This is a genomic window from Kitasatospora sp. NPDC001660, assembly GCF_053596725.1.
Genome location: NZ_JBSFGU010000010.1, coordinates 112,882 through 209,047, shown reverse-complemented (window position 1 = coordinate 209,047; position 96,166 = coordinate 112,882). Strand labels below are relative to the sequence as shown.

At 71.4% G+C, this 96,166-nt stretch carries 104 protein-coding genes and 3 pseudogenes (1 of these 107 cut by a window edge); 46 read left to right on the top strand and 61 right to left on the bottom strand.

Annotated features, from left to right (window positions below):
• The 4 genes from ACWCXH_RS14485 to ACWCXH_RS14470 all read left to right on the top strand — a co-directional run.
• The coding region (locus tag ACWCXH_RS14485; protein ID WP_449801766.1) for an IS3 family transposase at window positions 1-116 on the top strand (116 nt) is incomplete at its 5' end.
• Window positions 117-197: 81 nt separating this feature from the next.
• Window positions 198-779: a site-specific integrase gene (locus tag ACWCXH_RS14480; RefSeq protein ID WP_449801754.1), complete on the top strand. Its 582-nt coding sequence runs from the start codon at window positions 198-200 to the stop codon at window positions 777-779.
• Window positions 780-1,468: 689 nt separating this feature from the next.
• Window positions 1,469-1,978, top strand: a complete 510-nt coding sequence (locus tag ACWCXH_RS14475) for a hypothetical protein (protein WP_449801753.1) — start codon at window positions 1,469-1,471, stop codon at window positions 1,976-1,978.
• A 9-nt stretch (window positions 1,979-1,987) separates the two neighbouring features.
• On the top strand, window positions 1,988-2,674 hold the full coding sequence (locus ACWCXH_RS14470) for a hypothetical protein (protein ID WP_449801752.1): 687 nt from the start codon (window positions 1,988-1,990) through the stop codon (window positions 2,672-2,674).
• Window positions 2,675-2,932: 258 nt separating this feature from the next.
• Here ACWCXH_RS14470 and ACWCXH_RS14465 read toward each other — a convergent pair whose 3' ends face one another.
• From ACWCXH_RS14465 to ACWCXH_RS14455, 3 genes and pseudogenes are all read right to left on the bottom strand, one after another.
• Window positions 2,933-3,091, bottom strand: coding sequence for a hypothetical protein (locus tag ACWCXH_RS14465; protein WP_449801751.1), 159 nt, complete (start codon window positions 3,089-3,091; stop codon window positions 2,933-2,935).
• Window positions 3,092-3,682: 591 nt separating this feature from the next.
• Window positions 3,683-3,901, bottom strand: a pseudogene (locus tag ACWCXH_RS14460) (NAD-dependent malic enzyme); the annotation flags it as partial.
• Window positions 3,897-4,247 (bottom strand): annotated as a pseudogene (locus tag ACWCXH_RS14455) (3-isopropylmalate dehydratase small subunit); the annotation flags it as partial. The pseudogenes ACWCXH_RS14460 and ACWCXH_RS14455, both read right to left, overlap by 5 nt.
• Window positions 4,248-4,485: 238 nt before the next feature.
• Between ACWCXH_RS14455 and ACWCXH_RS14450 the strand changes: the two are divergent.
• Entirely contained in the window at window positions 4,486-4,977 is a 492-nt protein-coding gene (locus ACWCXH_RS14450) for a hypothetical protein (RefSeq protein ID WP_449801750.1), read from the top strand.
• Between the two features lie 743 nt (window positions 4,978-5,720).
• A complete protein-coding gene (locus tag ACWCXH_RS14445; RefSeq protein ID WP_449801749.1) occupies window positions 5,721-5,891 on the top strand; it encodes a hypothetical protein in 171 nt (56 codons plus the stop codon).
• Window positions 5,892-5,998: 107 nt separating this feature from the next.
• On the opposite strand, the gene ACWCXH_RS14440 is transcribed toward ACWCXH_RS14445, so the two are convergent.
• The gene (locus ACWCXH_RS14440) at window positions 5,999-6,271 is read right to left on the bottom strand and encodes a DUF6303 family protein (RefSeq protein ID WP_449801748.1); all 273 of its coding nucleotides are present in this window, start codon (window positions 6,269-6,271) and stop codon (window positions 5,999-6,001) included.
• A 156-nt stretch (window positions 6,272-6,427) separates the two neighbouring features.
• Here ACWCXH_RS14440 and ACWCXH_RS14435 point away from each other — a divergent pair, with 156 nt between their 5' ends.
• The 3 genes from ACWCXH_RS14435 to ACWCXH_RS14425 all read left to right on the top strand — a co-directional run bounded on the left by ACWCXH_RS14435 (window position 6,428) and on the right by ACWCXH_RS14425 (window position 12,766).
• Window positions 6,428-6,736 (top strand): hypothetical protein, encoded by a 309-nt coding sequence (locus ACWCXH_RS14435; RefSeq protein ID WP_449801747.1) that lies wholly within the window; start codon window positions 6,428-6,430, stop codon window positions 6,734-6,736.
• 407 nt (window positions 6,737-7,143) lie between these two features.
• The gene (locus ACWCXH_RS14430; protein WP_449801746.1) at window positions 7,144-12,063 is read left to right on the top strand and encodes an RICIN domain-containing protein; all 4,920 of its coding nucleotides are present in this window, start codon (window positions 7,144-7,146) and stop codon (window positions 12,061-12,063) included.
• Window positions 12,064-12,097: 34 nt separating this feature from the next.
• Window positions 12,098-12,766, top strand: coding sequence for a hypothetical protein (locus tag ACWCXH_RS14425; RefSeq protein WP_449801745.1), 669 nt, complete (start codon window positions 12,098-12,100; stop codon window positions 12,764-12,766).
• A gap of 376 nt (window positions 12,767-13,142) precedes the next feature.
• Here the strand turns inward: ACWCXH_RS14425 and ACWCXH_RS14420 are convergent, their stop codons facing one another.
• The 21 genes from ACWCXH_RS14420 to ACWCXH_RS14320 all read right to left on the bottom strand — a co-directional run bounded on the left by ACWCXH_RS14420 (window position 13,143) and on the right by ACWCXH_RS14320 (window position 22,927).
• Complete coding sequence (locus tag ACWCXH_RS14420) at window positions 13,143-13,322, bottom strand: hypothetical protein (protein WP_449801744.1); 180 nt, start codon at window positions 13,320-13,322, stop codon at window positions 13,143-13,145.
• A gap of 13 nt (window positions 13,323-13,335) precedes the next feature.
• A complete protein-coding gene (locus ACWCXH_RS14415) occupies window positions 13,336-13,641 on the bottom strand; it encodes a DUF6197 family protein (RefSeq protein ID WP_449801743.1) in 306 nt (101 codons plus the stop codon).
• Window positions 13,642-13,901: 260 nt separating this feature from the next.
• On the bottom strand, window positions 13,902-14,135 hold the full coding sequence (locus tag ACWCXH_RS14410) for a hypothetical protein (RefSeq protein ID WP_449801742.1): 234 nt from the start codon (window positions 14,133-14,135) through the stop codon (window positions 13,902-13,904).
• 87 nt (window positions 14,136-14,222) lie between these two features.
• Window positions 14,223-14,543, bottom strand: coding sequence for a hypothetical protein (locus ACWCXH_RS14405; RefSeq protein WP_449801741.1), 321 nt, complete (start codon window positions 14,541-14,543; stop codon window positions 14,223-14,225).
• Between the two features lie 22 nt (window positions 14,544-14,565).
• Window positions 14,566-14,775, bottom strand: coding sequence for a hypothetical protein (locus tag ACWCXH_RS14400; RefSeq protein ID WP_449801740.1), 210 nt, complete (start codon window positions 14,773-14,775; stop codon window positions 14,566-14,568).
• Complete coding sequence (locus ACWCXH_RS14395; RefSeq protein ID WP_449801739.1) at window positions 14,772-14,999, bottom strand: hypothetical protein; 228 nt, start codon at window positions 14,997-14,999, stop codon at window positions 14,772-14,774. The genes ACWCXH_RS14400 and ACWCXH_RS14395 overlap by 4 nt, the downstream gene beginning before the upstream one ends.
• A 3-nt stretch (window positions 15,000-15,002) precedes the next feature.
• Window positions 15,003-15,374, bottom strand: coding sequence for a hypothetical protein (locus ACWCXH_RS14390; RefSeq protein ID WP_449801738.1), 372 nt, complete (start codon window positions 15,372-15,374; stop codon window positions 15,003-15,005).
• A gap of 79 nt (window positions 15,375-15,453) precedes the next feature.
• Window positions 15,454-15,645: a hypothetical protein gene (locus ACWCXH_RS14385; protein WP_449801737.1), complete on the bottom strand. Its 192-nt coding sequence runs from the start codon at window positions 15,643-15,645 to the stop codon at window positions 15,454-15,456.
• A gap of 28 nt (window positions 15,646-15,673) precedes the next feature.
• Entirely contained in the window at window positions 15,674-15,904 is a 231-nt protein-coding gene (locus tag ACWCXH_RS14380; RefSeq protein WP_449801736.1) for a hypothetical protein, read from the bottom strand.
• Window positions 15,905-15,909: 5 nt separating this feature from the next.
• A complete protein-coding gene (locus tag ACWCXH_RS14375) occupies window positions 15,910-16,149 on the bottom strand; it encodes a hypothetical protein (RefSeq protein ID WP_449801735.1) in 240 nt (79 codons plus the stop codon).
• A 219-nt stretch (window positions 16,150-16,368) separates the two neighbouring features.
• Window positions 16,369-18,807 (bottom strand): hypothetical protein, encoded by a 2,439-nt coding sequence (locus ACWCXH_RS14370; protein WP_449801734.1) that lies wholly within the window; start codon window positions 18,805-18,807, stop codon window positions 16,369-16,371.
• Between the two features lie 84 nt (window positions 18,808-18,891).
• Window positions 18,892-19,062 carry a hypothetical protein gene (locus ACWCXH_RS14365; protein ID WP_449801733.1) on the bottom strand — a complete coding sequence of 57 codons (171 nt, stop codon included), beginning with the start codon at window positions 19,060-19,062 and terminating at the stop codon, window positions 18,892-18,894.
• Window positions 19,063-19,102: 40 nt separating this feature from the next.
• Entirely contained in the window at window positions 19,103-19,549 is a 447-nt protein-coding gene (locus ACWCXH_RS14360) for a hypothetical protein (protein ID WP_449801732.1), read from the bottom strand.
• Window positions 19,550-19,675: 126 nt separating this feature from the next.
• Window positions 19,676-20,122, bottom strand: coding sequence for a hypothetical protein (locus ACWCXH_RS14355; protein ID WP_449801731.1), 447 nt, complete (start codon window positions 20,120-20,122; stop codon window positions 19,676-19,678).
• 52 nt (window positions 20,123-20,174) lie between these two features.
• Window positions 20,175-20,312: a hypothetical protein gene (locus ACWCXH_RS14350; RefSeq protein ID WP_449801730.1), complete on the bottom strand. Its 138-nt coding sequence runs from the start codon at window positions 20,310-20,312 to the stop codon at window positions 20,175-20,177.
• Between the two features lie 98 nt (window positions 20,313-20,410).
• On the bottom strand, window positions 20,411-20,545 hold the full coding sequence (locus tag ACWCXH_RS14345; protein WP_449801729.1) for a hypothetical protein: 135 nt from the start codon (window positions 20,543-20,545) through the stop codon (window positions 20,411-20,413).
• Between the two features lie 98 nt (window positions 20,546-20,643).
• Window positions 20,644-21,888, bottom strand: coding sequence for a hypothetical protein (locus ACWCXH_RS14340; RefSeq protein WP_449801728.1), 1,245 nt, complete (start codon window positions 21,886-21,888; stop codon window positions 20,644-20,646).
• Window positions 21,885-22,136: a hypothetical protein gene (locus ACWCXH_RS14335; RefSeq protein ID WP_449801727.1), complete on the bottom strand. Its 252-nt coding sequence runs from the start codon at window positions 22,134-22,136 to the stop codon at window positions 21,885-21,887. Before ACWCXH_RS14335 ends, ACWCXH_RS14340 begins: the two co-directional genes overlap by 4 nt.
• Window positions 22,129-22,386 (bottom strand): hypothetical protein, encoded by a 258-nt coding sequence (locus tag ACWCXH_RS14330; RefSeq protein WP_449801726.1) that lies wholly within the window; start codon window positions 22,384-22,386, stop codon window positions 22,129-22,131. The genes ACWCXH_RS14335 and ACWCXH_RS14330 overlap by 8 nt, the downstream gene beginning before the upstream one ends.
• Entirely contained in the window at window positions 22,383-22,628 is a 246-nt protein-coding gene (locus ACWCXH_RS14325; protein ID WP_449801725.1) for a hypothetical protein, read from the bottom strand. Before ACWCXH_RS14325 ends, ACWCXH_RS14330 begins: the two co-directional genes overlap by 4 nt.
• Entirely contained in the window at window positions 22,625-22,927 is a 303-nt protein-coding gene (locus ACWCXH_RS14320; RefSeq protein ID WP_449801724.1) for a WhiB family transcriptional regulator, read from the bottom strand. Before ACWCXH_RS14320 ends, ACWCXH_RS14325 begins: the two co-directional genes overlap by 4 nt.
• A gap of 213 nt (window positions 22,928-23,140) precedes the next feature.
• Between ACWCXH_RS14320 and ACWCXH_RS14315 the strand changes: the two genes are divergently transcribed.
• Window positions 23,141-23,944 (top strand): GntR family transcriptional regulator, encoded by an 804-nt coding sequence (locus ACWCXH_RS14315; protein ID WP_449801723.1) that lies wholly within the window; start codon window positions 23,141-23,143, stop codon window positions 23,942-23,944.
• Window positions 23,945-24,008: 64 nt separating this feature from the next.
• On the opposite strand, the gene ACWCXH_RS14310 is transcribed toward ACWCXH_RS14315, so the two are convergent.
• The 7 genes from ACWCXH_RS14310 to ACWCXH_RS14280 all read right to left on the bottom strand — a co-directional run bounded on the left by ACWCXH_RS14310 (window position 24,009) and on the right by ACWCXH_RS14280 (window position 27,072).
• Window positions 24,009-24,197 carry a hypothetical protein gene (locus ACWCXH_RS14310; RefSeq protein ID WP_449801722.1) on the bottom strand — a complete coding sequence of 63 codons (189 nt, stop codon included), beginning with the start codon at window positions 24,195-24,197 and terminating at the stop codon, window positions 24,009-24,011.
• 44 nt (window positions 24,198-24,241) lie between these two features.
• Complete coding sequence (locus ACWCXH_RS14305) at window positions 24,242-24,490, bottom strand: hypothetical protein (RefSeq protein WP_449801721.1); 249 nt, start codon at window positions 24,488-24,490, stop codon at window positions 24,242-24,244.
• A 176-nt stretch (window positions 24,491-24,666) separates the two neighbouring features.
• Window positions 24,667-24,858: a hypothetical protein gene (locus tag ACWCXH_RS14300; protein WP_449801720.1), complete on the bottom strand. Its 192-nt coding sequence runs from the start codon at window positions 24,856-24,858 to the stop codon at window positions 24,667-24,669.
• Window positions 24,855-25,193, bottom strand: a complete 339-nt coding sequence (locus ACWCXH_RS14295) for a hypothetical protein (protein WP_449801719.1) — start codon at window positions 25,191-25,193, stop codon at window positions 24,855-24,857. Before ACWCXH_RS14295 ends, ACWCXH_RS14300 begins: the two co-directional genes overlap by 4 nt.
• Entirely contained in the window at window positions 25,190-25,837 is a 648-nt protein-coding gene (locus ACWCXH_RS14290; protein WP_449801718.1) for an RNA polymerase sigma factor, read from the bottom strand. The genes ACWCXH_RS14295 and ACWCXH_RS14290 overlap by 4 nt, the downstream gene beginning before the upstream one ends.
• Window positions 25,834-26,325, bottom strand: coding sequence for a hypothetical protein (locus ACWCXH_RS14285; RefSeq protein WP_449801717.1), 492 nt, complete (start codon window positions 26,323-26,325; stop codon window positions 25,834-25,836). Before ACWCXH_RS14285 ends, ACWCXH_RS14290 begins: the two co-directional genes overlap by 4 nt.
• Window positions 26,326-26,424: 99 nt before the next feature.
• Window positions 26,425-27,072, bottom strand: a complete 648-nt coding sequence (locus ACWCXH_RS14280) for an MBL fold metallo-hydrolase (protein ID WP_449801716.1) — start codon at window positions 27,070-27,072, stop codon at window positions 26,425-26,427.
• Window positions 27,073-27,227: 155 nt separating this feature from the next.
• On the opposite strand from ACWCXH_RS14280, the gene ACWCXH_RS14275 reads away from it, so the two are divergent.
• Entirely contained in the window at window positions 27,228-28,451 is a 1,224-nt protein-coding gene (locus tag ACWCXH_RS14275) for an RNA-guided endonuclease InsQ/TnpB family protein (RefSeq protein WP_449801715.1), read from the top strand.
• A gap of 49 nt (window positions 28,452-28,500) precedes the next feature.
• Here the strand turns inward: ACWCXH_RS14275 and ACWCXH_RS14270 are convergent, their stop codons facing one another.
• On the bottom strand, window positions 28,501-29,235 hold the full coding sequence (locus ACWCXH_RS14270) for a maleylpyruvate isomerase family mycothiol-dependent enzyme (protein WP_449801714.1): 735 nt from the start codon (window positions 29,233-29,235) through the stop codon (window positions 28,501-28,503).
• 266 nt (window positions 29,236-29,501) lie between these two features.
• Here ACWCXH_RS14270 and uvrA point away from each other — a divergent pair, with 266 nt between their 5' ends.
• From uvrA to ACWCXH_RS14215, 11 genes are all read left to right on the top strand, one after another.
• Entirely contained in the window at window positions 29,502-32,414 is a 2,913-nt protein-coding gene (gene uvrA, locus ACWCXH_RS14265; protein WP_449801713.1) for an excinuclease ABC subunit UvrA, read from the top strand.
• A 139-nt stretch (window positions 32,415-32,553) separates the two neighbouring features.
• Complete coding sequence (locus tag ACWCXH_RS14260) at window positions 32,554-32,997, top strand: Rieske (2Fe-2S) protein (RefSeq protein ID WP_449801712.1); 444 nt, start codon at window positions 32,554-32,556, stop codon at window positions 32,995-32,997.
• A 66-nt stretch (window positions 32,998-33,063) separates the two neighbouring features.
• Window positions 33,064-35,118: an excinuclease ABC subunit UvrC gene (uvrC, locus tag ACWCXH_RS14255; RefSeq protein ID WP_449801711.1), complete on the top strand. Its 2,055-nt coding sequence runs from the start codon at window positions 33,064-33,066 to the stop codon at window positions 35,116-35,118.
• Between the two features lie 118 nt (window positions 35,119-35,236).
• Window positions 35,237-36,121, top strand: a complete 885-nt coding sequence (gene rapZ / locus ACWCXH_RS14250; RefSeq protein ID WP_244179003.1) for an RNase adapter RapZ — start codon at window positions 35,237-35,239, stop codon at window positions 36,119-36,121.
• Window positions 36,122-36,311: 190 nt separating this feature from the next.
• A complete protein-coding gene (locus ACWCXH_RS14245; protein ID WP_449801765.1) occupies window positions 36,312-37,283 on the top strand; it encodes a gluconeogenesis factor YvcK family protein in 972 nt (323 codons plus the stop codon).
• A complete protein-coding gene (whiA, locus tag ACWCXH_RS14240) occupies window positions 37,274-38,254 on the top strand; it encodes a DNA-binding protein WhiA (protein WP_449801710.1) in 981 nt (326 codons plus the stop codon). The genes ACWCXH_RS14245 and whiA overlap by 10 nt, the downstream gene beginning before the upstream one ends.
• Window positions 38,255-38,585: 331 nt before the next feature.
• Window positions 38,586-39,593, top strand: a complete 1,008-nt coding sequence (gap, locus tag ACWCXH_RS14235) for a type I glyceraldehyde-3-phosphate dehydrogenase (protein WP_449801709.1) — start codon at window positions 38,586-38,588, stop codon at window positions 39,591-39,593.
• Window positions 39,594-39,746: 153 nt separating this feature from the next.
• Window positions 39,747-40,949, top strand: coding sequence for a phosphoglycerate kinase (locus ACWCXH_RS14230; RefSeq protein WP_449801708.1), 1,203 nt, complete (start codon window positions 39,747-39,749; stop codon window positions 40,947-40,949).
• 5 nt (window positions 40,950-40,954) lie between these two features.
• Window positions 40,955-41,740 carry a triose-phosphate isomerase gene (tpiA, locus tag ACWCXH_RS14225; RefSeq protein WP_449801707.1) on the top strand — a complete coding sequence of 262 codons (786 nt, stop codon included), beginning with the start codon at window positions 40,955-40,957 and terminating at the stop codon, window positions 41,738-41,740.
• A gap of 87 nt (window positions 41,741-41,827) precedes the next feature.
• Window positions 41,828-42,064: a preprotein translocase subunit SecG gene (secG, locus tag ACWCXH_RS14220; RefSeq protein WP_449801706.1), complete on the top strand. Its 237-nt coding sequence runs from the start codon at window positions 41,828-41,830 to the stop codon at window positions 42,062-42,064.
• 241 nt (window positions 42,065-42,305) lie between these two features.
• Entirely contained in the window at window positions 42,306-42,593 is a 288-nt protein-coding gene (locus ACWCXH_RS14215; protein ID WP_030308030.1) for an RNA polymerase-binding protein RbpA, read from the top strand.
• Window positions 42,594-42,674: 81 nt separating this feature from the next.
• Here ACWCXH_RS14215 and pgl read toward each other — a convergent pair whose 3' ends face one another.
• The 5 genes from pgl to tkt form a co-directional block, all read right to left on the bottom strand.
• On the bottom strand, window positions 42,675-43,463 hold the full coding sequence (pgl, locus tag ACWCXH_RS14210; protein ID WP_449801705.1) for a 6-phosphogluconolactonase: 789 nt from the start codon (window positions 43,461-43,463) through the stop codon (window positions 42,675-42,677).
• The gene (gene opcA, locus ACWCXH_RS14205; protein ID WP_449801704.1) at window positions 43,460-44,548 is read right to left on the bottom strand and encodes a glucose-6-phosphate dehydrogenase assembly protein OpcA; all 1,089 of its coding nucleotides are present in this window, start codon (window positions 44,546-44,548) and stop codon (window positions 43,460-43,462) included. Before opcA ends, pgl begins: the two co-directional genes overlap by 4 nt.
• A complete protein-coding gene (zwf, locus tag ACWCXH_RS14200) occupies window positions 44,545-46,116 on the bottom strand; it encodes a glucose-6-phosphate dehydrogenase (protein ID WP_449801764.1) in 1,572 nt (523 codons plus the stop codon). The genes opcA and zwf overlap by 4 nt, the downstream gene beginning before the upstream one ends.
• Before the next feature lie 78 nt (window positions 46,117-46,194).
• Entirely contained in the window at window positions 46,195-47,334 is a 1,140-nt protein-coding gene (gene tal / locus ACWCXH_RS14195) for a transaldolase (protein ID WP_449801703.1), read from the bottom strand.
• An 84-nt stretch (window positions 47,335-47,418) separates the two neighbouring features.
• Window positions 47,419-49,518, bottom strand: coding sequence for a transketolase (tkt, locus tag ACWCXH_RS14190; RefSeq protein ID WP_449801702.1), 2,100 nt, complete (start codon window positions 49,516-49,518; stop codon window positions 47,419-47,421).
• 449 nt (window positions 49,519-49,967) lie between these two features.
• Here tkt and ACWCXH_RS14185 point away from each other — a divergent pair, with 449 nt between their 5' ends.
• Window positions 49,968-50,915, top strand: coding sequence for a heme o synthase (locus ACWCXH_RS14185; RefSeq protein WP_449801701.1), 948 nt, complete (start codon window positions 49,968-49,970; stop codon window positions 50,913-50,915).
• 80 nt (window positions 50,916-50,995) lie between these two features.
• Here ACWCXH_RS14185 and ACWCXH_RS14180 read toward each other — a convergent pair whose 3' ends face one another.
• Window positions 50,996-51,637 (bottom strand): DUF2461 domain-containing protein, encoded by a 642-nt coding sequence (locus ACWCXH_RS14180; RefSeq protein ID WP_449801700.1) that lies wholly within the window; start codon window positions 51,635-51,637, stop codon window positions 50,996-50,998.
• Window positions 51,638-51,709: 72 nt separating this feature from the next.
• On the opposite strand from ACWCXH_RS14180, the gene ACWCXH_RS14175 reads away from it, so the two are divergent.
• Window positions 51,710-52,048 carry a hypothetical protein gene (locus ACWCXH_RS14175; protein ID WP_449801699.1) on the top strand — a complete coding sequence of 113 codons (339 nt, stop codon included), beginning with the start codon at window positions 51,710-51,712 and terminating at the stop codon, window positions 52,046-52,048.
• Between the two features lie 71 nt (window positions 52,049-52,119).
• Here the strand turns inward: ACWCXH_RS14175 and ACWCXH_RS14170 are convergent, their stop codons facing one another.
• Window positions 52,120-53,091 carry a COX15/CtaA family protein gene (locus tag ACWCXH_RS14170; protein ID WP_449801698.1) on the bottom strand — a complete coding sequence of 324 codons (972 nt, stop codon included), beginning with the start codon at window positions 53,089-53,091 and terminating at the stop codon, window positions 52,120-52,122.
• A gap of 368 nt (window positions 53,092-53,459) precedes the next feature.
• On the opposite strand from ACWCXH_RS14170, the gene ACWCXH_RS14165 reads away from it, so the two are divergent.
• The gene (locus tag ACWCXH_RS14165; protein ID WP_449801697.1) at window positions 53,460-54,152 is read left to right on the top strand and encodes an LAETG motif-containing sortase-dependent surface protein; all 693 of its coding nucleotides are present in this window, start codon (window positions 53,460-53,462) and stop codon (window positions 54,150-54,152) included.
• A 74-nt stretch (window positions 54,153-54,226) separates the two neighbouring features.
• On the opposite strand, the gene ACWCXH_RS14160 is transcribed toward ACWCXH_RS14165, so the two are convergent.
• Window positions 54,227-55,027, bottom strand: coding sequence for an ABC transporter permease (locus ACWCXH_RS14160; RefSeq protein WP_449801696.1), 801 nt, complete (start codon window positions 55,025-55,027; stop codon window positions 54,227-54,229).
• Window positions 55,024-55,953: an ABC transporter ATP-binding protein gene (locus tag ACWCXH_RS14155; protein ID WP_449801695.1), complete on the bottom strand. Its 930-nt coding sequence runs from the start codon at window positions 55,951-55,953 to the stop codon at window positions 55,024-55,026. The genes ACWCXH_RS14160 and ACWCXH_RS14155 overlap by 4 nt, the downstream gene beginning before the upstream one ends.
• A gap of 164 nt (window positions 55,954-56,117) precedes the next feature.
• Between ACWCXH_RS14155 and ACWCXH_RS14150 the strand changes: the two genes are divergently transcribed.
• From ACWCXH_RS14150 to ACWCXH_RS14115, 8 genes are read left to right on the top strand one after another with little or no spacing between them, the layout of a single operon-like run.
• Complete coding sequence (locus ACWCXH_RS14150) at window positions 56,118-56,960, top strand: helix-turn-helix transcriptional regulator (RefSeq protein WP_449801694.1); 843 nt, start codon at window positions 56,118-56,120, stop codon at window positions 56,958-56,960.
• 9 nt (window positions 56,961-56,969) lie between these two features.
• Window positions 56,970-58,385, top strand: coding sequence for a Fe-S cluster assembly protein SufB (sufB, locus tag ACWCXH_RS14145; protein WP_030290241.1), 1,416 nt, complete (start codon window positions 56,970-56,972; stop codon window positions 58,383-58,385).
• A 57-nt stretch (window positions 58,386-58,442) separates the two neighbouring features.
• Window positions 58,443-59,672, top strand: coding sequence for a Fe-S cluster assembly protein SufD (sufD, locus tag ACWCXH_RS14140; RefSeq protein ID WP_449801693.1), 1,230 nt, complete (start codon window positions 58,443-58,445; stop codon window positions 59,670-59,672).
• 5 nt (window positions 59,673-59,677) lie between these two features.
• Complete coding sequence (locus ACWCXH_RS14135) at window positions 59,678-59,995, top strand: bifunctional 3-phenylpropionate/cinnamic acid dioxygenase ferredoxin subunit (RefSeq protein WP_449801692.1); 318 nt, start codon at window positions 59,678-59,680, stop codon at window positions 59,993-59,995.
• Between the two features lie 6 nt (window positions 59,996-60,001).
• Window positions 60,002-60,766: a Fe-S cluster assembly ATPase SufC gene (gene sufC / locus ACWCXH_RS14130; RefSeq protein WP_224280614.1), complete on the top strand. Its 765-nt coding sequence runs from the start codon at window positions 60,002-60,004 to the stop codon at window positions 60,764-60,766.
• Window positions 60,763-62,022, top strand: coding sequence for a cysteine desulfurase (locus tag ACWCXH_RS14125; protein ID WP_449801691.1), 1,260 nt, complete (start codon window positions 60,763-60,765; stop codon window positions 62,020-62,022). The genes sufC and ACWCXH_RS14125 overlap by 4 nt, the downstream gene beginning before the upstream one ends.
• Window positions 62,023-62,039: 17 nt before the next feature.
• A complete protein-coding gene (gene sufU, locus ACWCXH_RS14120; protein WP_380610990.1) occupies window positions 62,040-62,486 on the top strand; it encodes a Fe-S cluster assembly sulfur transfer protein SufU in 447 nt (148 codons plus the stop codon).
• A 22-nt stretch (window positions 62,487-62,508) separates the two neighbouring features.
• The gene (locus tag ACWCXH_RS14115) at window positions 62,509-62,883 is read left to right on the top strand and encodes a metal-sulfur cluster assembly factor (protein ID WP_449801690.1); all 375 of its coding nucleotides are present in this window, start codon (window positions 62,509-62,511) and stop codon (window positions 62,881-62,883) included.
• 221 nt (window positions 62,884-63,104) lie between these two features.
• On the opposite strand, the gene ACWCXH_RS14110 is transcribed toward ACWCXH_RS14115, so the two are convergent.
• The 7 genes from ACWCXH_RS14110 to ACWCXH_RS14080 form a co-directional block, all read right to left on the bottom strand.
• Window positions 63,105-64,022 (bottom strand): hypothetical protein, encoded by a 918-nt coding sequence (locus ACWCXH_RS14110; protein WP_449801689.1) that lies wholly within the window; start codon window positions 64,020-64,022, stop codon window positions 63,105-63,107.
• 164 nt (window positions 64,023-64,186) lie between these two features.
• Window positions 64,187-64,618 (bottom strand): NUDIX hydrolase, encoded by a 432-nt coding sequence (locus tag ACWCXH_RS14105; protein WP_449801688.1) that lies wholly within the window; start codon window positions 64,616-64,618, stop codon window positions 64,187-64,189.
• A 36-nt stretch (window positions 64,619-64,654) separates the two neighbouring features.
• Window positions 64,655-65,449: an SDR family NAD(P)-dependent oxidoreductase gene (locus ACWCXH_RS14100; protein WP_449801687.1), complete on the bottom strand. Its 795-nt coding sequence runs from the start codon at window positions 65,447-65,449 to the stop codon at window positions 64,655-64,657.
• Window positions 65,427-66,551 (bottom strand): hypothetical protein, encoded by a 1,125-nt coding sequence (locus ACWCXH_RS14095; RefSeq protein WP_449801686.1) that lies wholly within the window; start codon window positions 66,549-66,551, stop codon window positions 65,427-65,429. The genes ACWCXH_RS14100 and ACWCXH_RS14095 overlap by 23 nt, the downstream gene beginning before the upstream one ends.
• Window positions 66,548-68,470: a nucleotidyltransferase domain-containing protein gene (locus tag ACWCXH_RS14090; RefSeq protein WP_449801685.1), complete on the bottom strand. Its 1,923-nt coding sequence runs from the start codon at window positions 68,468-68,470 to the stop codon at window positions 66,548-66,550. Before ACWCXH_RS14090 ends, ACWCXH_RS14095 begins: the two co-directional genes overlap by 4 nt.
• Before the next feature lie 348 nt (window positions 68,471-68,818).
• Window positions 68,819-69,004 carry a hypothetical protein gene (locus ACWCXH_RS14085; RefSeq protein ID WP_449801684.1) on the bottom strand — a complete coding sequence of 62 codons (186 nt, stop codon included), beginning with the start codon at window positions 69,002-69,004 and terminating at the stop codon, window positions 68,819-68,821.
• The gene (locus ACWCXH_RS14080; protein WP_449801683.1) at window positions 69,001-69,429 is read right to left on the bottom strand and encodes an ATP-binding protein; all 429 of its coding nucleotides are present in this window, start codon (window positions 69,427-69,429) and stop codon (window positions 69,001-69,003) included. The genes ACWCXH_RS14085 and ACWCXH_RS14080 overlap by 4 nt, the downstream gene beginning before the upstream one ends.
• Window positions 69,430-69,653: 224 nt before the next feature.
• Here ACWCXH_RS14080 and ACWCXH_RS14075 point away from each other — a divergent pair, with 224 nt between their 5' ends.
• Window positions 69,654-71,018: a hypothetical protein gene (locus ACWCXH_RS14075; RefSeq protein WP_449801682.1), complete on the top strand. Its 1,365-nt coding sequence runs from the start codon at window positions 69,654-69,656 to the stop codon at window positions 71,016-71,018.
• A gap of 729 nt (window positions 71,019-71,747) precedes the next feature.
• Here the strand turns inward: ACWCXH_RS14075 and ACWCXH_RS14070 are convergent.
• Complete coding sequence (locus ACWCXH_RS14070; protein WP_449801681.1) at window positions 71,748-73,079, bottom strand: MFS transporter; 1,332 nt, start codon at window positions 73,077-73,079, stop codon at window positions 71,748-71,750.
• Window positions 73,080-73,367: 288 nt separating this feature from the next.
• On the opposite strand from ACWCXH_RS14070, the gene ACWCXH_RS14065 reads away from it, so the two are divergent.
• On the top strand, window positions 73,368-75,056 hold the full coding sequence (locus ACWCXH_RS14065) for a hypothetical protein (protein ID WP_449801680.1): 1,689 nt from the start codon (window positions 73,368-73,370) through the stop codon (window positions 75,054-75,056).
• A gap of 10 nt (window positions 75,057-75,066) precedes the next feature.
• Here the strand turns inward: ACWCXH_RS14065 and ACWCXH_RS14060 are convergent, their stop codons facing one another.
• Window positions 75,067-75,510, bottom strand: coding sequence for a VOC family protein (locus tag ACWCXH_RS14060; RefSeq protein ID WP_449801679.1), 444 nt, complete (start codon window positions 75,508-75,510; stop codon window positions 75,067-75,069).
• A 145-nt stretch (window positions 75,511-75,655) separates the two neighbouring features.
• Here ACWCXH_RS14060 and ACWCXH_RS14055 point away from each other — a divergent pair, with 145 nt between their 5' ends.
• Window positions 75,656-76,849 (top strand): hypothetical protein, encoded by a 1,194-nt coding sequence (locus ACWCXH_RS14055; protein WP_449801678.1) that lies wholly within the window; start codon window positions 75,656-75,658, stop codon window positions 76,847-76,849.
• A 96-nt stretch (window positions 76,850-76,945) separates the two neighbouring features.
• Here ACWCXH_RS14055 and ACWCXH_RS14050 read toward each other — a convergent pair whose 3' ends face one another.
• Window positions 76,946-78,547 carry a PucR family transcriptional regulator gene (locus ACWCXH_RS14050; RefSeq protein ID WP_449801677.1) on the bottom strand — a complete coding sequence of 534 codons (1,602 nt, stop codon included), beginning with the start codon at window positions 78,545-78,547 and terminating at the stop codon, window positions 76,946-76,948.
• 143 nt (window positions 78,548-78,690) lie between these two features.
• Here ACWCXH_RS14050 and ACWCXH_RS14045 point away from each other — a divergent pair, with 143 nt between their 5' ends.
• The 4 genes from ACWCXH_RS14045 (at window position 78,691) to ACWCXH_RS14030 (ending at window position 83,494) form a co-directional block, all read left to right on the top strand.
• Window positions 78,691-79,287 (top strand): PadR family transcriptional regulator, encoded by a 597-nt coding sequence (locus ACWCXH_RS14045; protein ID WP_449801676.1) that lies wholly within the window; start codon window positions 78,691-78,693, stop codon window positions 79,285-79,287.
• Entirely contained in the window at window positions 79,284-80,507 is a 1,224-nt protein-coding gene (locus ACWCXH_RS14040) for an FAD-dependent oxidoreductase (protein ID WP_449801675.1), read from the top strand. The genes ACWCXH_RS14045 and ACWCXH_RS14040 overlap by 4 nt, the downstream gene beginning before the upstream one ends.
• Window positions 80,508-80,779: 272 nt before the next feature.
• Window positions 80,780-82,408 (top strand): L-glutamate gamma-semialdehyde dehydrogenase, encoded by a 1,629-nt coding sequence (gene pruA / locus ACWCXH_RS14035; RefSeq protein WP_449801674.1) that lies wholly within the window; start codon window positions 80,780-80,782, stop codon window positions 82,406-82,408.
• A 156-nt stretch (window positions 82,409-82,564) separates the two neighbouring features.
• Window positions 82,565-83,494 carry a proline dehydrogenase family protein gene (locus ACWCXH_RS14030; protein ID WP_449801673.1) on the top strand — a complete coding sequence of 310 codons (930 nt, stop codon included), beginning with the start codon at window positions 82,565-82,567 and terminating at the stop codon, window positions 83,492-83,494.
• 78 nt (window positions 83,495-83,572) lie between these two features.
• Here the strand turns inward: ACWCXH_RS14030 and ACWCXH_RS14025 are convergent, their stop codons facing one another.
• On the bottom strand, window positions 83,573-84,166 hold the full coding sequence (locus tag ACWCXH_RS14025; RefSeq protein WP_449801672.1) for a Uma2 family endonuclease: 594 nt from the start codon (window positions 84,164-84,166) through the stop codon (window positions 83,573-83,575).
• Between the two features lie 149 nt (window positions 84,167-84,315).
• Here ACWCXH_RS14025 and ACWCXH_RS14020 point away from each other — a divergent pair.
• Window positions 84,316-85,003: pseudogene (locus ACWCXH_RS14020) on the top strand (RraA family protein).
• 5 nt (window positions 85,004-85,008) lie between these two features.
• Here the strand turns inward: ACWCXH_RS14020 and ACWCXH_RS14015 are convergent.
• The 3 genes from ACWCXH_RS14015 to ACWCXH_RS14005 form a co-directional block, all read right to left on the bottom strand.
• Window positions 85,009-85,497, bottom strand: coding sequence for an N-acetyltransferase family protein (locus ACWCXH_RS14015; RefSeq protein WP_449801671.1), 489 nt, complete (start codon window positions 85,495-85,497; stop codon window positions 85,009-85,011).
• A gap of 79 nt (window positions 85,498-85,576) precedes the next feature.
• On the bottom strand, window positions 85,577-86,821 hold the full coding sequence (locus ACWCXH_RS14010; RefSeq protein ID WP_449801763.1) for a TerD family protein: 1,245 nt from the start codon (window positions 86,819-86,821) through the stop codon (window positions 85,577-85,579).
• Window positions 86,822-86,992: 171 nt separating this feature from the next.
• The gene (locus tag ACWCXH_RS14005; RefSeq protein WP_449801670.1) at window positions 86,993-88,183 is read right to left on the bottom strand and encodes a hypothetical protein; all 1,191 of its coding nucleotides are present in this window, start codon (window positions 88,181-88,183) and stop codon (window positions 86,993-86,995) included.
• A 280-nt stretch (window positions 88,184-88,463) separates the two neighbouring features.
• Here ACWCXH_RS14005 and ACWCXH_RS14000 point away from each other — a divergent pair, with 280 nt between their 5' ends.
• Window positions 88,464-88,952, top strand: a complete 489-nt coding sequence (locus tag ACWCXH_RS14000) for an SsgA family sporulation/cell division regulator (RefSeq protein WP_449801669.1) — start codon at window positions 88,464-88,466, stop codon at window positions 88,950-88,952.
• Here the strand turns inward: ACWCXH_RS14000 and ACWCXH_RS13995 are convergent.
• The 3 genes from ACWCXH_RS13995 to ACWCXH_RS13985 form a co-directional block, all read right to left on the bottom strand.
• On the bottom strand, window positions 88,871-90,394 hold the full coding sequence (locus ACWCXH_RS13995; protein ID WP_449801668.1) for a GAF domain-containing protein: 1,524 nt from the start codon (window positions 90,392-90,394) through the stop codon (window positions 88,871-88,873). The genes ACWCXH_RS14000 and ACWCXH_RS13995 overlap by 82 nt on opposite strands.
• Window positions 90,395-90,641: 247 nt before the next feature.
• Window positions 90,642-91,625, bottom strand: a complete 984-nt coding sequence (locus ACWCXH_RS13990) for a M56 family metallopeptidase (protein ID WP_449801667.1) — start codon at window positions 91,623-91,625, stop codon at window positions 90,642-90,644.
• The gene (locus tag ACWCXH_RS13985) at window positions 91,625-91,999 is read right to left on the bottom strand and encodes a BlaI/MecI/CopY family transcriptional regulator (RefSeq protein ID WP_449801666.1); all 375 of its coding nucleotides are present in this window, start codon (window positions 91,997-91,999) and stop codon (window positions 91,625-91,627) included. The genes ACWCXH_RS13990 and ACWCXH_RS13985 overlap by 1 nt, the downstream gene beginning before the upstream one ends.
• A gap of 106 nt (window positions 92,000-92,105) precedes the next feature.
• Between ACWCXH_RS13985 and ACWCXH_RS13980 the strand changes: the two genes are divergently transcribed.
• The 3 genes from ACWCXH_RS13980 (at window position 92,106) to ACWCXH_RS13970 (ending at window position 94,085) form a co-directional block, all read left to right on the top strand.
• Entirely contained in the window at window positions 92,106-92,774 is a 669-nt protein-coding gene (locus tag ACWCXH_RS13980; protein WP_449801665.1) for a DedA family protein, read from the top strand.
• The gene (locus tag ACWCXH_RS13975; protein WP_449801664.1) at window positions 92,774-93,442 is read left to right on the top strand and encodes a phosphatase PAP2 family protein; all 669 of its coding nucleotides are present in this window, start codon (window positions 92,774-92,776) and stop codon (window positions 93,440-93,442) included. Before ACWCXH_RS13980 ends, ACWCXH_RS13975 begins: the two co-directional genes overlap by 1 nt.
• A 130-nt stretch (window positions 93,443-93,572) precedes the next feature.
• Window positions 93,573-94,085 carry a pyridoxamine 5'-phosphate oxidase family protein gene (locus ACWCXH_RS13970; protein WP_449801663.1) on the top strand — a complete coding sequence of 171 codons (513 nt, stop codon included), beginning with the start codon at window positions 93,573-93,575 and terminating at the stop codon, window positions 94,083-94,085.
• 9 nt (window positions 94,086-94,094) lie between these two features.
• Here the strand turns inward: ACWCXH_RS13970 and ACWCXH_RS13965 are convergent, their stop codons facing one another.
• Together ACWCXH_RS13965 and ACWCXH_RS13960 are read right to left on the bottom strand one after the other, a co-directional pair.
• A complete protein-coding gene (locus ACWCXH_RS13965) occupies window positions 94,095-94,868 on the bottom strand; it encodes a hypothetical protein (RefSeq protein WP_449801662.1) in 774 nt (257 codons plus the stop codon).
• 20 nt (window positions 94,869-94,888) lie between these two features.
• Window positions 94,889-95,395 carry a SigE family RNA polymerase sigma factor gene (locus ACWCXH_RS13960; RefSeq protein ID WP_449801661.1) on the bottom strand — a complete coding sequence of 169 codons (507 nt, stop codon included), beginning with the start codon at window positions 95,393-95,395 and terminating at the stop codon, window positions 94,889-94,891.
• 213 nt (window positions 95,396-95,608) lie between these two features.
• Between ACWCXH_RS13960 and ACWCXH_RS13955 the strand changes: the two genes are divergently transcribed.
• On the top strand, window positions 95,609-96,166 hold the 5' portion of the coding sequence (locus ACWCXH_RS13955) for a serine/threonine-protein kinase (RefSeq protein WP_449801660.1). 273 nt of this gene lie beyond the right edge of the window; 558 of the gene's 831 nt are visible here — the first part of the coding sequence; it begins with the start codon at window positions 95,609-95,611; its stop codon lies off the right edge, out of view.

Sequence of the window (96,166 nt, the reverse complement as noted above, 5' to 3'; positions counted from 1 at the left end):
CCGCAGCACGGACCGCGATCTTCGAGTGGATCGAAGCCTGGTACAACATACGCAGACTGCACAGCAGCCTCGGCTACCGCAGTCCCGCCGAATACGAGACCGCCCTGGCGGCCTGACCACCACACCAACGGTGTCCGTCAAAGCGGAGCAAGCTCAGGCGCAAGGCGCCCCCGATCACGCTCGATCCATTGCGCGTGATGATCGATGCCACCGACCCGAGCACACTGACGGGGCTGCGCGACCGGGTGCTGCTGGTGTTGGGCTTCGCGATGATGGCCCGCCGCTCCGAACTCGCGGCCCTGCACATCGCGGACGTGTCGTTCACCGAGGACGGCCTGGTCGTCCTCATCCGTACATCCAAGACCGACAAGGACGCCGTGGGCGCCGAGGTGACAATCCCCCGCGGCTCCCACCCGGACACGGACCCCGTGCGCGTCGTCCGGGCCTGGCTGGACGCTCTCGCCGAGCACGGCCCGGACGGCGGCCCGCTCCTGCGTCGGATCAACCGCTGGGGCCGGCTCCAGGACGGCGGGATGAGCGGGGCGGCAGTGAACGAGCGGGTCCGCTGCCTGGCACGTGCGGCCGGCGTGCCAAGCGCAGACACTTTCACGGCTCACGGGTTGCGAGCCGGTGGCCCGACCGAGGCCGCGAAGGCAGGTACGCCGGTAGCGTTCATCGCCGAGCATGGCCGCTGGTCACCGATGAGCCCCCAGGTACACGAGTATGTGCGCGCGGTCGACCGCTGGAGGGACAACCCCATGCGCGGCATCGGACTATGACCCATCGCGCAGACATGGCCCGCACCCCCGTCCGAGGGCGTCTCGGAGGGGTCACCCGAATGGGTCAACAGCCGTCGTCCCCGGAGAACGACAGAGCCACCATGGAGCGGAGTCCACTGTCACCCCGACAGCCGGGAGGTGGATCGCAGTGTGGTGGAGCAATGAAGGGGATGAGCGGCTCTTCGCGACTGTCCAGCGGCTGCTCCAGCTGTACAAGGATCATCTCTCGTCCCTCGATAAGGGGATGCAGCCCGTGGTCTGGGGCGTGGGCAGTGCTCCGCTGGTCTGGCCCGAGGGCAGTACCCCGCGCGGGCTCGCGCAGCTGCTCTTCAGTCTTCCCGGCGAGGCGGGACGCTGGGGGCACCCGCTGGTGCTGGCGAGCTGGGAGGCCATCCGGGCCGAAAAGGACGTGGTCCCAGCCGGGCGCTATCGCCTGGACGACCTGGAGGGCATCACCGGGCCCAGAACCCGGCTCCGGAGCCTGCTGACCTCCTGGCAGCTCCCGGAGGACACCCTGATCGACGTGTCCGGGCGGCCGACGGCTGCCAGCCTGGTCAACGCCACTGACGAGGTGGTGGCGCGGAACCCGGCAGGCAGTGCAACCGTTGGTGTGCCCTGCTACCTGGCCGGTTCGGCCGAGCCGGCGTTCATCACGGCCGGTCACCTGGTCAACGGGTATAGCCAGGTCCATGTCCACGCGACCGGGGCCGGAGCCCCCCCCAGCCTGGATCACCGGCACGGTCGTTGCCTGGTCAGACCCGGTGTACGCCGGCGTCGACGGTGGCTACGACTACGCCGTGGTCAAGCTGGACGATCGCAACGACCGCGTTGCGACCGTCACCCATACGGGGCCCACGCCGGCTCCACCGCCGCACCAGGTGCTTGCCGCCGATGTCTATGGCGGTCCGTCGCGCAGACAGCAAGGCACTGTGAGTGGCGCATTGGTACTGACCGGTGACGGCAAGCGCCAGTGGCTCAACGTATGGCAGTTCGGCCCGTCCGGTCTGCTCCAGCGCGGTGACTCGGGCAGCCTGGCGCTGGTGACGAGCGGGGCCCACCAAGGCTCCCTGCTAGGCCACTTCGTCGGGGGCGCGGGAACGTCCCCGCGACGCTTCGACCATCAGTACATCCAGGATCTGCGCTCCTGCATGGACGCTGGGCTCTCGACCCTGGTGAGCCTCACCCGGCCCGCCAAGTGAGGTACAGACATGAGTATCAGGTCACTTGCCGTCACCGCCCGGCGCCGACGAGCCCCGGCCACGGCCATCCGCCCGAGTGCGCCTGGGACCTGGCCCGCGAGCGCCGAGCCGGCTTCCGGGGCGGGTGAAGCCGGAGGTTCGGACGCCCTGGTCAGTGCGATTCCGACCGAAGTCATCGTGCTCTACACGACGGTACTCGGCGTGCTGACCGGTGTGTTGAAGGACAACCCGCTCGCGACCTACCTGCCGCTCCGCTGGATCCTCTACGGCAGCTGCATTTTCGCCACCGGGCTGGCGCTGGCCGTCACCTACGTGTTCACGGACGCTCCGGAGACCGGCGAGACGACCGCCGAGAGGCCGTCGGACCGGCGAGAGGCCACCGAGCTGCCACCGGGCGAGGCACGCAAGGCGGCGGAGACCACCCCCGCCGCTGCCGAGGAACCCGGCAGTGGGGCCACGACGAAGCAGGGATGGCCATGGGGGGAAACGTTCATGGCCTGTTCCTCCTTCGCGGTGTGGGGACTCGTCATCCCCGGCTCACCCCTCTACGTGGTCCTCCACCCGCCCACGCTCCCGGTCGTGGTGGCCATCCTCAGTGCAGTGGGGACCTTCCTCTCCGCCACAGTCTTCACCCCTTGGCTGAGCCATCAAGTAGAGGCAGAACCGGTTCCACCACAGCGACCGAATTTCCAATGAGGCCAGTCGATCGACATGCACGCCGGGATCGCGGGTACTGTCTCCCGTGATACTTAACGCTTGACAGCGTCAACGCGTGAGTAGCGGTGCCCAGGAGTAAGTCTGGGTGCCGTTCGCGTGAGCTGGCCGCCTGCCGGATGGTTGGCCCCATCCGGTTAGTTCAGGCGACCAGCTCCGCGACCTTCATGTTGTGCCTGCCGCAGGCAGCACCCGCGATGGCCCGATCGTGTGACCGGTCGGGTCATCGTGCTGCTGGGGCTACTGCTGGTCGTTCATGACCTTGTCCAGCAGTTCCCAGACCTTGTAGGCCAGCGTGACCGCCTTGGCGGCGGTGTCGGCGATGGCCCACCAGTTCCTGCGGCGCTCCGTCCCCTTCGGCTCGTCGGTGGCCGGCTTGTCGCGCTGGGGCTTGTCCACGGAGCGCTCCCTCCCCTCTACCGGACCCTGTAGGGCCCGCACCGACCTCTCTGGTCGGAGCCCTTGGGAGCTGACGCTCCGTCGGGGAGGGGGAGACACGGGGATCACTCTAGCCAGAGGGGTGGTCCCGGTTTGCTTGACGAAGGGGAACGACTGCTCACAATGGGCTCGGGGGAAGGGGCACCCTCATGACCCCGGCCTGCCTCCGGGCACCCGCACGGAGCCGAGGCTGCCGATGCCCGCCCCCCGACACCCGGCCGGGGTTCCACTTCTGCGTCAGGTGCCGACGCACTCTTTATTACGGTGACCTCCTGTTTCTGAGCAGAGAAGATCGCCAAACGAAACCCCCGCCTCTGTCTCGCCAAAGATCTGGTCGGGGGTTTCGTTGCGCGATGAACACGCTAGGGAGGATGCTGCTCGCCCTTCAACACCCAAACGGCCGAATCACCCTAGTGTCGCAATGGATTTGCGCGCCGACGGTGGTGGGCGCCCCTCGTCGAGGTCATGCACAAACCGACTCAACCGCCTTGCTGCCTCCGGAGGGTCGTGCTTGGCAATCTCGCTGGTAAGGCCGGTCTGTGTGTCCGCGGACACGTACAGCGCGTTGGTGAGGGCGGCCAGCATCACGATCGCGGTGCCGTGCTGGTCGTCGTGGAAGACCGGGATGCCCAGGGCGTCGCGCAGTCGGGCCTCGATCTCGAAGCAGCGCGGCGCGGAGATGTCCTCCAGGTTGATGCCGGCGAAGCCGGGGGCGATCGCCTTGACGATGGCCACGATCCCGCCGCTGTCCTGGGTGTCCAAGCAGATCGGCCTCGACCAGCTCCCACAGCGCGTCCACCGTCTGCTGCGGCAGCACCACGGTGAGCAACCTGTTCTCCAGCGAGTTGCCGCAGAAGATGTGGGCGAAGCGCGAGGAGATGACGGTGTGGAAGCCGCAGTTCTGCAGCGCCCATACGGTGTGCTCGCGCGAGGAGCCGGTGCCGAACTCGGGGCCGGCGACCAGGACGGTGGCGCCCTGCCGCTGCGGCTGATTGAGGATGAACAACTCGTCCTTGTGCCAGACTTCGAACAGCCCGTCCTCGAAGCCGGAGCGGGTGACCTTCTTCAGCCAGTGCGCCGGGATGATCTGGTCGGTGTCCACGTCGCTGCGGCGCAGCCGACGGACGCTGTCGTCCGCTTGCCCAGGGCATTACGTAATAAGAGCGAAGCAACTCCCCCGGATCGGCAGGGGCTGGGCCGCGCCGCTCGCCACCGTCAGGGCGACGCCGGCCTCTTTCTTTTGGGCGAGGACCGCGATCGCCAGGCGGCTGGCCTTGTGCCAGTCGCCGCGGTGGTACCCGCAGCAGTCACGAGGGGCGACGCTGAGGTGTAGTACCTCTGATCGCAGTGGGACGGTGCGTCTGCTGCTGGTGCTCATCGAGAGGCGGGGAAGCATGGCAAGAGCTGACTGGCGTGGCCGCAAGGAATGGATTGTCGCCTCCTGTACTGCGACTGTTGAGGAGCGCGAGGAGCACGAGTTCTTACAGCGGCGTCTCGCCTACGAGGCCCGACACTTGCTGCGCCATCGGATCAACAGCCTCCGGCGTAAGCTGCCCGGCCGTCCGCCAACTAGCTCGATGCGTTTCCGTTGGTACCGCTCGCTTCCGGAGTCGGTGTCACCTCAGGTCAACAAACTGCTCGACATGGAGTTCGCCCGGCTCAACTGCTATCGGGTTCTTGAGCAGCGAGACCGCTGGCTCCGACTGCACAGCATGCCCGATGACGTTCTCGCGGAGTTGGACCAGCAGGAGCTCGCCAGGCTTGTGGAGCTGAGGGACCTCTTCGAAGCGCGTTCGCAGGCCGTTAGGGCGCTCCTAGCAGCAGCGGGTGGCAGCTGGGTTGACTGAGAGTTCCGCGTCACGGCGATCGGATGCGAATCACGGGAGTAGCGGCTTCGTATACAGACGCCCAAAAAGTGGTGGTCGTCACGCCACATAAGGGGGCATATTAGGGCAAATCTAGAAGCCATCGAGAGCCTGTCGCTCAAATCATCCCATTTGTCCCGAGTAATATCTTTGGTAATCCGACTGTCGGGTACGCGTCATCGCGGCTGCCGTTACAGGCTGACGCAGTGTGAGATCTACGATGTGCGCACCCCTTAGCCGACGGATGGCTCGCCCCGGGGCCGGACCTCTGGGCCCGGCCCCGGACAGAACCATCCGACGAGAAGGGGACCGCGATGCCTGGCACCAACGAACCGTCAGAACAGGCGGAGAACGAGGAGCAGGCGGAGCGCAACAGGGAGATCCGATACCGACTCATGGCCGCACTAGCCAAGGTCTTGGAGAGGTTGGCCGACTGGCTATAAAGCCGAACGGCCCGGAGATGGCAGTCTCCGAGCCGTGGCACTCCCTGTGGCACCGCGCCGAGGGCCGTCCGCCTGGTCTGACACACCAGGGCTACCGGGCGGCCTTCGGTCTGCTCGGCCGAGTTCGGCCTCAAAGAACTCAACTGTCAAGCGTTAAGAATACTGCAACGCTTGACAGTGGCCAGGGCCAACTCGGAGGACTTCGAGCAGAGCCAGAGATCCGTGCCCAAGCAAGGCTCAGCGGCCCCGGGCGAACCGGCTCCAGCCAAGCAGTCGACGGACATGGATCGCCGGTCCTGGTACATGCCCAAGGCCTCCGCGGGCGCGCTCGCCGAGCTGGTGGACGAGCTGTACTGGGAGACTCGGCAGCCCAAGCAGGCGATCCTGGCCGCTGTGGTGGACGAGGTCCTCGCCCGTCGCGCTCAGGTCGAGCGGCGTCTAGGGAAGCGGTAGCGCACCCCTCGCAGGTCTCGCACCGTCCGCACATTGTTCGCGAGTCCCGGCAGCAGGCTGCGGACATGACGGTGCCCCCGACCGTGGTGGTCGGGGGCACCGTGTGTTCAGAGCTGGACGACGGGGGCCTCGCCGACGAGGTCGATGGGCTCGTCGTGAGCGGTGTCCATGGCTTCGATCCAGGTCCAGTAGGAGGCGTCGGCGAGCCGGTAGCCGAGGTGGGCGAGGGCTGCGGCCCGTTGGGCCCGGCTGGGCAGCTGCGGGCCGTCGAAGAAGTGCTCGTGGTCCGTGGTGCTGCCGTCTTCGGTGATGAACAGGTGCCAGTCCCCGGTCGGGGTGGCGCCCATGGTCGCGCGGTAGGCGCTTGAGGTCGCTGTCACCGGGCTGACCCTATCCACGGTTACTGCGGCGACGGCAGGGCCCGGCAGGTCACGGCGTGCCCGGCAGCGGCCTGGTTGGCCTTGTTGAGCTCGTGGGGGAAGTAGGGTTCCTCCACTTGTCGGCCGCCCCAGATGCCGCAGCCGCAGCACTCCCAGATGACCGCCGACGGCCCGCTATTGCGCCGGATCAACCGCTGGGGCCGGCTCCAGGACGGCCGGATGAGTGGGGCGGCAGTCAACGAGCGGATCCGCCGCCGGGCATGCTCGGCCGGCGTTCCCCGGGCCGACGCCTTCACGGCTCACGGGTTGCGCGCCGGCGGCCCCACCGAGGCGGCAAAGACTGGTACGCCGGTAGCGTTCATCGCCGAGCATGGCCGCTGGTCACCGATGAGCCCCCAGGTACACGAGTATGTGCGCGCGGTCGACCGCTGGAGGGACAACCCCATGCGCGGCATCGGCCTATGACCCGCCGCGCAGGCATGGCCCGCTCAGTCGTCGTGCAGGCAGGCGGTGCGACAGAGGGGCGGCGGCCTGGCCGAAGCGCGAGGCGGGGAAAGTAGTTGGCAACGGCCCGTCAGGTTCTGAATCCCGTTGACCTTAAAGGTTCCTGCGTAAATACTGAGCGTCCGTATGCGGAGCGGAGCGGTGCGCTTCGGCTTCGCATGCGCCCCCGCTGCAGCTGGGGGGACGGCTGCCGCCCAGGGGGACGGGCGTCGCGGTCGAGTGGTCGGCGTGCACGTGCTGGGGGGCTTGTGTACCGGCTCCTACACGTGCATGCCCTGAAACAGGGGATCCCGTTCGTGAAAATACCAATCCTCCGTGCCCATCGTCGGGTTCGGAGAGTTCCATCAAGGCTACTGACCGTCACGGCGATGGTGGCGGCAGGCGCGCTGGGGGCATCGAATGTCCAGGCGCTGGCGGCGGACCCGCCGGCTGACCAGCCCGCTTCCGTGGACGCCGTTCAATACCGCCAGGACCAGTGCCTGATGTCGGGTGTGCTGCGGATGGGCGGCCCGGCGATGAAGCAGCTGGCCGCGGCAGCGCTGGACGGCACGCCGGCCCAGCTGCACGCCGCGGCGGACACCGACACCCGCTACCACAGCACGCCGCTGCACGACGCGTACCTTGCGGACAACAAGGCCGTGCACGCCAAGGCGGACGAGCTGAACGCCCGCCACTTCACCTGGGAGGCGCCGCTGGCCGGCCTGACGGCGCCAGGGACGGAGGCGGGTTTCCAGTCCCAGGCGGACTTCAAGTGGGCGCCCGGGTATGCGGGCGATCCGCGCGGGGACTTCTTCGAGCAGACCGGCCTCGGTTCCTGGCTCGGCAAGCGGATGTTTACGACGGAAGACGCCGTCACGACGGTCGCCACGCCGAAGCCGTCCGCCGACGCGGTCAAGGCGGCCAAGACGCTGGGTGATGCGCAGTACGGCGGACCGGGGCCGGACGTGAACGACCCGGACTACCTGCGCAAGGCCGGTGAACACCTGCTCTGGGCGCAGGACAACGTCGGGTTCTTTCTTACGTCGGACGACGTCCGGCTTTTCCTGCAGTACGGCGGTTTTCCGAGGAGTGCGCCGCAGCCCGGTACGGCCGAGTTCCGTGTCGCGGTGGAGGACCTGAAGTCCCGGTACGCCTCCTGTGACAGCAGCAACCCGGACCAGGTCGACGCGAACAAGGTGCTCGGGCCGCAGGTCCAGGCGGCCACCGGCGAGTGGCAGTCGGAGATCGCGGGCCAGCAGGTGCAGCGCGACGCGATCCTCGCCGCGACGCAGAAGGCCACGGCGGCGCTGCAGAACGGATCGCAGGCGCTGGGCGAGGCGCTGGCGCAGTCCTGGCTGGCCGACCATCTGAGCCGCTGGCAGGGGTACTGGCTGCCGGGTGGCAAGGGCACGCTGGGCGAGGGCCCGATCGTGTACCAGTTGCACAGTTCGCCGGACCAGTGCCTGGACGTGCCGCGCGGTGACCCGACCGACGGCAACGACGTGGAGCTGTGGACGTGCAACGGCGGTGTCAACCAGAAGTGGCGACCGAACCCTTGGACCGGGGCGTTGGTCAACTTCGCCACGAACAAGTGCCTGGACGTCGTCGGCAATAACGGGCCGCCGCAGAACGGCACCAGGGTGGAGATCTGGACCTGCAACGGCGGTTCCAACCAGAAGTGGCAGTTCACCACCGCCAGTGGCAAGACCCGTCTGCAGCTGGCCGGTACGAACCTCTGCCTGGACATGAACACCCCGCGCGGTACCTCCGCCTCGCAGGTGTGGGAGTGCAACCTCACCTGGCCGCAGCAGTTCGACGCGCAGCAGGACAACGGCGGCACCGGCACCGGGACGGACAGCCTGGGTTACCCGAAGCCGGCGGAGTTCGACGCGGCGCAGGCCGCGCTGGCCGCAGCCCAGCAGGCGGCGAAGGCGCAGTGGGACGTCGCCCGGCAGCAGGCGCCGATCGCGCGTCAGGCGGCGACGGACACCTCCGCTGCGCTGCAGCAGGCGTACGCGATCGCCGATGCCGCCGGTCAGCCGCGTGGGCGTGGTCTGCTGGCCGCGCAGCAGGAGGCGCAGGCGACGCTGGCTTCGGCGGCGGCGCTGGATGCGGTGGTGAAGGCGGCGGAGACCGCTTACAACGCGACGATGGCCTCCGGTGCGGACAGTCAGGCGCTGCAGCAGTTGGCGCAGACTCAGCTGCATGCCGCGCAGGCCGCGTTCCGTACTGCCGCCGCGCAGGCGGCGGCCGATCAGGCGAAGGCCGCGGCCGACGGTGCCGCGCTGCAGGCGTCGAGGGCGGCGAAGGCGGCCAAGGACGCGCAGGCGGCGCTGGTCACTGTCCAGGCCGCCGAGCAGAGCGCGAAGCAGGCGGCGGACACGGCGAAGGCCAAGCGGGCTGCGGCCGAGGCCTCGAAGGCCACCGCGGCGGACGCCAAGGACAAGGCGGCCGCCGCTCAGGCCAAGACCGCGACCGATCGGGCCACCGCGCAGACCAAGGCGGACGCGGCGAAGACGGCCGCGGACGCTGCGAAGGCGGCGGGGGCCACGGCGGCGCAGAAGCGCAGCGCGGCTCAGGCGGCCGACTCGGCGGCCCAGGACGCGCGGCGCAAGGCGTGGGACGCCGAGCAGGCGCACAATGCGGTTCAGGCGAAGGCGGAAGCCGCCAATGCCGATGCCGCGGCGAAGGCGTCGGGTCCGGACGCTCAGGCGGCGAAGGCGGCGGCCACGGCGGCTGCCGCGGACGCCACCACCGCGCAGACGAACGCCGATCAGGCGTCGAAGGCGGCGACGCAGGCCGCGGTGGACGCGAAGACGGCGAATGCCGAGGCGACGCGCGCCGAGGGTGCGGCGGCTCAGGCGCAGAGCGAGGCGAACGACGCCAACGCGGCCAAGGCGACGGCGGACCAGGCGGTTCGCGCCGATCAGGTCGCGGTCTCGGACGCGCGCGCGGCCTCGGGCGAGGCGGCGGCCGCTGCGACCGGCGCCCAGAACGAGGCCGCGACGGCGCAGGCGCAGGCGGATTCGGCGAAGTCGAATGCGTCCCAGGCCTGGGCCCAGGCCAGCCAGGCGCAGGCCACGGCCGCTTCGGCGGCTGGTTATGCCTACGCCACCGCGCAGGCGGCGGGCGCGGCCGCGGCCTCGGCGCAGCAGGTGGTCACGCCGGCCAATGACGCGATCCAGCTGGGTGCTCCGTACCAGGAGAGCGATGCTTCGGCGGGCTTGGCGGTGCTGACTGGTCAGGCGACCAAGACGATCGCCCAGCAGCAGCAGGCCGTCGCGCAGGCCAAGGCCGACCAGGCCAGGCAGGCTGCCGATCAGGCGGCTTCGCTGGCCAACGCCGCGACGGGTGACGCTCAGGTTGCCGACCAGGCCGCGGCACGTGCTGCCGGCTTCGCGGCTACGGCGAAGGGGTCGGCGAGCGATGCCCTGGCTTCGGCCGCCACCGCCGCTCAGGCTCTGGCCGATGCGCTCGCCTCGCAGACGAGGGCGGTCGGATACGACGCCCAGGCCACGGCCGACGCGGCGGCGGCCACGGCCGCGGCCAAGGGCGCCGCCAGTGACGCGAGCGATGCCCGCACCTCGGCGGTCACGGCCGCGGACGACGCGGACAAGGCGAAGGTGGCAGCCAGTGACGCGCAGTCCGCGGCCGCTGCCGCGCGCAGCGCTGCCGCCCAGGCGGCCAAGGACGCCGAGGCCGCGGCAGCCGCGGCCAAGGACGCCCAGTCCCAGGCGGCCGCCGCCCGGCAGTCCGCGCTCAACGCGGAGAAGCTGGCAGCCGCCGACCAGGAGGCCAAGGCCCGCGCGGACGCGCAGAAGGCGGCCGCGGACCAGCAGGCCAGCTTCCAGACCGGCGGTGCCACCCGCACGCCCAACGTGTTCACCCAGCAGACGGTCACCCCGATCGGCGACCCGACGCCCGACAACGAGTGCAAGCTCTCCGGCGCGCTGAGCTTCTGCGATGTCACCTTCACGTTGCGGTTCAACGTCCGGATCGACTTCTACACCCACCTGCCCCGTGCCCAGACCTCGGACATCCCCGGCCCCGCCGCGTACTACGACATCGTCTGGCTCGGCAGCACCACCACCGAGGTGGACCGCAAGGTCACCCAGCGCTTCACCGAAATCGGCATCTTCCTGAAGCTCGCCAAGGCCGTCATCGAGGCCACGGCCAACAGCATCGCCAAGGACGCCGACGACTGCAGCCGCAGCAACGGCACCTCGCCCAGCTGCATGACAGGGCTGACTTTCCTGCCCGGCGGCAAGGCCGTCCAGGGCGCCGAGATGGCCCTGCAGGCCGACAAGGCCATCACCACCGGCGTCGACATCGACAAGGTCCTCGCAGCCGTCAAGGCCGCTGACATCGAAAGCGCTACCGCCGCCCAGCTCATCCGGGAACTGGAGGCTGCCGCGCGGGCGCTTAGCTGTCCGACGACCAATAGCTTCCCGGCCGGCACCGCCGTTCTCATGGGAGACGGCTCGCGCCGACCGATCGAACAGATCCGCGTCGGGGACACGGTGACAGCCACCGACCCGACCGCTGGCACCACGAGCGCCCAGCGCGTCGAGAACACCATCTACACCCCCGACGACCGCGACTTCACCGAACTCACGATCGCGGCCCCTGATGGCACCACCTCCGCCATTACCTCCACCGACCACCACCCCTACTGGTCACAGAACACCCACGACTGGCGCGACGCCGTCTCCCTGACTACGGGCGACACCCTGCGCACCCCCGACGGTCGGACCGTCCGCATTACCGGCGTCCGCCACTGGACAACGCTCCAGCCCGCCTACAACCTGACCGTAAATAACGTCCACACGTACTACGTTGTGGCTGGCGACATCCCGGTCCTGGTTCACAATGCATGCCCTAACCCCATTGGACTTCTAGGGGTTTCTGGACGTGCAAGCTATACGCGCCTCCAGGCCGCACTAAGTCGGGCGACAAGTCGCACGGCCGCAGAAGTCCGAGCTTCACTGAGTCCCGACCAACTCGCCCGAGGAAAGGAGCTTCCGTTCCTTAGGCGAATGTTCTATGGCTCGTCCGTGGAAAGTGCAGTTGCGGCAGACCCTGCCATCCTTGCAGATGCAAATATTACGCATCTTGGAAACTCTATGAATGGCCAGGAAGTCGCTGACTTTAATATCACGGTTAGCGGCAATGTATTCAGCGTCGATATCACCGGTCCGAGCAGAACGGCATGGGTGGATCACCTGAAAAGGCCGTACATATCAAGTCCATATCAAATTATGACTTACGATTCCCCGACGGACGAATTCCTGGCCGAAGTGTTCAGGTAGAATTAGCCAACATCGTAAGGAAGTGAGGTCCATCATGGCGGTTCACGTCGAGGGTCAATCGCTCCAAGGGGTCCGGCTCATCGGCTCCCATCGCACGTATTCGGGGGTTGAACTGACTGGGAGCGCCTTCAGCTCGTGCATCCTGGCTCAGTTCGATGACCCAGATTTTGGGCTGGTCGTGCGGGATTCCTCTATGCGTGGGTGCTCGATGGATCGATGCCAGGTCCAGGGAGTCTACTTCGACGATCTGGTGATCGACGGTCTGGATGTTAAGCAGATCCACCGGGTCTACGGGTGTGTCTTTAGCCGGGTGGTGCTGAGGGGGAAGGTTGGGCCAATTATGGTTATGCCGCCCCATGGCGGGCTCGTGGGTCGGGAGCGCCATCTGGCGGGCATGGTGGAGAAGTATCGGGAAGTCGAATGGGCGATCGACATTTCCGAGGCGAGCTTTGTGGATGCCGACTTCTATGGAATCCCTGGCGACTTGATTAAGTATGACCCGGAAACTCAGGTGCTCTTGAGGCGTGAAAAGTTCGAAGGGCTTGAGATTGGCGATCTTCCAACCTATGCCGGCATCTGGGCCAGTCGATTTTCCGAAACGCCATTTGATTCAATAGTGGCGATTGCCCCAAGGCGCTCAAGGAGTTTTTCCAAGTACATGAAGGATATTGAATGGATTCACGATAGGGGGCTTGCTGGATAGTTGCCCGAAGTCGTCAGATAAGGCTCCCGCCGTGAGGTTGGAAAACCTTAGCTGAGCGTCTCGGGTTGTCGGAAGCGTGGGGTGCTCGGCCGAGAACTTTTGGCCGAGCACCCTGTGTTTTTGACGAGATCCGCCGGCTCAAGACCTGCTCCGTCGCGCGCGGCATCGACTCCCGCCGTGCCGCCCAGACCGTGCAGGTCGTACGCCGCCGCACCGTCACCACCGGCAAGGTCACCCTCCAACGCGTCTACGGCGTCACCAGCCCGCATCCCCTACCAGCCCGGACCCGTCGCGCGGCCATTGGGGTATCGAGAGGTCGCGTGGCTCCATGGGTGGTCCTCCTGGGGTTAGGCCGAGGCGGTGCGCAGCGGGTGCGTCAGCGCTGCGCAAGCGGGTGGGTCATGTTCGCCTCGTAGAGGTCGCGAAGTTCGCTGCTGTCCGTGGTCCGGGTGTCATAGCGGGCTCGGACCTGGGCGACGATCTCCTCGCATCGCTTCGAGCCACCGGCCTTGCGGGCCTCGATGTAGTCGCGAACGCTTTGGTGACGGCTGGTCATGGCCTCTCCTTGGTCAGGCGTGGGCTGCAGCGGTGCGCAGCAGGGTGTGGACGTCGTGCTGGCTGGTGGTGGGGCGGTCGTTCCACTCCCACCATGGCCCGGCCGGGGCGGTGCCCTGAGGTCCGGGCGCGGGGAGGTCGGCCTGGAGGTGCTGGGCGATGCGGTACCAGGCCGGGCCCGGCAGGGCGGCGGCACGCGGCGCGGGTGCCGGGGTCTGCTGGCGGGCGGCGGTGGCGAGGTAGGCCTCGACCTCGGCGACCAGGAAGGGGCCGAGCAGCTCGGCGAGGTCGACGTCGAGGTCGGTGGTCGCGGTGGGCATCTCGGCCTCCTTCCTGGTCAGCGGGGCATTGCCGCGTAGGGGTCGGTCAGAAGTGTCTCCGACGGGCTCCAGCGGCCCCACCAGAACGGCGGGAGTTGGCTCCGCCAGATGTTCGAAGGTGACCGCCCGTCGGGGCTGGTCTACAGGCATGGCCAGCCGGAAGAGGTCCGTACGGGGCCCTGCGGTCCCTCGACTGACCGTTCGAGGGTGGGGCCAACGGAATCCGTCCGACCGGGTCCTTTAGAGGCCGTTCAAGACAGTCAGAAGGGCATACGGCGGCAGGTGGCGGCGTGCTCGCGGGCCCAGCGGTCCACGGCATCCTGCGGCGGGAGGCCCCCGACGACGTTGGGGTTGACCTCCTCCGTCACGGAGGCCTCACAGCCGTCGCACCAGGCGTAGTAGCTGGCGGCGAGCAGGCCCAGCACCGCGTTGCGCTGGACCTCGACAACGGCGCCGCCGAGCGAGGAGTAGCGGGCGGTAACGCTCATGCTCATGCGTTTCTCCTGGTCAGGTGCTGTGCGGTGAGTGCGAGCCGTGCGAGAGGTACGAGATGCTGCACCTCTCGCACGGCCTCTGCTGAGTCAGCTGGCGAGACACAGTTCCCGGGCCGCTTCGGGCGCGGCCTCCAGGAGACGGCTGGCCTGGTCGAGGAGGTCGGGCTGGGCGGCGGGGCTGGAGTCGAGGGCGGCTCGCAGGCGGGCGGCGGCCTCGTCGAGGTCGTCGGCCTCCCCGTAGAGGCCGAGGCCGGCGTGGGCCTCCAGTTCGTCGGCGGCCTCCTGGACCAGCTCGGCGAACCGGGCCGGGGTGAGGCCGGTGGTCGGCTCCGGGGTGCCGGTGAGGCCGGCGGCGAGGTAGGCGACGTCGTCGGCGTACCGCTCGATCAGGGTGGCGAAGGTGATCACTGTGTCTCCTCGGGTTACGGGTTCAGCCGCCGTCGGTTTCGTGGTGCCAGGTGTGCCCGGCGGGGCACGTGAGGGTGTGGCGGGAGATGAGCTGGCCGGGGCCGTGGTCGCGCCAGGTGAGGGTGCCGGTGGTGGCGTCCTGGCCGCAGGCGCCGCGCGGGCAGGTCCAGTTGGCGGCCTCGGCCAGCGTGAGGGGGCGTTCGGTCAGGGGGAGGTGCTGGTAGTGACTCACTGGGGCTCCTTCGAGGTGCTGGCGGACGGGCACGGCCACAGGGCGGAGTTCACGACCCGGTTGGCGTCGGTCGTCGAGTGGGTCTCGCACAGCTGCTCAGAGCCAAGGTGGGGGCAGGCGTCGATGCCAAGCCACTGCCCGTCCTCGTCGAAGTAGTCCGCGCACTCGCCGTCGAGGCACTCCTTGGCACCGACGTGCACGGTCATCGGGGTGCAGGTCGCCATCGGTCAGCAGCCGTACGGGCCGTAGTCGGAGCAGGCGCCGAGGTGGCCGCCGGCCTGCTTGATCCGGTCGAGGAAGTCGTTCAGCCGGTCCTGGTCGCGGCCCTCGCCGATGTTGCGGGCGCGCAGCTCGGTGGCGTCGAGGGTCCAGTCGGCCCAGTCCGCGAGGGACTCAGCACCGCGGAGCGCGGCGTCATGGTCCCGGAAGCTCGCGATGTAGCGGCCGGAGTGGTGGCCGATCCTCCAGCGGCACAGCTCGCCGCGGTCGACGTCGGCGGGGATCTCGTAGACGTAGAGGCCTGACGGGAGCGGCTCGGCCTGGACGGTGTTGGTGCCGTCGGTGGCCCGGATCTCGTGCGGAACCGTGGTGATGGTCATCTGCTCTCTCCTGTCTGTGCGGGTGGTGCGAGGGGTGCGACACGTGCGCCGTGCCGCACCCCTCACAGCGGGCGGGTGGTCAGTCGGCGGGGCTGACTTCGTGGGTCCAGACGATGGGGCGACGGCCGTCGCGGGTGACGATCCCGATCAGGCCCGCCTGGCCTCCGGTGCCCACGAGGGTGACCTCGGCGCGGGTGCCGGCGGGGTTGCGGTCGGGGAAGGCGGGGGCGGTGATGACGACCTGGTCGCCGACCTTGGGGGTGTAGGACATTGGTCAGGCCTCCGTCGTGTAGTGGTGGTCAGTCGGTGCCGGCGAAGAGCCGGTGGTAGTCGAGGAGGCGGCCGGCCGCGTGGGTGGCGGCGGCGTAGGTCTCCAGCTGGCGGCGGAGCTGGTCGCCGCGTCCGGTGCGGTGAGCCTCGGTGAAGCCGATCTCGAAGATCCGGTCGAGGTCCGCGTCGGTGCGGCGGAGGCGGGCGAGGTTGGCGTCGAGGACCTGGTGCTGTCCGGCCTCGTACTCGTCGTCGGTCATCGCGGTCAGCCCCGGTGCTGGGCGCAGGGCTCGACGGTCAGGGCCGCGTCGAGCCCGCTGTACTTCGTCCAGCCGCCGGCCACCCGGCACGTGCAGATGGGGCAGACCATCGAGAGGTAGGAGCCGTCCCGGTACGGGGTTCCGTGGACCTCGGCCGGCATGGTCTTGCCGCAGCAGGAGATGTTCTTCATCTCGTCGACGGACATCTCCATGTCCTCGTACAGGTCGGCGAAGCGGACGGTCATGGTGTCTCCTTGTTCCGGTTTTCGGAGGGCGGTCTGCCCTCGTCCGTGTGGTGGTTTGGGGTGGTTTGTCACCCCGTACGGCGAGGCCTCCGGCCCGTCCTGGGGACGGGGGGCCGGTCTGGCCGGACGGGGTAACAAACCTGGTCAAAAGGGGTGCTGACGGGGCGTGCGGGCCCTGGGACGTTCCGCCGGACGGGGGAACGAACCGGGTGAAGCCGGTCAGGCGGCCTTGGTGGTGAGCGCTTCGACGAGCTGCTCGCGCAGGTAGCCGGACGCCTTCGTGATGCCGTCCACGGCGCCGATGCGGACGGTGTTGCCCGCGCCGGCCTCGCGCAGGCGGGCGCCGAGGCTGGTCTCGGTCAGGTCGTGCCAGTGCTCGGGGGCCAGCTCGGCCATCCACTGCGCGAGGACGACCAGGCGGGCCCGGTCGACCTGGTGGGCGTCCATCGCCCGCACCGCATCGGCCAGGACCCTCTGGCGCTGGATTCGCTCGCGGTCGTCCTCCCAGCGGGCGAGCGCGTAGCCCGCGAGGGTTCCGGCCTTGATGCGCAGGTCACGGCCGCGCTCGCAGATCAGACGGAACTGGTCGAGGTTGATGACGTCGGCCTTGAGCGTGTCGTGGCCGTCCTCGGCGCCCTCGTCGAGGACCGCGACGCCCTTGTGCGCTTCCATGAGAAGGTGCGGGGCCGCACCGCCGCCCACCGCGTCCTCGCCCAGGACCATCTTTGAGGAGTTCTGCCCCTTGACCCGAAAGCAGGCCCTCTTGGACGCGACCTCGCGCAGCTCGGTGGGGACGGAGTTCGAGTCGGGGCGCTGGGTGATGATGAGGGCCATGCCCCCGACGAAGCGCGCGACGCGCATGAACCGGGCGATGAGGCTGACCATGACGGTCTTGCCGTTCTGCCCCTGGGGGCTCTTGCGGTCGTCGCCGGCAGCCGCTTCGGCCTCGTCGGCCGAGACGAGCTTCATGCCGGCGGCGGCGTCGAGGATCTCCTGGAGCTCTTCGACGACGAGCAGGGTCATATGGAGGTCGTCACGGCGTGCCAGTTCGGGGGTGATCTTTCCTTCGGGGCAGACCGCCGGGTCGGTCTCGAAAAGGCGCTCCAGGGCTTCGCCGTGGTCGGCCATTTCGGCGATGACCTCTTCCATCAGGGCGTGCATGGCCCGGATGTCGGTGGGCTTGTTGCCCACGACGTAGCGGGTGGCCACGGTCTTGAGCGCGGTCCAGTCCGCGCTGGTCTTGCCGCTGATGAGCACGATGTCGACGTAGGGGTCGAGGACGGCGGCGGCCGCGACCAGGCGGGCGAGGTAGGTCTTGCCGTAGCCCATGAGTCCGCCGATCAGCAGCGAGCTCCAGAGCATGGACAGGACCTTGCGCACGCCGCGCGCGTTGGTGCCCAGCGGGATGCCCTGCTGCCAGAAGTCCCAGGAGTCCGCGCCGATCAGCTCCGAGGCGACCGGGCCGCCGGCGTACGGGTTGGCGGTGCTGGAGCACCAGATGACGAAGCGGCCCTCGTGGCCCTCGTCGCTGGTGTCCTTGGACATCTGCAGCTGCGCGGACTTCACCCGCAGCGCGGAGGCCAGCTCGGTGCCCTTCGCGATGGCCTGCTCCGCGGTCGAGGTTCCGGGCAGTTCGACGGTGGCGGTCCATCCCGGCCCGTCGGGGCGGATGACGCCGACCAGGCGTGTCTCCTCCGCCTCGCCCTTGCTGATGATCCCTGCCTTGACCAGCGCCTGGATCAGGTCGCTGGCCCCCTGGACCTGGGCGGCCTGCTCGGCTGCCTCGGCGACCTGCCGGGCGGCGGCCGCGCCGGGCGTGGCGGCTTGCTCGGCGGCCTGGCGGGCAGCCACCACAGCAGCGGCGAACCCCGGGCCCTGAACCTCCTGCTCCTCCGCGACGGGCAGGCCCTGCGAGGCCAGGGCCACGGGGACAGAATCCGAGGTCTGCGCCTCGGGCGCGGGTTCGTCCGTCCGGACTCCGGCCCGCCACAGGGCGACGGCCGCGGCCGGGAGGCTGAGCAGCAACAGGCGGGGGTCCTGCATCGGCAGCACGATCCCGCCGCCGACCACCCCGCCCACCAGGGCGGCCGCCCGGCCGGCCTTCTTCCCCCACCGGGCACGGGACAGCTCGCCCTCGGTCGGCGGCACCGACAGCGTCTCCACGGTGTGCCGGTGCTCGGTCAGCTGGGTCTCCAGCAGCTCCCGCTGGCCCTTGAGCCGCACGACCTCCGGACCGTCCCTGCGCGGGTCGTTGTCGTCCCGGCTGGTCTCGGTGCGCATCGCGGTGACGATCTGGCTGGAGGTGCGGGCCAGTTCCTGACGGAGCCGGGACTCCTCTGCCTTGTGCTGGCGGTAGCGGTCCGCGACCACGCCCTGGGCGACGTCCTCGTCGGCGAGGTCATCGGTCCGCAGCCACGCGGCGGTGTTCGTGCGGGCGCGGCGCAGGTGCTCGGCCAGGGCGCCGTCGGCGGCCGCGGCCCCGTCCCACTTCTCCTTCAGACGACTTCCCAGCCCCCGGCGCTCCTCGGCCCCGGCCTGGTCGCCGCCGCCGGCCGCGGGCTCGTCCTGGGCGGGGACCGGGGTCTTGGTGAAGTCGACGGGGATGGGACGCGGCTCGTAGGGCCGCGGGCTGTCGGCCGGGTCGACGATGGTGGTCACCTCGGTGGTCCTCTCTCACGAGTACGGGGAGTGCGAGGGGTGCGACATCTGCGGTGCGCCGCACCCCTCGCGGCTGGCAGTCGGTCAGGCGGCGGGCAGGAGCGCGTACAGGCGGTTGATCTCGGCGCCGACCTCGCGGATCCGGTCGGCCAGGCGCCGGCGCTCGGCCGGGTCGTCGGCCGCGTCCACCAAGTCCTGGACCAGACGGTCGGACTCGATCTCGGCGGCGGCCAGCTGCTGCTCGATGGTGGCCATGGGATGTCCTCCTGAAGGTGTTGGTGGTCGGGGTCTGCTGTCAGGCGGCGGCGAGCTGGGCGCTGACGGGGTAGCGGCGGGCGACGTCGGCCTCGATCTGCTGGGCGGTGAACCGGTCGAGCACCACCTGCGCCATGCCGGCGCCGAGCTTGGCGTCCAGCTCGGCCAGGCGCTCCCGCTCGTCGGCGTGGGTCCACTTCCGCGCCGGGGTGAAAGGGCCGCACTCCCGCCACAGCGCCCAGGACGGCGTCCCGCAGTCGGTGATCAACTGACCGTCGAACGCCTTCTTCACGAACACGAAGGTCGAGTGGCTCGGCCGGCCGCCGCCGATGTTCGTCGTCGGGAAGGCCGTGAAGTAGACGGTGCCGAGCTCGGCCCCGCGCGCCCAGTCGTCGTGCTCCCCACGCAGCTCCCGCAGGGCGACCCCACTGCGGTAGCTGTCGGCGGCACGGGCGGCAGCGTTGCTCAGGGCGTCGAGGATGCCCATGGTCATCTCCTCTGGTCAGTGCTGCAGGGCGGTCGATCAGAGCTGCCTTCTGGCGGCTCTCCTTGCCGCCCCGGCCCGGGGTAGGTGTGTGCGGGGCCGGGACGACGCGGTCAGCCGTCAGTCGGGTCAGTGCGCCGACGTCTGGCCGACCGTGGACGAGACGCTGTTGCCGACGTTGTCGCCGGTCGACTTCACGGTCTGGCTGAGGGTGCCGAACAGGCCCCAGGAGCCGATCAGGATCGAGGCCGCGGCGCCCATCACGAACGCGCGGCGGACCTCCTTGGCGTGGGTCTTCCACTTCGCCGCGAACCAGATCAGGATCGCCAGGCCCAGCAGGGACGCACCGCCCAGCCCGGCGATCGCGCCGCCGCTCGCGGACTGCGTGGTGTAGGCCGGGGCCACCTGCTGCGGGGAGTCCGCGATCTGCACGACCGCGGCGGTGTGCTCGCCGGCGGCCTGGGCGTAGGAGGCGTGCACCAAGGTCGGCAGGTTCGCGGTCGCGGTCGTGCCGGAGGCGGTGGTCCAGGTGACCGGGACGGTGTTCTTGGCGGCGAAGGTGATGGCAAAGGTCATGGCGGGGGCTCCTCAGTCAGGGGTCTTGACGGTGCGGGGGAACAGGCGGGTGTCAGCGGAGGTCGTAGCCGGGCTCGAAGGCGAGGGTGTTCGGGCGGGCCTCCCCCTCGATCCGGTCCTGGACGGCGGCGGCGGCGATGAGCGCGTGGGTGACGGCCACCCAGGCCTGGGCGGTCTCCAGCTGCGGCACGTCGAGCCGCAGGTTGTGCTCGGCGCTCGCAGCAGCGGCGATGGCCCGCCGGCGGAGTTCGTGGGCGGTGAGCGGGACGCCCTTGAGGTCGGTGATGGTCAGCGCTGGTTCTCCTTGCGGATCGGGCAGTCGGGCTCGGGGCAGGGGATCGGCTGGCCGCCGTCGCGGGGGACGACGGTCCCCCAGTCCTGGCAGGTCGCGCAGCGGAAGCGGGGGCAGGAGACGATCGGCATGGGGGTGCCTCCAGGGGGGTGGTGCGGGGGTGTGCGAGTCATGCGGTGGGTGCGAGGAGTGCGAGAGATCGCAGGACCCGCACCCGGTGCGGCTGCTGCTAGCGGGCGCCGGCCATCTCGGGGCCGCCGTCATCCTTGGGCTGCACGGCGTTCCGCAGGCGGATCGCGTACTCGTTCCGGCAGCCGATGAGCTTGCGGATCTGGGGGGCCGTCAGGGCCTGGCCGGAGTTGGAGAGGACCTTGGCCAGGGCGCGGACCTTCTCCAGGTGCTCGGGGTCCAGAGGCCGTTCCCCGGCCGTCTCGCGGTCGTTCCCGGCGAGATCCTTCCGAGGCGCCGAAGTGGCCTTCTGCGGGCCCCTCTGGGGCGCCTGGAGCCCAATTCCCCCAAGGGATTCCGGGTCTTCGAGACGCCACCGGGACGCGGCCTCCAGCGCCTCGGGAACAGCGGCCCGGTAGACCGATTCCTCGTCGTCGAGGAAGGGGTCCGGCGGCATGTCCGGGTCCGTGACGGTGACCGCCCTCGGGGCGGCGACCTCGGTGACCCGGGCCTGCGCGGCGAGCTGGGCAGCGATCAGGTCGGAGGTCACCCCGGTGACCGCGACTCCGTGGACGTAGTGCCAGGCGGTCTGCCAGGCGTCGTCCGGATGCAGGGCGCCGAACGGGTTCGCGGACAGCAGCCGGTTGGCGACCTCCAGCACGTCGGGGTGGTGCGCGGCACGGGCCTTGGCATGGGCGGCCCGCTCGGTGGCGGCCCGCTTCTGCGCCTTCGTCGGGCCCCGACCCCCGTGCGTCTGCAGATCGGTGATCCACACCGCCGCGAGGGAGGAGAGTGCCAGCACGACCGCCACCCACCTGTGCTCGGTGTACTGGCTCCAGCCGTGCGCGAAGTTGATGCCGCCCGCGATCGTGCCGGCCGCCCAGGCGCCCGCCCGGTAGGTCCGGGTCGACCGCTCGCCCTCGGCCTTGGATCCCATCGCGACCAGGGCCCAGGCCAAGCCCTCCAGCATGGTGGCCAGCAGAGCGGCCATCAGCAGCGGGACCGTGGCGTCGGTGAGGGCGCCGACCTGCGCGACCACGGCGGGCGCGATCGAGCAGACCTGGACCACGCGGACGAACGCCCGGGCGGGGTCGGCCTTGACCCATCCGGTCAGCCGGGCGGCCTTCGCGGCCCGCGCCCGCCGGGCCTCGGCCCTGCGCTGGTCGCGCTCCTTGCGGTCGGCGGCCTGCCGGCGGCGCTCGGCGTCGGCGTCCTTGCGGGCCTCCGCTCGCTCCGCGGCCAGGTCCTGGCGAGCCTCGGCCCGCTCGGCGGCCTTGTCCTTGCGGCGCTCGGTGTAGAAACTCACTGTCCCTCACCGCCCTTGCCTGCGTCGGAACCGTCGATGTCGGCCATGTGCTTGTTCACCAGGACCAGCTCGGCCTCGGCCCTGGTCTTCCTGAGCAGTCGCCCCAGGGCCAGCCGCTCACAGGTCAGCCACTGCTCCGGGTCACCGTGGTAGGCGCGGAAGCTCGCCCACGCGAGGTCGACCTGGTGGTCGACCCAGACGGTCTCGGGGTCCGGCTTCCCTTCCGGGAGGTAGACGCTCTCACTCATCGAGGTCACCGCCCTTGCGCTGCGGCGGGACCGTCGAGGCCTTCGTGGCCGTCGGGGAGGTGGTCTTCCTGACCTTCGAGGCCGGGGTGGAGGCCGGCAGCTTGCCCGCGGCGAGCGCGGCGCCGACCAGGAGCAGGACGATCCGGGTCACGCCGTCGGCCGGGGCGTAGAGGGCGAGGGCCAGGACGAGCAGCGGCCAGCCGATCGCGAGGCGGGTGCGGGCGTTGGCGAGGGCCTGGTCGATGTTCATCGGGCACCGTCCCTCGGGACGTAGCTGTAGAGCTCGGCGAGGCGGTCGGCGTAGTCCTCGACCGCGTGCTCGGCCCAGATCCGCTGGTCCCGCAGCCGCAGCCAGTCCCAGGCGCTCAGGCCGGCCGGACGGATCATCAGGTCGAGGGGCTCACCGAGGCGGTCGCGCAGGACGACCGACACCTCCTCCAGGAGGCGCTGGATCCGGACCTCGACCGGCAGGGTCTCGTCGTAGGCGCTCACGCGGCGACTCCGATCAGCTCGGCGGCCTTCCGGCCGCGGATGATGGTCTTGCGCTGGATCGCGGTGGCTCCGCCGACGACGCCGTGCTGCTGGTCGGCCGGGAAGGTGAGGGCCTGGTCGAGGCAGGCGGTGCGGTGGGCGAGCGGGCAGATCGCGCACACGGCGAGGGCGGCGCGCTCGGCGTCGGTGGGGCGGTAGTAGTTGGTGCCATCGGTCGCCGGGAAGAAGAGTTCGGGGTCGAGGCGCCGGCAGGGGGCGGTGTGCTCACCCCGCTTCTCGGATCGCTGGTTGTTGGGCATGGCGAAGAAGCCCTTCTGGGATGGATGGTTGAGGGGTCCGTCCGCAGAGGTGGCGGACGGATTTTGGGATGGCGAAGCCACCCCCGACACAGTTAGGTGCTAGCACCTAATCGGTAATCTGATGGTGGCTCAGGGTGCCCGCCGCCGTCAAGGGGAACGTGCTAGCACGTAAGCTTGAGTCACCCCACTGGGGACCGACTGAGAGGAACCCCAATGCCACGATCCGCAGAGGAAATCGCAGCCGGCCTGCGCGAACGCATCCACAGCGGCGAACTCCAGCCCGGCGACCGGCTCCCCACCATGGAAGCCCTCGTCGACGAGCACAGCGTCAACCGCCAGACCGCCCGCCAGGCGCTCACGATCCTGAAGAACGAGGGCCTGGTCGAGTACAAGGGCGGCCGAGCCGGAACCTTCGTGCGCCAGAGGCCCACCACCCGCATGGTCCGAGCCAGGGCCATGGAGCGCGACAACCTCGGCTACTACTCCGGAGCCAACGTCCAACACTGGCGCCTCATCGAGGGCACCCGCACCGAGGTTGGCGAAGAACCGGTGCCGGCCGACATCGCGGGCTACCTCGGCGTCGAGCCGGGAACCCCCGTCGTGGTCCGCAAGCGAATCAACGGCGACCCCGACGTGCCGGCCTACCGGCAACTGACCGACAGCTACCTGCACCCCGACGCCGTCGCGGCCGTCCCCGTCATCGCCGGAAACTCCGGCCTCGGCGGGATCTACGACCGCATCGAGGAGTGGGCGCAGCAACCCATCAGCTGGGAGGAGGAGATCACCGCGATCACCCCCAGCCCGGCCGAGACGGCGGCGCTGCTGATGCCTCCCGGTGTCCCGCTGCTGCGGGTCATCCGGACCTCAACCGTCAAGGTCGACGGCCGCCAGCTCGTCGTCGAGGTCAACGACATCAGGTTCAGCGCCGAAGTCTTCTCGATCCGCTACTCGATGACCCGCCGTGGCGAGGCGAAGTGGCCGGTGCAGCCGGCGTCGGCCGACTTCTACACCAGCTGACCGCAACGGTCGGTGGGCGGGGCCCTGGCCGGGGCAAACGGCCAGGGCCCTTTCCCGTGCCTGCTCAGTCCTCAGGACCGCAGACACAGCCCTCGGGGCCGGCGCCCTGCCCGATGAAGCAGGCGCAGTACAGGGAGCCGAGCGGCCCGGTGGCGGTGACGCCGTTCTCGTCTCCGCCGGAGCAGTGGTCGCACTCGCCGGGCTGCCACTCGCCGTCGTCCTCGTACTCGTCGAAGTCGTCATCCTCGTACATCTGATCTTCCTTTCGGGGGTGGGGTGGCTGGGGTCCAGCCAGGGTCATGCGGGTGGGGTCAGGTCCAGCCGGGCGGTCGCTGGTAGTGCCCCGGCCAGCTGGTGCAGCCAGGCCAGGAACGCGGCGGCCTGGTCGTCGTCCAGGCGGCCGTACACCGTGGCGATACCGGTATGGGTGCGACCGGCGAGGGTGATCCGGTAGTCGAGTCGCCGGGCGTGCGGCGAGGTAGTGAGGTAGTCGTCGACGCCGGTCGCCAGAGCGGCCTCGACTTCGGCGAGAGTGAGCGGATCCATGAAGGGCCTCCACAGGGTGTGGACGGGCGGAGTTGGTTGGTGGCCATGTGGAATAGCGGGCTGGCGGCGCGGTGCAGAGCGTTCGACAGGCCGCCGGCATTGGCCGACTTCTACGCGGCCTGACCCGTGGGAGCTGTGCCCCGGCCGACCCAAACCGGCCGGGGCACAGCCGTCCATCACGCCGGCACGGCCAATCCGCCCGCCCGGTCGAGCAGCGCGCGGATGAGCCGCGCCGCCTGCCGGTCCCGCCGACGGACAGCCACGGCGAGGTGCTCCAGCAGCATTACCGGCGACGGCAGCCTCCGCTCGCGGACCCGGGCGAGGGCGGCGTCCTCGGTCGGCCGAGGCACCCTCGACGGGCGGCTCATCGCTCCCCCTCCGGCCCGTCGATCGTCACGTGGGCGGACGCGAACACTGCTGCCCCGCCCAGCGTCGCCTCTACGTACAACGGCAGGTGCCACCCGTCCTTGCGCTCGACCGCGAGACCCGGCCGGACCTCGACGCCGAGCGCCGAGGCGAGCGCCTCCGCCGCCTCCCGTGCCGCCGGCCCGTCGCCGCGGATCAGGATCGACACGTCACCCCGGCTGATCAGCCACTGCACCGGCAGCAGCGCCAGCTCCGGGCGGTTGGCCAGCAGCACGTGAACCGCCGCGACCGCCGGCAGGACGCTCTCCTCGGGCGCCGTCACCTTGTTCTCGCTCATCGGGCACCCGCCAGCGCGGCGCACTCCTGGGCCGCGGCGTTCCAGGCCGCACGAACCTGGGCGACCCGCACAGCCGCCGCCGAGAACTCGTCGAGCCTCGCCGAGAGCGCGGCCCCTGTCGCCGCCGCCCGCGCCGTGCACCGCTCGACCGCCTCGGGCCGGACCGCGTTGGACACCGACCGGCGAGCCGTCGTGTCGGCGTTGGCCGTGTTCCTGTACTGCCGCGCGGCCTCGGCCAACTCCGACTTCGCCTCCTCCAGCTCGGCGTACAGGCCGACCAGATGCGGGACGTCGATCGGGGAGGCGGCCATCGTGCGGGCCTGCGGGACTTCCGGGTCGGTGAAGTCCAGAGCCACCTCGGTACTGCGCATCCTGCGGAGGTGGTGGGAGATCGCCTGCCGGGCGATCAGGGTGAGGAGGCCGAACACCCGCCGGTCGATCGGGACGCCGCGCGAGACGTGGTAGGTCCACAGGTGGAGGAACGTGTCCTGGGTGAGGTCCTCGGCCAGCTGCCAGTCCCGATGGATCAGGCGGCCGGCGATGTAGTTGGTGACGTGCTTCTGGTGGTCGGCGACGACCTGGGCCAGGACCTGCTCCGGGCTGCCGGCGTAGATGGCCGGGAGGTCGATGGTGGTGGCGTTCATGCGGCCACCGCCGCGGGCGCCAGGACGGCCGGGGCCTCGGCGAGGGTGACCTTCAGCGACGGCGCCGACTGCTTCATCGGCACGTCGCCCAGGCCGTGCGCCTTGAAGATGGCGCGAACCGCGTTCAGGTCGACGGTCTCGCGGCCGGACGGCACGCGCTCGACGGACCAGCCGGAGTAGACGCCGACGGGCAGACGGTCGAGGACCTTCTTCGCGGCGCGCTTGGCGCGGTCGGAGCGGCGGGCCTGGTCGGCCGCGAGGTGGTAGGAGCGGGCGGCGGCCTCGATGGCCTCGGCGGCCGGCATCTCGTCCGGCCCGTACACGCCGTCCGGGTCCGGGGCGGTCACGGACACGGGGGCCGGCGCGGCGGCCGGGGTGGTGAAGAGCGACGCCGGGTTGATCACCGAGCGGACGGCCCGGGCGATACCACGGAATCCGGCGGGCCTCTCGCCTACACGGCGGGCACCGGACATGAGAAGGTGAAGCATCTGGAGCTCCTGTTCAGGCAGGTTCTCTGGAGAGGCCCTGCCCGAGGTGCTCGCTACACCGGGGCGGGGCCGCCTTGCGTTAGGCGGCCCCTTCGCGACTTACCAGCCGCGGGCCCACCACTCGGCAAGATGCGTGCGCTCCTTGCCGAGGGTGGTGTCGTTCCCGTGGCCGGGATAGATCCAGGTCTCGTCTGGCAGGGTGAAGACCTTGGCCTCCAGCCCTTCCATCAGCGACTTGAACTCATCCGGCTGTGTTGTCCTTCCGGGACCGCCTGGGAAGAGGCAGTCGCCGGTGAAGACGTGCGGGTGGCCCTGGGGGTCGTCGTAGATCAGCACGATCGCGCCGGGGGTGTGGCCGACCAGGTGGCGGACGGTGAGTTCCACGTCGCCGACCCGCAGCTTGTCGCCGTCGGCGAGGAGCAGCTCGGTGGGCACGTCGATGCCCTCGGCGTCATGCTGGCCGGCGGCGGTGCGGGCGCCGGTGGTGGCGACCACCTCGGCGAGGGCGCCCCAGTGGTCGTGGTGCCGGTGGGTGGTGACCACGGTTTCGAGGTCGTCCCCGACAGTCTCCAGCAGCACCGGGGCGTCGGCGGCCGCGTCGATCAGCAGCTGCTCGTCGGTGGCCCGGCAGCGCAACAGGTAGGCGTTGTTGTCGTACGGGCCCACGGCCACCTTGGTGATAATCAGGTGGGCCAGCTCGCGCACGTCCGGCGGCCCGCCGACCTTGACCGCTCCGTGGTACGTCATCAGGACTCCTTCATGGATACTCCCGGCCTCGGCCGGGGAGAAGCGAACTCCCGCGTAGCGGGACAGGGAGAGCCGGACCGCTGCCAAGGCGGCCGGGCGTCTGGTCAGGTGATGACCCTCGTGTGGTCACAACTTGACGGTGTACCTTGTGATTTGTGCAGGCCTCCCAGGTGAAGCGGGCGTTCAAGTTTCGCTTCTATCCGACCAATGCGCAGGCGGCTGAGCTGTCGCGCACGTTCGGGTGTGTGAGGAAGGTCTACAACATGGCGTTGCAGGCCCGTACCGAGGCGTGGCTGCTTCGGGGGGAGCGGGTCAACTACAACGCCACATCGGCGATGTTGACAGGGTGGAAGAAGGCTGAGGAACTGGCCTACCTGTCCGAAGTCTCCTGCGTGCCGTTGCAGCAGACGCTGCGGCACCTGCAGGGGGCCTTCACGAACTACTTCGCGAAGCGGGCGAAGTACCCGCGGTTCAAGTCGAGGAAGAAGTCCCGTGACTCGGCCGAGTACACCACCTCGGCGTTCCGTTTCCGCGACGGGAAGCTGACGCTGGCGAAGATGGCGGAGCCGCTGGACGTCGTCTGGTCTCGCCCCCTGCCCGAGGGCGTTTCGCCCTCCTCGGTGACCGTGAGCCGGGACGCGGCTGGGCGCTGGTTCGTCTCCATGCTGTGCGAGGACCCGAGCGTCAAGCCCCTGCCCGCTGCGGAGGCGGCGGTCGGGATCGACGCAGGCGTCACGTCGCTGGTGGCCTTCTCCACCGGGGAGAAGATCGCCAACCCCCGGCACGAGCGTCGGGACCGGGAACGCCTGGCCAGGGGCCAGCGGGAGCTGTCCCGCAAGGCCAAGGGATCTGTGAACCGCGAGAAGGCCCGGCGCAAGGTCGCGAAGATACACGCGAGGATCGCCGACCGGCGCAGAGACTTCCTTCATAAGCTCACCACTCGGCTCGTCCGTGAGAACCAAACGGTCGTGATCGAGGACCTCACTGTCCGCAACCTGCTCAAGAACAATAAGCTCGCCCGCGCGATCAGCGACGCGAGCTGGAGCGAGCTGCGGGCCATGCTGGAGTACAAGTGTGCCTGGTACGGTCGCGACCTGGTGACCATCGACCGATGGTTTCCCAGCTCCAAGCTGTGCTCGGCCTGCGGAGTTGTCCGCGAGCAACTGCCACTGAACGTCCGCCATTGGGCGTGTGACTGCGGAGCAGTCCATGACCGGGACGTGAACGCGGCGAAGAACATCCTGGCCGCCGGGCTGGCGGTTACAGCCTGTGGAGACGGCGCAAGACCTCAACGGAGTACTCCGGGCGGGCGGCCGTCGGTGAAGCAGGAAGTTGTCCCACCGCCGCGCTCGCGCGCGGCGGCTCAGCTGCGAGGCTGAGGGGGCTCCCCTCTCCGTCAGGAGAGGGGAGGAAGCCAACCTCGCGCCGTCAGCCCATGGGGGGAAGCTGGGGGAGCGCGGTGTCGGGCGTGCGGCGCAGGTCCGCGCCGCCGGAGCGGCCGGAGAGCCAGGCGAGCAGGGCGCGGAGGGGGCTGTGGACGGTCAGGGCGATGTCGCCCGAGCCGATCAGGCCGCGGTCCCCGGTGTCCTCGGCGACCAGCTCGACGGCGGGCAGCTCGCTGCCGTGCAGCTTGATCGCGAGCTTGTGGAACTCGGTGACCGCGAACTCCTCCGGCCACTCGGCGGGGGAGTAGCCGCCGTCCAGGTCGACCAGGTGGTACTCCAGTTCGCCGAGGCGCTTCCAGACCAGGTCGCAGGCCGGGAAGACGGCGCCGGAGCGGTGGCGCACGTCGGCGGCCCAGTCCTCGGGGTCCAACAGTGCGGCGGCCGCGGCGAAGCGCTCGTGCGACTCGCGCAGGTCGGCGAGCTGGGCGTCCAGCGGGCGCCCGGCGCCGTCCTCGATCCCCTGGTCGCGGGCCTCCTCGCTGGCGTACTGCGGGATGTCGGTGCCGGTGCGGGCGCCGTCCAGCAGGTTGACCAGGGAGTCGGCGTTGCGGGCGAGGTGGGCCAGCACGTGGCCGCGAGTCCAGCCGGGCAGCGCGGAGGGCTCGGCGGCGGCCTCGGGCTTCAGCCCGGAGACGGTGTGCAGCAGGTGTCGGGTGCTCTCCTCGACCAGGCTCAGCCGGCTGGCGGCGAGGGCGGCGGCGGACTGCGGGTCGGTCATCGAATCGGCCTTCTGTGGGAGGCGGGCGTTGCCCGGGCGGGGCTTCGCTCGTTGACCAGCTGACGCTATCTCCGTTTCCGGCCCCTGAGCAGGGGCTTTTCGGTCCGGGTGCAGACGGTCCGGGGCCCGCCCTCACTCGTTCGGGTGGACTCCACTGGACAGAGTCGAGATTCGAACGCCTGAGCTATAGGCTGGCTGCCGCATCCTGGAAGAAGCACCCAATCTCACCGCAAGCCGTCTCGCCCCGGAGAAAGGCGCCAGAAGCAGTGGCCGACCGCCTCATCGTCCGCGGTGCTCGCGAGCACAACCTCAAGAACGTCTCGCTCGACCTGCCCCGCGACTCCCTCATCGTCTTCACGGGCCTCTCCGGCTCCGGCAAGTCCTCGCTCGCCTTCGACACGATCTTCGCCGAGGGCCAGCGCCGCTACGTCGAGTCGCTGTCCTCGTACGCCCGCCAGTTCCTCGGGCAGATGGACAAGCCCGACGTGGACTTCATCGAAGGCCTCTCCCCGGCCGTCTCGATCGACCAGAAGTCCACCAACCGCAACCCCCGTTCGACCGTCGGCACCATCACCGAGGTCTACGACTACCTGCGCCTGCTGTTCGCCCGGATCGGCAAGCCGCACTGTCCGCACTGCGGCCGCCCGATCGCCAAGCAGTCGCCGCAGGCGATCGTCGACAAGGTGCTGGAGCTCGCCGAGGGCACCCGCTTCCAGGTGCTCAGCCCGGTGGTGCGCGAGCGCAAGGGCGAGTTCGTCGACCTCTTCGCCGACCTCCAGTCCAAGGGCTACTCGCGCGCCCGGGTGGACGGCGCGACGATCCAGCTCGCCGAGCCGCCGAAGCTCAAGAAGCAGGAGAAGCACACCGTCGAGGTGGTCATCGACCGCCTGACCGTCAAGGAGAGCGCCAAGCGGCGGCTCACCGACTCGGTGGAGACGGCCCTGCGGCTGTCCGGCGGCATGGTCGTGCTCGACTTCGTCGACCTCCCGGAGGACGACCCGGAGCGCGAGCGCATGTACTCCGAGCACCTCTACTGCCCGTACGACGACGTGTCGTTCGAGGAGCTGGAGCCGCGCTCGTTCTCGTTCAACTCGCCGTTCGGCGCCTGCCCGGACTGCTCGGGCCTGGGCAACCGGATGGAGGTCGACCCGGAGCTGGTCGTGCCGGACGAGGAGCGCTCGCTCGACGCGGGCGCCATCCACCCGTGGTCGGCCGGCCACGCCAAGGAGTACTTCCAGCGCCTGATCGACGCGCTGGCCGAGGAGCTGGGCTTCCGCACCGACATCCCGTGGGCCGGGCTGCCGGCCCGCGCCAAGAAGGCGCTGCTGTACGGGCACAAGCACCAGGTGCAGGTCCGCTACCGCAACCGCTTCGGCCGCGAGCGCTCGTACAGCACCGGCTTCGAGGGTGCCGTCCCGTTCATCCAGCGCCGGCACACCGAGGCGGAGAGCGACAGCAGCCGCGAGCGCTTCGAGGGCTACATGCGCGAGGTGCCCTGCCCGACCTGCCAGGGCACCCGGCTCAAGCCGGTCGTGCTCGCGGTCACCGTCGAGGAGAAGTCGATCGCCGACGTCTCGTCGATGTCGATCAGCGACTGCGCCGAGTTCCTGGGCGCGATGAAGCTGAACGACCGCGACAAGCAGATCGCCGAGCGGGTCCTCAAGGAGGTCAACGAGCGGCTGCGCTTCCTGGTCGACGTCGGCCTGGACTACCTCTCGCTCGACCGCGCGGCCGGCACCCTGTCCGGCGGCGAGGCCCAGCGCATCCGCCTGGCCACCCAGATCGGCTCCGGCCTGGTCGGCGTGCTCTACGTGCTGGACGAGCCGTCCATCGGCCTGCACCAGCGGGACAACCACCGGCTGATCGAGACGCTGGTGCGGTTGCGCGACATCGGCAACACCCTGATCGTCGTCGAGCACGACGAGGACACCATCAAGACGGCGGACTGGGTGGTCGACATCGGCCCGGGCGCCGGCGAGCACGGCGGCAAGGTGGTGCACTCCGGTTCGCTGAAGCAGCTGCTCGGCAACAAGGAGTCGCTGACCGGCCAGTACCTGTCCGGCAAGCGGTCCATCCCGATCCCGGCGGCCCGCCGCGCGCGGGACGGGAAGCGCCAGCTGACCGTCCACGGCGCCCGCGAGCACAACCTCAAGGACGTCACGGTCGGCTTCCCGCTCGGCACCTTCACCGCGATCACCGGTGTCTCCGGCTCCGGCAAGTCGACGCTGGTCAACGACATCCTCTACACCCACCTCGCCCGGGAGCTGAACGGCGCCCGCAGCGTGCCGGGCCGGCACACCCGGATCACCGGCACCGACCTGGTGGACAAGGTGGTGCACGTCGACCAGTCGCCGATCGGGCGCACCCCGCGCTCCAACCCGGCCACCTACACCGGAGTGTTCGACCACGTCCGCCGGCTCTTCGCGGAGACGCAGGAGGCCAAGGTCCGCGGCTACCTGCCCGGCCGGTTCTCCTTCAACGTCAAGGGCGGGCGCTGCGAGAACTGCTCGGGCGACGGCACCATCAAGATCGAGATGAACTTCCTGCCGGACGTCTACGTCCCGTGCGAGGTCTGCCACGGCGCCCGGTACAACCGGGAGACGCTGGAGGTGCACTACAAGGGCAAGTCCATCGCCGAGGTGCTGGACATGCCGATCGAGGAGGCGCTGGCCTTCTTCGAGGCCGTCCCGGCGATCGCCCGCCACCTCAGGACGCTCAACGACGTCGGCCTCGGCTACGTCCGGCTCGGCCAGTCCGCGCCGACGCTCTCCGGTGGCGAGGCGCAGCGCGTCAAGCTCGCCTCGGAGCTGCAGAAGCGCTCCACCGGGCGGACGGTCTACGTGCTCGACGAGCCCACCACCGGCCTGCACTTCGAGGACATCAGCAAGCTGATCAAGGTGCTCACCGGGCTGGTCGAGAAGGGCAACACGGTGATCGTCATCGAGCACAACCTCGATGTGATCAAGACCGCCGACTGGATCGTCGACATGGGCCCCGAGGGCGGTTCCGGCGGTGGCGCGGTGGTCGCCGAGGGCACCCCGGAGCAGATCGCGGCGGTGCCGGAGAGCCACACCGGCAAGTTCCTCCGGGACATCCTCCCGGGCGACTTCGCCGACGCCCCGGTCGCGCCGGTCAAGCCGAAGACGACGCGCAAGCGCGCCGCCGCGGCGAAGAAGTAGCCGCGGGCGCACGGTCCGCCCCGCCGCCCCGCCGCTCCCGCCCCCGACGAACGGGGGCGGGAGCGGCGGGCGCGTGCCGCATAGACTTCGGTGGTCCCACAGGTCCCCCGCACCAGCCCGAACCGCAGGAGCGCACCCGATGTCCGAGGCCCCCGAGAGCAACCCCGCCACCTCCCGCCGCACCCTGCTGTGCGGCGCCGCGGCCGTCCTGGCGGCCGGCGGCACCGTCGCGCTCACCGGCTGCGGCTCCTCCGCCGGCTCGTCCGACTCCAGCGCCGCCCCCAAGGGCCCGGTGGACCTCGGCCCGGCCTCGGCGGTGCCGGAGGGCGGCGGCAAGGTCTTCCGCGAGCAGAAGATCGTCGTCACCCAGCCGACCGCCGGGCAGTACAAGGCGTTCAGCGCCAAGTGCACCCACGCGGGCTGCGTCGTCGACCAGGTGAAGAACCAGCAGATCCAGTGCCCCTGCCACGGCAGCCGGTTCGCCATCGCCGACGGCGCCGTGCAGGACGGCCCGGCCCCCTCCCCGCTGCCCGCCTACACCGTCACGGTCGAGGGCGGGAACCTCAAGGTGACCCCGAGCTGAAGCAGTTGACCCCCGCCGAGTCGATCTCCCCTCCGCGTCCACGCCCCCACTCGGTACGGTGGACCCATGGCTGACCCGAGCACCTACCGCCCGGCCCCGGGCGCGATCCCGACCTCGCCGGGCGTCTACAGGTTCCGCGACGCCCACGGTCGGGTCATCTACGTCGGCAAGGCCAAGAGCCTGCGCCCGCGCCTGTCGTCCTACTTCCAGGACCTGGCCGGGCTGCACCCGCGCACCGCGACCATGGTCACCACCGCCGCGTCGGTCGAGTGGACGGTGGTGGCCACCGAGGTCGAGGCGCTGCAGCTGGAGTACTCCTGGATCAAGGAGTTCGACCCGCGGTTCAACGTCAAGTACCGCGACGACAAGAGCTACCCCGAGCTCGCGGTCACCCTCAACGAGGAGTACCCGCGGGTCCAGGTGATGCGCGGCGCGCACAAGAAGGGCGTTCGCTACTTCGGCCCGTACGGGCACGCGTGGGCGATCCGCGAGACGGTCGACCTGCTGCTGCGCGTCTTCCCCGTCCGCACCTGCTCCAACGGCGTGTTCAAGCGCGCGCAGCAGGTCGGCCGGCCCTGCCTGCTCGGCTACATCGGCAAGTGCGCCGCGCCCTGCGTCGGCAAGGTCTCGGCGGACGAACACCGCGCGCTGGCCGTGGACTTCTGCGACTTCATGGCCGGGCGCACCGGCAACTACCTGCGCCGGCTGGAAGACCAGATGCAGGAGGCCGCCGCGGAGATGGAGTACGAGAAGGCGGCCCGCCTGCGGGACGACATCGGCGCCCTCAAGCGCGCGATGGAGAAGAACGCCATCGTGCTCGCCGACGCCACCGACGCCGACCTCCTGGCCCTCGCCGAGGACGAACTGGAGGCCGCGGTCCAGATCTTCCACGTCCGCGGCGGCCGGGTCCGCGGCCAGCGCGGCTGGGTCACCGACAAGGTCGAGGACGTCGACACCGCGGGCCTGGTCGAGCACGCCCTCCAGCAGCTCTACGGCGGGGCCACTTCTGACGAACGCAACGAGACCGTCCCGCGCGAGGTGCTCGTCCCGGCGCTGCCCGAACCGGACGGACCGATAAGGGAGTGGCTGAGCAGCCTGCGCGGCAGCCAGGTCGACCTGCGCATCCCGCAGCGCGGCGACAAGAAGGACCTGATGGCCACCGTGCAGCGCAACGCCCAACAGGCGCTGGCCCTGCACAAGACCAAGCGCGCCTCCGACCTCACCACCCGCAGCCGTGCCCTCCAGGAGATCGCCGACGCGCTGGAGCTGGACTCCGTCCCGCTGCGCATCGAGTGCTTCGACATCTCCCACCTCCAGGGCGAGGACGTGGTCGCGTCGATGGTCGTCTTCGAGGACGGCCTGGCCCGCAAGAGCGAGTACCGGCGCTTCCAGGTCAAGGGCTTCGTCGGGCAGGACGACGTCCGCTCGATGCACGAGGTGATCAGCCGGCGCTTCCGCCGCTACCTCCAGGAGCGCGAGAAGACCGGCGAGTGGGCCGTCGTCGAGTCCGGGGACGACCAGCCCGAGGACGGCCCGCGCACCGAGGACGGCCGCCCGCGCCGCTTCGCCTACCCGCCGCAGCTGCTCGTCGTCGACGGCGGCCAGCCCCAGGTCGCCGCCGCCAAGCGCGCCCTCGACGAGCTCGGCATCGACGACGTCGCCCTGTGCGGACTCGCCAAGCGCCTGGAGGAGGTCTGGCTGCCCGGCGAGGACGACCCGGTCGTCCTCCCGCGCAGCAGCGAGGGCCTCTACCTGCTCCAGCGGGTCCGCGACGAGGCCCACCGCTTCGCGATCACCTACCAGCGCACCAAGCGTTCCAAGCGACTCACCGCCGGGGAACTGGACTCCGTCCCGGGCCTCGGCGAGACTCGCCGCCAGGCGCTGCTCAAGCACTTCGGCTCGCTGAAGAGGCTCAGGGCCGCCACCGTCGACGAACTCTGCGCCGTGCCCGGCATCGGACGCCGCACGGCGGAGACTGTTGCGGCGGTGTTGTCGTCCCGTACACCCGCCGCACCCGCGGTCAACACCGCGACCGGCGAGATCATCGAGGACGGGGCCGACCAGGCCACCGCGCCGGTGGCCGCAGCACCCACGACCGCACCATCCCAGGAGACGCCATGACGGCCGACGCCGCCCGTCAGCCGGCGCGCCCGGGCGCCGACCGCCCGGGCGGACCGGCGCCGTACGGCCGTGCCATGCGCGTGCTCCCCAGCAGAAAGACCGAGAGCGGGGAACCGAAGTGACCGTGTCAGACGTGGCCGAGAACGCGCCGGAGCTGGTGATCATCTCCGGTATGTCCGGAGCCGGCCGCTCCACCGCGGCCAAGTGCCTGGAGGACCTCGGCTGGTTCGTGGTGGACAACCTGCCGCCGGCCCTCATCCCGACCATGGTCGACCTCGGGGCCCGCTCCCAGGGCAACGTCGCCCGGATCGGCGTCGTCGTGGACGTCCGCGGCCGCCAGTTCTTCGACGACCTGCTCACCTCGCTCGACGAGCTGGAGAAGCGCGGCGTCCGCCTGCAGGTCGTCTTCCTGGACTCCTCCGACGAGGCCCTGGTCCGCCGCTTCGAGAGCGTGCGCCGCCCGCACCCGCTCCAGGCCGACGGCCGGATCGTCGACGGCATCGCCCAGGAGCGCGACCTGCTGCGCGACCTGCGCGGCGAGGCCGACCTGGTGATCGACACCTCCAACCTCAACGTGCACCAGCTGCGCGCCAAGCTCGACGCCCAGTTCGCCGACCACGACGAGCCCGAGCTGCGGGCCACCGTGATGTCCTTCGGCTTCAAGTACGGCCTGCCGGTCGACGCCGACCTCGTGGTGGACTGTCGCTTCCTGCCCAACCCGCACTGGGTCCCCGAGCTTCGTGCCCGCACCGGTACCGACGCGGACGTCGCCGACTACGTGTTCCAGCAGCCCGGCGCCAACGAGTTCCTCGACGGCTACGCCGAGCTGCTGCGCATCGTCACCGAGGGGTACCGCAGGGAGGGGAAGCGTTACATGACGCTTGCCGTAGGCTGCACCGGTGGCAAGCACCGCAGCGTCGCGATGTCCGAGCGCCTGACCAAGCGTCTCATCGCCGACGGCGTGGAAACGGTGCTGGTCCACCGAGACATGGGACGGGAGTAACCGCCGCCGCCTCGCCGGGCCGCCGGCCGGGTCGGCCGCGGGCGACGAGGAACGCGAGGTGGGTGTGACGGGATACGTGCCCGGACGGCAGCCGCACCACAAGAACGGCGACCGGACCGGGGGCCCGGTAAGGACCCCGGCTCCCAGCAAGCCGCGCAGCAGCCCCGCCCGGGCCAACCCGGCCCCCCGGATCACCGCCCTCGGCGGCGGCCAGGGCCTGTCCGCGTCGCTGTCGGCCCTGCGTCGGCTCACCAGCGACCTGACCGCCGTGGTCACCGTCGCCGACGACGGCGGATCCAGCGGGCGGCTGCGCGCCGAGCTGGGCGTGCTGCCCCCCGGCGACCTGCGCAAGGCGCTGGCGGCGCTGTGCGGGGACGACGACTGGGGCCGCACCTGGTCCGAGGTGATCCAGCAGCGCTTCACGGGCAGCGGCGAGCTGGGCGGCCACGCCGTCGGCAACCTGCTGATCGTGGCGCTGTGGGAGAAGCTCGGCGACCCGGTCGCCGCGCTGGACTGGGTCGGCCGGCTGCTGAACGTCCAGGGCCGGGTGCTGCCGATGTCGGCGGTGCCGCTGGACATCGAGGCGATAGTCCGCGGGCACGATCCGGCCCGGCCCGGCGAGGTGACGGCCGTCCGCGGCCAGGCCAGCGTCGCGGTCACGCCCGGCACCGTGCAGTCGATCCGGCTGGTCCCGGACGAGCCGCCGGCCGTCCCCGAGGCGGTCGCGGCCGTCCGCGAGGCGGACTGGGTGGTGCTCGGCCCGGGCTCCTGGTTCACCAGCGTGCTGCCGCACCTGCTGGTGCCGGAGCTCGCCAAGGCGCTGGTCGAGACCCGCGCCCGCCGCCTGCTCACGCTGAACCTGGCCCCCCAGCCCGGCGAGACCGAGGGCTTCACGCCGCAGCGCCACCTGGAGGTCATAGCCGACCACGCTCCCGGGCTCGAGGTGGATGCGATCCTGGTGGACGAGCGGGCCGTCACCGGCGGCGCCTTCGGCCAGGCCGACCTGGAGGGCCTGGAGAAGGCCGCGGAGCGGATGGGCGCCGCACTGGTGCTCGGTCGGGTGGCCCGCGACGACGGCAGCCCGCGACACGACCCGGAGCTGTTGGCGGCAGCGTACGACCGGATTTTCCGGACACATGGAAGGATCGGGCCATGGCGATGACTCCAGCGGTGAAGGACGAGATCAGCCGGCTCCCGGTCACCCGGGCCTGCTGCCGCAAGGCGGAGGTGTCGGCGATCCTGCGGTTCGCAGGCGGGCTGCACATCGTGAGCGGCCGGATCGTGATCGAGGCGGAGCTCGACACTGGTTCGGCGGCGCGGCGCCTGCGCAAGGACCTCCTGGAGATCTTCGGGCACTCCTCCGACCTCGTGGTGATGGCCCCGGGCGGGCTGCGGCGCGGCAGCCGCTTCGTCGTGCGCGTGGTCAAGGACGGCGAGCTGCTCGCGCGCCAGACCGGTCTCGTGGACGGCCGCGGCCGTCCGATCCGGGGCCTGCCCCCGGCGGTCGTCTCCGGGGCCACCTGCGACGCCGAGGCGGCCTGGCGCGGGGCCTTCCTGGCGCACGGGTCGCTCACCGAGCCCGGCCGGTCGTCCTCGCTGGAGATCACCTGCCCCGGCTCCGAGGCGGCCCTCGCCCTGGTCGGCGCCGCCCGCCGGCTCGGCATCCCCGCCAAGGCCCGCGAGGTCCGCGGGGTGGACCGGGTCGTGATCCGGGACGGTGACGCGATCGGCGCGCTGCTGACGCGCCTCGGCGCGCACGAGTCGGTGCTCGCCTGGGAGGAGCGCCGGATGCGGCGCGAGGTCCGGGCCACCGCCAATCGCCTCGCCAACTTCGACGACGCCAACCTGCGCCGCTCGGCCCGCGCGGCGGTCGCGGCCGGCGCCCGGGTGGCCCGCGCGCTGGAGATCCTCGGCGACGAGGTGCCCGAGCACCTGGCCGCGGCCGGCCAGCTGAGGATGCAGCACAAGCAGGCCTCGCTGGAGGAGCTCGGCGCGCTCGCCGACCCGCCGCTGACCAAGGACGCGGTGGCCGGCCGGATCCGCCGCCTGCTGGCGATGGCCGACAAGCGCGCCTCCGAGCTCGGCCTGCCGAGCACCGAGGCGAACCTGACCGACGAGATGGCGCTCAACTGACGACCTGACGGTCACATCCGGTGACCGATGTGCGGCCGGTGTCCGGATTCCGGGCACCGGCCGCCGTCGTGTCCGGACGGGGTGCCGAGCGCTCCCGCGGCGCGGTCCCCGCATCGCAAATTGGTAGAGACCACTGGCCCGGGACCAACTGCCCTCAGGGCCAAGGACGGAAGGCCTGAAATGGGGTTTGCGCCGCGCCACGCCATGTCTCGCGATTCGGTGCGATGTGCCCTCCCAGGCCGCGGAGGGGTAGGGTCATAGGCGGTCGGGGACTTCCCAAATCTCACCCCCGTCGGCTTAGCTCCGGCGTACCTAACGAGGAGATCGGTTCGTGACGATCCGGGTAGGCATCAACGGATTCGGCCGCATCGGCCGCAACTTCTTCCGCGCGGTCAAGGCCCAGGGCGCGGACATCGAGATCGTCGGTGTCAACGACCTGACTGACACGAAGACCCTGGCTCACCTGCTCAAGTACGACACCACCCTGGGCACCTTCCCGGGTGAGGTCTCGCACACCGAGAACAGCATCACCGTCGACGGCCACACCTTCCAGGTGACGGCCGAGCGCGACCCGGCGAACCTGCCGTGGGCCGCCCTGGGCGCCGACATCGTCGTCGAGTCCACCGGCATCTTCACCAAGGCCGAGGCCGCGAAGAAGCACCTCGCCGCCGGCGCCAAGAAGGTCATCATCTCGGCGCCCGCCACCGACGAGGACGTCACCATCGTGATGGGCGTCAACGACGACAAGTACGACGCCGCCAACCACGACGTCATCTCCAACGCCTCCTGCACCACCAACTGCGTGGCGCCGATGGCCAAGGTGCTGAACGAGAGCTTCGGCATCGTCAAGGGCCTGATGACCACCGTCCACGCCTTCACCAACGACCAGGTGACCCTGGACTTCCCGCACAAGGACCTGCGCCGCGCCCGCGCCGCGTCGCAGAACATCATCCCGACCTCGACCGGGGCCGCCAAGGCGACCGCCCTGGTCCTGCCGGAGCTGAAGGGCAAGCTGGACGGCACCTCGCTGCGCGTCCCGGTCCCGACCGGTTCCATCACGGACCTGGTCGTCACGCTGGAGCGCGAGGTCACCAAGGACGAGGTCAACGCCGCGTTCCAGAAGGCCGCGCAGGAGGGCCCGCTCAAGGGCATCCTGGCCTACACCGAGGACCCGATCGTCTCCTCGGACATCGTCAACGACCCGGCCTCCTGCATCTTCGACTCCCAGCTGACCATGGTCCAGGGCAACCAGGTCAAGGTGCTCGGCTGGTACGACAACGAGTGGGGCTACTCGAACCGCCTCGTCAACCTGACCGCCCTCGTCGGTGGCCAGCTCTGACGCAGTGGGAGCTGACGTGATGTGAGGGCGAGGGCCCGGGCGGCGCACCATGCCGACCGGGCCCTCGTTCTACGTACAAGAACTTCCCAGGCGGCCCCTGCGCCGTGCCGCCTCCCTGCGCATCCACCATCTCCCCAGGAGACCGAAGAACCCGTGAAGACCATCGAAGACCTCGACGTCGCCGGCAAGCGCGTCTTCGTCCGCGCGGACCTCAACGTCCCGCTGGCGGGCGCCGAGATCACCGACGACGGCCGCATCCGCGCCGTCGCCCCGACCATCGCCAAGCTCCTGGAGCGCGGTGCGAAGGTCGTCGTCGCCTCCCACCTCGGCCGCCCGAAGGGCGCGCCGGACCCGCAGTTCTCCCTCGCGCCGGTGGCCGTGCGCCTCGGCGAGATCCTCGGCAAGGACGTCGCCTTCGCCACCGACACGGTGGGCGAGAGCGCCGGGGCCGCCGCCGCCGCGCTGGCCGACGGCGAGGTCGTGCTGCTGGAGAACCTGCGCTTCAATGCCGGTGAGACCAGCAAGGACGACGCCGAGCGCCGGGCCTTCGCCGAGCAGCTGGCCGCCCTGGCCGACCTGTACGTCGGCGACGGCTTCGGCGCCGTGCACCGCAAGCACGCCTCGGTGTTCGACCTTCCGGCCCTGCTGCCGCACGCCGCCGGCGACCTGATCGCCACCGAGGTCGGCGTGCTGCGGAAGCTCACCGACGAGGTCGCGCGGCCCTACGTGGTCGTGCTCGGCGGTGCCAAGGTCTCCGACAAGCTCGGGGTGATCGACAACCTGCTGAAGAAGGCCGACCGCATCCTGATCGGCGGCGGCATGGCGTACACCTTCCTCAAGGCCAAGGGCCACGAGGTCGGCATCTCGCTGCTCCAGGAGGACCAGGTCCCGGTCTGCCTGGAGTACCTGGCCGAGGCCGAGAAGCGGGGCGTCGAGTTCGTCCTGCCGGTCGACGTCCTGGTCTCCGCGGAGTTCCCGGACCTCAAGGGCAAGACCCCGGCGACCTACGACGTCGTCTCCTCGGACGCCATCCCGGCCGACAAGGAGGGCCTGGACATCGGCCCGAAGACGCGCGAGCTGTACGCGGCGAAGCTGGCCGACGCCGGGACGGTGTTCTGGAACGGCCCGATGGGCGTCTTCGAGCACCCGGACTTCGCCAACGGCACCAAGGCCGTCGCGCAGGGCCTGCTCGACAGCAGCGCGTTCACCGTGGTCGGCGGCGGCGACTCCGCCGCGGCCGTCCGCATCCTGGGCTTCGACGAGAACGCCTTTGGACACATCTCGACCGGCGGTGGCGCGAGCCTCGAGTACCTGGAGGGCAAGACCCTTCCCGGTCTCGCCGCCCTGGAAGGCTGAAAGCAATGACCGAACGTCTCCCGCTCATGGCGGGCAACTGGAAGATGAACCTCAACCACCTCGAGGCCATCCAGCACACCCAGAAGCTCGCCTTCACCCTGAACGACAAGGACTACGAGGCCGTCGAGGTCGCCGTCCTGACGCCGTTCACCGACCTGCGCTCGGTGCAGACGCTGGTCGAGACGGACAAGCTGAAGATCAAGTACGGCTCGCAGGACATCTCGCAGCACGACTCCGGCGCCTACACCGGCGAGGTCTCCGGCCCGATGCTGGCCAAGCTCCGCTGCACCTACGCGGTGATCGGCCACTCGGAGCGCCGCCAGTACCACGCCGAGACCGACGAGATCGTCAACGCCAAGGTCAAGGCCGCCTACCGGGCCGGGATCACCCCGATCCTGTGCATCGGCGAGCCGCTGGAGATCCGCAAGGCCGGCACCCACGTCGAGTACACGCTGGCCCAGCTGGACGGCGGCCTCGAGGACGTCCCGGCCGAGCAGGCCGAGACCGTCGTGATCGCCTACGAGCCGGTCTGGGCGATCGGCACCGGCGAGGTGGCCACCCCGGAGGACGCGCAGGAGGTCTGCGCGGCCATCCGCAAGCGGATCGCCGAGCTGTACGACGGCGCGCTGGCCGACAAGGTCCGTGTGCTGTACGGCGGTTCGGTCAAGTCGTCGAGCGCGGCCGGCCTGATGGCCAAGCCCGACATCGACGGCGGCCTGATCGGCGGTGCCTCGCTGGACGCCGCCGAGTTCGCCAAGATCGTGCGCTACCGTGAGCAGGCAGTAGGCTAACGCCGCCGCAGCAACGTAGGCTTTGGGGCCGGACCGCCGGACGCGGCCCGGCCCCTTCGCCGTAGATACGAGAGAGTTGGTCCCGTCGTGGTTCTCGGGTTCTCGATTGCCCTGATCATCTTCAGCCTGCTGATGATCCTGCTCGTGCTGCTGCACAAGGGGAAGGGCGGCGGCCTGTCCGACATGTTCGGCGGTGGCGCGATGTCCACCGGTGGCGGCTCCGCGGTGGCCGAGCGCAACCTCGACCGCATCACCATCGTGGTCGGCCTGGGCTGGTTCGCCTGCATCATCGTGCTGAGCCTGCTGCTCAAGTACAAGAGCTAGTACCGGTCGACGGTCGGTGCCGGCACCGGAGCCTGCACAACCCTGACGCCCCGTCGTCCGAGCGCCTATCCTGGGACGGTCGGGGGCGGAGGCGATGGGTGGCGGACCCTTAACTCCTGCTTACACTAGGACGACTTTCGCCTCCGGCGCGCACCGCGGCGGGTCGGCGTACCAGCACGCAGGGAGTCAGACCGTGGCAAGTGGCAACGCCATCCGTGGCAGCAGGGTTGGAGCCGGCCCGATGGGCGAGGCGGAGCGCGGCGAGTCCGCCCCGCGCAACCGGATCTCCTTCTGGTGTGCCAACAAGCACGAGACCCGCCCCAGCTTCGCCGCCGAGGCCGTCATCCCGGACACCTGGGACTGCCCGCGCTGCGGCTTCCCGGCCGGGCAGGACGAGCACAACCCGCCCGCCCCCTCGCGCAACGAGCCGTACAAGACCCACCTCGCCTACGTCCGCGAGCGGCGCACCGACGCCGACGGCGAGGCGATCCTCGCCGAGGCGCTGGCCAAGCTGCGCGGCGAGATCTGAGCCGGAAGACCGAAGGGCGCCACCGTCAATGACGGTGGCGCCCTTCGGCGTTGAGGACCCGGGCCGGTCCTCGACGGGCCCTCAGGCCGAGGCCGGCGGGTACAGCTGCGGCGGGATCCGCTCGGCGGCGGCCCGGTCCAGCAGCCACAGGGTGCGGCGGCGGCCGTACGCGCCGGAGGCGGGCGCCTGGATCTCGCCGGGGCCGGACAGGGCCAGCGCGACCGCGCCGGCCTTGTCCTCGCCGGCCGCCAGCAGCCAGACCTCGCGGGCCGCCCGGATCGCCGGGAGGGTGAGCGAGATCCGGGTCGGCGGGGGCTTGGGGGCCCCGCGCACGCCGATCACGGTCAGTTCGGTCTCCCGCACGCCGGGGTGCTCGGGGAAGAGCGAAGCGACGTGGGTGTCCGGGCCGACGCCCAGCAGCAGCACGTCGAAGGCCGGCACGCCGGCCCGGTCGCCCGGCCCGGCCGCCTTCGCCAGCTCCTGCGCGTAGCGGGCGGCGGCGGCCTCGACGTCCGAGCCGTCCACGCCGTCCGAGGCGGGCATCTCGTGTACCCGCGCCGGGTCGAGCGGGACGGCGTCCAGCAGCTCGGCGCGGGCCTGGACGGCGTTGCGGTCCGGGTCCGCGGCGGGCACGAAGCGCTCGTCGCCCCACCAGAGGTCCAGCCGCGCCCAGTCGACCGCGTCGCGCGCCGGGGAGGCGGCGATCGCGGCCAGCAGGGCGTTGCCGTTGCGGCCGCCGGTGAGCACCACCGAGGCGGTGCCGCGGGCGGCCTGGGCGTCCACGATCCGGGTGATCAGCCGGGCCGCGGCCGCCTGTGCCATCAGCTCCTTGTCGTGGTGGACGACGAGCTGCGGGGTGGCGTTGGTCATGCGCTTTCCTGGGCGGAGCGCTCGGCGGCCTTCTTCGGGGCGGCCTTCTTCACGGCGGGCTTCTTCTCCGGGGCGTCGGCCGTCACCCGGGAGGGGTTGGCCACCGGCTCGTCGGCGGCCGCGTCGGCGACCGCGTCCGCCGTCGTCCCGGCGCCGGCGGGCTCGTGGAGGCGCTCCACGGGCGTGCGCACGGCCGTCGCGTAGATGTCGTCCGGGTCGAGCCGACGCAGCTCCTCGGCGATCAGCTCCGAGGTCTCGCGCCGCTTGAGCGCCACCTGGCGGTCCGGCGAGCCGGGCATCGAGAGGGTGCCCATCAGGCCGTCCGGACGGTCCAGGGTGATGTCCCCGTCCTTGGTGCGCAGGTGCACCGCGGTGATGCCGGGGCCGCCCGTGACGACCCGCTCGACCGGGACGTCCAGGCGGTTGTGCAGCCACAGTCCGAGCAGCTCGACGCTGGGGTTGTACGACTCGCCCTCCACCGCGGCGGAGAGGATGTGCGACGGGCGCTGGTCGAGCGCGGCGGCCAGCATCGAGCGCCAGCCGGTGATCCGGGTCCAGGCCAGGTCGGTGTCGCCCGGGGTGTAGCTCTGGGCCCGCTGGCCGAGCTGGCCGACCGGGGACTCGGCGGTGACCGCGTCGGTGATCCGGCGCTGGGCGATCGAGCCGAGCGGGTCCTGCGCCGGGTGGAGCGGTGCGTTGTCCGGCCACCAGACGACGACCGGGGCGTCCGGCAGCAGCAGCGGCAGGACGACGGACTGGGCGTGCGCGGCGAGTTCGCCGTGCATGCGCAGGATGACCGTCTCGCCGGAGCCGGCGTCCGAGCCGACCAGGATCTCGGCGTCCAGGCGGGTCTCGGCGCGGGCCCGGGGCGAGCGCCCGGCGCGCTTGATCACCGCGAGGGTGCGCGACGGGTGCTCGCGGGAGGCGTCGTTGGCGGCCTTGAGGGCGTCGTAGGCGCTGCCCTCGTCGGTCACGATCACCAGGGTGAGCACCATGCCGGCGGCGGTGGAGCCACCGACCCGGCGCGCCTCCATGAGCGCGGCGTTGATCTTGCTGGACGTCGTGTTGGTGAGGTCGATCTTCATGGCCGGCGCCAGCTCCTGCCGTCTCGTGCGAGCATCTCGTCCGCCTCGACGGGGCCCCAGGTCCCCGCCGCGTACTGGGCGGGCTTGCCGTGGGTGTCCCAGTACCTCTCGATCGGGTCGAGGATCTGCCAGGAGAGCTCGACCTCCTGGTGGCGCGGGAAGAGGTTGGCGTCGCCGAGCAGCACGTCGAGGATGAGCCGCTCGTACGCCTCGGGGCTGGACTCGGTGAAGGACTCGCCGTAGGCGAAGTCCATCGTGACGTCCCGGACCTCGAAGGAGGTGCCCGGCACCTTGGAGCCGAACCGCACCGTCACGCCCTCGTCCGGCTGGACCCGGATGACCAGGGCGTTCTGCCCCAGCTCCTCGGTCGCGTAGGAGTCGAACGGCAGGTACGGGGCGCGCTGGAAGACCACCGCGATCTCGGTGACGCGCCGGCCGAGTCGCTTGCCGGTGCGCAGGTAGAACGGGACGCCCGCCCAGCGGCGGTTGTTGATCTCCAGCTTGATGGCCGCGTAGGTGTCGGTCTTGGAGTCCGGGTCGATGCCGTCCTCGTCCAGGTAGCCGACGACCTCCTCGCCGCCCTGCCAGCCGGAGGCGTACTGGCCGCGCACGGTGTGCCGGCCGAGGTCGGCCGGGAGCTTGACGGCGCTGAGCACCTTCAGCTTCTCGGCGACCAGCGCCTTCGGGTGGAAGGAGGCCGGCTCCTCGATGGCGGTGAGCGCCATCAGCTGGAGCAGGTGGTTCTGGATGACGTCGCGCGCCGAGCCGATGCCGTCGTAGTAGCCGGCACGGCCGCCGATGCCGATGTCCTCGGCCATGGTGATCTGCACGTGGTCGACGTAGGACCTGTTCCAGATCGGCTCGAACATCTGGTTCGCGAACCGCAGCGCCAGGATGTTCTGGACCGTCTCCTTGCCCAGGTAGTGGTCGATCCGGAAGACCTCGTCGCGCGGGAAGACCTCGTGGACGATCCGGTTCAGCTCCTGGGCGCTCTCCAGGTCGTGGCCGAACGGCTTCTCGATCACCGCGCGGCGCCAGGAAGTCCTGCTGGGCCCCTCCTGCCCGTTGGCGGGCGAGGAGGGCGGGTCGGCCAGGCCGTGCTTCTTGAGCTGCTGGACGACGGTCGGGAAGAACTTCGGCGGGACGGACAGGTAGAAGGCGAAGTTGCCGCCGGTGCCCTGGGCCTTGTCCAGCTCCTCGATGGTCTGGCGGAGCTTGTCGAAGGCGTCGTCGTCGTCGAACGTGCCGTGGACGAAGCGCATGCCCTTGGCGAGCTGCTGCCAGACCTCCTCCCGGAACGGGGTGCGGGCGTGCTCCTTGACCGCGTCGTGGACCTCCTTGGCGAAGTCCTCGTCGTCCCACTCGCGGCGGGCGAAGCCCACGAGCGAGAAGCCCGGCGGCAGCAGGCCGCGGTTGGCCAGGTCGTAGATCGCCGGCATCAGCTTCTTGCGGGACAGGTCGCCGGTGACCCCGAAGATGACCAGACCGGACGGCCCCGCGATGCGCGGGAGCCGTCGGTCGGCAGGGTCACGAAGCGGGTTGACGGGGGCGGCCGGGATCTCGTCCACGTCCGACACCGGTGTCAACTCTGGGAAATCAGTGCTCACTTGATGGGCTCCGCTTTCGTGCGCTGGCGGTGAGCAGGGTCACTTCTCGTCGGCGAAGGAGGCGAGCGAGGCGGTGACGGTGTCGAGCAGCTCGGTCCAGGACTGCTCGAACTTCTCGACGCCCTCGTCCTCCAGCACCTGGACCACGTCGTCGTAGTCCACGCCGGCGGCCGCGATGGCGTCCAGGACGGCCTTGGCGTCGGCGTAGTTGGGGACGATGGTGTTGCCGGTGACCACGCCGTGGTCGGCGGTGGCGTCCAGGGTGGTCTCGGGCATCGTGTTCACGGTTCCGGGGGCGACCAGCTCGGTGACGTACAGGGTGTCCGGCAGGGCCGGGTCCTTGACGCCGGTGGAGGCCCAGAGCGGACGCTGCGGCTTGGCGCCGGCGGCCTCCAGGGCCTTCCAGCGGGCGCTGCCCGCGGTCTTGCCGTCGACGCTGCCGAAGACCTCCTCGTACGCCTGGTAGGCGAGGCGGGCGTTGGCCAGGGCGGCCTTGGAGCGCAGGTTCCGGGCGTCGCCGCCGATCTTGTCCAGGCGCTTGTCGATCTCGGTGTCCACGCGGGAGACGAAGAAGGAGGCGACGGACTCGATCTGGGAGAGGTCCAGGCCCTTGGCCTTGGCGGCCTCCAGGCCGGTCAGGTAGGCGTCCATGACGGCCTTGTAGCGGTCGAGGGAGAAGATCAGCGTGACGTTGACGCTGATGCCCTTGCCGATGACCTCGGCGATGGCGGGCAGGCCGGCCTTGGTGGCGGGGATCTTGATGAAGACGTTCGGGCGGTCGACCAGCCACCACAGCTGCTTGGCCTCGGCGACGGTGGCGGCGGTCTCGTGCGCCAGGCGCGGGTCGACCTCGATGGAGACGCGGCCGTCGCGGCCGTTGGAGGCGTCGTAGACGGGGCGCAGCACGTCGGCCGCGTCGCGCACGTCCGAGGTGGTGATCATGCGGATCGCCTCGTCGGTGGTGACCTTGCGGACGGCGAGGTCGCGCAGCTGGCCGTCGTAGGAGCTGTCGCCGCCGCCGATGGCCTTCTGGAAGATGGTCGGGTTGGTGGTGACGCCCACCACGTGCTTGTTCTGCACCAGCTCGGCCAGGTTGCCGGAGTTCAGCCGCGTGCGGCTGAGGTCGTCCAGCCAGATCGCCACGCCTTCGTCGCTGAGGCGCTTGAGTGCGTCGGTCATGGTGCTCAGTCCTTCTTCTTCTGTCTTCGTGGGGTCGTCAGAGGGGCCGCGTACCCGCGTGCGGGCGGGTACGCGGCCGGGAGGCTAGCGGTTGACGGCTTCGAGGGAGCGCAGGGCGTTGTGGGCCTCGGCCACCACGCGCTCGGCGGTGAGGCCGAACTCCTCGAAGAGCACCTTGTAGTCGGCGGAGGCGCCGAAGTGCTCCAGCGAGACGATCCGGCCGTGGTCGCCGACCAGCTCGCGCCAGCCCTGGGCGATGCCGGCCTCGACCGACACCCGGGCCTTGACCGACGGCGGCAGCACGCTGTCGCGGTAGGCCTGGTCCTGCTCCTGGAACCACTCGAACGACGGCAGCGAGACGACGCGGGTGGCGATGCCCTCGGCCTCCAGGACCTCGCGGGCCTTGACGGCCAGCTGGACCTCGGAGCCGGTGCCCATGAGGATCACCTGCGGGTCGCCGTTGCCGGCCTCGGCCAGGATGTAGCCGCCCTTCGCGGTGCCCTCGGCGGAGCCGAAGACCTCGCGGTCGAAGGTCGGGACGTTCTGGCGGGTGAGCGCCAGGCCGACCGGGCCGGGGTGGCTGGTCTGCCGCTCGATGACGGTGCGCCAGGCGACGGCGGTCTCGTTGGCGTCGGCCGGGCGGACCATGGCCAGGCCCGGGATGGCGCGCAGCGAGGCCAGGTGCTCGACCGGCTGGTGGGTCGGGCCGTCCTCGCCGAGGCCGATGGAGTCGTGCGTCCAGACGTAGGTGACCGGCAGCTTCATGAGCGCGGCCAGGCGGACGGCCGGGCGCATGTAGTCGGCGAAGACCAGGAAGGTGCCGCCGTACACGCGGGTCCTGCCGTGCAGGGCGATGCCGTTCATGGTCGAGCCCATGGCGTGCTCGCGGATGCCGAAGTGGATCGTCCGGCCGTACGGGCTCGCCGACTTCAGCGGGTTGCCCTCGGGGAGGAAGGAGCTGTCCTCGTCGATGGTGGTGAGGTTGGACTCCGCGAGGTCGGCCGAGCCGCCCCACAGCTCCGGGATCACCGCGCCGATCGCCTTGAGGGTCTCGCCGGAGGCCTTGCGGGTGGCGACCTCCTTGCCGGCCGGGAAGGTCGGGACGGCCTTCTTCCAGCCCTCGGGCAGTTCGCCGGCCTGGATGCGGTCGAACTCGGCGGCGCGGTGCGGGTTGGCGGCGCGCCAGGCCTCGAAGGACTGCTGCCACTGGTCGCGGGCGGCCTTGCCGCGCTTGATCACCAGACGGGCGTGCTCGATGACCTTGTCGGAGACCTCGAAGGTCTTCTCCGGGTCGAAGCCCAGGACCTTCTTGGTGGCGGCGATCTCGGCGGCGCCGAGAGCGGAGCCGTGGGCCTTGGCGGTGTTCTGGGCGTCCGGGGCCGGCCAGGCGATGATCGTGCGCATAGCGATCATCGACGGGCGGGAGGTCTCGGCCTTGGCGGCGGCCAGTGCGTCGGCGAGGGCGGCGACGTCGATGTCGCCGTTCGCCTTCGGGGCGACCCGCTGGACGTGCCAGCCGTACGCCTCGTAGCGCTTGAGGACGTCCTCGGAGAAGGCCGTCTCGGTGTCGCCCTCGATGGAGATGTGGTTGTCGTCGTACAGGGCGACCAGGTTGCCCAGCTTCTGGTGGCCGGCCAGCGAGGAGGCCTCGGCGGAGATGCCCTCCTCCAGGTCGCCGTCGGAGACGATGGCCCAGACGGTGTGGTCGAACGGGGACTCGCCGGCCGGCGCGTCCGGGTCGAACAGACCGCGCTCGTAGCGGGCGGCCATCGCCATGCCGACCGCGTTGGCGATGCCCTGGCCGAGCGGGCCGGTGGTCGTCTCGACACCGGCGGTGTGGCCGTGCTCGGGGTGACCGGGGGTGCGGCTGCCGGCGACCCGGAAGGCCTTGAGGTCGTCCAGCTCCAGGCCGTAGCCGGAGAGGTAGAGCTGGGTGTAGAGGGTCAGGCTGGTGTGCCCGGGAGAAAGGACGAATCGGTCGCGGCCGACCCAGGACGGGTCGGTGGGGTCGTGCTGCAGGAAGCGCTGGAAGATCAGGTACGCCGCCGGGGCCAGCGACATGGCCGTCCCGGGGTGTCCGTTGCCGACCTTCTGGACGGCGTCCATGGCCAGGACCCGGGCCGTGTCAACCGTGCGCTCATCCAGTTCGGACCACTCGAATGCATTCGTCGGCGTCGTGCTCACCCTGTCTCAGGGCTCCTTCCGTTGTGAAGAGTGACCCCGTGAAGGGGACCCGGTCGGCCACGGCGCTGTGGTCCCGACGCTGGTGGTGCCGGTCACGGAGGGTAGATCCCGCTTCTGCGTGCGAGCCTACCGTCCGGCCCGGGGCTCACCCTGCGTGCTGGGGCAACCGGAATTCGGGTATGGCGATTCCCACGATGGCGCCTTGGGTCGTTTTGTCCCAGGCTCTCCTGTTTTGACGTGCCCTGCCCCTCCGATGAGCAGGACGGGGGAGGTGGGGGCGACCGCCCCGACTTCGTGGGTTCACCCAGGGGTGTGCGTTCCGCCTCGCCGGGGGACCCCGGAGCCGGTGGGGAGATATGGAGCGTCTAAGGTGGCGTGGTACGCGCAGAGCGGACGATTACGGGACCTTCGTTTCCCTGGACGCCTGCGAAGATTCATCTTCAGTTGGGGTGTTAGTGACCGCCGTCGAAACCCGTCCCGCCGGGGTCACCGGGGCGACTCCTGCGCACCGGCCGCTCGGGGCCCGTGTCGGCGCATTCGTCGCACTCACCAAGCCTCGGATCATCGAACTGCTGCTGATGAGCACCGTGCCGGTGATGTTCCTGGCGCAGCAGGGTGTTCCGAACATGCTGCTGGTACTGAAGGTCGTGATCGGCGGCTACCTCTCGGCGGGCGGCGCCAACGCCCTCAACATGTACATCGACCGCGACATCGACGCGGTGATGTCGCGCACCGAGCGGCGGCCGATCGTCACCGGCATGGTGTCGCCGCGCGAGGCGCTGGTGTTCGGCATCATCCTCGCCGTCGTCTCGACCCTGCTGCTCGGCTTCGGCGTCAACTGGCTCTCCTCCGGGCTCGCGCTCGGCGCGCTGCTGTTCTACGTGTTCGTCTACACGCTGGGGCTCAAGCGGCGCACCTCGCAGAACATCGTGTGGGGCGGCATCGCCGGCTGCATGCCGGTACTGGTCGGCTGGGCCTCGGTCACCAACTCCCTGTCCTGGGCGGCGGTCATCCTGTTCCTGGTGGTGTTCTTCTGGACGCCGCCGCACACCTGGGTGCTGTCGATGAAGGTGCGCGACGACTACCTGCGCGCCGGTGTGCCGATGCTGCCGGTGATCAAGGGCAATGTGGCGGTCGGCAAGCAGGTCGTCGTCTACTCCTGGGTCATGGTGGCCGTCTCGCTGGCGCTGTGGCCGCTGGGGCACATGAGTTGGCTGTACCCGGTCGCCGCGGTGGTGCTCGGCGCGGCCTGGCTGCGCGAGGCGCACGCGCTGTACGCGCGGGCCAAGGCCGGGGTCGTCGGCGCGAAGCTGAAGGAGATGCGGCTGTTCCACTGGTCGATCACCTACCTGTCGCTGCTGTTCGTGGTGTGCGCGATCGACCCGTTCGTGAAGTAGCCGTTCGTGAAGTAGCCGCCGTGGTGCGGAAAAAGAGCCCCGGTCCGGGTGGACCGGGGCTCTTCGGCGTTCACGGGGCTTCAGCGGGCGGGGAGTTCGGACGGGCCGACGTGGCCGTCCAGCCAGTCCCTGAGCGGCTGGGAGGCCCGCAGGAAGGCCGTGATGCGGGTCTGCGCGGCGCGGGTGCCCAGCCACTTCGCGGGCGGCCACTCCTGCCAGGCCACGAGGCCCTTGTGGCGCAGCAGCTCGATCCTGGGATGGTCCTTGGGGTAGCCGCGCGGGGCGGACTTCAGGGTGTCGCGGCCGGACACCCGCGGGCCGTCCTTCTCCACCCGGGCGATCACGCGCTCCAGTTCGGCGCCGCTGAGGTCCTGCGCGACCGCCGCCCGGTAGCGCTCCACCTGGTCCGGCGCGAGCCGGTACATGCCGTTGCCGCAGGCCAGGCCGTCGGCGGAGAGCTGGATGTAGCCGCCCGCCTCCAGGTGCGCGCCGATGTGCGTCTTGTACGGGGACTTGTCGGCGCTGAAGCGGATGTCGCGGTTGGGCCGGAAGATCTTTCCCGGCCCGAACTCCGGCTCCAGCTCCGCGAGCAGTTCCTCCATCGGGGCGCGCACGGCCTCGTCGTACCGGTCCTTGTGGGCTTGCCAGAAGGTCTTCGAGTTGTCGGCCTCCAGGTGCTCGTAGAAGTCGAGCGCCTCGGCCGGCCAGCCTTGGAAGGTCACGCCTCCAGTATGTGGCCCGGTGCACAGGGCGCTCCCGTCGCCAGCGCCGCTACCGGTGGGTAGCATGCGGTCATGAGCAGCGCAGAGACCGCCAACGCCGCCGCGCCGGACGCCCGCACCGAGCGCCGTGCCAAGCGCATCGCCAAGAACCTGACCAGCTTCGCCGCGCAGCACGGCGGCAGCGCCGACGCGGTCGTCGAGTACGTCGGCGCCGTGGCCACCCGGATCGTCGTGGTCGGCGCGGACGGCGCCTGGGGCGACCAGGTGGCCCCGAGCTACGCGGTCGGCCGCCGGGCCGCCGAGCTGGCCGGGCTGACCCTGCACGACGACTTCGAGGGCGAGCTGGCCCTCAAGGTGAAGACCGGTCCGTACGAGTGGAAGCGGATGGCCGGGATCCAGCTCGGCGGCTGACCGCCCCAGACGCACGACGACGGCCCGGTTCCTCCCTGTGGGGGAACCGGGCCGTTCGGCGTCCGGGCGGCTCAGGCCGCGGCGGTCTGCGGGGCCTGGACGGGCAGCGGCGCGGCCGGAGCGTCGTCCTCGCGGGTGCGCAGGGCGAGCGGGATGCGCAGTGCGGCGATCCAGGTCAGCGTGGCGAGGAGCATGTGCAGGCCGACCATCAGCTCGGGGGCGTCCGTGAAGTACTGGATGTAGCCCAGCACGCCCTGGAGCAGCAGTACGGCGAGCAGTTCCTTGGCCCGGGCGCGAGCGGGCTGCGGGGCCTTCACGGCCGCGAAGACGAAGAGCACCGCGATGGCCAGGCCGACCGAGACCATCGCGAAGTCGGCGTGGAACTGGGCGAGGCGGTCGTAGTCGACCGGGATGCGCGGGACGATCTTGTTGTCCTGCGGGGTGCCCGGGTGGTGGCCGGCGCCGGTGACCAGGGTGCCGGCCGCGACCAGCAGGCCGACCACGGTGACCAGGACGCGCGAGAGCTGGTGGATCGGGCGGGCCACCGAGAGCCTGGCCGGGCCGTCGCCCTCCTTGGACCGCTCCCACATCAGCAGCGCGACCCAGACCAGGGCCATCGCCGCGATCATGTGCAGCGCGACGGTGTACGGGTTGAGGCCGGTCAGCACGGTGATGCCGCCGAGCACGGCGTTGCTCATCACCAGCCAGAACTGCGCCCAGCCGAGCTTGGTCATGCTGCGCCGCCAGGGGCGGTGGCAGCGGGCGGCCAGGATCGCCCAGCCGACGGCTGCGCTCAGCACGTAGGTGAGCATCCGGTTGGTGAACTCGACGATGCCGTGGAAGCCCATCTCGGGGGTGGGCGTGAGGCTGTCGCCGGTGCAGCGGGGCCAGGTGGTACAGCCGAGGCCGGAGGCGGTGAGCCGGACGGCGCCGCCGGTGACGACGATCACCACGCTCATCACCAGCGCGGCGAACGCGGCGCGCCGGACCATCGCGGCGGACGGCTGCCAGCGGTCGGCGAGCAGGGAGAAGGGGTTAGGCACGGGGTCAATCGTAGGCGGCCTTACAGCCGATCTTGGGGCGGGGCACGGCGGAGCGGAGGCACACGCCGATGTTCGCCGTCTGATCGAAGTCGCACCCGCCGGTGATTGAACCTGATCACCGGCGGGTGCGTTTTTCCAGTCGGATGACGAAGTTCACTCAGGTTCGCCGATTCCGCGTTGTGCGAGGTGGCGGCTGTGATGGGCTGGTCATGCACATTCATCGTGAGACCGACAGACGAAATCCGGTCGTACGGCGGGGTGTGGCGAGGTGCGGGAGTGCCGGTAGAGTCCCCCGGACAGCCGTAGCGGGCCACCGCGGAGCACTCAACACGCCTGCTGCACAGGACCGTTCGGAGGGGAACAGCGTAATGGCGCGACAGCAGCGGCACTTGGGGATCGGAGCAGTGGCACTGGCCGGCACGGCGGCGGCCGGAATCCTGCTGCCCCTGAGCCTGGCCGGGACGGCCTCGGCCCACGTACCGGCGTGGAAGGTGGACTGCGACAAGATCGTGATCGATCTGGTCAAGTACAGCGAGAAGGAGAGCGTGACGAACAACGTCACCCTCACCATCGACGGCGAGAAGGTGCTGGACAAGCGGTTCGGCAAGGAGTTCCACGGCACCTTCCCGGTGAAGGACCACTCCGCGCCGATCAAGGCGACCTTCGTGGTGACCACCACGGAGACCCCGGCGGAGCCCGGCTGGAACATCAACGAGTCCGAGACGATCCAGCCGTGCCACACGCCGACGCCGACCCCCACGCCCACCGGGGCACCCACGCCGACTCCGACTCCGACTCCGACGCCGACCACCACGCCGACGCCGACCCCGTCCGTGACGCCGACCCCGAGCACCACCCCCTCGGGCACCGCTGCCCCGTCCGTGACGCCGACCCCGAGCAGGACCCCGGCCCCGGCGCCCGGCACCAGCGCCCCGGCCCTCGCCCAGACCGGTAGCAGCTCGGCCACCCCCGTCATCGCGGCGGCCGGCGCCGGTGTGCTGCTGCTCGGCGGCGCGATCGTGCTGTTCGCCCGCAAGCGCCGTGGCGGCAGCCGGGGCTGACCCGGCACCGGTGCCGAACGGCGGCGCCCCCCGGCCTCACGTGGCCGGGGGGCGCCGCGCGTTGACGGCCGGGGTCACTCCCAGCGGAAGAACCGGGCGGCGGCCGCCAGGCCGACGACGGCCCAGCCGGCCAGGATCCCGAGGTCCGACCACGGCACCCCGGCGCCGGTCTGCAGGACGGACCGCAGGCCGTCCGAGAGCGCCGCGATCGGCAGCAGCTCCAGCACCGACTGCACGGCGGACGGGAACTTGGTCAGCGGCACGATCACCCCGCCGCCGAGCAGCAGCAGGATGAACACGAGGTTCGCGGCGGCCAGCGTCGCCTCGGCCTTGAGCGTGCCGGCCATCAGCAGGCCGAGGCCGGAGAAGGCGGCCGTGCCGAGGACCAGCAGCGCGGCCACGGAAAGCGGGTCGCCGTGCGGGGACCAGCCGAGGGCCAGGGCGATCACCGACAGCAGCGCGACCTGGAGCGCCTCGGTGACCAGCACGCAGCCGGTCTTGGCGGTCAGCAGCGCCCAGCGGGGGAGCGGGCTCGCGCCGAGCCGCTTCAGCACGCCGTAGCGGCGCTCGAACCCGGTGGCGATGGCCTGGCCGGTGAACGCGGTGGACATCACGGCGAGCGCCAGCAGGCCCGGGGCCAGGAAGTCGACCCGCTTGCCCGGACCGTCCACCGCGACGATGTCGACGGCGGAGAACAGCACCAGCAGGACGGTCGGGATGACGACCGTGAGCAGCAGCTGCTCGCCGTTGCGCAGCAGCATCCTGGTCTCGAACGCGGTCTGCGCGAGCAGCATCCGGCCGACCGGAGCGGCACCGGGCTTGGGGGCGTAGTCCGTGGTGACGGTGCTGATGGTTCGCTCACTTCGGTCGCTCATGAACGCAGGTCCCGTCCGGTCAGGTCGAGGAAGACGTCTTCGAGGCTGCGGCGCTGCACGGCGAGCCGCTCGGGGAGGACGCCGGAGGCCGCGCACCAGGAGGTGACGGTGGCCAGCAGCTGCGGGTCGACGGTCGCCGCCTCGACGCGGTAGCTGCCGGGGGCGCTCTCGGTGGCGGTGGCACCCTCGGGCAGCTCCTTGAGCAGCGGGCCGAGGTCGAGGCCGGGCGGGCCGTCGAAGCGCAGGGCGTTCTCGGCGCCGCCGCGGCACAGCTCGTCCGTGGTGCCGGTGGCGATGACCTTGCCGCGGTCGACGATGGCGACGTGGTCGGCGAGCTGCTCGGCCTCGTCCATGTGGTGCGTGGTGACGACCACGGTGACGCCGTCCCGGCGCAGGTCGCGGACCAGCTCCCAGGTGGCGCGGCGGGCCTGCGGGTCGAGGCCGGCGGTGGGCTCGTCGAGGAAGACCAGCTCGGGGCGGCCGACCACGGCCATGGCGAGGGCGAGTCGCTGCTGCTGGCCGCCGGAGAGCCGGCGGTAGGTCGTGCGGCCGCAGGAGCCGAGGCCGAGCCGCTCGACCAGGGCGTCGACGTCCAGCGGGTGGGCGTGCAGCCTGGCGGTGTGCCGCAGCATCTCGACGGCGCGCGCGCCCGCGTACACGCCGCCGGACTGCAGCATGACGCCGATCCGCGGGCGCAGGGCGGCGTGCTGGGTGACCGGGTCGAGGCCGAGGACGCGGACGGTGCCGGCGTCGGGGCGGCGGTAGCCCTCGCAGGTCTCGATGGTGGTGGTCTTGCCGGCGCCGTTGGGGCCGAGGACGGCGGTGATCGCACCGTGTGCGATCGTGAGGTCGAGGCCGTCCACCGCGGGTTTGTCGGTGTACCGCTTGACCAGCCCGGCGATCCGGACCGCGGGTTCGGAGTGCATACCGGCGAGTGTAAGAGCACCGAACGGACGGGCCCCGCGGCGCCCTCGGTGATCGTTTCCGCAGGCCAGGTAAGCCTTACCTGCGTGACAGATGACACGGGTGAGGCCTGGATCACGGCTTGTCCTGCCGGAAGTAATTACGCAACACTGGTGTTGTGAAAAACATGCGCGAGCACACCACGCAGCAGGAGGCCGAGTCGGCCCCCGACTGCGACGTGCCCGTGACGGCGGCCGAGGTGCTGCTGGAGGGACACCGCGCCACCCGGGACCGGGTCGCCCGGTCGATCCTGGACCACGGCCCCTCCTCCGCCGCCGACCTGGCGAGCCGGCTCGGCCTCACCGCCGCCGCCGTCCGCCGCCACCTCGACGGACTGGCCGCCGCCGGCCTGGTCGAGTCCCGCGAGCAGCGGGTCTACGGCAGCCGCGGCCGGGGCCGTCCGGCCAAGGTCTTCGCCCTCACCGACGGTGGCCGGGACGCCTTCTACCAGGCGTACGACCAGCTCGCGGCCGATGCGCTGCGCTGGATCTCCGACTCGGTGGGCGGCGGGAAGGCGGGCGAGGAGGCGGTCGCCGCCTTCGCCCGCGCCCGCTTCGGCAAGCAGGGCGAGAAGTACCTGGAAACCCTCCGGCTGGCCGCCGCCTCCGAGCGCACCGAGGCACTCGCCCAGGCGCTGAGTGCCGACGGGTACGCTGCCACGGTGCGGCGGGTCCCGTCGGCCGCGGCGAAGGCCCCGGCGGGCGCCCAGCTCTGCCAGCACCACTGCCCGGTCGCGCACATCGCCGAGCAGTTCCCGCAGCTCTGCGAGGCGGAGACCGAGGTCTTCTCCCAGCTCCTGGGCACCCATGTGCAACGGCTGGCCACCATCGCCCACGGCGACGGGGTCTGCACCACCTATGTGCCGGCACCCGGTGCCGCATCGTCGCCCACCCTGCGCAGTGCGGGCCCGGGCTCCGATGCCGTGCCGATTGCCGGTACGTCCACCGAAGATTCAGCGTCCGCGCGTTAGGAAGCTCGCATGACTGACACCGTTTCGCACCCCGAGCTCGAGGGCCTGGGCAATTACGAGTACGGCTGGGCCGACCCGGACACCGCCGGTGCCGCGGCCAAGCGCGGGCTCAGCGAGGAGGTCGTGCGCGACATCTCCGCGAAGAAGAACGAGTCCGAGTGGATGCTGAACCTGCGTCTCAAGGGCCTGAAGCTGTTCGGCAAGAAGCCCATGCCGACCTGGGGCTCCGACCTCTCCGGCATCGACTTCGACAACATCAAGTACTTCGTCCGCTCGACCGAGAAGCAGGCCGAGTCCTGGGAGGACCTGCCCGCGGACATCAAGGCCACCTACGACAAGCTGGGCATCCCGGAGGCGGAGAAGCAGCGCCTGGTCGCCGGCGTCGCCGCCCAGTACGAGTCCGAGGTCGTCTACCACCAGATCCGCGAGGACCTGGAGGAGCAGGGCGTCATCTTCCTGGACACCGACACCGCGCTGCGCGAGCACCCGGAGCTGTTCAAGGAGTACTTCGGCACCGTCATCCCGGCCGGCGACAACAAGTTCGCCGCACTGAACACGGCGGTCTGGTCCGGCGGGTCCTTCATCTACGTGCCGAAGGGCGTCCACGTCGACATCCCGCTGCAGGCCTACTTCCGGATCAACACCGAGAACATGGGCCAGTTCGAGCGGACGCTGATCATCGTCGACGAGGACGCGTACGTCCACTACGTCGAGGGCTGCACCGCGCCGATCTACTCCTCCGACTCGCTGCACTCGGCGGTCGTGGAGATCATCGTCAAGAAGGGCGGCCGCTGCCGCTACACGACCATCCAGAACTGGTCGAACAACGTCTACAACCTGGTCACCAAGCGCGCCGTGGCGTACGAGGGCGCGACCATGGAGTGGGTCGACGGCAACATCGGTTCCAAGGTCACGATGAAGTACCCGGCCGTCTACCTGATGGGTGAGCACGCCAAGGGCGAGACCCTGTCCATCGCCTTCGCCGGCGAGGGCCAGCACCAGGACGCCGGCGCCAAGATGGTGCACATGGCGCCGAACACCTCCTCGCACATCGTCTCCAAGTCGGTGGCGCGCGGCGGCGGCCGGACCTCCTACCGCGGTCTGATCGAGATCGGCGAGGGCTCGCACGGCGCCAAGTCCAACGTCCTGTGCGACGCGCTGCTGGTCGACACCATCTCCCGCTCGGACACCTACCCCTACGTGGACGTCCGCGAGGACGACGTGTCCATGGGCCACGAGGCGACCGTCTCCAAGGTCAGCGAGGACCAGCTGTTCTACCTCATGAGCCGCGGCCTGACCGAGACCGAGGCCATGGCGATGATCGTCCGCGGCTTCGTCGAGCCGATCGCGCGTGAGCTGCCGATGGAGTACGCGCTGGAGCTCAACCGGCTGATCGAGCTGCAGATGGAGGGCGCGGTCGGCTGACCCCCGACCGCCACCGCCGTCCACTGATTTCCGAGGAAGAGAGCACTACGAACAGCCATGGCTGAGCAGAACACCACCGGCTCCACCACCGCCGGTTCGATCGAGGTCGGCACCGCCGGCGCGGGCGCGCAGCTCGCCGGCCCCGGCACCGGCCGGGCCACGGTCCAGCAGCCGATCGACGCGCGCGTCGCGGTCAAGCCGTCCTTCGACGTGAACGACTTCCCGGTGCCGCACGGCCGCGAGGAGGACTGGCGGTTCACGCCGCTGCACCGCCTCGGCGGGCTGCACGACGGCACCGCCGTCTCGGCCGAAAAGGGTGAGGACAAGGTCGAGTTCACGCTGCCCGAGGGCGTGACCGCCGAGACCGTCGGCCGCGACGACGCCCGCCTGGGCAAGGCCGGCAAGCCGGTCGACCGGGTCGCCGCGCAGGCGTTCAGCGCCTTCGAGCAGGCCCTGGTCGTCACCGTGCCCAAGGACGCGGTGCTCACCGAGCCGGTCCGGATCGACGTGCGTGCCGAGGGCGGGGTCCGCTTCGCCCACGTGGTGATCGACGTCAAGCCGTTCGCCGAGGCCGTCGTGGTGATCAACCACGTCGGCACCGGCACCCGCGCCGCCAACGTCGAACTCCTGGTCGGCGACGGCGCGAAGCTCACCTTCGTCTCCGTCCAGGACTGGGACCGCGACGCCGTCCACGCCGCGCAGCACAACGCACTGGTCGGCCGCGACGCCTCGTTCAAGTCCGTCGTCGTCACCTTCGGCGGCGACCTGGTCCGCCTCCACCCGCGGGTCAACTACGCCGGCCCCGGCGGCGAGGCCGAGCTGTTCGGCCTCTACTTCGCCGACGCCGGCCAGCACCTGGAGCACCGCCTGATCATCGACCACGACACGCCGCACTGCCGGTCGAACGTGGCCTACAAGGGCGCGCTGCAGGGCCAGGACGCCCACGCGGTCTGGGTCGGCGACGTGCTGATCCGCGCCGCCGCCCTCGGCACCGACACCTACGAGCTCAACCGCAACCTGGTGCTCACCGACGGCGCCCGGGTCGACTCGATCCCGAACCTGGAGATCGAGACCGGCGAGATCGTCGGCGCCGGCCACGCCTCCGCGACCGGCCGCTTCGACGACGAGCAGCTGTTCTACCTGCAGGCCCGCGGCATCCCCGCGGACGAGGCCCGCCGCCTGGTCGTGCGCGGCTTCTTCGCCGAGCTGCTCCAGCAGATCGGGGTGGCCGAGGTCCAGGACCAGCTCATGGAGAAGATCGAGGCCGAGCTGGAAGCGGCGGTCTGAGCCCGATGACGTATCTCCGTGCCTGCGCGCTGAGCGACCTCCAGGAGGACGTCCCCAAGCGCGTCGACCTCAACGGCGTGCCGGTCTCCGTCGTCCGCACCGACGAGGGGGTGTTCGCGATCAACGACATCTGCTCGCACGCGAACGTCTCGCTCTCCGAGGGTGAGGTCGAGGACTGCATGATCGAGTGCTGGCTGCACGGCTCCAGCTTCGACCTGCGCACCGGCAAGCCCTCCGGCCTGCCCGCCACCAAGCCGGTCGCTGTCTACCCCGTAAAGATCGAAGGGGACGATGTGCTCGTCTCCGTCAACCAGGAGTCCTGAGTACACATGGCAACCCTTGAAATCCGCGACCTGCACGTCTCCGTCGAGGCCGAGAACGGCCCGCGCGAGATCCTGAAGGGCGTCGACCTGACCGTGAAGCAGGGCGAGACCCACGCCATCATGGGTCCGAACGGCTCCGGCAAGTCCACCCTGGCCTACTCGCTGGCCGGCCACCCCAAGTACACCGTCACCGGCGGCTCGGTGCTGCTCGACGGCGAGGACGTCCTGGAGATGTCCGTCGACGAGCGCGCCAAGGCCGGCGTGTTCCTCGCCATGCAGTACCCGGTCGAGGTCCCGGGCGTCTCGGTGAGCAACTTCCTGCGCACCGCCGCCACCGCCGTCCGCGGCGAGGCCCCGAAGCTGCGTCTGTGGGTGAAGGAGGTCAAGGAGGCGATGGCCGCCCTCCAGATGGACCCGGCCTTCGCCGAGCGCAACGTCAACGAGGGCTTCTCCGGCGGTGAGAAGAAGCGCCACGAGATCCTCCAGCTGGAGCTCCTCAAGCCGAAGATCGCGATCCTCGACGAGACCGACTCCGGCCTGGACGTCGACGCACTGCGGATCGTCTCGGAGGGCATCAACCGGGTTCGTTCGACCGGCGAGGTCGGCACCCTGCTGGTGACCCACTACACCCGCATCCTGCGGTACATCAAGCCCGATTACGTCCACGTCTTCGCGGGCGGCCGCATCGTCGAGTCCGGCGGTGCCGAGCTGGCCGACAAGCTGGAGGACGAGGGCTACGAGGCGTACGTGAAGGGGGGCGCTTCCGAGTGACCCATACGCTGACCGGTCTGCTCGACACCGACGCGATCCGCAAGGACTTCCCGGTCCTGCAGCGCGTGCTGCACGACGGCAAGCCGCTGGTCTACCTGGACAACGCGGCCACCTCGCAGAAGCCGCGCCAGGTCCTGGAGGCCCTGAACGCCTACTACGAGCAGCACAACGCCAACGTCCACCGCGGCGTGCACGTGCTCGCCGAGGAGGCCACGGCGCTGTACGAGGGCGCGCGCGACAAGGTCGCGGCGTTCGTCAACGCGCCGAGCCGCAACGAGGTGATCTTCACCAAGAACGCCTCGGAGTCGCTCAACCTCGTGGCCAACATGCTCGGTTGGGCGGACGAGCCGTACCGGGTGGACGCCGACTCCGAGATCGTCATCACGGAGATGGAGCACCACTCCAACATCGTCCCGTGGCAGCTGCTCTCGCAGCGCACCGGCGCGAAGCTGAAGTGGTTCGGGCTGACCGACGAGGGCCGGCTCGACCTGTCCGACATCGACGAGCTGATCACCGAGAAGACCAAGGTGGTCTCGTTCACCCTGGTCTCCAACCTGCTCGGCACGGTCAACCCGGTCGAGACGATCGTGCGCAAGGCCCAGTCGGTCGGTGCGCTGGTCGTCATCGACGCCTCGCAGGCCGCCCCGCACATGGTGCTGGACGTGCAGGCGCTGGAGGCCGACTTCGTCGCCTTCACCGGTCACAAGATGCTGGCCCCGACCGGCATCGGCGTGCTCTGGGGCCGCCAGGAGCTGCTGGAGGACCTCCCGCCGTTCCTCGGCGGCGGCGAGATGATCGAGACCGTCACCATGGGCTCGTCCACCTACGCCCCGGCGCCGCACAAGTTCGAGGCCGGCACCCCGCCGATCGCCCAGGCGGTCGGGCTCGGCGCGGCCATCGACTACCTCCAGGGCGTCGGCATGGAGAAGATCGCCGCGCACGAGCACGCGATCACCGCGTACGCGGTCGAGCGCCTGCTGGAGATCCCGGACCTGCGGATCATCGGTCCGCGCACGGCCGTGGACCGCGGCGCCGCGATCTCCTTCACCCTCGGCGACATCCACCCGCACGACGTGGGCCAGGTGCTGGACGAGCAGGGCATCGCCGTGCGCGTCGGCCACCACTGCGCGCGGCCGGTGTGCCTGCGGTACGGAATTCCGGCGACCACGCGGGCGTCGTTCTATCTGTACTCGACGCCGGGCGAGGTCGACGCGCTGATCGACGGCCTGCACCACGTCCGGAACTTCTTCGGCTGACGGGACAGGCGCAGGACATGAAGCTCGACTCGATGTACCAGGACATCATCCTGGACCACTACCGCAACCCCCACGGCAAGGGGCTGCGGGACGGCGACGCCGAGGTGCACCACGTCAACCCGACCTGTGGCGACGAGATCACCCTCCGGGTGAAGCTCGACGGCGCGACGGTCGCCGACGTGTCCTACGAGTCCCAGGGCTGCTCGATCAGCCAGGCCAGCGCCTCGGTGCTGAACGACCTGGTGGTCGGCAAGACGGTGGGCGAAGCGCAGGCCGTCCAGGAGGCCTTCCTGGAGCTGATGCAGAGCAAGGGCCAGGGCGAGGGCGACGAGGAGGTGCTGGAGGACGCGGTCGCGTTCGCCGGCGTCTCCAAGTACCCGGCCCGGGTCAAGTGCGCCCTGCTGAGCTGGATGGCCTGGAAGGACGCCACCGCCCAGGCCCTCGCCCACCCCGCCAACGACTGACCCGAGCAGAGGAGGACAGACCATGAGTGACGAAACCCCCTCCGCTGTGGAGGAGCAGCCGGGCGGCATCGTCGGCACCACCGCCGGCACCGTCTCCGTCGAGGACCTGACCGAGGCCCTGATGGACGTCGTCGACCCCGAACTGGGCATCGACGTCGTCAACCTGGGCCTGATCTACGGCATCCACATCGACGAGTCGGACGTGGCCACCATCGACATGACGCTCACCTCGGCGGCTTGCCCGCTGACCGACGTCATCGAGGACCAGGCCAAGACCGCGACCGACGGCCTGGTGAAGGACCTGCGGATCAACTGGGTCTGGATGCCGCCGTGGGGCCCGGACAAGATCACCGACGACGGCCGTGAGCAGCTGCGCGCCCTCGGCTTCAACGTCTGACGGACGGGCCATTTGTTAACCCGCTGCCGCGCAAACCGGAAGGTTTGCGCGGCAGCGGTGTTTCCGTGCCCCCGCTTGGCCCGCCGCCGGGTGAACACCCGCACGTGATCTGCTTCGTTGAGCAGGTTCACCGCCGTTCCCCACCATCCACCCCCCCACCCGTCGGAAGCGAGAGGACCCTGTCCCACCGGTGCCCGTTCGGGCTGATGGGAGAGCGTGTCTCAGGCTGCGATGTGTGCAGGCCGACTGCCGGTTCTTGCGGAGTACAGGGCAGTTCGGACTCGGGCGGCACCTGCGGTGGCCACGTCCGCGCCCTTGCGGGCCGCGGGGGCTCGGGTGGTCAGGCCGGCGCACGGACGGCAAATGCCCGGTCGTGGCACGGTGTCGTGGCGCTTGGCGCACTCGGCGTATCGGGCCGGTGGCCGTGCAACGGGCCGGGCGGGCGGCATCTTGTGCTCCAGACGGTAGCGGAGCACGGCGGCCGCCGAGTGCATCGGAGTGGGCAGGCCCGGCAGCAGGGCGTGCGCGAGGTCGGCTGCGGTGCAGCCGCGCGCCAGCCACTGCGCCACCAAGGGTGCCAGTTCCCGTGCTTCGGCCTCGCCCAGGCGTAGGCGGGGCTCGGGGCGGATCACGCGGAACAGGGTGGCCACCGCTTCGCGGAGTTGCTCGTCCGGCACGACCGCAGGCTCCTGTTCAGCGTCTTCCTTCTGTCCTCCCGTCCTCGCCTGCGGCTCTTCGGCCCGCCCGGTGGGGAGGGAGGTTTCTTTCGCCCGGTCCTTTACGAGGGCGTCAGCACCGCCGGTGGCCGCTCCGCCGGGAACCGGACGGGTGGTACCCGGTGGCGCGAGCTGCGGGGTGTCGTAGACGTGGGTTTCGGTGATGATCGTGCCGTCGGGCATGCGGATCTTCTCGATCCGGTAGTAGCCGGCCTCGGTCAGCTCCTTCAGGGCCTTGCGGATCGCGCCTCGGCCCTGGGGGCTGGTGTCGGCCATGTGCCGTCCGTCCTCGCGCCACCTGTCGGGGCGGGATAGGAGGTCGGCGAGCAGGCCTCGGGCGGTGTAGCTCAGCCGCCGGTACTGGAGCAGGGCGTTGGGCAGCACGGTGAAGTTGCGCACGTGGGCGCTACGATGGACGCGCATCGGGAGTGTCAGCTCCTGTTGCCGGACCCCGGGGTGTTACCAGCACCGCCGGGGTCACCTGTTTTCGGTTGGATTACGGAACATACCACGACACTTGACGCAGTGTGAGACGTTCGCGACATTCAGTGCGTGACCAGTGCGCTGACGTAGCTACCGAATTGCGGTTACCTGGCGGCGAGATGGACCCCGCGTCCGACCGCCTCGCGGAGGACCGTGGCGATCTCCTGGGGCAGGAGGTTGGTCGCGTCGAGGGCTTCGGTGGTGAGGGGGATCTCCTCCAGGAGGTACTCGCCCCGGCCTTCCTGGCTGAACTCTGGCCCGGTGCGGTCCTCGAAGCTCCACTTCTCGATGCTGGCGAGGTAGAAGTCCTGGCGCTCGTCGTCGGCCTCGATGGTGTGGAGGAGGCTGAGGATCTCCGCCTCGCCCGCGATCTCCTCGCGGACCTCGCGCAGCAGGGCCTCCTCGGGGCTGGCGTCGGTCGGTTCGATCTTGCCGCCGACAATCACCCAGTACGGGTCGATGCCGGGGCGGATGCGCTTGATCAGCAGCATGGTGTCGTTCGGGGTGAGGAGAACGGCGCGGACGCGGTGCTGCATGGTGGTCTCTTCCTGGTCTCGGTGGTGTGGGGCGGGTCAGTGGAGGAGCCAGCCGCCGTCGACGTGCAACGACTGGCCGGTGATGAAGGACGCGCTGGGGCCGGCGAGGAAGGCGACCGCGGCGGCGACGTCCTCGGGGCGGCCTCGGCGCTGGACGCACTGGCGACGGATCTGGTCCTCGGGTCGGGCTCGGTGGTGGGCGGGCAGGTCGTTCTCCGCCTCGACCTGGATGGCCCCGGGTACGACAGTGTTCACGCAGATCCCAGCCGGTCCAAGTTCCCTGGCCAGCGACCTGGTGAGGCCGAGGAGTCCGGCCTTGGCGGTGCTGTAGGCGGTGAGTCCGGGGCGGCCGGCGCGGGCGTTGACGCTGCCGACGTTGACGATCCGGCCCCACCGGCGGGCGGCCATACCGGGGCTAATGGCCCGGCAAGTGCGGTAGTGAATGGTCAGGTTGGACTCGATGGCGCGCGCCCACTCGTCCTCGCCGAGCTCGTCCCATGGGATGCGCGGGTAGGCGCCCGCGTTGTTGACGAGGACGTCGACCGGCCCGAGTTCGGACTCGACCTGACTGGCCAGCGCGGCGACGGCGTTCGGGTCGGTGAGGTCGGCGCTGACCTCGATGCCGCTGCGGCCCTCGCGCCGCACGTCAGCGAGCACGGTGCGGGCCTGGTGGATCTGCGCGAGGTGGTTGACGGCGACGGAGGCGCCGGCGGCGGCCAGGGCTCGGCCGATCGCGGCGCCGATCCCGGTGGCTCCGCCGGTGACCAGGGCCACCCGGCCTTGGAGCGGCAGGGCGGCGATGGGCAGTTCAAGCGGCATGGGTGTGGTCATCGTCGGTCCGATAGTCGGGGCCGGTGGCCGGCGCGGGCTGGGTGCAGGTGAAGGTCTCGCAGATGGTCTCGGGCTGCTGGGTCTCGGCGAGCTTGGCCAGGAGCAGGAGGAGGTCGTGGCCGGTGAGGCGGCCCGGCGGGATCACGCCGAGGATCCGGAGGGCGAGGAAGTAACGGATCTGGGCGAGGAAGCGGTCCGGGTCCAGCCCGGCGGCGGGCGCGAGGTCGGCGCGAACACGCTTCAGCAGGCGGTCGATTGCGGCTTGGCGCCCGGCGCCGACCGCCCAGGTGTAGCGGACTTCCAGGCGGCGGTGGCGCTCGTCGTGGTCGACGTGTTCGAGGTGCGGGGTGGTGACCGGCGGAAGGTGCAGCGGCAGGGTGCGGGCGTACACGTCGGGCTGGTAGGTCGGTACGAGCCAGCCACCCATGCCCAGCAGGTACCAGAGGAGGATGGCGATTTCCCCGGCGAGCGTGTTGCGTCCGGCGTACTCGAAGTCGAGCCAGCACAGCGGGTCGGCGATGTTCGGCTCGGTCGGGTCGCCCTGGGTGAGCGCGGTAACCCAGGTACGGGCGGAGCAGAGTGCTTCGCGGGCTTCCCAGATGATGGCAGGCAGGTCGAGCCGCATCGGGACGCCGTTCACGACGAGGATGTGGCCGGTGAGAGCGTGCATGGGCAGCGGCTGGTCTGTGCGCGGGGCGGGGACGGCGAGCTGGCCGGACAGGTACCAGGTGTCGATCCGCCCGCTGGGACGGATGCGGTCCAGGTAGAGGCCGGGCACGCAATTCGTGAGCTGCGCGGCGCGACCGCTGTCGGCGACTGCGGCGAGCAGGCTGTCGCAGACGGCGTCGATCAGCGCGGTGACTCGTGGCAGGGCGCTCACGTGCCGGTCGGCGGTGGCGATGACGTCGCCGAGCAGCATGCTGCACCGGCCGGTGGCGAACACGTCCTCGTAGGCCACGACGTGTTTGCCCGCTGCCCGGCTGCGGCCCAGCAGCCGGGGCACCAGCAGCGTGCGGGCGGTGGCCTGCCAGCCCTGGACCTCGGCCTCCGCTGCGGCGGGGGCGAGGATCTTGCGGAAGGCGGGGGTGGCGGGGTCGTTCATGGGCGGCTCGTCGGTAGGGCGATGGTCCCCAGCCAGTGGCCCAGGACGATGTTGGCCAGATCCACCGCCTTCTCGCGGTCCTCGCGGGCCTGGCGGCGCAGGTCGGCGTCGGTGGCGGGCTCGCGGTCGAGGAAGACGCCCAGCGCGTCGTCGTCCGAGGCGCGTTCGGTGCCCTCGAAGCGGAGCATCACCTTGGCCAGCAGAGCGGTGATCTTGAACAAGGCGCGGAGGTCGGGAGCGCCCTTGAGGAGCTGGCGGCGGATCTCGATGGCGGCCTGCACACCGGCCTCGACGCTGGCCGCTACATCGCCAGCCGCGTCCGGGGCGGGCAGGGCCAGGCCGGGGCGGCACCAGAGCGGCACGAGGGAGCCGGAGCCGATCAGCATGAGGACGTGCAGCAGGCGGGAGGTGACCGCCCCGGTGCGGCACTCGTCCTGGGTCAGCACGGTCAGGCCGAGCTTGACGCCACCGAGTTCGGCTTCGAGTTCGGCGAGGGCCTGCCGGAGCCTGGGGAGGCTGTCCTGCTCTGCGACGACGAAGACATCCAGGTCGGACCACCCGTGCTGGTACTTGCCTCGGGCTCCGCTGCCGGTCACAGCGAGGAGGTCGATGACCGGCGGCACCTGGACGGTGGTGCGGTCCAGCAGCTCGGACAGGTAGGACTCCAGGTGGACGGGCAGGCCCAGCGTGTTCACCGGCGTGGTGGCCGGCCTGCGAAGCGGCCACCGGCGGGCCAGGGCGATCCCGTCGAGGCGGCGCTCCAGGTGCAGGCGGCTGTGGTTGTTGTCGATGACCTCCTGCGCGAGCGAGGCGATCCCGGCCGCACCACGGCGGCCCTTGACGGCGTCGCGCTCGACCACGTCCTCGGGCCCGGCGGTGCCGCGTTCGGTCCGGACCTCCGGCGTCGCGTCGACGTACACCACGGTCAGTTGCTCGCCGAGCATCCGCCGCAGTTCGGCGGTCGCGTCCTGGTCGTGCAGGGACTCGATGGTGATGTGGTCCAGGAAGTGGTGGGCCGCACAGAACCGGTCGAGGGCGTCGACCAGCAGCTCGGCGCGGACCACCGCCGGGATCTCGTACGGGGTGGCGATGCCGCCGCGCTGGGCGGCGTCCTCGATCAGGTAGCCGATCTTGAGGCGGGCGTATCCGTGCCTCACCCGCAGGTACTCGCCGACCGTGCTCTTGCCGCTCTCCGACATGCCGCCGAGCGCGACCACCCGCACCCCCGGCAACGCGCGAGGCGGCACGACCGGGGTGACCGGGTGCAGAACCCGGCGGATCTCGTCCTGGACAGCCACGACCCGGCGCTCGCCAATCACGATGGTCTCGGCCCACCGCCCTTCGCCGACCAGGCGGTGCATCTGCAGGTGGAGGTGCCGCTGGTAGTCCGCGTAGATCGGGGTGACGTGCCGCTCGCGGGAGAGGCTGCGGGAGGTGCCGATCACCAGATCGTCGTCGTGCAGGAGCACGATGCCGTACTCGGCCGCCTCAGCGACGCGCACGTCGGCGGCATAGGGCTCCAGGAGCTTGCCGGCCCGCTCCGCGGCCTCCTCGGGGTCGAGCCGTTCGCGCACTGCGACGGTCGCGGCCAGCGAGGCTTCCAGCATCGGCATGCCCCGGTCCATCAGGCGCACGGGCGCGGCGGCGGGCCCGCGGGAACGCTCCAGGTAGGAGCTAGCGAGCACGTCGGTCACCTCCTCGATCGGGCCGCGCTCGAACCACCAGGCGCCCATGCCAGTGGACTTGATGCCGTCCCAGCGCGGGTCGTAGTCGTCCAGCGGTCCGGTGGCGTGGCCAGCGGGGCCGAGTCGGCGGGCCAGGATGCCGATCTGCTTGGTCTTGCCGACGTTGTCGGGACCGCTGAACGCGATCGTGACGGGCCGGGAAGGCGTGGGGTCGTGCTCAGGGGAGATGGACACGATTTCCTCCAGGGACTGCACAACGTCTGTGGGGCAGCGGCCCTCGGCCGGGCGCCGCGATGACGCCCGGCCGAGGGCCGGATCGGGCTACCGGCCCGGGTACGGCGGCTGCGGCGGACCCGGCGGCGGTGGGGGCGGAGGCGGCGGGGGCGGCGGAGGCTGCGGGGCCTCCGAGATCGGTACGGCGATCTGCGGCATGTCGAATCTCCCTTCGGTGCGATGGGATTCCGGCCCGGCGGGTCGCCGAGGCCGGCGAATGTGGGCGGCTCCGGCTGCGGGGGTTCACCCGAGCCGCCGGTCCCGCCTCGGGCCGGTGTGCGGTGGATGCCGAGGCGGGGGGTATTGGGGTCAGGTGGGCGGCAGTGTGTCCGGCACCGACGTGGAGGAGCCAGCGCGGTCCATGGCGTCCGCCTCGACGTCGTGCTGGATCGGGATCGACAGCAGCCCGAGGACGACGGCATGGCCGAGTACCCACAGCGCGGTGAGCGTGGTGCCCACCGGGTCGCGGTCTGCGCTGCGGTGTCGGCCGCTCACGCCCGGTCCACGGCGATGTCCGCCCACGTCGTCTTGCCGTGCGGCTCCAGGTCGACGCCCCAGACAACGGCCAAGCGATCAACCAGGGCCAAGCCGCGGCCGGACTCCGCGTCGTGGGCGGCGCCGATCAGGACCGGCAGGGCACGGGATCCGTCCCGTACGGAGATCCGCACGGCCTGGCCGGCGCGATTGGTCACCCGGGCGACGCCGACCCGCATCTCGGTCATGCAGCCGGTCTTGGCCGCGTTGGAGACCAGCTCCGTGACGACCAACTCGGCGTCGTCGGCCAGGTGACCCAGCTCCCAGTCCGCGAGCGCGTCGCGGACCAGCCGGCGCGCCGCAGAGGCGGACTGCGGCTCGTACGGCAGCTTGGCCGTCGTGGGCCGCGCGAGTGGTTCCGTTCTGGTCAGCGTCTCGGTGGTCACGGTCCGCTCCTGGTCGCCAGGGCTGTCTGCTCCGGACAGCGGGGGCTGTCCGGGCGGCAGCGGTCGGAGTCAGCCGCCCGAGGCTTCCCTGGAGCCGGTGTCGACTCTCGACCCGAGCGGCTGACACCAAGTCAACCGGCGTTCCTTCGCCCAAGTCCCTGTCTCGGATGGTCGGTTGTCTTTACCGTGTTTACTGCCACCCGGCGCCGAGGAAGGGAGTGGTCATGGCGCAGCCTGTGACGAACCACCAGCTCGAAGCGGCCATTGCCGACGCCGACATGACCTTCGACGCCCTCGCCCGAGGCGTCGTCCGAGTGGCGGCCGAGGTCGGTGTCCACCTGCGGACGAACCCGTCCACGGTCCACAAGTGGCTGCGTGGCGCCGATCCGGAGGGCGACACTCCCGCATTCATCTGTGAGGCGCTGTTCCGCAAGACGGGACGGCTCTACACCCCAGCCGAACTCGGGCTACGGTCGGTGGAAGAATCCGATCCGGGCCTCGGGCTGTCCATCGGCCCCGACCCGGTGGGCGTCCTCGCACGGGTGTGGAGAGCTGATTTGGACCGACGAAAGTTCCTGGCCGCCTCGGCGTACTCCGTCGCCGCGATGCACCTGCCCCTGGAGTACGTCCGCGAGAGCGCCGAACGCACCGCAGCTGTTCGAAGCGGCGCCGTCGCCGGGGCCGCCGAGGTCGCCGCCGTCCGCGACATGATCAGCATGTTCACCGAGATCGACGAGCGCCACGGCGGCCAGCACGGCCGCTCCGCCCTGATCCAGTACCTGCGATCCGATGTCGCCGCCCTGTGCCGGGGCACCTTTCGCACCCACGAGGACCGCCAGCAGATGCTCTCCGCCGCAGCAGTCGGCGTGCACCTGGCCGGTTGGAAGGCGTACGACGCCGGCGAACAGGGCCTCGCTCAGCGCTACTACCACCAGTCGTACGCGCTCGCCGTCGAGTCCGAGATCGTCGGCCACGACGCCTTCGTCCTAAGGACCTTGGCCCAGCAAGGCATGAAGCTCCGCCACCCCGCCCAGACGTTCGCCCTGTCCGAGAGCGCGCTGTCGCGTGCCACCGGGCGGGTGGACGCCGGCACCGAGGCCATCTTCACCATCACCCACGCCCACGGCCTCGCCGCCACCAACCAGCGGCGCCCGGCGATTCAGGCCATCCAGCGTGCCCAGGACCTGCTGGAGGCCTCGAACGGAGACGACGTGCCGTTCTGGGCCCGCTCCTGGGGGCCAGCCCGCGCCATGGTCAACTCCCGGAGCGCCAAGGTCTTCTCCCGTCTCGGCGATCGCAAGGGAGCGGCCGAGAACTACGCAGCGGCCGCCGCAACGCGGCCGGCCACGACGTATGCACGCATCCTCGCCCTCGACCTGGTTGCCCAAGCCGAGATGGAACTCGCCAACGGCGGCATCGAGCAGGCATGCGCGACCTGGAACCGTGCACTCGACGCCATGGCCGGCGTGCAGTCCGCCCGGACCCGTCGCTCGGTGATGGAGATGCGCAAGAGCCTCGCCCAGTTCAAGAACCGCGGAGCCTCGGCAGCTCAGGAGCTCGATGAGCGAGCAGTAGCCTTCCTGACCTGAGCGGCCAGCGGTGCAGTGAGCGGGCTCTGGGGCGGCCACCCACGGGGTGGCCGCCCCAGATATAAAACTGCCGGACGTCGGTTACACCGGTGCCGCCATGAACTTCGTCCGCATCGATGCCTGGCTGATCGGCGCGCCCGGTGCCCGTACTCGAACTCTCCCAGCTGGCAGCGCTCCGCCCCGCTGGATCGCATCCAGCGGGGCGGAGATAGGACCACAATTTCGCCGACAGAGTCCAGCGGCCGAGGCGGGCTCCTTCCACATGGTGAGGACGCCCGTGCTTGAAGTTGTTCCTTGCGTCTCTGGTGGCCAGGGCGGACGAACCAGGCTTCGGGATGAGTCGTCAACCTGCTGCAGCGCAAACCGCTTCTTCGAGGGAAAGGGTTGAGAGGCAGGTGTGTCTGTCTGTGCGCGGTCAAGGCGGGCGCATGTCGCCCGTTGTGGCGTTCGGGCACAGGACCCTGCCTGAGTCTGCGGCAGGACGGGGCCCTCTTGTTTCCGGCAGGTACGTCGCCCTGCTTCATCAGCGCCGCGCGCCGCTTGGCGGTGCGCGGCGGGGGCGGGGGCGGGCACCCGCCGGCAGGCGGGTGGGGGGGTGGATGGTGGGGAACGGTGGTAGAGCTGCTCAATGGAGCAGGCGATGCGCGGGTGTTCGCCTGCTGACGGAAATGCCGTTGCCCGGGACTTCCGTGGAGGAAGTTCCGGGCAACGGCGTTCGGGTGGTGAGGCTCAGGCGCGCTTGGGTTTGCGGGCCACTGCGACGGCCAGGGCGGCGCAGAGGACGGCGGCGACGGTGGCGAAGCCGCTGACGGCGGGGAGGAGGCCGTAGGCCTGGACCAGGGCGCCCACGCCGATGATGGGGAGGGAGCTGCCGAGGTAGACGATGATCCAGAGGGCGCTCAGTTCGGAGCCCCGGCGTTCCGGATTCATCGCGGCGACGGCGGTGGTGAAGAGGGAGCGGAACGCCACGCCCTGGCAGATGCCGCCGAGGACGCTGCCGATGAAGAGCAGCGCGGGGGTGCCGGTGTAGCCGGCGGCGACCACCAGGCCGAGGCCGGTGGCCAGGCCGGTCATGCCGAGGGCGATCACCGTGCGGTCGGCGGTCGGCGGGACGATCAGCTGGGCGGCGGCCGAGGAGCCGAGCAGCAGGGCGGCCACGATCGCGCCGGTCAGGTGCGAGGGGGTGTGCAGCAGCTTGGCGGAGAAGGCCGGGGCGAGGGCCAGGTAGACGCCGAAGACCCCGTACGAGACGAATCCGGCGGCTGCGGCGAGCAGGAACTCGCGGCGGCCGGTGACCGGCAGGGCGAGCCGCTGCGGGCGCAGGTGGGCCGGGGTGGTGATCCGGGGCGGGGAGGCCGGCGGGCGGTTGCGGCCGGGCATCCGGGGGTGGACGACCGCCAGTGGCACGCAGAGCGCCAGCAGGGCGATGGCGTGCAGCAGGAAGGGCGTCAGCAACGGGTCGGAGCCGCCGGACAGCAGGGCGCCGACGATGGGGCCGAGTGCGACGCCACCGGCGGAACAGGCCAGGGTGAGCTTGGCGGCGAGCGTCGGGTGGTCGGGCAGCAGGTCGCCGAGGGCGGCCCCGGCGGCGCCGGTGGACAGGCCGACGGCGATGCCCTGGACGGCCCGGCCGGCGGCGAGCTGCCAGAAGCTGCCGGAGGTGGCGAAGACGACGTCGCCGGCGGCGGCCAGTGCGACGGCCGGCAGGATCAGGGCGCGGCGGCCGAGCAGGTCGGACCAGTGGCCGACCACGGCGAGGACCGGGACCAGCGCGAAGACGTAGATCGTGAACAGGATCGTGGTGTCGAGCGGGCCGAGGCCGAGGCGCTGCTGGAGGAGCGGGTAGATCGGCGTCGCCAGGTTGGCACCGATCAGCAGGAACAGCAGGGCGGCCGCGACCAGGCCGACGCGGACTCCGCGCATCGCGTTCCAGCGGCTGATCGCGGAGAGCTGGAGCTGGGCGCGCGGCGCGAGCTCCAGGGGAAGCAGGGCCTCCGACAGTCGGCGTCCGTCGAGCTGCGCGGTGCGCAGGCCGGGGCCGGCGGGGGAGAGGTCCGCCATTTCAGGGGTCTCCTGTGGCTGGGCCCCACCGGGGCGGCTGGGTGTGCCGGCGCGCCCGTCCTGAGGCGCTGTGGTGGTGGCCGCGGTGCGGGCTCCCTGATGGAGCGGATGAGTGTGGCAGGTCCCCTCCCGCCCGCTGGGGACGTGGAGGGCGAGGGCTTCGTTGCCCGGTGGCCCGCGCGGGGTTGTGCACGGTGCCAATAGCGAAGGATAAGGGGTGGGCGCACGATCGCGGCGCGCGCCCCTCGGGGCCGGGCATCGGGGGTGCCCGACCTATACGCTGAGGTAGTGGACCGGTACGCCGTGCTGACGGGCGGACCGCTGGCTGAGGGAGAACGCGAGGCGATGGCCGGACGACGTCGGAAGAACGCAGGGGCCTCGGCGGGAGAGGGCGCGGCCGAAGCGGTTCTGCCCGCGGACCTGGAGCTCCAGGACCTCTACGGGGCGTTCGCCGCGCACGGACTGGACGACGAGGACCTGGACGACGCGGCCGTCCTGGTGCCGCCGGTGAAGCTGCCCGCCGAGCGGGAGCTGGCCGAACAGGCGAAGGCGGTCCCCATGTTCGGGTACGCGCTGGCGCTGGCCCGCTGGGCCGCCCCGCACCGCGCGGTGGACGAGTTCGGCGACCTGACCGTCCCGGACCGGGCTCCGGCGGCGCGGCTGCTGGGCCTCGCCCCGGCCGAGGGGGAGGTGCCGGAGGAGGCCGAGATCGAGGCCATGCGGGCCTGGTCGCTGGCCTGTGACCTGGACCTGGTGGAGATCGGGACGACCGCGGCCGGCGAGCACGTCGCCGTGCCCGGCCCGGACCTGGAGCCGGCGGAGGAGGGGGATCCGGACACCGTCCTGGAGCTATGGCTGACGGCCGCCGGGATCGTCCGTGAGCTGGCCGTGGAGGCCGACTCGATGCCGGAGGAGGAGGGGGAACGAGCCGGGCGCGCGGAGGCCGGGGAGGGCGAGGAGGAGGACGCGCTCTCCGAGGTCGAGGAGGCCCGAGACGCCGCCGCCGAGCTGCTCGACGAGGCGCTCCAGGTGCTGTACGAGACGACCGCCTTCGCCGAGCCGGGCAACGAGACCGTGCCGCTGGGGGTGCTGGCCGCGCTGCTGGTGGTGCCGGAGGGGGAGGAGCCGAGCGAGGAGCTGCTCGGCGACATCACCGACGTGATGGTCGCGCTGGACCCGATGCTGGGCGACCTCGCCGAGCTGGGCCTGCTGGACTACCGCCCGATCGACCCGGAGCTGTTCGACGAGGAGGAGGGCGCCGAGCAGGAGGGTGCCCCCGTCGTCGGGGAGGCGCCGCTGGACGAGGAGGAGTCGGCGCGGTTCGGGCTGGTCCGGCTGACCCCGCTCGGACAGTACGGCATCCGGCAGTGGCTGCTGGAGGACGGCTACGACGCGCCGCTGGTCGGCGAGCTGGCCAAGGGCGACGCGGCCGAGCTGCTGCGCGGGGTGTGCGAGTCGGCCAACGTGCTGCCGGAGGAGGAGCTGCGGGTGTGGCTCGTCGGCCGGGAGCCGGTGGTGGCGGCGCGCGAGCTGCTGGCGGCGGCGCGCGGCGGCGACGCGTACGGGCCGATGCGCCGGATGCTCGGTGTCTCGGCGCTGAACATGCTGGGGGCACCCGCCGAGCCGGCCGTCCGGGAGGTGCTGGACGACCCGGAGCTGGGTGGTGCCGCGCGGGCCTGGCTGACCTCGCTGGGTGCGGCGGACGTGCCGGTGCCGGATCGGGCGATGGCGCTGTGGACGGTGGTCGACACCTTCGCCGCCCAGCTGCTCGACAGCGGCGGCGACGCCGAACTGCTGCGCGAGCTGATCGCCGACGTGCCCGTCACCAGCGATCCGGCGGGGTACTTCGGCGAACTGTGGCGGGTCGACCACGCGTACACGGCGGACGTCCTGGAGGCGATCGGGGAACTGCACACCGACCGCACGGTGGCCAAGGAGGCGCGCAAGGCGGCCTTCAAGGCGCGGTCGAGGAACTAGCGGGCGGAGGTCACGGCAGGTCGAGCGAGCCGTCCTCGGTGAAGGGGAAGAACGGGTTGTGGGCCAGCTCCCAGAGGTGGCCGTCCGGGTCCTCGAAGTAGCCGGAGTAGCCGCCCCAGCTGGTCGTGGCCGGCGGCTTGACCACGGCGGCGCCGGCCGCGACGGCCGTCTCCAGGGCGGTGTCCACCAGCGCGGGGGACTCCAGGTTCACCGCGAGGGTGACGCCGCGGAAGGACGGCTCGCCGCCGCCCGGCACGCCGGCGTCGGCGGCCAGCTCGTCGCTCGGGAACAGGCCGAGCACCGAGTCGGCGGTGCGGAACCAGACGATCTCCGGGCTGGAGGCGGCGGAGCGCCGCCAGCCGAGGGCCTCGTAGAAGCGGGCGCTGCGGTCGAGGTCCGAGACGCCGAGGGTGACGATGCTGATCCGGGCGGGGAAGGTGCTCTGTGCTGTCATGCGGCCAGGGTAGGGAGGGCGGCTGACAACCGGCCGTCCTGACACGGCCGGCGTCCGACGGCCCGTGCGGGAAGCGGGAGCTGATGACCCGGCAGCTCCCGGGCACGTAAGGTGGCGGGGGCGGTGCGGGTGCGAGGACTCGGGGGTGCGGCACAGGATGATGCGGGAGAGCGGCGGCAGGCCCCAGGAGTGGCGCGGGACACCGGAGGCCGGCCGGCACGCCCCGGACGCGCGCGAGCGGGCGGACCGGCTCGTCCAGGTGGAGGAGTTCACCCGCCGGACCCTGGCCGCCGCCGACTTCCCGGTCTACGGCGTCGCGGCCGGGCTCGACCGGGCGGGGGACGCGCTCGCCGCGTTCGAGACCAACGGCGGCCGGCTGGACTGGGTCGAGGTGCAGTCGGGCGACTGGAGCTCGACGGCGGGGCCGTACGTCACCGTCCGCACCTACCGGCCGGGTGCCGAGCGCTGCGTCGTGCTGCCCGAGCTGGAGGACGTCGTCGAGGACGAGCGCGACCGGGTCTACGACCACCTCGGGATCGACGAGGGTGACGGGCCCGGGCGGGCCCGGGCGCTGCGCGGGTGGATCACCGTGGACGGCGAGCCGTGCGCCGTCGAGGTGCACGAGGACCGGCCGGTGCTGTGGCCGGGGACGCCGTCGACGGAGGCCGGCGGGCCCGGGCCGGTGTGGGCCGGGCGGCTGCGGATCGGCGGGCTCACCGTGACGGTGTGCGGGCGCGGGGTGGCGCCCGGCGGGCTGGAGCTCGGCCGGATCGGGGACGTGGAGCGGTACCTGCACGGCCGCAGCGAGCTGCTGCACGAACTGGCGTCCCGGCACGCGGAGCGGGTGCCGGTCGAGGAGCGCGAACTGCCGCCGGTGCACGGGCTGGAGGCGCACCGGGCGCTGATCGGGCAGACCATCGCCGAGTCGGCGGCGATGGAGGCGCAGGTGCGGGCCGGGCGGCCGCCGCGACTGCCCCGCGGACTGCGCGGGGAGGCGTGCGCGGTGCGCTGGGAGTCGGCGGTGCGCCAGCAGATGCGGCTCGCCTCGGAGACCCGGGAGGAGGCGCTGGCTGCCGTGACGTCGATGGTCAACCACCTGGAGCGGCTCGCCCGGCAGACGCACTGGGCGATCGGGACGCCGGAGGGTGCGGCGGCCGTCGAGGAGGTCGTCCGGTACACGGTGTTCGCGAGCGAGGTGGCGAGCCTGACGGCGCAGCGGGCGTGGGAGCAGCTGTGGCGGGACCGCTCGGGCGGCGGGCCGGAGGGCTGGGAGGCGCAGCGACTGGCCGAGCAGCTGTGGCTGTCGGCCTGGGAGCAGTGGCGGATGCGAACAGGGTGAAGCGAAGGCCGTGTGACGGCAGCGGGCTGACAAGCGGTCACCTTCGTGCGGCGTGCGGCGTGCGGCGTGCGGTGACGGGCTCCGGGCCGCCCGTGGTCAGTCGTCCGCGGGCAGCCGCAGCTGCAGCATCGCCAGCAGGCGCTGCTGCGGCTGGGCGAGGTCGATGCCGGTCAACTGCTCGGCGCGGCGCACCCGGTAGCGCAGGGTGTTGGGGTGGATGTGCAGGGCGTCCGCGGCCACCCGGACCTCGCCGAGCGCGTCCAGCCAGGCGAGCACCGACTCGGCGAGCCGGGTGCCGTGCCGCCGGTCGTAGGCGGTGAGCGCGGTCAGCCGGGGGTCGCGCAGGCCGCCGCGCTCCTGGAGCAGCGCGAGCATCTCGCTCACCAGCACCTCGGCCTGGACGTCGATCAGCGCGGCCACGTCGAGGTCCACCCCGCCACGGCCCATCGCGTCGAGGATCCGGTCGGCCTGGGCGCGGGAGTCCGGCACCTGGGCGAGGCCGTCCACGGTCGAGCCGATCGCGGCCCGCAGCGGCACACCGAGGTGCTCCCGGGCCGCCTCGACCACCTCGAAGGCCCAGTCCCGGACGGTCGTCATCGGCAGGCCGGACGGGAGTTCGGGCAGCAGCACGTACACCCGGGACTCGATCGGGGCGAGCAGCGCGGTGCGGTGCCGGGCGGCGGTGTGCACCGAGATCAGGCCGGTGATGTCGGAGCGGTGCAGCGCCTCGGTGGTGCGGGCGCCGTACGCGAGCACGGTGGCCGGACGGCGCAGGTCCAGGCCCAGGTGGGTGGCGAGCGACTGCGGGCCGGTGGAGCCCTCCAGCAGGCCGGTGAGCAGGGTCTGGGTGAGCCGCACGTCGGCGGACAACTCGCGGCGCCGGCGCACCAGTTGGGCGGCGGCCACCCGGGCCGCACCGACCAGGGCCTGCTCGGCGAGCGGGGCCAGCGGCTGCGCGCCCTCCTGCACCCAGATGGTGCCGAGCGGCTGCGCCCCGGCCCGGATGCCGATCGCGAGGCGGCGGCGCAGGCCGAGTTCGGGGTGCGGCTCGACCGCGATCGGGGCGTCCGAGGTGCGCAGGTGCTGGAAGATGCCCCACTCGCGGAGCTTGGAAAGGTACGGCTCGGGGCCCTGCCAGCCGAGGATGGAGAGTCGGCGCAGGTCGTCGACCTCGTCCGAGTCGGAGGAGCGGGAGTAGGCGAGCACCCGGCTGGAGGTGTCCTCGATCGAGACGATGCCGTTGGTGAGCACGGCGACGGTCTGGGCGAGGGAGAAGAGGTCGCCCGCGTTGTGCTCGGGGGCGCCGGCGGTGTCGGGGGCGTCCGGGCCGGCGATGATCGCGCGGGCCAGCGAGTCGAGGTGCTCCCAGCGGGTCTCGCGGCGCACCGAGAGCAGGGCGACGCCGGCGTCGGTGGCGGCCTCGCGCAGGGCGTCCGCCTGGCCGGGGGCGTCGAGCTTGACGGCGACGGCCGCCGCGCCGGCCCGGCCGGCGGCGCGCAGGGCCGGGAGGGCGGCGCGGCCGCGGGCGCCGATCGCGAGGACGAGTTCGCCGGGGGCGGCGGTGGGCGGGTCCTCCGGGTCGAGGATCGCGACGTCGCGGACGGGGACGTCCAACCCCTGTGGGGCGGCCTGGAGTTCGACCAGCGGCTCGCCCAGGGACATCAGCAGCCGGCGGAGCGGGAGGCCGGGGGTGGTCACTCAGGCCTCCTTCGGCCGCTCGGACAACGCCGTGTGGTTGATTTTAGCCGGGCGGACAGAGTTGGGGTTCGCCACTCGCAAATAGTTGACTCTGACTATTCAGGGATGGATAGTCAGTACTGACCAAGAGATGAGGATGTCTCGTGGCGAAGCGACGCAAGGTGTCGAACCCGCTGGCCCTGGCCGTCCTGGCCGAACTCATGGCCGAGCCGATGCACCCGTACGAGATGGGGCGCCGGCTCAAGGAGCACGCCAAGGACCGCAACATCAAGTACAACCGCAGCTCGCTGTACATGGTCGTGGAGCAGCTGCGGAAGGCGGGGTTCGTGGCCGAACAGGAGACCGTCCGCGACACCCAGCGGCCGGAGCGCACCGTCTACGCCCTCACGCCCGAGGGCAGGACGGAGCTCCACGACTGGATGCGCGAACTGGTCGCAGAACCGCAGCACGAGTACCCCGCGTTCGGGGTCTCGCTGTCGCTGCTCATGGTGCTCCCGCCGGCCGAGGCCGTGGAGCTGCTGGAGAAGCGGCGGGCCGCGCTGACCGCCGAGGTGGCGGCCATCCGGGCGGAGCTGCACAAGGCCACGGAACAGGGCGTCGGCTGGCTCTTCCTGATCGAGGAGGAGTACCGGGTCGGCGGGCTGGAGACCGAGATCGCCTTCGTCGAGCGCCTCGTCGCACAGCTCCAGGAGCCGGAGTTCGTCCGGACCTGGCACGAGTACTTCGGGAGTCTGCAATGAGCGGAACGCGTACGGCGAAGAAGGCCCTGGTCATCGGCGGCGGCATCGCCGGTCCGGTGATGGCGCTGGCGCTGCGCAAGGCCGGCATCGGGGCGGAGATGTTCGAGGCGTACCAGACCTCCGCCGAGGGCATCGGCGGGACGTTCATGATCGCCCCCAACGGGCTCGGCGCCCTCGCGGTCGTCGGGCTGGAGGCGGAGGTCGGCCGGATCGGCCAGCCGGTCGGCCCGATGGTCGTCGAGGACGGCAAGGGCGGCGTCCTGGCCGAGTTCACCGGCCTCGCCGACCTGCCGCGCGGGCGGCTCATGCGCCGCGCCGAACTGTACGAGGTGCTGCAGCGGCGGCTGCGCGAGAGCGGCATCGGGATCCGGTACGGCAAACGGCTGGTGGGCGTCGAGGAGGGTGCCGACGGCATCACCGCCCGGTTCGCCGACGGCAGCACCGCCACCGGCGACCTCCTGATCGGCGCCGACGGCACCGGCTCCACCGTGCGCACCCTGATCGACCCGGCCGCGCCCCCCGCCCAGTACACCGGCCTGCTCGGCATCGGCGGCTACAGCCCGTACCGGCTGCCCGGCCGGGCCGGCCGGGGCGAGAGCGTGCACTTCGCCAACGGCGCCCGGGCCTTCTTCGGCTACTGGGGGCTGCCGGACGGCGCCGGGACGGCCTGGTTCAGCAACGTCCCGCAGCCCGAGCAGCTGACCCTCGAACAGGTCCGCGCCGTCGGCAACGAGGAGTGGCTGCGCCGGCTGCGCGACCTGCACTCCGACGACCGGCCCGCCCGGGACGTGCTGCGGGTGGCGGACGCCGGCACCATCGAGACCTTCCCGCGACTGGAGATCATGCCGTCCGTGCCGCACTGGTACCGCGGCCGGATGGTGCTGGTCGGCGACTCGGTGCACGCGCCGTCCAACAGCTCCGGCCAGGGCGTCTCGCTGGCCGTCGAGAGCGCCGTCGAGCTCGCCCGCTGCCTGCGGGACCTGCCCGACCACACCGCCGCGTTCGCCGCCTACGAGGCGATGCGCCGGCCGCGGGTCGAGAAGATCGCCGCCGACGCGGCGCGCACCAACCACCAGAAGTCCTCCGGGCCGGTCTCGCGGGTGATGTTCCGGCTGCTCGCGCCGATCGCGATGCGGACGTTCATGAGCCCGGAGAAGATGCTCCGTCCGGTGCACGGGTACCGGATCGACTGGGAGCGGCGGGTGGCTGTCGGAGTGTGAGAGGCAGGCCACCCGGTTGCCGCCGGGGCGTGAGCGGGGGTGCGCCCGGGGCGTGAGCGGCTGCCGGGGCCGCGCGGGCGGCGCCCGTACGGCCCCGGCGGCGGCCCGTGACCGTGCCGTGACGTTGTTCGTCGGGCCGAACAACGCCGTACGGGGGAATTTAGCCGCCCGGCCAATCAAGTGCCCCCGGGTGCAGGAATAGCGTTCGTGCCGTGGTCGACGTGCGACCCGCGTCGGCATCCCCCCGCAACAACGAAGGAGAGCGTGCGCTCATGGACGCTGTGACCCAGGTCCCCGCGCCGGTGAACGAGCCGGTCCACAGCTACGCCCCCGGCAGCCCGGAACGGGCCCGTCTGGAGGCGAAGCTGAAGGAGCTGGGCGGCCAGGAGCCGGTCCAGCTGACCATGACGATCAACGGTGAGCGCCGGATGGGCGGCGGCACCGAGATCCACGTCGTCCAGCCGCACAACCACGCGGCTCGGCTCGGCACCCTGCGCAACGCCACCCAGGCCGACGCGCGGGACGCCATCGACGCTGCCCTGGCCGCGGCCCCGGCCTGGCAGGCGCTCTCCTTCGACTCCCGCGCCGCGATCTTCCTCAAGGCCGCCGACCTGCTGGCCGGGTCCTGGCGCGAGACCCTGGCCGCCGCCACCATGCTCGGCCAGTCCAAGACCGCCCAGCAGGCCGAGATCGACACCCCCTGCGAGCTGGTCGACTTCCTGCGCTTCAACGTGCACTTCGCCCGCCAGATCATGGCCGAGCAGCCGATCTCCTCGGACGGCGTGTGGAACCGCAGCGACCACCGCCCGCTGGAGGGCTTCGTCTACGCCATCACCCCGTTCAACTTCACCGCGATCGCCGGCAACCTGCCGACCGCGCCCGCGCTGATGGGCAACGTGGTGCTGTGGAAGCCGTCCCCGACCCAGCAGTTCTCCGCGCACCTGCTCATGCAGCTGCTGGAGGCGGCCGGCCTGCCCAAGGGCGTCATCAACATGGTGACCGGCGACGGCCTCGACGTCTCCGCCGTCGCGCTCAAGCACCCGGCGCTCGCCGGCATCCACTTCACCGGCTCCACCGCCACCTTCCAGCACCTGTGGCGTTCCGTGGGCGAGAACATCGCCGGCTACCGCACGTACCCGCGGATCGTCGGCGAGACCGGCGGCAAGGACTTCCTGGTCGCCCACCCGTCGGCCGACCCGGCCGTGCTGAAGACCGCGATGACCCGTGGCGCCTTCGAGTTCCAGGGCCAGAAGTGCTCGGCGCTCTCCCGCGCCTACGTCCCCGCCTCGCTGTGGGCCGGCCTGAAGGACGAGTTCGCCGCCGAGGTCGACGGCCTCACCATGGGCGACGTCACCGACCTGGACAACTTCATGTCCGCCGTCATCGACGAGCGCGCCTTCGCCAAGAACAAGGCCGCCATCGACCGCGCCCAGGCGGACCCGCAGGTCGAGGTCCTCGCCGGCGGCACCTACGACGACTCGGTCGGCTACTTCGTCCGCCCGACCGTGCTCGTGTGCCAGGACCCGGCGTCGGAGTACTTCCGCGACGAGTACTTCGGCCCGATCCTCGCCGTGCACGTCTACGAGGACGAGAAGTACGACGAGATGCTGGCGCAGATGGAGTCCGTCTCGGCCTACGGCCTGACCGGCTCGATCATCTCCCAGGACCGCGCGGCCGTCGAGCACGCGATGGAGAAGCTGCGCTTCGCGGCCGGCAACTTCTACATCAACGACAAGCCGACCGGCGCCGTCGTCGGCCAGCAGCCCTTCGGCGGCGGCCGGGCCTCCGGCACCAACGACAAGGCCGGCGCCAAGCAGAACCTCGCGCGGTGGACCTCGACCCGCTCGGTCAAGGAGACCTTCGTCCCGCCGACGGACTACCGCTACCCGCACATGGGCTGACACGCCCTTCGGACCCTTCGGCTCCAGCAGCCATCGGTCACCCGCGACGCCCGGTCCCGCAACCGGGCGTCGCCCCGCCGGGGCGGCGGTTCCACCCCCGTATCCGCCGCCCCGGCCCTTCTGCCACCCTTAGAAGCACCAGTTCCAGGAGTCACGATGCTCCGTTCCGCCCTCCTCGCGGCCTCCCGGTCGCCGCAGGTCCGCACCGTGGTCGAGAAGTTCCCGCCGACCCACGCGATAGTCGAGCGCTTCGTCGCCGGCGAGGCCCTCGACGACGCCGTCACCGCCTGCGACGACCTCGTCGCCACCGGCCGCAAGGTCACCCTGGACCACCTCGGCGAGGACACCCAGGACGCCGCCCAGGCCGCCGGCACCGCCGAGGCCTACGAGCACCTGCTCAAGGCGCTCAAGGAGACCGGCCTCGCGGCCGGCGCCGAGGTGTCCGTCAAGCTGTCGGCCGTCGGCCAGTTCCTGCCGGTGGACGGCGAGAAGATCGCGCTGGAGAACGCCCGGCGCATCTGCGAGGCCGCCGCCGACGCGGGCACCACGGTGACCCTCGACATGGAGGACCACACCACCACCGACTCCACCCTCGCCATCGCGCGCGAGCTGCGGGCCGACTTCCCGTGGCTGGGCGTCGTGCTCCAGGCCTACCTGCGCCGCACCGAGGCCGACTGCCGCGAGTTCTCCGGCGCCGGTTCGCGCGTGCGCCTGTGCAAGGGCGCCTACAAGGAGCCCGAGTCGGTCGCCTTCCAGGGCAAGCACGAGGTCGACCTCGCGTACGTCCGCGCCCTCAAGATCCTGATGGCGGGCGAGGGTTACCCGATGATCGCCTCGCACGACCCGAACATGATCAAGATCGCCGGGCAGCTGGCCCAGTGGAACGGCCGCAAGCGCGACTCGTTCGAGTACCAGATGCTGTACGGCATCCGCCCGGAGGAGCAGCTGCGCCTCGCCGGCGAGGGCAACACCATGCGCGTGTACCTCCCGTACGGCCAGGAATGGTACGGCTACTTCATGCGCCGCCTCGCCGAGCGCCCGGCCAACCTGACCTTCTTCCTGCGCGCGATGGCCACCCGCGACTGACGCGGCGGCCCCGGGCGCCGGAACGGCTCGCACCCCCTGTGTGGGAGGGGGTGCGAGCCGTTGCGCGTTTCTCCGCCCTTACAGGAAGTCCTTGGTGTCCAGCTCGAACTCGAAGGGCGCAGGGAGAACGAGGGGCTCGCCGAAGGCCGCCAGATGGACCTCGGTGTACTCGTCCCGATGCGGCTTGCCGAAGAGGCTGACCCGCGACCTCTCACGGTCGATGAGCAGGTAGAGCGGGATGGCGGCCCGGGCGTAGCAGTGGCGCTTGGTGATGCGGTCCTGGTCGGGCTTGCTGGAGGTCACCTCCGCCACCATGGCGACGCCGTCGGGCTCCATCCAGGGCGGAGCGCCGCGGAAGAGGCGGAGTTCCTCGGGGGCGAACGTGGCATCGGGGATGACGTGGTTCTTCGGGCAGAGACCGCCGCTCACGAGACGGAGGCCCTTGCTGCCGGACACGCTCATGTCGGTCTTGGAACGCCGGATCACCTGCTTGACCAGGTGATTGATGTGGTCCTCGTGATCGCCATCCGGCGGTGGTGCCACGATGATCTCTCCCTCGATGAGCTCGGCACGGAAGCCTTCGGGGGAGTGCAGGCTCAGGAAGCTCTCCAGCAGGATGTCGGCCTGTGATGGGGAGTCCGTGATCGGTTGCTCATGCGCCACAGCACTCATGATGCCCCTCCTTCAGATGGACGTCACGCTAGTTCGCGTCGGGCCGGGTTGTGCCGTACACGGTTGGTTTTCACCCGATGGTGTGAGTTTGAGGCCTGGCATAGCATCCCGATGCTGGTGAACTACGGTGCGGGTGAGAGGAGTTGGGGATGCTGAAGGAGTTCGAAGGGCTGTCGACGCCGTTGGTGGCGGATGCTTGTGTGCGGCTCGGGGTGGGGTTGCGGGCGGCGCCGGTGGGGGTGGCGGCGGTCGTTGCGGGGGCGCGGGTCGCGGGGCGGGTGCTGCCGGTGCGGCACTACGGGAGCGTGGACGTGTTCCTGGAGGCGTACGGCACTGCCCGGGGACGTCCTGGTGATCGACAACGGCGGGCGGACGGACGAGGCCTGCATCGGGGACCTCGCCGTGCTGGAGGCGATGGCCGCCGGGGTCGCCGGGATCGTCGTGTGGGGCCTGCACCGGGATACGCCTGAACTGGTGGAGATCGGGCTGCCGGTGTTCAGCTACGGCGCCCTGCCGCTCGGGCCGGTGCGGTTGGACGAGCGGGAGCCGCAGGCGCTGGTCACGGCGAGGTTCGGGCCGCACCCCGTGAGCGCCGGGGACGTCGTCTTCGCCGATGCGGACGGGGTGTTGTTCGTCCCCGGCGACCGGGTCGCGGAGGTGCTGGAGACGGCCGCCGGCATCGCCCGTACCGAGCGCGCGCAGGCCGAGCGGATCCGCTCCGGTGACACGCTCCGCAGGCAGACGGCGTTCGAGGCGTACCTGGAGCGGCGCGCCGCCGACCCGGCGTACAGCTTCCGGCAGCACCTGCGCCGGGTGGGCGGGGCGATCGAGGAGTAGGCCTGCTAGAGCGGCCTGTGCATCACGTGCAGGCCGACGTAGCCGTCCGCCGGGTGGCGGAAGGCCTCGGGGACGGTGCCGACGATGTCGAAGCCCAGCGACTCGTAGAGCTTCACGGCGCGGTGGTTGTTCGCCACCACCGCGTTGAACTGCATGGCGCGGTAGCCCTGGTGACGGGCCCAGTCGAGGGTGTACTCGACCAGGGCCCGCCCGACGCCGCGCCCGTGGTGGGCCGGGTCGACCATGTAGCTGGCGCTGGCCACGTGCGAGCCGTTGCCGGGGCGGTTGCGGCACATGTTCGCGGTGCCGACGACCGTGCCCGCGTCGTCCACCGCGACCACCGTGCGGTTCGGCGCGGGCAGCAGCCACCACTCGCGGCCGAGCTCGGAGGGGAGGTCCAGTGGGTACGGGAACGTCTCGCCCGCGGCGACGATCGCGTGGAAGAACGGCCAGATGGCCGGCCAGTCCTCGGCGGTGGCTTCTCTGATCTGCACCCGTTCAGCATGTGCCACGGCCGGGCGGGCCGGCCACTGGATTTCGGGTGGGCGGCTCCGCCGGACCGGGGCGGCTCCGTCAGAGGAGGGCGGCGGACGGTTCGATCATCGCGCGGGCGGTCCTGGCGTCGACGTACTCGCCGAGTGCGGTCATCTCCCACTCGCCGGACGACTGGCGGACCAGCTTGCACATCACCACACCGGTGCGGGGCTCGGAGCGGGTGAGGTCGAAGCGGACCAGCTCCTGCCCGCTGCGGGCGTCCAGCAGGCGGCAGTAGGCGTTCTGCACCTCGGTGAAGCGCTGGCCGGAGAAGGAGTTGACGACGAAGACCAGGCCGGCGACCTCGGGCGGCAGGCCCTCCAGGTGGACGGTGATCGACTCGTCGTCGCCGGTGCCCTCGCCGGTGAGGTTGTCCCCGGAGTGGGCGATCGCGCCGTTGAAGACGGTGAGCTTCATGAACCAGGCCGTCTCCAGCTTCCGGCGCTTCGCGTCGAACGCGATGCAGGAGGCGTCGAGATCGATGCTGCGGCCGCGGCCGGCGGGCTCCCAGCCGAGGGCCATCCGGACCGAGGAGAGGAACGGGCGGCCGTTCTTCACCAGGGACACCGAGCCGCCCTTGACCAGGTTGACCCGGCCCTTGTCGAGGGTGACCTTCGGGCCGGCCGGGGCGGTGGGGGCGGTGGGCGCGGTGGTGGGTGCGGGCGGTGTCGCGGGCATCGGGGGAGCGGTGGCGCGGGCGATGCGCGGGTCGACGGGCGGGTCGACGGGCGGGGCGACGGGCGCGGTCGGGGGCACCGGGGGCGCTGCGGGCGTCGGCGCAGCCGCCGGGGTCTCGTCGACGGTGACGCCGAAGTCGGTGGCGATGCCCGCGAGCCCGTTGGCATACCCCTGGCCGACCGCGCGCACCTTCCACGCGCCGTTGCGCAGGTAGACCTCCACCACGATGAGCGCGGTCTCCCGGCCGAGCGGCGGCGGGGTGAAGGAGACCAGCACCTGGCCGGTGTCGGCGTCGCGGACGGTCGCGGTCGGCTCCATCCCGGCGAACGTGCTCTCCTGGTCGGCCGGGCTGGCGGTGACCACGACCTTGGTGATGCCGGCCGGGACGGCCCGGGTGTCCACGGTGATCGCGTCCGGGGCGCCCGCGCCGGCCGGGCGGTGGCTGACGCCGGGGCCGTGCGGGGCGTTGAAGAACACGAAGTCGGCGTCCGAGCGCACCTTCCCGGCGTCGGTCAGGAGCAGGCCGGAGACGTCCAGCGCCTTGGGTGCGGTGACCTCGACGGTCACTCGCACGGCGGACAGTGGTGCGTTTCCGCCTGGGGTCAGGACGGTGGACACGGACTCCTCCTCTGGTGCGGGTCGACGGCCGTACGGGGACCGGGCGGACCGCCGTGCCGGGTGCTGCCCACAGTAACGAACGGGGTTGCGGAGTTGAGCCCGGGCCGTGGAGTTGAGCCCGGGTCGCGGGAGTTGGGCTCAGCAGGGCGCGGCGGAGCCCTAGTTGGGGCTGGGCTGGGTCCTCGGCGGGGCCTTTTGCGGGACCTTCGGCGGGGCCGCGTCGGTGAACGTGCCGAGGGCGGCGACGGCCCTGGGGGCGGTGATGCCGAAGGCGGCGACGGTCCAGTGCTCCGTGGCGGCGGCCCTGCGCGGGACCGCCGCGGCCGGGCGGGTGCCACGCACGCCGAAGGTGTAGTGGCCGGGGCGGACGTCGGTGCCGGCCGGAGTGGTGAACCGGTAGACCAGGGTGCCCCGTTCCTGCTGGGCGGTGACGACGGCACCGGGCAGGTCGGTCCAGGCGGTGCCGCTGCCCGGGGCCAACTCGCCCGGGGTGAGCCGGAACTCGGTCTGGAGGGCGGTGACCGGTTCGGCGACGCTGAGGCCGAGCACGTGCCGCGTGCCGTCGCGGCCGAGCGGGGTGACCTGGGCGACGCCGCTCAGGGGCTGGTCGGCCTCCGGGGCCTCGGTGGTGCCGGTGGCGCTGATGGCGCTGGTGGTGTCAGGGGTGGTGTCGGATCCCGGTACGGCGGGGGCGACCGGGGCGGACGGTGCCGGGGGGACGATCGGGAGCTTCGGCGCGAACGGCGTGCTGACGGACGGGCGGGTCGCACTCGGGGAGGGCGACGGCTGTCCGGAGGGTTGCGTCGGCGGCTGCGCCGATGGCTGTCCGGACGGCTGCGCGGGCCGGTGGGCCGCGGCGGCCCCGCGGTCCTGGGCGGACGGGTCGTCGGTGGACGCGAGTCCCGTGTGCCCGCCGTCGGATCCGGTGGCCGTCGGCTCGGGCGAGCCCGATCGGGACGCGGACTGGCCGGGCGTGGACTGGCCGGGCGTGGACACCCCCGGGTGCGGCCGCGCGGGCCGGGAAGCGGACGGCCGTCCGGTGGGCGGGGGAGCCGCCGGGGTGTGCTCGGCGGCTGCCTCGGCCTGGTCCGTGCCGCTCCCGCTCGGGGTCGGCGGCGGGGTGGTGCCGACCCGGGCGACGCCGGCCCGCCGACCGATGCCCTGCTGCTCGTGCAGGAGCAGGGTGGTGGCGATGCTGATGCCGACGACCGTGGACATCGCCATCGCGGCGCCGGAGAACCGCAGGGTGGGCAGCCGGAACCGCCCGCCGAACGGGCGCGGCCGACCGTGCCGGCCGTGCGGCGCGGGCTCGTGCCGCACGTCCCGTACCGCGTCCTCGCGCACAGCCACCGGACCCCTCCCTCCCCGCCGTCGCCGTATTCTCCCACGAGCCGCGCGGGGTCCGTTCAGGGAGGGGGTGAGCGTACCAGCGGGCGGCCACGGTGTGGACGGATTCCATCCACTTCGTGGACATCCGTTCAATGCAAGGAAGTTGACGGATCGTCGGGCCGGCTCTGGTAAGGACCGTCTGTCCGGGACGGGGGTGATTGCAACCTCCCTGCAACCCTTGCCCGCCCGACCGGAAGGGGCGCAGTCTGAGAGCATCCCACGCCGTCCCGGAGAGACCGTCATGCCGCCCGACCCGCTGTCCGCAGCCTCCAGTGCACCCCTCGCCGCCACCCCCACGGGCGGCGATGGGGACGGCTCCACCTCGGTGGAGGAGGTGCTGACCCTGCGGATCTCGCTGGGCGATGAGGTGGTCGGCGAGGTCCGCACCCGGTTCCGGTTCGACGCCGCCCGTCCGTACGAGGTCCTGCTGACCTTCCACCTGGGCCGACCGGACGAGGCCGACTGGGTGTTCTCGCGCGAACTGCTGCGCGACGGCCTGCGCACGCTGAGCGGCCAGGGCGACGTCAAGCTGTGGCCGGCGTACTGCCCGTGCCACGGTTCGACGTTGCACATCGCGCTCGGATCCCCGCACGGCAACGCCCTGCTGGAGGTGTCCAAACCGCGCGTGCAGGCCTGGCTGGACCGGACCTACGCGCTGGTCTCCGAGGAGGCCGAGCGCGCCTGCGGCCCGACCGACGCCCAGCTGGCCGCACTGCTCGCGGGCGGCTGAGGCGCCGTCGCGGGATTGCGCGGCCCGGGCAGCGGTGCGCCCGGCAGGCGCACGGTCCCGGCGGCGAGGGCGGTCCGCAGTCGGCGTACGGCCGGGGCCGACGAGGACGGCAGCAGGTCGTACGGGTCGTCCGGGCCGAGCACCGTGACCAGCACCGACTCCGCGAACCGGTACGGCCGGTGGGCCAGCAGGCCGCCCAGGTAGCGGCGCAGCCGGGACAGTTCGGCGCGGACGGTGACGGTCCTGGCCGGATCCCCGAACAGGGCGTCGGCGAGTTGCGCGGCGGTGCTGCCGTTGCGTCCGGTGGCGAGCAGGAGCAGCAGCTCGGTGTGGCGCGGGCTGAGCGTGTGCGACCAGCCGCCGGCCGCGCCCTGGACCGAGAGCTCCGGGCGGTCGGCGCGGCGCAGGTCCAGGCACAGCCGTGCCCCCTGGGCCTGCTCGGCGCCGGGCGCGCCTGCGCCGTCCGCGTCGGACCGTCGGACGGGCCGCACCAGCCAGCCGTCGGCCAGCGGTTCGAGCACGCACTCGCCGAGGCCGGGCACCCACTGGACGGCCGTGCCGCCCCATCCCTCGGCGGGCAGGCGCAGGCGGGCGGGCGGCGGGAGCCCGGCCGAGGCGGCGGTCCAGCCGGCGGCGTCCACCACGAGCGCCGGGCCGGCCACCCGGGCGAGCAGCGGGGCGGCCATCGTGCGCAGTTGGTGGAGCGACTCCAGCCGGTGGGCGCGCAGTTCGGTCTCGGCGAGGCGGGCGGCGGTGGTGGTGAGCTGGAGCAGGTAGGGGCGGACGTTGTGGGCGGGGCCGCTGAGGTTGACGGCGCCGATCAGCCGCCCGGTGCCGGGGTCGTGGACGGGTGCGGCGACGCAGGTCCAGGAGTGGTGGCTGCGCAGGTAGTGCTCGGCGGAGTGGACGTGCATCGGGCGCTGGTTGCGCAGCGCTGCCGCGATGCCGTTGGTGCCGACGCTCTCCTCGGCCCAGCGGGCGCCGACCAGGAAGCCGATCCGGTCGGCGCTGCGGCGCAGCCCGCGCTCGCCCTCCTGCCAGAGGACGTGGCCCTCGGCGTCGGCGATGGCGAGGATGAGCGGCGCCTGGTCGACGGGCTGGATGAGGGTCTCGCGCAGGACGGGCATGACGGCTTCGAGGCCGCTCGCGCGGCGGCGCACCTCGATCTCGGCGGGGCCGAGGTGGACGGCGGCGGCGCCGGAGTCGGGGTCGAGGCCGAGGCGGCGCAGCCGGGCCCAGGAGTCGCCGATCTCGGGGCGGGGTTCGAGGAGGCCCTGGCCGGGGGCGCCGGGGGCGCCGGGGGTGCTTTCGCCGGTGGCTTCGCGGGTGGCTTCTCGGGCGGCGGCGTCGGCGAGGGTGCGGTCGTGGACCTTGGCCAGTTCGGCCGCGGTCGGCGGGGTTCGACGTTCTGGTCGTCGGGTCTGCCGTCCGGTCTGCCGCACTCGGGTTGCTCCTCGCCGCCGATCGAGGGCGCGTCGGGGTTGATGCGCTGACGAAAGCGTACGGGGGAGGTGGGGGTCTGGGGACGGGGTCGGGGAAGTCGGGCGCGGGGGGTGGGCTTTCGGGAGGGCGGGTGGTGCCGGGGGGCGGCACTTCCTCTCGCCTGGGCGGAGGAAGGGGAGGGGGGTGGTTGGGGGTGGGGGGTGTGTTGTGTTGCGGGCGCGTGGGCTTGTGCCACGTGCCCGCGGGTCAGCGTTCTGTACTGGTGCTCCGTTGGGCGGCCTCGACCGTGTGGTGCAGGTCGGCGGTCGCCTCCAGGGTGGCGGCGGTGCTCAGGGCCAGGCAGGCGGCCAGGGCCGCGGCGACCGCGCGCAGGCGGGGGTCGGTGCGGGCCGGGCGGGGCTGGAGGAGGGCGGCCACGCGTCGCGGGACGGGGCCGGAGTGGGCGGCGGCCACCAGTTCGGGGCGGGCCGGCCAGGGGGAGCGGTTGGCGGCCAGGGCGGCGCGTCCCACCGCTCGGGCGGTCACGGTGCGGTCGCCGACCCTGGTCGCCGCCGCCTCGTCGGCCCAGCGCTCCAGGTGGTACCCGAGGGGCTTACGCAGCAGGCGCAGCGCCGGGTGGACGGCGGCGGTGTGTTCGGCGAGGGCGAGGAAGAGGTGGTGGCGGCCGGTCAGGTGGGCTCGCTCGTGGGCGAGCAGGGCGGCCCGTTCGGGGGCGCTGAGGGCGCGCAGCATGCCCGAGGTGATCACGATCCGGCCGGGTTCGCCCAGGCGGCCGGGGAGGGCGAAGGCGTCGGCGCGCTCGTCGTCGAGGACGGTGAGCGGGTGTTCGGCCCGCGCCCGGTGTACGGGGGCGGGCCGGGGGTGCGTGTCCGCCGCGGGCAGGGCGGCCCGGGCCGTGCGTAGGTCGTGGTGGTGGCGGCGGGCGGTCCGAACGGCGAGGGCGGCCAGCACGGCCAGGACGAGTGCGGCGACGGCGGCCGCGAGGGGTGCGCTGGGCGCGGCGGCGGTGAGCCAGGGCAGCGACAGGTGGCCGAACGCGGCGACCGGCGGCAGCCGGAGCAGCCCGGCGGCGGCGAGCAGGCCGAGCGAGCACAGGGTGCCGCCGGCCAGTACGGCGGCCGAGCCGGCGAGCGTCCAGGCGGCGGCCCGGGGCGGCAGCGCGTCGGCGAGGCGGCGGGCGAGCGGGGCGGCGAGGAAGGGCAGCAGGAGCGGGGCCCAGACGGCGATCATCACGAGGTGCCGCCGCCCAGCAGTTCGCGGAGCAGCTGCTCGTCCTCGGCGGAGAGGTCGGAGACGAAGCGCGCGAGCACGGTGGAGCGGTCGGCCTCGCGGCCGAGCTCGGTGTGCATGCGGCGGGCGGCGAGGCCCGCGGTGTCCTGGACGGTCGGGGTGTACGCGTAGGCGCGGCCGGCCCGGGTGCGTTCGACGGTGCCCTTGTCGTGCAGCCGGGCGAGGATCGTCGCGATGGTGGTGCGGGCGAGGTCCCCGCCGAGCGCCGCCTGGACGTCCTGCGGCGTCATCGGGTGCCGTGCGGACCAGAGGGCGGCCAGCACCTCGGCCTCCAGCTCCCCGGCGGGCCGGCGGGCGGACGGTACGTCGGACATGGCGGCGCTTCCTCCAGGTATCGTCTACAGTCACGTAGACCGTCTACGTCACTGTAGACGGTCGGGGCGTTTCGCCGCCCCCCAACGTACGGGAGGTCCGCCAGCCTTGCTCCAGTTCCTCGCCGATCCGGCCGTCCACCTCGCGGTGAACCCGCTGGACGCCTCCTCGCTGCTCGCCGCCTTCGGCGCGCTCGGCATCGCCGTGGTGCTCTTCGCCGAGACCGGCCTGCTGGTGGGATTCTTCCTGCCCGGCGACTCGCTGCTGTTCACCGCGGGGCTGCTGTGCGTGCCCGGCGCCACCAAGGGCCCGCAGCTGGAGCTGTGGCAGGTGCTGCCGGCCGCTCTCGTGGGGGCGCTCGCCGGCGCCCAGGTCGGCTACGTCATCGGCCGGCGCGGTGGGCGGGCGCTGCTGCGCCGTACCAGGCGCAAGAGCCTGCTGGAGGGCGTCGAGCGGGCCGAGGAACTGCTGGCCAAGTACGGCCACGGCAAGGCGATCGTGCTGGCGCGGTTCATCCCGGTGGTCCGAACGGTCCTGAATCCGCTGTGCGGCGTGCTCGAAGTGCCCGCCCGGTCGTTCGCCGTCTGGCAGGTGGCGGGCGGTGCTCTGTGGACGGTCGGTGTCGTGCTCGCGGGGTACGGGCTCGGGTCGTCGATCCCCAGCATCGACCGATATCTGCTACCGATCATCGGTCTGGTAGTAGTTGTCTCCGTGCTCCCCATTGTTCTCGAAGTGTTCCGCGCCCGTAAGGCGCGCCGTCACGGAGGTGACGTGTGATGTCCTCCCGGGCTCTCGCCGTGTACGACGGCAGCGGTATCGATGGCAGCCTCTACACCCAGGTCAACGGGTGGGCCAAGGCGGCGCCGGTGTGGCTGGACGACGTGATCAAGGTCTGGTCGGCGCTCGGCCTCGGCCTGTTCGCGGTCTTCATGCTCCACGCCTGGTGGCGGGCGCGCGGCGCCGAGTCCGCCGTGATGGCGCGGGTGCTGGCGGCGCCGGTGATCGTGGTCGTCGCGTACGGGGTGAACTCCGTGTTCAAGAACATGGTGGAGGAGCTCCGACCGTGCGCGCAGATCAAGGGGAGCGTTTCGCTGGAGACGTGCCCGGGTCCGGGTGACTGGTCCTTCCCGAGCAACCACTCCACGATCGCCTTCGCTGCTGCTGCGGCGCTCTTCTTCGTCAACCGTCGACTTGGTGCGGTCGCCGGGATCTTCGCCGTCCTGATGGCCGCCTCCCGGGTCTGGGTCGGCGTGCACTACCCGCACGACGTGGCGGTCGGCGCGCTGGTCGGCATCGCCGCCGGGGTGCTGCTGGCCCCCCTCGCCGGGCGCTGCGGTCCGCTGGTCGACCGGATGCGGGCGGGGGCGCTGCGCCCGCTGCTCGGACCGGGCTCGCTGCCGGTCGTGACCCGCGGGCAGGCGCGGCACGGGGCGCCGCGGTACTGATCCCGCGGTACTGATTCCGTTGCCCGCCTTGTTCGGGCGGGGTGGCGGGTAGAGCATGTGAGCCGGGCGTGGAGCCCCCTCTGTGAGGGGGAACCCGCCCGGTTCTGTCGTGCCAGCGGAGGGAACGCCCATGCCGTACCGACTCGACATCACCCAGGGCGACTGGCCCGGCGACCTCCTGCACAAGGGCGTCGAGGGCCTGCTCGCCGAGTCCATGGTGCTCACCCTCGCGACGGCGGGGCACGAGCACGGACCGCACGCCAACCTGGCGTTCTTCGCGTACGACGACGACCTCGTGCTGTATTTCGTCAGCGAGCGTTCCACCCGGCACAGCCACCACCTCGCCGAGGAGGCCCGTGCCGCCGCCACCGTCTTCCTCCCGCCCCCGGTCTTCGGCGAGCAGCTGCGCGGTCTCCAGCTGACGGGCAGCGCCGGCGAGGCGTGGGGCCGGCAGGCGCAGGCGGCGCTGGCCGCGTACCAGGGGCGCTACCCGTCCTTCGCGCAGGACGGGGACGTCCGGCGGCAGTACCTCACCGGGGGCGGGGCGGCGGCGCTGTACCGCTTCGAGGTGGACGAGCTGACGGCGGTGGACGAGCCGAACTTCGGGCGGCGCAACTATCTGCGGGCGCGGGTGGTGCGCTGATTCCTGCGCTCAGCGGTTCCAGTGGGGGCTGAGGGCGATGCCGCGGAGCTGGTCGACCGTCAGGGGGAGATCGGGGCGGGTGGGGGTGGGGCTCTTCTCCGCCGGGTCGATGTGGTCGATGTTGTACTCCACCACCTCGACCCTGCGGCCGTCGGGCCGCTGCGTGTCCACCGTCAACCGAATCCCGCCGCCGACGATCCTGCCCGGCCTGACCAGCACCTTCGTGCCGTCCGGAAGCGTCTCGGGGCAGTCCTCGGGCGAGGACGGGTGGCAGTCCCAGCTCTTCGGATCGTCCGAGAGATCCACCTCGATCACGGACGTGCCCTTTCCGTCGTCGTACGTGAAGCCGCCGCCGGAGCTGGGGTTGCCCTCGGGCCTCTCCCTGAGGATGCGGCCGTCGACGAAACCGCCGTTGCTGTTCGTCCGGGTGATCCTGCCGGGCGGCAGGAAGGCGGCCAGCTGGCCGGAGATCGGACCGTTCCGCGGACCGCCTGCGGGCGGGCTCGCCGACGGGGTGCGTGTGGGGGCCGGTGCGGGCGTGGCCGTCACCGCCGGGGGCGCCGCCGGGGCGGGGGGCGCGGAGGACGGGTGGTCGCCGAAGGCGACCGTGCCCGCGACGCAGGCGCCGGCCGTGAGGACGGCCGCCGTGCCGATCTGGGCCCGGCGGATCAGGCGCAGCCGGTGGCCTCGGGCGGCGGCACGGGCGACGAGGTCGCCGCGGTGCGGGCCGAACTGCTGGGACGTCCGGTGAAGGGCATCGTGCAGACGCTGATCGGGGTTCATGAGTGCGCTCCGTTCGGTGGTCAGGCCTGGACGAGGTCGGCGAGCAGCTCGTCGCCGAGGACGAGGCGCAGCTTCTGCAGGGCCCGCAGGCTGCGGGTACGGACGGCCCCCGGAGAGAGCTTCAGCATCCGTGCGGTCTCCTCGACCGGGCGGTCCTCCCAGTACCGCAGGACCAGCACCGCCCGGTCCCTGGGCGGCAGTTGGGCCAGCCCGTCCAGCAGCGTCAGCCGCAGCTCGGGATCGCCGGGTGCGGCCGGCGGGCCGTCCGGGACGCGGTCCACCGGGCGCTCCTGCGCGCTGCGCCGGCGGCGGTACGACGTGAACGTGCGGACCAGCACGGTGTGCGCGTACGCGACCGGGGCCTCGGCGCGGTCGATCCGGCGCCAGGAGCGGAACATCTTCGCCAGCGTCTCCTGCACGAGGTCCTCGGCGAGGTGGCGGTCGCCCGTGAGCAGGCAGGCCGTGCGGTAGAGCTGGTCGCTGCGGGCATGGGCGAACTCCAGGAAGTCCGCGGGTGCGTCCCCCACAGGGCGGGTCCTTTCTCGAACCTATGTCGTCCCAGGCACGCGGTGGGGGCGGCGGCGCGTTACGGGATGTTGTCGTGATCACATGCGCTGTCGGCGGCCGAGGTAGCCGACAGTGGCCATCATGGCGACGTTCGGGCCGGCCGTCACCGTGAGGCCAGGCCCGGTCCCTATCCTGTGGGGAACCAGGGGCGGGCGAGCGGCGAGGGTGTGCGGATGCAGGTGGGGGACGTGCTCGACGGGCGCTATCGGCTCCTGCGGGAACTCGGGCGCGGCGGGTTCGGCGTGGTGTGGGAGGCGTACGACTCCAGGGTCGGACGGCCGGTGGCGGTCAAGACGGTTGCGCATCGCGGCAACCAGGACGGCGTCCGGCGGTTCCTGCGGGAGGCGGGGGCCACGGGGGCGTTCATGCACCCGAACATCGTCGTGATCCACGACCTCGGCGAGGTCGAGCATCCGGCCGGGACGTTCAGTTACCTGGTCATGGAGCTGCTGTCGGGGCGTTCGCTGAAGCAGATCGTCGCCGAGCAGCTGCCGGAGCTGGGGTACGTTCTGGTATGGGCCCAGTACGTGTGTGTGGCCCTCCACGTCGCGCACGGCGCCGGGATCGTGCACCGGGACGTGACCACTGGCAACATCATGATCACCTCGACCGGCCAGGTGAAACTGCTCGACTTCGGCATCTCGCAACTGACCGGCCAGCCCGGGCTCACCGCCACCGGGGCGGTCATCGGCACGCCGTACACCATGGCACCCGAGCGTTGGCGCGGTGAG

What these genes read in the sequence shown, in the direction of transcription:
- ACWCXH_RS14095 (WP_449801686.1), bottom strand. Translation starts at nt 66,551, where the DNA reads ATGAACGACCCCGCCACCCCCGCCTTCCGCAAGATCCTCGCCCCCGCC.
- ACWCXH_RS14105 (WP_449801688.1), bottom strand. Translation starts at nt 64,618, where the DNA reads ATGCAGCACCGCGTCCGCGCCGTTCTCCTCACCCCGAACGACACCATG.
- ACWCXH_RS13965 (WP_449801662.1), bottom strand. Translation starts at nt 94,868, where the DNA reads ATGAACCCCGATCAGCGTCTGCACGATGCCCTTCACCGGACGTCCCAG.
- ACWCXH_RS14380 (WP_449801736.1), bottom strand. Translation starts at nt 15,904, where the DNA reads ATGACCGACGACGAGTACGAGGCCGGACAGCACCAGGTCCTCGACGCC.
- ACWCXH_RS14115 (WP_449801690.1), top strand. Translation starts at nt 62,509, where the DNA reads ATGAGTGACGAAACCCCCTCCGCTGTGGAGGAGCAGCCGGGCGGCATC.
- ACWCXH_RS14070 (WP_449801681.1), bottom strand. Translation starts at nt 73,079, where the DNA reads ATGGCGGACCTCTCCCCCGCCGGCCCCGGCCTGCGCACCGCGCAGCTC.
- ACWCXH_RS14375 (WP_449801735.1), bottom strand. Translation starts at nt 16,149, where the DNA reads ATGACCGTCCGCTTCGCCGACCTGTACGAGGACATGGAGATGTCCGTC.
- ACWCXH_RS13970 (WP_449801663.1), top strand. Translation starts at nt 93,573, where the DNA reads ATGCCGTACCGACTCGACATCACCCAGGGCGACTGGCCCGGCGACCTC.
- ACWCXH_RS14395 (WP_449801739.1), bottom strand. Translation starts at nt 14,999, where the DNA reads ATGGCGACCTGCACCCCGATGACCGTGCACGTCGGTGCCAAGGAGTGC.
- ACWCXH_RS13975 (WP_449801664.1), top strand. Translation starts at nt 92,774, where the DNA reads ATGTCCTCCCGGGCTCTCGCCGTGTACGACGGCAGCGGTATCGATGGC.
- ACWCXH_RS14305 (WP_449801721.1), bottom strand. Translation starts at nt 24,490, where the DNA reads ATGGATCCGCTCACTCTCGCCGAAGTCGAGGCCGCTCTGGCGACCGGC.
- ACWCXH_RS14470 (WP_449801752.1), top strand. Translation starts at nt 1,988, where the DNA reads ATGAGTATCAGGTCACTTGCCGTCACCGCCCGGCGCCGACGAGCCCCG.
- ACWCXH_RS14420 (WP_449801744.1), bottom strand. Translation starts at nt 13,322, where the DNA reads ATGACCAGCCGTCACCAAAGCGTTCGCGACTACATCGAGGCCCGCAAG.
- whiA (WP_449801710.1), top strand. Translation starts at nt 37,274, where the DNA reads ATGGCGATGACTCCAGCGGTGAAGGACGAGATCAGCCGGCTCCCGGTC.
- ACWCXH_RS13985 (WP_449801666.1), bottom strand. Translation starts at nt 91,999, where the DNA reads ATGTCCGACGTACCGTCCGCCCGCCGGCCCGCCGGGGAGCTGGAGGCC.
- pgl (WP_449801705.1), bottom strand. Translation starts at nt 43,463, where the DNA reads ATGACCAACGCCACCCCGCAGCTCGTCGTCCACCACGACAAGGAGCTG.
- ACWCXH_RS14345 (WP_449801729.1), bottom strand. Translation starts at nt 20,545, where the DNA reads ATGCCGATCGTCTCCTGCCCCCGCTTCCGCTGCGCGACCTGCCAGGAC.
- sufU (WP_380610990.1), top strand. Translation starts at nt 62,040, where the DNA reads ATGAAGCTCGACTCGATGTACCAGGACATCATCCTGGACCACTACCGC.
- ACWCXH_RS14435 (WP_449801747.1), top strand. Translation starts at nt 6,428, where the DNA reads ATGACCGCCGACGGCCCGCTATTGCGCCGGATCAACCGCTGGGGCCGG.
- sufD (WP_449801693.1), top strand. Translation starts at nt 58,443, where the DNA reads ATGGCTGAGCAGAACACCACCGGCTCCACCACCGCCGGTTCGATCGAG.
- ACWCXH_RS14300 (WP_449801720.1), bottom strand. Translation starts at nt 24,858, where the DNA reads ATGAGCCGCCCGTCGAGGGTGCCTCGGCCGACCGAGGACGCCGCCCTC.
- ACWCXH_RS14160 (WP_449801696.1), bottom strand. Translation starts at nt 55,027, where the DNA reads ATGAGCGACCGAAGTGAGCGAACCATCAGCACCGTCACCACGGACTAC.
- ACWCXH_RS14285 (WP_449801717.1), bottom strand. Translation starts at nt 26,325, where the DNA reads ATGCTTCACCTTCTCATGTCCGGTGCCCGCCGTGTAGGCGAGAGGCCC.
- ACWCXH_RS14360 (WP_449801732.1), bottom strand. Translation starts at nt 19,549, where the DNA reads ATGGGCATCCTCGACGCCCTGAGCAACGCTGCCGCCCGTGCCGCCGAC.
- tal (WP_449801703.1), bottom strand. Translation starts at nt 47,334, where the DNA reads ATGACCGACGCACTCAAGCGCCTCAGCGACGAAGGCGTGGCGATCTGG.
- sufB (WP_030290241.1), top strand. Translation starts at nt 56,970, where the DNA reads ATGACTGACACCGTTTCGCACCCCGAGCTCGAGGGCCTGGGCAATTAC.
- ACWCXH_RS14335 (WP_449801727.1), bottom strand. Translation starts at nt 22,136, where the DNA reads ATGAGTGAGAGCGTCTACCTCCCGGAAGGGAAGCCGGACCCCGAGACC.
- ACWCXH_RS14430 (WP_449801746.1), top strand. Translation starts at nt 7,144, where the DNA reads ATGGTGGCGGCAGGCGCGCTGGGGGCATCGAATGTCCAGGCGCTGGCG.
- ACWCXH_RS14330 (WP_449801726.1), bottom strand. Translation starts at nt 22,386, where the DNA reads ATGAACATCGACCAGGCCCTCGCCAACGCCCGCACCCGCCTCGCGATC.
- ACWCXH_RS13990 (WP_449801667.1), bottom strand. Translation starts at nt 91,625, where the DNA reads ATGATCGCCGTCTGGGCCCCGCTCCTGCTGCCCTTCCTCGCCGCCCCG.
- sufC (WP_224280614.1), top strand. Translation starts at nt 60,002, where the DNA reads ATGGCAACCCTTGAAATCCGCGACCTGCACGTCTCCGTCGAGGCCGAG.
- ACWCXH_RS14100 (WP_449801687.1), bottom strand. Translation starts at nt 65,449, where the DNA reads ATGACCACACCCATGCCGCTTGAACTGCCCATCGCCGCCCTGCCGCTC.
- ACWCXH_RS14175 (WP_449801699.1), top strand. Translation starts at nt 51,710, where the DNA reads ATGAGCAGCGCAGAGACCGCCAACGCCGCCGCGCCGGACGCCCGCACC.
- tpiA (WP_449801707.1), top strand. Translation starts at nt 40,955, where the DNA reads ATGACCGAACGTCTCCCGCTCATGGCGGGCAACTGGAAGATGAACCTC.
- ACWCXH_RS14155 (WP_449801695.1), bottom strand. Translation starts at nt 55,953, where the DNA reads ATGCACTCCGAACCCGCGGTCCGGATCGCCGGGCTGGTCAAGCGGTAC.
- ACWCXH_RS14315 (WP_449801723.1), top strand. Translation starts at nt 23,141, where the DNA reads ATGCCACGATCCGCAGAGGAAATCGCAGCCGGCCTGCGCGAACGCATC.
- ACWCXH_RS14390 (WP_449801738.1), bottom strand. Translation starts at nt 15,374, where the DNA reads ATGACCATCACCACGGTTCCGCACGAGATCCGGGCCACCGACGGCACC.
- ACWCXH_RS14320 (WP_449801724.1), bottom strand. Translation starts at nt 22,927, where the DNA reads ATGCCCAACAACCAGCGATCCGAGAAGCGGGGTGAGCACACCGCCCCC.
- uvrC (WP_449801711.1), top strand. Translation starts at nt 33,064, where the DNA reads ATGGCTGACCCGAGCACCTACCGCCCGGCCCCGGGCGCGATCCCGACC.
- ACWCXH_RS14365 (WP_449801733.1), bottom strand. Translation starts at nt 19,062, where the DNA reads ATGGCCACCATCGAGCAGCAGCTGGCCGCCGCCGAGATCGAGTCCGAC.
- ACWCXH_RS14310 (WP_449801722.1), bottom strand. Translation starts at nt 24,197, where the DNA reads ATGTACGAGGATGACGACTTCGACGAGTACGAGGACGACGGCGAGTGG.
- ACWCXH_RS14280 (WP_449801716.1), bottom strand. Translation starts at nt 27,072, where the DNA reads ATGACGTACCACGGAGCGGTCAAGGTCGGCGGGCCGCCGGACGTGCGC.
- ACWCXH_RS14385 (WP_449801737.1), bottom strand. Translation starts at nt 15,645, where the DNA reads ATGTCCTACACCCCCAAGGTCGGCGACCAGGTCGTCATCACCGCCCCC.
- ACWCXH_RS14480 (WP_449801754.1), top strand. Translation starts at nt 198, where the DNA reads ATGATCGATGCCACCGACCCGAGCACACTGACGGGGCTGCGCGACCGG.
- ACWCXH_RS14475 (WP_449801753.1), top strand. Translation starts at nt 1,469, where the DNA reads ATGTCCACGCGACCGGGGCCGGAGCCCCCCCCAGCCTGGATCACCGGC.
- ACWCXH_RS14040 (WP_449801675.1), top strand. Translation starts at nt 79,284, where the DNA reads ATGAGCGGAACGCGTACGGCGAAGAAGGCCCTGGTCATCGGCGGCGGC.
- ACWCXH_RS14135 (WP_449801692.1), top strand. Translation starts at nt 59,678, where the DNA reads ATGACGTATCTCCGTGCCTGCGCGCTGAGCGACCTCCAGGAGGACGTC.
- opcA (WP_449801704.1), bottom strand. Translation starts at nt 44,548, where the DNA reads ATGAAGATCGACCTCACCAACACGACGTCCAGCAAGATCAACGCCGCG.
- ACWCXH_RS14260 (WP_449801712.1), top strand. Translation starts at nt 32,554, where the DNA reads ATGTCCGAGGCCCCCGAGAGCAACCCCGCCACCTCCCGCCGCACCCTG.
- pruA (WP_449801674.1), top strand. Translation starts at nt 80,780, where the DNA reads ATGGACGCTGTGACCCAGGTCCCCGCGCCGGTGAACGAGCCGGTCCAC.
- ACWCXH_RS14290 (WP_449801718.1), bottom strand. Translation starts at nt 25,837, where the DNA reads ATGAACGCCACCACCATCGACCTCCCGGCCATCTACGCCGGCAGCCCG.
- ACWCXH_RS14425 (WP_449801745.1), top strand. Translation starts at nt 12,098, where the DNA reads ATGGCGGTTCACGTCGAGGGTCAATCGCTCCAAGGGGTCCGGCTCATC.
- ACWCXH_RS14025 (WP_449801672.1), bottom strand. Translation starts at nt 84,166, where the DNA reads ATGAGTGCTGTGGCGCATGAGCAACCGATCACGGACTCCCCATCACAG.
- ACWCXH_RS14445 (WP_449801749.1), top strand. Translation starts at nt 5,721, where the DNA reads ATGGATCGCCGGTCCTGGTACATGCCCAAGGCCTCCGCGGGCGCGCTC.
- ACWCXH_RS14270 (WP_449801714.1), bottom strand. Translation starts at nt 29,235, where the DNA reads ATGACCGACCCGCAGTCCGCCGCCGCCCTCGCCGCCAGCCGGCTGAGC.
- ACWCXH_RS14060 (WP_449801679.1), bottom strand. Translation starts at nt 75,510, where the DNA reads ATGACAGCACAGAGCACCTTCCCCGCCCGGATCAGCATCGTCACCCTC.
- ACWCXH_RS14410 (WP_449801742.1), bottom strand. Translation starts at nt 14,135, where the DNA reads ATGAGCATGAGCGTTACCGCCCGCTACTCCTCGCTCGGCGGCGCCGTT.
- ACWCXH_RS14215 (WP_030308030.1), top strand. Translation starts at nt 42,306, where the DNA reads ATGGGCGAGGCGGAGCGCGGCGAGTCCGCCCCGCGCAACCGGATCTCC.
- ACWCXH_RS14000 (WP_449801669.1), top strand. Translation starts at nt 88,464, where the DNA reads ATGCCGCCCGACCCGCTGTCCGCAGCCTCCAGTGCACCCCTCGCCGCC.
- ACWCXH_RS14150 (WP_449801694.1), top strand. Translation starts at nt 56,118, where the DNA reads ATGCGCGAGCACACCACGCAGCAGGAGGCCGAGTCGGCCCCCGACTGC.
- ACWCXH_RS14355 (WP_449801731.1), bottom strand. Translation starts at nt 20,122, where the DNA reads ATGACCTTTGCCATCACCTTCGCCGCCAAGAACACCGTCCCGGTCACC.
- ACWCXH_RS14415 (WP_449801743.1), bottom strand. Translation starts at nt 13,641, where the DNA reads ATGCCCACCGCGACCACCGACCTCGACGTCGACCTCGCCGAGCTGCTC.
- ACWCXH_RS14030 (WP_449801673.1), top strand. Translation starts at nt 82,565, where the DNA reads ATGCTCCGTTCCGCCCTCCTCGCGGCCTCCCGGTCGCCGCAGGTCCGC.
- ACWCXH_RS14165 (WP_449801697.1), top strand. Translation starts at nt 53,460, where the DNA reads ATGGCGCGACAGCAGCGGCACTTGGGGATCGGAGCAGTGGCACTGGCC.
- ACWCXH_RS14110 (WP_449801689.1), bottom strand. Translation starts at nt 64,022, where the DNA reads ATGCGCGTCCATCGTAGCGCCCACGTGCGCAACTTCACCGTGCTGCCC.
- ACWCXH_RS14075 (WP_449801682.1), top strand. Translation starts at nt 69,654, where the DNA reads ATGGCGCAGCCTGTGACGAACCACCAGCTCGAAGCGGCCATTGCCGAC.
- ACWCXH_RS14295 (WP_449801719.1), bottom strand. Translation starts at nt 25,193, where the DNA reads ATGAGCGAGAACAAGGTGACGGCGCCCGAGGAGAGCGTCCTGCCGGCG.